86 protein-coding genes and 2 pseudogenes are annotated in these 115,343 nt (G+C 47.0%); 40 read left to right on the forward strand and 48 right to left on the reverse strand.

Annotation, left to right across the window (positions count from 1 at the left end; all coding sequences use genetic code 11):
- Window positions 1-93, forward strand: a pseudogene (locus NC997_RS16870) (IS630 family transposase); the annotation flags it as partial.
- Between the two features lie 175 nt (window positions 94-268).
- Here NC997_RS16870 and NC997_RS16875 read toward each other — a convergent pair.
- Complete coding sequence (locus NC997_RS16875) at window positions 269-1,858, reverse strand: ADP-ribosylation family protein (protein ID WP_190526393.1); 1,590 nt, start codon at window positions 1,856-1,858, stop codon at window positions 269-271.
- A 486-nt stretch (window positions 1,859-2,344) separates the two neighbouring features.
- Window positions 2,345-4,243, reverse strand: a complete 1,899-nt coding sequence (locus tag NC997_RS16880) for a response regulator (RefSeq protein WP_190526395.1) — start codon at window positions 4,241-4,243, stop codon at window positions 2,345-2,347.
- Between the two features lie 270 nt (window positions 4,244-4,513).
- On the opposite strand from NC997_RS16880, the gene NC997_RS16885 reads away from it, so the two are divergent.
- Window positions 4,514-9,253 (forward strand): PAS domain S-box protein, encoded by a 4,740-nt coding sequence (locus NC997_RS16885; protein ID WP_190526397.1) that lies wholly within the window; start codon window positions 4,514-4,516, stop codon window positions 9,251-9,253.
- 7 nt (window positions 9,254-9,260) lie between these two features.
- On the opposite strand, the gene NC997_RS16890 is transcribed toward NC997_RS16885, so the two are convergent.
- The 7 genes from NC997_RS16890 to NC997_RS16920 all read right to left on the reverse strand — a co-directional run bounded on the left by NC997_RS16890 (window position 9,261) and on the right by NC997_RS16920 (window position 16,348).
- Window positions 9,261-10,376, reverse strand: coding sequence for an AI-2E family transporter (locus NC997_RS16890; RefSeq protein WP_190411785.1), 1,116 nt, complete (start codon window positions 10,374-10,376; stop codon window positions 9,261-9,263).
- 379 nt (window positions 10,377-10,755) lie between these two features.
- Window positions 10,756-12,663 carry an ATP-binding protein gene (locus NC997_RS16895; RefSeq protein WP_190526399.1) on the reverse strand — a complete coding sequence of 636 codons (1,908 nt, stop codon included), beginning with the start codon at window positions 12,661-12,663 and terminating at the stop codon, window positions 10,756-10,758.
- Window positions 12,664-12,731: 68 nt separating this feature from the next.
- Window positions 12,732-13,637, reverse strand: coding sequence for a PhnD/SsuA/transferrin family substrate-binding protein (locus tag NC997_RS16900; protein ID WP_242030380.1), 906 nt, complete (start codon window positions 13,635-13,637; stop codon window positions 12,732-12,734).
- Between the two features lie 355 nt (window positions 13,638-13,992).
- Window positions 13,993-14,316 (reverse strand): hypothetical protein, encoded by a 324-nt coding sequence (locus tag NC997_RS16905; RefSeq protein WP_190526401.1) that lies wholly within the window; start codon window positions 14,314-14,316, stop codon window positions 13,993-13,995.
- Between the two features lie 259 nt (window positions 14,317-14,575).
- The gene (locus tag NC997_RS16910) at window positions 14,576-15,013 is read right to left on the reverse strand and encodes a DUF4079 family protein (RefSeq protein WP_190411781.1); all 438 of its coding nucleotides are present in this window, start codon (window positions 15,011-15,013) and stop codon (window positions 14,576-14,578) included.
- Window positions 15,014-15,331: 318 nt separating this feature from the next.
- Complete coding sequence (locus NC997_RS16915; protein WP_190526403.1) at window positions 15,332-15,727, reverse strand: DUF1830 domain-containing protein; 396 nt, start codon at window positions 15,725-15,727, stop codon at window positions 15,332-15,334.
- Window positions 15,728-16,192: 465 nt separating this feature from the next.
- Window positions 16,193-16,348, reverse strand: coding sequence for a hypothetical protein (locus tag NC997_RS16920; RefSeq protein ID WP_190429912.1), 156 nt, complete (start codon window positions 16,346-16,348; stop codon window positions 16,193-16,195).
- A 35-nt stretch (window positions 16,349-16,383) separates the two neighbouring features.
- Here NC997_RS16920 and NC997_RS16925 point away from each other — a divergent pair, with 35 nt between their 5' ends.
- The 5 genes from NC997_RS16925 (at window position 16,384) to NC997_RS16945 (ending at window position 22,455) form a co-directional block, all read left to right on the forward strand.
- Window positions 16,384-17,955: a photosystem II high light acclimation radical SAM protein gene (locus tag NC997_RS16925; RefSeq protein WP_190526405.1), complete on the forward strand. Its 1,572-nt coding sequence runs from the start codon at window positions 16,384-16,386 to the stop codon at window positions 17,953-17,955.
- Window positions 17,956-18,054: 99 nt separating this feature from the next.
- Window positions 18,055-19,467 carry a DICT sensory domain-containing protein gene (locus NC997_RS16930; RefSeq protein ID WP_190526408.1) on the forward strand — a complete coding sequence of 471 codons (1,413 nt, stop codon included), beginning with the start codon at window positions 18,055-18,057 and terminating at the stop codon, window positions 19,465-19,467.
- 139 nt (window positions 19,468-19,606) lie between these two features.
- A complete protein-coding gene (locus tag NC997_RS16935) occupies window positions 19,607-20,254 on the forward strand; it encodes a pentapeptide repeat-containing protein (RefSeq protein WP_190411776.1) in 648 nt (215 codons plus the stop codon).
- 152 nt (window positions 20,255-20,406) lie between these two features.
- Window positions 20,407-21,660: a pentapeptide repeat-containing protein gene (locus NC997_RS16940; RefSeq protein WP_242031326.1), complete on the forward strand. Its 1,254-nt coding sequence runs from the start codon at window positions 20,407-20,409 to the stop codon at window positions 21,658-21,660.
- Between the two features lie 300 nt (window positions 21,661-21,960).
- A complete protein-coding gene (locus NC997_RS16945; RefSeq protein ID WP_190411775.1) occupies window positions 21,961-22,455 on the forward strand; it encodes a hypothetical protein in 495 nt (164 codons plus the stop codon).
- A 4-nt stretch (window positions 22,456-22,459) separates the two neighbouring features.
- Here the strand turns inward: NC997_RS16945 and NC997_RS16950 are convergent, their stop codons facing one another.
- Window positions 22,460-22,675 carry an RNA-binding S4 domain-containing protein gene (locus tag NC997_RS16950; RefSeq protein WP_190429907.1) on the reverse strand — a complete coding sequence of 72 codons (216 nt, stop codon included), beginning with the start codon at window positions 22,673-22,675 and terminating at the stop codon, window positions 22,460-22,462.
- A gap of 323 nt (window positions 22,676-22,998) precedes the next feature.
- Here NC997_RS16950 and NC997_RS16955 point away from each other — a divergent pair, with 323 nt between their 5' ends.
- Window positions 22,999-23,421 carry a pentapeptide repeat-containing protein gene (locus NC997_RS16955; protein ID WP_190411938.1) on the forward strand — a complete coding sequence of 141 codons (423 nt, stop codon included), beginning with the start codon at window positions 22,999-23,001 and terminating at the stop codon, window positions 23,419-23,421.
- A gap of 2 nt (window positions 23,422-23,423) precedes the next feature.
- Here the strand turns inward: NC997_RS16955 and NC997_RS16960 are convergent, their stop codons facing one another.
- Entirely contained in the window at window positions 23,424-25,010 is a 1,587-nt protein-coding gene (locus NC997_RS16960) for an ATP-binding protein (protein WP_190526409.1), read from the reverse strand.
- 235 nt (window positions 25,011-25,245) lie between these two features.
- Between NC997_RS16960 and NC997_RS16965 the strand changes: the two genes are divergently transcribed.
- On the forward strand, window positions 25,246-26,652 hold the full coding sequence (locus tag NC997_RS16965) for an AMIN domain-containing protein (protein ID WP_199306123.1): 1,407 nt from the start codon (window positions 25,246-25,248) through the stop codon (window positions 26,650-26,652).
- Window positions 26,653-26,755: 103 nt separating this feature from the next.
- On the opposite strand, the gene NC997_RS16970 is transcribed toward NC997_RS16965, so the two are convergent.
- Window positions 26,756-27,295, reverse strand: coding sequence for a DUF3172 domain-containing protein (locus tag NC997_RS16970; protein WP_190434040.1), 540 nt, complete (start codon window positions 27,293-27,295; stop codon window positions 26,756-26,758).
- Between the two features lie 236 nt (window positions 27,296-27,531).
- Window positions 27,532-28,254 carry a hypothetical protein gene (locus tag NC997_RS16975; protein ID WP_190411770.1) on the reverse strand — a complete coding sequence of 241 codons (723 nt, stop codon included), beginning with the start codon at window positions 28,252-28,254 and terminating at the stop codon, window positions 27,532-27,534.
- A 260-nt stretch (window positions 28,255-28,514) separates the two neighbouring features.
- Between NC997_RS16975 and NC997_RS16980 the strand changes: the two genes are divergently transcribed.
- Window positions 28,515-29,345: an ABC transporter permease gene (locus NC997_RS16980; protein WP_190526413.1), complete on the forward strand. Its 831-nt coding sequence runs from the start codon at window positions 28,515-28,517 to the stop codon at window positions 29,343-29,345.
- 42 nt (window positions 29,346-29,387) lie between these two features.
- Here NC997_RS16980 and NC997_RS16985 read toward each other — a convergent pair whose 3' ends face one another.
- From NC997_RS16985 to ychF, 4 genes are all read right to left on the reverse strand, one after another.
- Window positions 29,388-30,419 carry a clostripain-related cysteine peptidase gene (locus NC997_RS16985; protein WP_190526415.1) on the reverse strand — a complete coding sequence of 344 codons (1,032 nt, stop codon included), beginning with the start codon at window positions 30,417-30,419 and terminating at the stop codon, window positions 29,388-29,390.
- A gap of 344 nt (window positions 30,420-30,763) precedes the next feature.
- On the reverse strand, window positions 30,764-31,459 hold the full coding sequence (locus NC997_RS16990; RefSeq protein ID WP_190526417.1) for a hypothetical protein: 696 nt from the start codon (window positions 31,457-31,459) through the stop codon (window positions 30,764-30,766).
- A gap of 19 nt (window positions 31,460-31,478) precedes the next feature.
- Window positions 31,479-32,414 (reverse strand): hypothetical protein, encoded by a 936-nt coding sequence (locus NC997_RS16995; RefSeq protein ID WP_190526419.1) that lies wholly within the window; start codon window positions 32,412-32,414, stop codon window positions 31,479-31,481.
- Between the two features lie 215 nt (window positions 32,415-32,629).
- Window positions 32,630-33,721, reverse strand: coding sequence for a redox-regulated ATPase YchF (gene ychF, locus NC997_RS17000; protein ID WP_190526422.1), 1,092 nt, complete (start codon window positions 33,719-33,721; stop codon window positions 32,630-32,632).
- Window positions 33,722-33,806: 85 nt separating this feature from the next.
- Here ychF and NC997_RS17005 point away from each other — a divergent pair, with 85 nt between their 5' ends.
- From NC997_RS17005 to NC997_RS17020, 4 genes are all read left to right on the forward strand, one after another.
- Complete coding sequence (locus NC997_RS17005; protein WP_190432282.1) at window positions 33,807-34,061, forward strand: hypothetical protein; 255 nt, start codon at window positions 33,807-33,809, stop codon at window positions 34,059-34,061.
- Between the two features lie 271 nt (window positions 34,062-34,332).
- Entirely contained in the window at window positions 34,333-35,832 is a 1,500-nt protein-coding gene (locus NC997_RS17010) for an aminotransferase class I/II-fold pyridoxal phosphate-dependent enzyme (RefSeq protein WP_190526514.1), read from the forward strand.
- A 110-nt stretch (window positions 35,833-35,942) separates the two neighbouring features.
- Window positions 35,943-36,533 carry a precorrin-6Y C5,15-methyltransferase subunit CbiT gene (gene cbiT, locus NC997_RS17015; protein WP_190411764.1) on the forward strand — a complete coding sequence of 197 codons (591 nt, stop codon included), beginning with the start codon at window positions 35,943-35,945 and terminating at the stop codon, window positions 36,531-36,533.
- Between the two features lie 277 nt (window positions 36,534-36,810).
- Window positions 36,811-37,683, forward strand: coding sequence for a phosphatidate cytidylyltransferase (locus NC997_RS17020; RefSeq protein WP_190411763.1), 873 nt, complete (start codon window positions 36,811-36,813; stop codon window positions 37,681-37,683).
- 165 nt (window positions 37,684-37,848) lie between these two features.
- Here the strand turns inward: NC997_RS17020 and NC997_RS17025 are convergent, their stop codons facing one another.
- Window positions 37,849-38,568, reverse strand: coding sequence for a DUF2993 domain-containing protein (locus NC997_RS17025; protein WP_190526424.1), 720 nt, complete (start codon window positions 38,566-38,568; stop codon window positions 37,849-37,851).
- A gap of 176 nt (window positions 38,569-38,744) precedes the next feature.
- Between NC997_RS17025 and NC997_RS17030 the strand changes: the two genes are divergently transcribed.
- The 3 genes from NC997_RS17030 to NC997_RS17040 are packed head-to-tail and all read left to right on the forward strand — an operon-like array spanning window position 38,745 to window position 40,548.
- Window positions 38,745-39,533 (forward strand): pseudouridine synthase, encoded by a 789-nt coding sequence (locus NC997_RS17030; RefSeq protein WP_190526426.1) that lies wholly within the window; start codon window positions 38,745-38,747, stop codon window positions 39,531-39,533.
- On the forward strand, window positions 39,530-40,333 hold the full coding sequence (locus NC997_RS17035; RefSeq protein WP_190526429.1) for a RodZ domain-containing protein: 804 nt from the start codon (window positions 39,530-39,532) through the stop codon (window positions 40,331-40,333). Before NC997_RS17030 ends, NC997_RS17035 begins: the two co-directional genes overlap by 4 nt.
- Complete coding sequence (locus NC997_RS17040) at window positions 40,333-40,548, forward strand: hypothetical protein (protein ID WP_190526431.1); 216 nt, start codon at window positions 40,333-40,335, stop codon at window positions 40,546-40,548. The genes NC997_RS17035 and NC997_RS17040 overlap by 1 nt, the downstream gene beginning before the upstream one ends.
- On the opposite strand, the gene malQ is transcribed toward NC997_RS17040, so the two are convergent.
- The gene (malQ, locus tag NC997_RS17045; RefSeq protein WP_190411758.1) at window positions 40,504-42,015 is read right to left on the reverse strand and encodes a 4-alpha-glucanotransferase; all 1,512 of its coding nucleotides are present in this window, start codon (window positions 42,013-42,015) and stop codon (window positions 40,504-40,506) included. The genes NC997_RS17040 and malQ overlap by 45 nt on opposite strands.
- 181 nt (window positions 42,016-42,196) lie before the next feature.
- Between malQ and NC997_RS17050 the strand changes: the two genes are divergently transcribed.
- Both NC997_RS17050 and NC997_RS17055 read left to right on the forward strand, forming a co-directional pair.
- On the forward strand, window positions 42,197-42,628 hold the full coding sequence (locus NC997_RS17050; RefSeq protein ID WP_190526433.1) for an NUDIX hydrolase: 432 nt from the start codon (window positions 42,197-42,199) through the stop codon (window positions 42,626-42,628).
- 88 nt (window positions 42,629-42,716) lie between these two features.
- Window positions 42,717-44,090, forward strand: a pseudogene (locus NC997_RS17055) (aminopeptidase P family protein); the annotation flags it as partial.
- A gap of 677 nt (window positions 44,091-44,767) precedes the next feature.
- Here NC997_RS17055 and NC997_RS17060 read toward each other — a convergent pair.
- Complete coding sequence (locus NC997_RS17060; RefSeq protein ID WP_190526435.1) at window positions 44,768-46,216, reverse strand: MFS transporter; 1,449 nt, start codon at window positions 46,214-46,216, stop codon at window positions 44,768-44,770.
- 132 nt (window positions 46,217-46,348) lie between these two features.
- Between NC997_RS17060 and NC997_RS17065 the strand changes: the two genes are divergently transcribed.
- Entirely contained in the window at window positions 46,349-46,876 is a 528-nt protein-coding gene (locus tag NC997_RS17065; protein ID WP_190427180.1) for a phosphoribosyltransferase, read from the forward strand.
- Here the strand turns inward: NC997_RS17065 and NC997_RS17070 are convergent.
- A complete protein-coding gene (locus tag NC997_RS17070; protein WP_190526437.1) occupies window positions 46,862-47,803 on the reverse strand; it encodes an AEC family transporter in 942 nt (313 codons plus the stop codon). The genes NC997_RS17065 and NC997_RS17070 overlap by 15 nt on opposite strands.
- Window positions 47,804-48,043: 240 nt before the next feature.
- On the opposite strand from NC997_RS17070, the gene NC997_RS17075 reads away from it, so the two are divergent.
- Window positions 48,044-48,874 carry a M15 family metallopeptidase gene (locus NC997_RS17075; RefSeq protein ID WP_199306124.1) on the forward strand — a complete coding sequence of 277 codons (831 nt, stop codon included), beginning with the start codon at window positions 48,044-48,046 and terminating at the stop codon, window positions 48,872-48,874.
- 79 nt (window positions 48,875-48,953) lie between these two features.
- A complete protein-coding gene (locus NC997_RS17080) occupies window positions 48,954-49,640 on the forward strand; it encodes an ATP-dependent Zn protease (protein ID WP_190526441.1) in 687 nt (228 codons plus the stop codon).
- Between the two features lie 267 nt (window positions 49,641-49,907).
- Here the strand turns inward: NC997_RS17080 and NC997_RS17085 are convergent, their stop codons facing one another.
- The 3 genes from NC997_RS17085 to NC997_RS17095 form a co-directional block, all read right to left on the reverse strand.
- Window positions 49,908-50,897, reverse strand: coding sequence for a diguanylate cyclase (locus NC997_RS17085; RefSeq protein WP_190526443.1), 990 nt, complete (start codon window positions 50,895-50,897; stop codon window positions 49,908-49,910).
- Window positions 50,898-51,151: 254 nt separating this feature from the next.
- Window positions 51,152-51,436, reverse strand: a complete 285-nt coding sequence (locus NC997_RS17090; RefSeq protein WP_348257810.1) for a hypothetical protein — start codon at window positions 51,434-51,436, stop codon at window positions 51,152-51,154.
- Window positions 51,437-51,517: 81 nt separating this feature from the next.
- On the reverse strand, window positions 51,518-51,721 hold the full coding sequence (locus NC997_RS17095) for a heavy-metal-associated domain-containing protein (protein ID WP_190411340.1): 204 nt from the start codon (window positions 51,719-51,721) through the stop codon (window positions 51,518-51,520).
- Between the two features lie 702 nt (window positions 51,722-52,423).
- Between NC997_RS17095 and alaS the strand changes: the two genes are divergently transcribed.
- From alaS to ftsE, 7 genes are all read left to right on the forward strand, one after another.
- Entirely contained in the window at window positions 52,424-55,069 is a 2,646-nt protein-coding gene (gene alaS, locus NC997_RS17100; RefSeq protein ID WP_190526445.1) for an alanine--tRNA ligase, read from the forward strand.
- 598 nt (window positions 55,070-55,667) lie between these two features.
- On the forward strand, window positions 55,668-57,410 hold the full coding sequence (locus NC997_RS17105) for an adenylate/guanylate cyclase domain-containing protein (RefSeq protein ID WP_190526447.1): 1,743 nt from the start codon (window positions 55,668-55,670) through the stop codon (window positions 57,408-57,410).
- 43 nt (window positions 57,411-57,453) lie between these two features.
- The gene (locus NC997_RS17110) at window positions 57,454-57,714 is read left to right on the forward strand and encodes a hypothetical protein (RefSeq protein ID WP_190526449.1); all 261 of its coding nucleotides are present in this window, start codon (window positions 57,454-57,456) and stop codon (window positions 57,712-57,714) included.
- 287 nt (window positions 57,715-58,001) lie between these two features.
- Window positions 58,002-58,370, forward strand: a complete 369-nt coding sequence (locus NC997_RS17115) for a VanZ family protein (protein WP_190432312.1) — start codon at window positions 58,002-58,004, stop codon at window positions 58,368-58,370.
- Between the two features lie 48 nt (window positions 58,371-58,418).
- A complete protein-coding gene (locus NC997_RS17120) occupies window positions 58,419-58,580 on the forward strand; it encodes a hypothetical protein (protein ID WP_190411335.1) in 162 nt (53 codons plus the stop codon).
- A 551-nt stretch (window positions 58,581-59,131) separates the two neighbouring features.
- Window positions 59,132-59,872, forward strand: coding sequence for a WecB/TagA/CpsF family glycosyltransferase (locus NC997_RS17125; protein WP_190428759.1), 741 nt, complete (start codon window positions 59,132-59,134; stop codon window positions 59,870-59,872).
- 82 nt (window positions 59,873-59,954) lie between these two features.
- Window positions 59,955-60,701, forward strand: a complete 747-nt coding sequence (gene ftsE / locus NC997_RS17130; RefSeq protein WP_190526451.1) for a cell division ATP-binding protein FtsE — start codon at window positions 59,955-59,957, stop codon at window positions 60,699-60,701.
- Between the two features lie 31 nt (window positions 60,702-60,732).
- On the opposite strand, the gene NC997_RS17135 is transcribed toward ftsE, so the two are convergent.
- The 3 genes from NC997_RS17135 to NC997_RS17145 form a co-directional block, all read right to left on the reverse strand.
- Window positions 60,733-63,486, reverse strand: a complete 2,754-nt coding sequence (locus NC997_RS17135) for a chloride channel protein (protein ID WP_190526453.1) — start codon at window positions 63,484-63,486, stop codon at window positions 60,733-60,735.
- 83 nt (window positions 63,487-63,569) lie between these two features.
- A complete protein-coding gene (locus NC997_RS17140; RefSeq protein ID WP_190526455.1) occupies window positions 63,570-64,886 on the reverse strand; it encodes a TldD/PmbA family protein in 1,317 nt (438 codons plus the stop codon).
- A gap of 201 nt (window positions 64,887-65,087) precedes the next feature.
- Window positions 65,088-65,966, reverse strand: a complete 879-nt coding sequence (locus NC997_RS17145) for a Tab2/Atab2 family RNA-binding protein (RefSeq protein ID WP_190526457.1) — start codon at window positions 65,964-65,966, stop codon at window positions 65,088-65,090.
- A gap of 59 nt (window positions 65,967-66,025) precedes the next feature.
- Between NC997_RS17145 and rtcA the strand changes: the two genes are divergently transcribed.
- Both rtcA and NC997_RS17155 read left to right on the forward strand, forming a co-directional pair.
- Window positions 66,026-67,102 (forward strand): RNA 3'-terminal phosphate cyclase, encoded by a 1,077-nt coding sequence (gene rtcA, locus NC997_RS17150; RefSeq protein WP_190526459.1) that lies wholly within the window; start codon window positions 66,026-66,028, stop codon window positions 67,100-67,102.
- A 125-nt stretch (window positions 67,103-67,227) separates the two neighbouring features.
- Complete coding sequence (locus NC997_RS17155) at window positions 67,228-67,899, forward strand: GNAT family N-acetyltransferase (protein ID WP_190526461.1); 672 nt, start codon at window positions 67,228-67,230, stop codon at window positions 67,897-67,899.
- A 47-nt stretch (window positions 67,900-67,946) separates the two neighbouring features.
- On the opposite strand, the gene NC997_RS17160 is transcribed toward NC997_RS17155, so the two are convergent.
- From NC997_RS17160 to NC997_RS17185, 6 genes are all read right to left on the reverse strand, one after another.
- Window positions 67,947-70,178, reverse strand: coding sequence for a glycoside hydrolase (locus NC997_RS17160; RefSeq protein WP_190526463.1), 2,232 nt, complete (start codon window positions 70,176-70,178; stop codon window positions 67,947-67,949).
- A gap of 150 nt (window positions 70,179-70,328) precedes the next feature.
- Complete coding sequence (locus NC997_RS17165) at window positions 70,329-70,571, reverse strand: NifU family protein (RefSeq protein WP_190411328.1); 243 nt, start codon at window positions 70,569-70,571, stop codon at window positions 70,329-70,331.
- Window positions 70,572-70,701: 130 nt separating this feature from the next.
- Window positions 70,702-71,352, reverse strand: coding sequence for a DUF3386 domain-containing protein (locus NC997_RS17170; protein ID WP_190411327.1), 651 nt, complete (start codon window positions 71,350-71,352; stop codon window positions 70,702-70,704).
- 170 nt (window positions 71,353-71,522) lie between these two features.
- The gene (locus NC997_RS17175; protein WP_348257811.1) at window positions 71,523-71,684 is read right to left on the reverse strand and encodes a hypothetical protein; all 162 of its coding nucleotides are present in this window, start codon (window positions 71,682-71,684) and stop codon (window positions 71,523-71,525) included.
- Between the two features lie 313 nt (window positions 71,685-71,997).
- Entirely contained in the window at window positions 71,998-73,332 is a 1,335-nt protein-coding gene (locus tag NC997_RS17180) for a GAF domain-containing protein (RefSeq protein WP_190411325.1), read from the reverse strand.
- A 128-nt stretch (window positions 73,333-73,460) separates the two neighbouring features.
- Window positions 73,461-73,691, reverse strand: coding sequence for a type II toxin-antitoxin system CcdA family antitoxin (locus NC997_RS17185; protein ID WP_190411356.1), 231 nt, complete (start codon window positions 73,689-73,691; stop codon window positions 73,461-73,463).
- A gap of 774 nt (window positions 73,692-74,465) precedes the next feature.
- Here NC997_RS17185 and lepA point away from each other — a divergent pair.
- From lepA to NC997_RS17200, 3 genes are all read left to right on the forward strand, one after another.
- Window positions 74,466-76,277: a translation elongation factor 4 gene (gene lepA / locus NC997_RS17190; protein ID WP_190411324.1), complete on the forward strand. Its 1,812-nt coding sequence runs from the start codon at window positions 74,466-74,468 to the stop codon at window positions 76,275-76,277.
- A gap of 297 nt (window positions 76,278-76,574) precedes the next feature.
- The gene (locus NC997_RS17195) at window positions 76,575-77,534 is read left to right on the forward strand and encodes a UDP-glucuronic acid decarboxylase family protein (RefSeq protein WP_190526465.1); all 960 of its coding nucleotides are present in this window, start codon (window positions 76,575-76,577) and stop codon (window positions 77,532-77,534) included.
- A gap of 108 nt (window positions 77,535-77,642) precedes the next feature.
- On the forward strand, window positions 77,643-79,034 hold the full coding sequence (locus tag NC997_RS17200; RefSeq protein WP_190526467.1) for a UDP-glucose/GDP-mannose dehydrogenase family protein: 1,392 nt from the start codon (window positions 77,643-77,645) through the stop codon (window positions 79,032-79,034).
- 36 nt (window positions 79,035-79,070) lie between these two features.
- Here the strand turns inward: NC997_RS17200 and NC997_RS17205 are convergent, their stop codons facing one another.
- A complete protein-coding gene (locus NC997_RS17205; protein WP_190526469.1) occupies window positions 79,071-80,363 on the reverse strand; it encodes an amino acid permease in 1,293 nt (430 codons plus the stop codon).
- Between the two features lie 185 nt (window positions 80,364-80,548).
- Window positions 80,549-81,343, reverse strand: coding sequence for a DUF2993 domain-containing protein (locus NC997_RS17210; protein ID WP_190428742.1), 795 nt, complete (start codon window positions 81,341-81,343; stop codon window positions 80,549-80,551).
- 481 nt (window positions 81,344-81,824) lie between these two features.
- Here NC997_RS17210 and NC997_RS17215 point away from each other — a divergent pair, with 481 nt between their 5' ends.
- Together NC997_RS17215 and NC997_RS17220 are read left to right on the forward strand one after the other, a co-directional pair.
- Window positions 81,825-83,696 carry a tetratricopeptide repeat protein gene (locus NC997_RS17215; protein WP_190526471.1) on the forward strand — a complete coding sequence of 624 codons (1,872 nt, stop codon included), beginning with the start codon at window positions 81,825-81,827 and terminating at the stop codon, window positions 83,694-83,696.
- 199 nt (window positions 83,697-83,895) lie between these two features.
- The gene (locus NC997_RS17220; RefSeq protein ID WP_199306125.1) at window positions 83,896-88,521 is read left to right on the forward strand and encodes a CHAT domain-containing protein; all 4,626 of its coding nucleotides are present in this window, start codon (window positions 83,896-83,898) and stop codon (window positions 88,519-88,521) included.
- On the opposite strand, the gene NC997_RS17225 is transcribed toward NC997_RS17220, so the two are convergent.
- Window positions 88,482-88,775 (reverse strand): hypothetical protein, encoded by a 294-nt coding sequence (locus NC997_RS17225; protein WP_348257812.1) that lies wholly within the window; start codon window positions 88,773-88,775, stop codon window positions 88,482-88,484. The two genes, NC997_RS17220 and NC997_RS17225, sit on opposite strands and share 40 nt — an antisense overlap.
- A 1,215-nt stretch (window positions 88,776-89,990) precedes the next feature.
- Between NC997_RS17225 and NC997_RS17230 the strand changes: the two genes are divergently transcribed.
- Window positions 89,991-93,131, forward strand: a complete 3,141-nt coding sequence (locus NC997_RS17230) for an MFS transporter (protein WP_190526473.1) — start codon at window positions 89,991-89,993, stop codon at window positions 93,129-93,131.
- 68 nt (window positions 93,132-93,199) lie between these two features.
- On the opposite strand, the gene NC997_RS17235 is transcribed toward NC997_RS17230, so the two are convergent.
- Window positions 93,200-93,511 (reverse strand): chromosome segregation ATPase, encoded by a 312-nt coding sequence (locus tag NC997_RS17235; protein ID WP_190411315.1) that lies wholly within the window; start codon window positions 93,509-93,511, stop codon window positions 93,200-93,202.
- A gap of 468 nt (window positions 93,512-93,979) precedes the next feature.
- Window positions 93,980-96,139 carry a tetratricopeptide repeat protein gene (locus NC997_RS17240; RefSeq protein ID WP_190526522.1) on the reverse strand — a complete coding sequence of 720 codons (2,160 nt, stop codon included), beginning with the start codon at window positions 96,137-96,139 and terminating at the stop codon, window positions 93,980-93,982.
- Between the two features lie 1,051 nt (window positions 96,140-97,190).
- Between NC997_RS17240 and NC997_RS17245 the strand changes: the two genes are divergently transcribed.
- Entirely contained in the window at window positions 97,191-99,899 is a 2,709-nt protein-coding gene (locus NC997_RS17245; protein ID WP_190435553.1) for an RNA helicase, read from the forward strand.
- Window positions 99,900-100,123: 224 nt separating this feature from the next.
- The gene (locus NC997_RS17250; protein ID WP_348257813.1) at window positions 100,124-102,868 is read left to right on the forward strand and encodes a family 10 glycosylhydrolase; all 2,745 of its coding nucleotides are present in this window, start codon (window positions 100,124-100,126) and stop codon (window positions 102,866-102,868) included.
- 81 nt (window positions 102,869-102,949) lie between these two features.
- Here the strand turns inward: NC997_RS17250 and NC997_RS17255 are convergent, their stop codons facing one another.
- From NC997_RS17255 to NC997_RS17295, 9 genes are all read right to left on the reverse strand, one after another.
- Window positions 102,950-103,339, reverse strand: a complete 390-nt coding sequence (locus NC997_RS17255) for a hypothetical protein (RefSeq protein WP_190411312.1) — start codon at window positions 103,337-103,339, stop codon at window positions 102,950-102,952.
- 220 nt (window positions 103,340-103,559) lie between these two features.
- On the reverse strand, window positions 103,560-104,681 hold the full coding sequence (locus NC997_RS17260; protein WP_199306126.1) for a HAMP domain-containing sensor histidine kinase: 1,122 nt from the start codon (window positions 104,679-104,681) through the stop codon (window positions 103,560-103,562).
- Window positions 104,678-105,694, reverse strand: coding sequence for an adenylate/guanylate cyclase domain-containing protein (locus NC997_RS17265; protein ID WP_190526475.1), 1,017 nt, complete (start codon window positions 105,692-105,694; stop codon window positions 104,678-104,680). The genes NC997_RS17260 and NC997_RS17265 overlap by 4 nt, the downstream gene beginning before the upstream one ends.
- A complete protein-coding gene (locus tag NC997_RS17270) occupies window positions 105,695-106,192 on the reverse strand; it encodes a Rab family GTPase (protein ID WP_190526529.1) in 498 nt (165 codons plus the stop codon).
- Window positions 106,192-107,973 carry an OmpA family protein gene (locus NC997_RS17275; RefSeq protein ID WP_190526477.1) on the reverse strand — a complete coding sequence of 594 codons (1,782 nt, stop codon included), beginning with the start codon at window positions 107,971-107,973 and terminating at the stop codon, window positions 106,192-106,194. The genes NC997_RS17270 and NC997_RS17275 overlap by 1 nt, the downstream gene beginning before the upstream one ends.
- Window positions 107,974-108,099: 126 nt before the next feature.
- Window positions 108,100-108,723, reverse strand: coding sequence for an OmpH family outer membrane protein (locus tag NC997_RS17280; protein WP_190433709.1), 624 nt, complete (start codon window positions 108,721-108,723; stop codon window positions 108,100-108,102).
- Window positions 108,724-109,151: 428 nt separating this feature from the next.
- Window positions 109,152-110,249, reverse strand: a complete 1,098-nt coding sequence (locus NC997_RS17285; protein ID WP_190411306.1) for a YihY/virulence factor BrkB family protein — start codon at window positions 110,247-110,249, stop codon at window positions 109,152-109,154.
- Window positions 110,250-110,347: 98 nt separating this feature from the next.
- Window positions 110,348-111,034 carry a ribonuclease III gene (gene rnc, locus NC997_RS17290; protein ID WP_190526479.1) on the reverse strand — a complete coding sequence of 229 codons (687 nt, stop codon included), beginning with the start codon at window positions 111,032-111,034 and terminating at the stop codon, window positions 110,348-110,350.
- A gap of 189 nt (window positions 111,035-111,223) precedes the next feature.
- Window positions 111,224-111,997 (reverse strand): NYN domain-containing protein, encoded by a 774-nt coding sequence (locus NC997_RS17295; RefSeq protein ID WP_190526481.1) that lies wholly within the window; start codon window positions 111,995-111,997, stop codon window positions 111,224-111,226.
- A 462-nt stretch (window positions 111,998-112,459) separates the two neighbouring features.
- Between NC997_RS17295 and bchD the strand changes: the two genes are divergently transcribed.
- Window positions 112,460-114,523: a magnesium chelatase ATPase subunit D gene (bchD, locus tag NC997_RS17300; RefSeq protein WP_190526484.1), complete on the forward strand. Its 2,064-nt coding sequence runs from the start codon at window positions 112,460-112,462 to the stop codon at window positions 114,521-114,523.
- A gap of 153 nt (window positions 114,524-114,676) precedes the next feature.
- Here the strand turns inward: bchD and NC997_RS17305 are convergent, their stop codons facing one another.
- Window positions 114,677-115,255 (reverse strand): TIGR04376 family protein, encoded by a 579-nt coding sequence (locus NC997_RS17305; RefSeq protein ID WP_190425136.1) that lies wholly within the window; start codon window positions 115,253-115,255, stop codon window positions 114,677-114,679.
- Window positions 115,256-115,343: the final 88 nt, after the last annotated feature.

A 115,343-nucleotide genomic window follows, 5' to 3' on the forward strand; every position in this document is an offset into this window, starting at 1 on the left:
TGGTCTTGGCTCAAGAGCCGCATCCGCAAACAACTCGACCAGTTTAATTGTTTGCGAGATGCAATCGAGCATGTCTTATGCTTGTCGTCCTAATTACCTTGGCGATTGCTATATCTTTGATTACAGGTGTCATTGAGGGCTAAAATTAAGGGCTTTAAATGACATCAACGCAAGAGTATTGTTTAAAAGTTCTTTACCCAATACGGCAAGAAATTCGTGCTTTGTAATGCGCGATCGCTGACTATTTCTGGTAGCTATAACTTTATCGCTAATAAATATTCACTGACTGGAGCGATCGCTTTTGAAAATGGACGAATGCGATCGCAGCCAAAGCATCTCGACCGAGTGCGCGGTAGGCAGCATCCAGCAGTTTGGCAGCAGCCGCTTCTCGTTCTGGATTCCCGCCGGAAAGCCAGTGCAAGTCACGACCGAATGCCAGCGCCTCAGCCGGTTGACCCTCGGCACAAGCTTCTAGTGCTGCCGCAATCCAGTCTTGGACAATGGGGGCATCCCCTAAGATAGCCGTTCTGATTACTTCAAGATCGCGCTGAGGGAAAGTTTCGGCGCTGAAGCCGGGAATTGCCACCCCCGCACCATCCTCAGTCGCAATCCTGGCACCCAGCCGCTGTTGTTTGTAGGCTTTCTCATACAGACTTCCCATTTCAGGGCGTTCCGCCGTTTCAAACATCATCACCGCATCGCGGAGTGCTGAGAGTCTAACTCGTCGATGCCGAGAATCGTTGTCATAGCGGTCATATTCCAGCTGAGAGACCGCTTTTTCGATTTGGAAGCGAACCTGTTGGAGCAATGTTTGACAACCGTCATCACAGACGGGAATGCCATCGTTGTTCCAGTAATACATCACACCCGTGGGCAGTTCTCTGGGGTCATCGTACCAAAGACCAAAATGCAGACCATCGCCGCCCCCGTACAGCAAAGTGAGAAACTCCGGCGGATCGCGGTAATAGCGGTAATGTAAGCGATGGTCAAGTTCTGGTATGGGTTTTCGCTGCAAACCTTCTTCACTGAATAAATCAAACAAACCGCAAGGTGTTGCAATCCAGTGCATTTCTTGCCGCTCAATCGGAGTTAAGCTGAGCCAGAAAGCCCAGAATGCAAAAACATGGTCGGGTAAGGTCAAGCCGTGGGTTTGTTGTACCAGCGATCGCACGGTTTCGACCAACGCTTGGGCTTTTTGTCGGGCATTTAAGCGCATCTGCTCGATCGTGGCAGCATCCGGCAGATTTTCCTGACGCCATGCCATATATTCCGCTTTCCAGGAACGTTCATTTGCCGCTTGCCACAGATGTCGCCAGATATCCGTCCAATGACCTGAATCATCAGGGCATTCTTTAATTTGCTGACGCGCAGCTTTGTAGAATTCTTCGTGCCGATAGGCGTTTGGCGTCCAGCGTTCTGTTTCTGTTTCCCAGCGTTGTTTTGCCCATGAAACGCCATGTTCTGCGATCGCTGTAAAAGATGCTTCAAAAGCATTGAGCAAAGTCTGTCGTTCTACGGCAGCTTTCGCCTCAAATTCTTGACGAAATGCACAGAAAGCAGACCACTCGGCAACTAAATCATCCTCTGGTCGATCCAACTGCTTCAGCCACCAATTATCAAATTCCTCCTGAAGCATCTGGTCGATATCTTTTTCAATCTCGTCCCGGAAGCGGGGACGGGGGTCTTCACCCAGTAACTCGAATTGCTCTTGATTTAGGGTGATTTCTGCTTTGCGACCCAATATTTCGACTTCAACGACAATCTTTTCTCCAGGCTGCAACTTGACTACCACACCCTGAAAATCACTAAATGGGCCTGCGGTTATCGCTCCTACGCTTCCTGGTTTGAAATTTTTCATTTCCTCCCTCCTCACAGCATCGCCAAGCGGATGCGGGGTAAGCGCAGCGGTCTTGCAACTAGCACTCCTCGCTTGTCTGAAGTTCTCTTGTCAGGCTCTTAAACCATCTTAATTTTACTCTGATGACTGGCGGCAAATCTAAACTTTTGGGCATCCTTCTGCTAGGCTCGGAATCACTGCTATTGACTTTTTGTTTCCTGTACAGCCACTGAAAAGCAATCGAGAATCAGAAATTAAATTTCATTGTTTTATGATTTTTATAATTTTAATTTTAAGTAAAATTTTCTAAAAATGCTGATAATTAAATCAAATAAAATATAATTATTTGTTTATATAGTTTTAATTTAAAAATAGTTGCATTTGTTATTTTCACTATCCTGAAATTAAAAATTTCTATTAATAAAGCTCAACGGTAAATACTGAAGTGCAAGCATTACTGTAACGCTCCGATCGCATCGTTGAGAGGATTAGCAACTCCAAACTAATTTAAGCGTGACCCATCTCAACAATATTTTCCCACGATGAAAACATTCGCAGGCAATTTCTACCTTCATGCTTAGCTCTGTAAAGCGCTCGATCGGCTTGATGTAATAAATCTTGAGAATCAACTAAATTAACAGCGCTAGCGATCGCGCCACCGATACTAATCGTAATGGGTAGCAGCAGATCGTTAGAAATCTTGAAAGGGCATTCGGCGATGCAAGAGCGTAAACTTTCACCATACTCTAAACCATTGTGCAGATTCAGTCCCAGGGTGATGCAGACAAATTCTTCACCGCCATAGCGATACAACAGGCTGCTAGGGCGTGCATTGGATTGTAGTCGTCCGGCGATCGCTTGCAGCACACAATCCCCCACTGTGTGACCATACGTATCGTTCACCCGCTTAAAATGATCCACATCAATCAGAAATACACACAAATAACGGTAGCGAGTATTCGCATCGCGGTTGCCGACTTGCCGCAGCATATGAGGCAATGCCTGATCCATTGCCCGCCGATTTAATAAACCTGTTAACTGATCGGTCAGCGACAAAGATTCTAGCAATTCATTACGGGCAGTCAATTGCTGATTCGCTTGTCGCAGTGCCTGATTCGCTTCGCTCAATTCTTGCGTTAACCGCTGCAATCGCAATCCCGCGCCCACCCGCGCCCGTAATTCACTCATATCAATTGGTTTTGGGAGATACTCATCAGCTCCAGTATCTAAACCCTCCACCCGGTCTTTTACATCCCCACGAATCGTCAGCAAAATAAAAAATGCCAAAGATAATTCTGGATCGGATTTAACCTGACGGCACACTTCCAGCCCATTGATGACTGGCATCATCCAATCACAAATAATTAGATGAGGGTGTAGCTGCTTTGCTTTCCTTAATCCCTCTTCACCATTCGCCGCTACTATGACTTCATGACCTAGAAGTTGGAGTGAGTTTTTGACGACTAACCGAACGCTAGGATCGTCATCAATAATTAAAATTTTTGACGTGGAACCAACCTGCGTCCCTCCAGTCCGATTAGCGTGAAGAAGGACTGGAGTCTCACCCTCCACCCTCTCCCAGTCAATTATCTCAAACAAAAAAGATTGAATCTTTTGGAAATGATTTTCTATTTGAATTACCAATTGAGTCACTTCCTTAAAGTTTTTTTGTTGGCTCTGAAGTTCTAATCGATCGGCTAAATTTTTTAATTTGTTGACGCCAACATTCGCACTAGCACCCCGAATTTGATGGGCTTTATGTTCAATCACTTCAAAATTTTTAGAAAAAGTTGCTGATTTTATCGATGATAAGTTTACTTTTGTATCTTCTAAAAAGGCTTGTAGAATTTCGTTTCGCAATTTCAGATCCCCCAAGGTTATATCGTCTAAGCGATTTAAATCCACCCAGTCATTGACGCTTGACTCGTCCGGGTTGGCACTGGAGTCAACGGGAATAATTTTACTTGTTAAATCTATAGATGAGGAGGCAGATGAGGATGCGATTGCCTGCTTATTTTTAATAATAACTTCAATCCAATTTTCTAATTTAGCTGCCAACTCTTCCTCACGAACCGGCTTAAGTAGATAATCATCCATGCCGACCTTTAGACAGCGATCCCGATTTGCTTTCATGCCGTTGGCAGTCATTGCAATCAAGATTGTCTGTCGCGCATCACCTTCTAATTGACGAATTCTTTGTGCAGTTTCATAACCGTCTAGTATCGGCATCTGGCAATCGAGGAGGATTAGGTCATATTTTCCTTGGGATCTCATCCATAATGCTTCTTGACCATTAGCAGCAACATTTGCTTCATACCCTAACTTCTTTAACTGTTTAAATACAACCGTCTGACTCACAAGGCTATCTTCAACTAATAGAATTTTTAGGTATTCTTGCTTGGTCATAGAAATGATGAATGATTTCACTCTTGCCTAAATGAGCGGAAATTTATTGTCTGTATAATTACTTACATTAGCAGGCAATCTGGAACGTTCCAGCAGTTTCTTGCAATCGGCATTTTTGTGGATGTTAACAGAAAATTTGGGCGATCGCTCTTAGGGAAGCCATAACGAGGCAGGAGATATAGCGATCGCCCTCGATTTGAATAACTTTACAAATATGCATTGCTTTGAATACACCTGTAAAAATTAGAATGCTACCCTTCAAAAACGTAGATGAAAGCACCTTTACCCGAAAACGAACCAGAACGGATTCAAGCGCTACAGCAGTATGAAATCCTCGATACCGCCGCAGAACAGGCATTTGACGATCTGACGCTTTTGGCTGCACACATCTGCGGTACACCAATTGCCCTCGTCAGCTTAGTTGATACGGATCGGCAGTGGTTTAAATCAAAAGTTGGCATCACGGCTCAGGAAACTCCTCGTGATATTGCTTTTTGTGCCCATGCTCTCCTGCAAACCGACCTATTTGTTATCCGCGATGCATCCACTGACGAGCGGTTTGCCAATAATCCCCTCGTGACTTCCGATCCGAATATCCGGTTTTACGCGGGTGCTACTTTGTTAACCCCAGAAGGCTTGGCACTGGGAACTTTGTGTGTAATTGACTCCGTACCGCGAGATTTGAGTCCCCAACAGCGGGTGGCGCTGCAAGCACTCAGCCGGGAGGTGATGACGCAACTGGAGTTGCGACGGAATAATCGTGAATTGGCACAGGCGATAAAACAGCGCGACAAGGCACAAGAAGAACAGCTTCAATTCTTCACCCTGTCTCTAGATATGCTGTGTATTGCCGGGATGGATGGCTATTTTAAACGTCTAAATCCATCATGGTCAAAGACTCTCGGCTTCACCAATGAGGAACTTCAAAGCCAACCGTTTATCGAATTTGTGCATCCAGACGACCGGGAAGCAACGATTGCCCAAGTGCAACAACTTTCTACAGGTATAGATACAATTTCTTTTGAAAATCGCTACCGCTGCAAAGACGGCTCTTATCGATGGCTGTTGTGGAAAGCAACGCCCTTGTCTGAACAGCAAGCAATCTACGCAGTCGCTCATGACATTACCGAGCGCAAGCGTCATGAAGAAGAAATGCGGAATACCCAGACATTTCTGAACTCAATTGTCGAAAATATTCCCCACATTATTTTCGTCAAGGATGCTCAAGAACTTAATTTTGTGCGTTTCAATAAAGCGGGTCAAAAATTAATTGGTCGTAACCCTGAAGAGTTGCTGGGAAAGAATGACTATGACTTGTTTACCAAAGAAGAAGCAGATTTTTTCACCGCCACCGATCGAGAAGTGCTGGCAACCGGAAAAATTTTAGATATCCCAGAAGAGCGGATACAGACAAAAGATAAAGGTTTAAGAATATTACATACTAAAAAATTACCGATTTTAGATGCCCAAGGAAACTCACAGTATTTATTAAGGATTTCTGAAGATATTACCAGTCGCAAGCAGGCGCAGGAGGATCTGCGAAAAAGCGAAGAATGCTTCCGCTTAGTCGTAGAAGGGGTCAAAGATTATGCAATTTATATGCTCGACCCCAAGGGATATATTGTGAGCTGGAATGCGGGAGCAGAAAGGATTAAGGGATATCGAGCGGAGGAAATCATTGGTCAACATTTTTCTTGTTTTTATGAGCCAGGAGAAAATCAACAAGCGATCGCGCAAAGCGAACTAGAAATCGCGATCGCTCAAGGGAATAGCGTTGCCGAAGGCTGGCGCGTGCGGAAGGATGGTTCGCGGTTTTGGGCGCACGCTGTCGTAACCGCCTTATATGATGACGCTGGAAACCTGCGCGGATTCTCCAAAGTGACGCGGGACATTACCAACCACAAAAGGACACAAGAAGCATTAGCGCTGCAAGCCCGTCTCGCTCACTTCCGCGCCGAGGTGGATTCTGCCCTCACTCAAAGCGACACCCTGCAAAGCATTTTGCAGCGCTGCACCGAGGCAATGGTGAAGTATTTGGACGCAGCATTTGGGCGGATCTGGACGCTCAACCGGGAAGAGAGGATGCTGGAACTGCAAGCCAGTGCTGGGATGTACGCGCAGGTTGAGGGTTTATATCGCCGCGTTCCGATCGGCACCCTGAAAATCGCCAAAATTGCCCAAACTCGCCAACCCTACCTAACCAATTCTGTTGTAGACGATCCTCAGATTCTGGATAGAGAATGGGCGGTGCGGGAAGGAATGGTCGCCTTCGCTGGATATCCCCTGATTATTGAAGGCTCTGTGATGGGAGTGATGGCAATATTTGCTCGTCAACCCCTCAATGAATCTGTTCTCCAGTCGCTGGAATTTGCAGCGGACAGGATTGCCCTGTGGATCGAGCGTAAACAGGCACAAGAGGAATTAAAGCGGCAGAACTTGCGATCGCAATTATTTTCCGAAATTACCCTAAAAATTCGCCAGTCCTTACAACTCGAAGAAATTCTTCAAACCACCGTTACCGAAGTCAGAAAATCTCTCGCGTGCGATCGGGTAGTGATTTATCGTCTGGCAGCCGATAAAACGGGTACCATCGTCACCGAAAATGTCGTTTCTGGTCTGCCCGCCTTATTAGGGCAAACTTTCAGTGCGGAAATCTTCCCCGAAGCTTACCATGAGGACTACTGCCACGGAAAAATCAGGATTGTGGCTGACGTAGAAAATGCTGAGATTTCACCGTGTCATCGGGAATTTTTGCAGCATTTGGCAGTCAAGGCAAAATTAGTCATCCCGATCTTGCAGAAAAACGAACTTTGGGGACTGCTGATTGCCCACCAATGCACCTCACCCCGACAGTGGTCTAGCTTTGAAGTCGAACTGCTGCAACAACTCGCAGACCAAGTCGGCATTGCCCTGGCTCAATCCCAACTCCTAGAAGAAGAAACCCTCCAGCGCCAGGAACTAGAGATCGCCCGTCACCAAGCTGAGTCAGCTTCTCAAGCCAAAAGCGCCTTTTTGGCAAACATGAGCCACGAAATCCGTACCCCCATGAATGCCGTTCTGGGGATGACTGGGCTGCTTTTAGACACGCCCTTGACTACAGAGCAAAAGGATTTTGTTGAAACGATTCGCATTAGTGGAGATGCCCTGCTGTGCCTGATTAATGAGATTTTGGACTTATCCAAACTAGAGGCTGGAGAGATGGATCTGGAAGTTTTAGACTTTGACTTATCTACTTGTGTAGAAGAAGTCTTAGATTTATTAGCTCCCCAAGCTCATGCCAAGGATCTGGAAATTGCTGCCTTGGTCTATCGCAACGTTCCCACCCACCTCCAAGGCGATGTCGGTCGTCTGCGGCAAATTCTCACCAATCTGATTGGCAATGGCATTAAGTTCACCAACGCTGGTGAAATTGTGGTCAGGGCAGAACTACAATCAGACACCGCCGCAAATTCTCTTGGGAAGGGCGAATCAGAGGACGTGGTAACGATTCGCTTCTCTGTCACCGATACGGGCATTGGCATCACCCCAGAAAATATGAGCCAATTGTTTCAACCCTTTTCCCAGGTAGACTCCTCTGCCACGCGCCAGTATAGCGGCACCGGCTTGGGACTGGTCATCTGCAAACAGCTCGTCACCTTAATGGGAGGAGAAATTGGCTTTGAGAGCCAACCAGGGAAGGGAAGCAAGTTTTGGTTTACAGTGCCTTTCAAAAAGCAAGCGGAACGGATAACACCACCCATCCAAACTTCTACCAATCTAGCGGGACGGCGTCTGCTAGTAGTTGATGACAATGCCACGAACCGCAAAGTGGTTCGCTCTCAGGCGGCGCACTGGGGAATGCAAGTAGATGAGGCGGATGGTGCTGCCGCCGCCATGAGAGTTTTGCAAGAAGCTCTGGAGTGGGGAATTCCCTATGATGTGGCGGTGATTGATATGCAAATGCCCAACGTTGATGGCATTACTTTGGGCGAGCAAATCAAAGGAAATCCTATGCTGGCTAATTTACCCTTGATTATGCTCACTTCTGCCGATCAGCGAGGGGAGGCACAACGGGCGACGAAGGCAGGATTTGCTGCCCATTTGATTAAGCCAGTCAAGCCATCTCGCTTATTGGATACCATTGTCTCCATCTTGGGGAAGCAAGAGGAACAGCGGGACAGAGGCAAAGAGGTAGGCAAAGAAGTAGAGGAGAAGAATTTTTCACCCCAACCTTCCCGAATTCCAATTCCCCAAAGCAAGTTGCGAATTTTGCTAGCTGAGGACAATCTGATTAATCAAAAAGTTGCCCTCAAGCAGCTAAACACTTTGGGTTATGAAGCCGATGTCGCTGCGAATGGGAAGGAAGTCGTAGAGTTATTGGAAAAAATTCCCTATGACTTAGTCCTGATGGACTGTCAGATGCCGATTCTCGATGGTTATGAAGCAACGCGAGAGATTCGGCGGCGACAAGGAGAAGGTTCGCGCCGTACCACTGTCATTGCTCTAACCGCTAACGCGATGAAAGAAGACCGCAAACGCTGTCTTGATGCTGGGATGGATGACTATTTGAGTAAGCCAGTATCAAGGGAACAGTTAGCAGTGGTAATTGAGCATTGGACGAAAGTCATTTTTCAGGATGCAAATCCCACCAGTGGCGGTATTGCCACACGGGAAGATGTAGAAACGAGATTCTCGTCTTTACAAGATTTAGTGGATTGGGAACATCTGCATCAACTTTCTGAGGGCAGCAGGGAGTTTGAGTTGGAACTGTTGCAAATGTTCTTCACGGAAGTTCAGGCTCATCTAGAATCGGTGAAAAGAGCGATCGCTATCAATGACTTTGATAGTCTTGCAAAAGAAGCTCATCACATCAAAGGTGCGAGTGCCAACGTCGGAGTAGAGGGGATGCGAAGCAATGCCCAAAAGCTGGAGGAACTCGCCTCTCAGTACCAACTTGGAGGAGCGACTGAGATAGTATCTGCGTTAGAAACAGCGCTCAGCCGCATTCAATCTTGGGTTAAGGAAATTTAAGGAATTGCTAATTGCTAGGAATTCCCCTTTGCTCCTCTGTGGTGATAACGACTTCCTTCGCAAAGGGGTTGTGAAAAAACGATCCGGTTTGAGGTGGCAGCATGGGATCGAGGACAATTTCTGCAAGACTTTTCCCGACACCTGTTAGGGGAATTGCTAGAATCACTCCTAACAATCCCCCCAATTTCGCTCCGAGTAGGAGAGAGACAAAGATAATCACTGGCGATAGACCTGTCAAATTGCCCATAATTCGGGGTGCGACCAAATTATCTTTTATCTGCTGAAGTGCGATCGCTATGGCTAAGACTTGCAGCGCCTGAAACCAATTGATAAACGCTACCACAATCACAACCGTGGCAATTCCTAAAGTTGCTCCGATAAAGGGAATGATTTCCATCAACCCAATAAAAACCGCAAATACTAGGAAGAATGGCACGTGCAATGCCCAAAATGCGAGGGAAAGAGTCGTTGCCATAAACACACCCAATAACACCTGACCTGACACAAATCGCTGCAAATTTCGTTGCAATGATTCTGTCAAACCATCTTTAATTTTGGATGAGAAAATACTCGTCAGTCCCCGCCAAACTCGCTCACCATCAATGAGCATATAAAAAGAAATAACGAGAATTAGAATTAAGTCAAAAAACCAGTTAAAAGTGCCTAATACTAAGCCAAAACCTCTGGTAGCGATCGCTTGGGCTTGCGCTTGTACTCGTGCCAACAACTCAGAAGCCAAAATTCGCACGTCAAACGGTAAATTGTGTTCGGCACTCCAAGCTTGGAAGGCGGCTAATTGCTGTTGTCCAGACTCTAGGAGCGAAGGTAAATTTGTCACCAATTGCCGCCCCTGATTAAACACTGGCGGTACTACAGTCAGGCCAATGAGTACCAGAGTTAAGCCTGCTATTAAATAAACTAAGATTGCTGCCACACTCCGGGGCAAGAAAGTTTGCAAAACGGCAACAGCATAGTTAAGAAAAAATGCAATCAGTCCGGCGGTCAGCAAAATGCTAATCAACTCACCCACATATCTCAGAGCCAAAATCGTCACCCAACCGCTTGTTAGAACGAGCAGCCAAGTGATTAGAAACTGTTGGAGGGGTGAAAAGGCACGATTCATCTTTGCTCTATCTCAATGGGGGAGAGTGGGTCGTAGGACTCCTGCTAAAGTTATTTAGAAAAAACTTTGCTTTCAAGACAGCAGCCGCTCTTTGGGGGCAAGCTGTGAAAGTCTTTGCAGAGGATCTTAAACAATTTAACATCCATCTGCGAGGCAACGATAGAGAGGACGGGGTTTGCGCGTGAAGCGATATACTATTTTGTTGTTTGTCTGCAACAGATAAACTTCTGCCTCCTTTTTTGTAGCCTTAGCAAAGGGATGCGCTCTTCACAGCGAAACCGAGATCCCGGACTTCGGAAGAGTTGCCCTAGGATCTCGCTTTCGCTGGCATCTCACAACTCAAATCGGATTGCTATAGCAGTTCTTTTAAGACCTAACGCTAGTTGTGAGTTTTTATCGGCAATGCGATCGCAAACTCTGTTCCTTGTCCAAACTCCGAAATTACCTCGATTTTCCCCTTGTGCTTTTCAACGATTTGGTAGCAGATGGAGAGTCCTAAGCCAGTGCCTTTACCTACCGGCTTCGTTGTGAAGAAGGGATTAAACAGCTTGTCTTTAATTTCCAAAGGAATTCCAAAACCATTATCTCGAATTCTTACCCGAATATAGTTAGACTTGAACCGTTCCGTGTGAATCAGAATCTGCGATTTTTCGGTTATTATTTTTTTATTTTGGATGGGAAAGCCCTTGTTTATTGCTTCCGCTTCTTCCTGTCTCTCATTTTTGCTCTTGGTGTCTTCCAAAGCATCAATTGCATTACTGATAATATTCATAAATACCTGGTTGAGTTGAGCTGGGTAACACTCAACGAGAGGCAAATCTTCATACTCTTTGATTACCTCAATTCCCCGCTTAAGGCGGTGATTGAGAATCAACAACGTGTTTTCTATCCCTTCATGGATATCGACTGGTTTCATCTCAGATTCATCTAGCCGGGAGAAGTTTCGCAAAGACAAAACAATTTGCCGAATACGTTCAGTGCCCATCTTCATAGAAGACAGGATTTTGGTAAAATCTTCCGTAAGGAAGTCCACGTCAATTGCTTCAATCTCGTGTTGAAGAAGAGGGGTAGGGTGAGGGTACTGCTGCCGATACAGATGTACTAAATTAAGCAGTTCTTGCGTATAAACGTTAGCGTGTTCCAGATTACCGTAGATGAAATTGATGGGGTTATTAATTTCATGAGCGATACCTGCAACTAGCTCTCCCAAACTGGACATTTTTTCAGTTTGAATGAGTTGAGATTGGGTTTGTTGGAGTTCTTGAAGCGCTTGTGTCAATTCCTCGGTTCGTTGTTCTACTCGCTCCTCTAGTGTCTGACGAGCTAACTCTAGTTCGTGGGTATATTCTCCTACCCACTGCACTAGGCAATTTAGAGAGGTTGCTAATGACCCCACTTCATCCTCAGTGGTAACTGGACTGCGGAGGTCAAAATTAGATTCTTGAGTGATGGCTCTGGCAACTTGAGTGACTGCTTCGAGGGGACGAGCGATCGCACGAGCCGTAATAATCGCCAACGCCACCGCGATCGCCACTGACAGCAGCATACTCCCAACAATAATTTGCAGCCTTAGTGTCTCAGCTTGCCCAAGCTTGTTTTTTGCTTCTATCTGTTGAGATTCTGCTGTCTCTTTCAGCCTAGTTAAACTCTCTGCTAATCGGTCGAAACTAACAATGATATTAGTCGCTGTTTTGCTTGTGATAGAATTCAAGAACTTTTGCTGCGCTACCGAAATTTCTTCTGTTTTCAAGTTAGCGGGATCAATCTGCCGCCAGAGAAACTTAATTAACTGAGTGTAGGATTCGGTATTGGTTTCATAACCATTCAATAAATTCTTTAAATCTGTAGGCTTTGTTGCTAAATTATCGGGGTAGCTGTCTATAAAAGAGTGGAATTCTGATAATATTGTCTGGCTCCGACTAACACTTGTAAAAAACTTAGCAGTTTCGTAGTCAAACCAAATTGGTTCTCCTAGTACAATAACCAGCCGCTGTGGGTGCGCTCGCAGTTCACCAACAGCATTTTCTAAGTTACTGAGGAGATTTTGCTGCTTCTCGGCAATTATTAGCTGCTTTTGAGCCTTCTTTTCGTAATAGTCTCCGCTAATTAGACCAATCGTTGTTCCTAAAACCGCTATGCCGATAGCCAAGGAATAACCGTAACCAATTTTTTTGGCTATACTCAAGCGCGGAATGAAGCGTCTTACCCAGTTTGTAGAAAATTTCAAGGTGTTCCCTTGGTTATCTAAGTTAGGCTTATCTGCAACCCCATGTCTTTTGAGATCCATTGAGGAAAGTCTAGAGGTTTAAAAAAACAAGAAAAATATCCAAAAATAGTCAAATCAAGCGATTAAAGCTATTGAACAAAACTACCTTGTCCAATAGCTTTATAGACCTCGCGAATCATATTGTAATCAGCATCATTCGCCGGAACTATCTGAGAGCCTTTGTACTTACCTTCCTCGACGGATAAAAGACTTTGAATTAGTTTGTCCTGATTTTTAATTGCGCGATCTCTCATCTCTTTAACGAATTCAGGAGCGAGCTTACTACTAGCAACAAATAAGTCCTTGGGGAGAAGCGGCCCTTTCACGATTAGCGGTAACTCACTCTCAGATAAGCCTTCATCTTGGAGGAATTTCTCATACTTAACAGTAGACCCTCCCCAAGCATCAACCTCACCTTTTTTCAAGGCGGGTAGTCCCTGACTTCCTAACATGAGGATTTTTAGGTCAGATTTAGGATCTAATCCAGCATCAATCAAAAACTTGGTGGGACCCAGATAACCGCTGGTTGAGCCTAACTGCCACATGGCAATTTTTTTACCTTTCAACTGTGCTACTGACTCGATCTTGCTGTTAGCAGAGACACAGATAGCTGCATGGTAGTTTGGTCGAGTGATGCCGATGACAGGAACCGCATTTGTCCTAGCACGCATGATTACATATTCCGAGGGGCCTGTGAGAACAAGATCCAGCTGATCTGACTGTAAGGCGGCGGCGGCGGCGATGTATGTTTCAACGGGAACAAACTCAAGTTTCGTTTCCAGTACCTCCTCTAGTGCCGTCCGCAATCCCCCATAATTACGCTGCAACTCTTCAAGGCTCGGAATCTCGGTTACTGTAAATCGGAGCTTTTCAGGGAAATTTCTGGCATTTGAAGGCGAATCTCTATCATTAGGGTTACTTGCTGCGGTACAGCTTGTGATTAATATTAGGGAATACCAAAAAAAATGGCGTCGCCGCATAATTTTTGCCAACAAACAAATAGAAATAATTCTAACTAATTAAAATTAGATTTTGGTTAAGAATAGGTCGTAAGCTATTTAATTCTAATCGTAGAATAAAAAATTAACTTTAAAAGTCTTATAAAAAGGTTTGTCGTTATTAAAGTTGCAGGCATAAGCGGCTGATTTTCTTGCAGAACGCGAGATTAAAGCCGCCCATATTTCTATAAGTATTAACCTTGGCGATAGCGAAGCGCCGACCTGTCGGTTCGCGCTTGTCTTACTGTAGGCGACGATACGACTTTATGGCGAGAGGAATGCGATCGCTTACACGAACCTCGTGTAGCGACTCCATCGCACGTTGTATTCCTTTGCAATTTCTAAAAGCCGATTACCACAACGCTGGCACCGGATCTTCTTCGGGTGGTAGGTCTACCTGCGATGGGGTATAAGGATTGCTGCGGGTTGCAGGTTGTTGTTGTTGTTGTTGCTGTTGCGTTACTGGAGGGGTTGTTGCCGTAGGGGTTACGGTTGGAACTGGGCTAACCGTAGTGGTCGGTGTAGGAGAGGGCGATGGTGTTGTCGTTTGACTACCCGCAGGAACTACTTGCCCCGCACTCTCACTACCGAGGGGGAAGCGCACGCCCACGATACCGCCTAAAAAAATAGCAAGAGCTACTACGAAAATCACGCCTGGGATTATTTGATCGCGCATCGCTCAGCGGTAAAGGCTTACTTTAATTCATCTTAGTCGAGTCAAAAACCCTAAGCTGTTCGCTTAAGGAAATAACTTTGTGTATTTTCACGAATTTTCGGTTAGTGCCACTCACCCCACCGACGGATTTCCAGCCTGCTCCGTGAAAAAGCTCTGTAGCGGCGGGGGTTTCCCCATCCATGCTCACAGGCTTTGCGAAGAAAGATGGTTATCTAAACAGCATAGACTTTAGTCTGTGACCATCCTAGTAAGGTTAAATCTAGGGTAAATACTTTTGTACCACGCTCCAGCCGGTTAACGAAACCCAAGCTAATCCTACGAATAACACTAGATTGGTTGCAATATGAACCGAACGCGCCCAAGCTCGGTTGGGATTAATCAGAATTGCGCTTCCCGCTGAGAGCAACACTAATACAACCACTGCCCACCCGGCAATCCAGTGCGCCGAATGAGCGAGGCTGCCATAATGACCTAACGTGCCGACAATCCCAATGGCGAGCAGCAGCAAGACGAGAGCCACCAGAATTGCGCCAGTGGCGTAGTGAAAAAGACGCAACCATCGCGGTTGCGAACTTCTTTGCTGACGAGCCGCAAACATCCAACTGCCAGTAACTCCCAGCAATAGGTAGGCTAATATCGACAAGCCCATCGACCATGCAGCAATTTTCCAGAGCCAGAGAAAAGAAGGTAGATTCACTCGTTACTTACTTACATTCAGCTACAGCAGCATCTACTTTTCATCTTAAGCTGTTCGCTTGGTGCAATAGCAATCCTACTTTTAGCGGAGAGATACCAGCCCTTTAGCTCCCCGACTTCGGAAGAGTTGCCCTAGGATCTCGCTTTTACGAATCATAATAGGACTGCTAGATCGCTGAGAAAAAAGAATTTGTCTATCTACGTATACGAGAATTAACCAGTGAATTTCCCTAAAAGCTAATCGCTAATCTCTAAAAATCCTATAAAAAAGAGCTGTCGCTTATGACAACCCTGAAATTACTGAATTTTTTCAGCAAAACTAGCCAATATAAGCGGTTGTTAAAGATTCTACGGTTTCTAAATTTCTCTTTTTCTGGATTTCAAGCTTCCGGGTATTATCGTTTATTATCTTTTTTTCCTCATCGTGTAGGTCGATTGTATTTGACTCAGAATCATTGCCTTCACTGATACACAAGCGATCGCAGGGAATGGTATCTGAGAGGATGGCACTTGCCATCATCCCTGTATGAATTTCCAGATTCGCTTCGGGCATTGTTTCAAACACTAAGCGTTGTCCTGGAAAGACAACGCGCTCAAAGTACCAGTTCGGAATGTTAGAGATCCGAGCAATTTGAATGTGGCTTGTAGCATTAACGTAGCAGCACAGAATGCGATCGCTGTTACCAGAAGGAAGGGGATCGAGTATTTGAGCCATAACTGCTGAGGAGCTTTGCGCCACTGCCTAGGATTACCATAACTAAGCTAACATTCGGCGATCCCGGCTTGTTGTAAACACGAATACCAACTGAATATTCTGGTGAGATATCCCCCCAAAGTTAGAGGAAAAAATTCCCGTTTTAGTAATCTTTGCTACTGGCGATTGTAACGGCAATTTTCCGTGCTTAAGCTTCCGACTCGCACTATGACTCCCGGTAAAAATACCTCCCTCACGTCTCATGCCAGCATTGCCAGATGAAAATGCAAGCGAAGCCAAGGTTTTTCCAGGATAAGCAATGAATTGGTGCTGAATTTTGACTTTTTGTTGAGAACCGGCTGCCACTAGAGATCGATTTTGCAGTGTTCGGCTTTCTTTTTTGGCTCCAGAACCAAAATCAGGGCAAGACTGAGGATAGTCAATGTTATCGTAAAGTTATATAAAGACCTTTCAGAATCATTTCATTTATAGATACAGAGGTGCTGCTGTCGCCAGTAAGTCCTGCGGGTCAATGGCGGATTCACATCTAGTCGCTAAAGATACCAAACATGGCTCGAATCCTGAGAGCAAGTCATAGCCAGAATAATTTTTGAGAAAGCGATCGCATTTGTCGCTTTCCATCTCAGTAGTAGTAAATTTAGATACAAAAAAACACGATGAATAATCGAATTCTCTACGTCCGCCTCCCCTGCAACCCGATTTTTCCCATCGGAGTGGTTTACTTATCCGATCACGTACACAAGCAATTCCCAGAAGTCGAACAGCGGATCTTTGACTTAGGAACCGTGCCGCCTCTAGATTTCACTGGGGCGTTGGATACGTGTGTTGATGAATTCAAACCCACATTGCTGGTATTTTCCTGGCGCGATATTCAGATTTATGCGCCCGTGGGCGGCAGAGGTGGCAACCCACTCCAGCACGCCTTTGAGTTTTACTACGCCAAAAATCCGCTGCTGAAATTGCGCGGGGCACTGGGAGGGTTGCGCGTCACCACGGCATACTACACCGAACTGTGGCGCAACCTGGGATTAATCAAACGGGGACTCAAACGCGCTCAAAAATATCATCCAGAAGCCAAAGCCGTTGTCGGTGGTGGTGCTGTGAGCGTATTTTACGAACAACTCGGTAAGAGTCTGCCATCCGGGACAGTTGTTTCGGTGGGTGAAGGCGAAGCGCTGCTGGAGAAAATGCTGCGAGGGCAAGATTTTCGGGATGAACGATGCTATGTGGTGGGAGAGACAACGCCACGCGATCGCATGATCCACGAACGTCCCACGAATATCGAAAAAACTGCCTGCAATTACGACTACATCGAAACGATTTGGCCTGAGTTTCAATATTATCTGCAAGACGAAGATTTCTACGTCGGCGTGCAGACAAAGCGGGGTTGTCCCCACAACTGTTGTTACTGCATTTATACAGTGATTGAGGGCAAGCAGGTACGGATTAACCCAGCCGATGAAGTTGTCGCAGAGATGCAACAACTTTATAACCGAGGGATTCGCAACTTCTGGTTTACCGATGCTCAGTTTATCCCAGCTCGGAAATTTATCGATGACGCCGTTGAGCTATTGCAGAAAATCCTCGATGCTGGGATGAAAGATATCCATTGGGCAGCTTATATTCGGGCAGACAATTTAACGCCTGAGTTATGCGACTTGATGGCAAAAACCGGCATGAACTACTTTGAAATCGGCATTACCAGCGGTTCCCAAGAACTTGTGCGGAAGATGCGGATGGGCTATAACCTGCGAACCGTCTTAGAAAATTGCCGCGACTTAAAAGCAGCAGGTTTCAACGATTTAGTTTCCGTCAATTACTCATTTAATGTAATCGACGAAACGCATGAAACGATTCGGCAAACCATTGCCTACCACCGGGAACTAGAGCGGATCTTTGGTGCAGATAAAGTCGAACCGGCAATCTTCTTTATTGGCTTACAACCTCATACTCATTTAGAAGAATATGCCTTCGAGCAGAATGTCCTTAAACCCGGATACAATCCCATGAGCATTATGCCGTGGACAGCCAAAAAATTACTTTGGAATCCAGAACCCCTCGGCTCATTCTTTGGGGAAGTTTGCCTGCAAGCATGGCAGCAAAACCCCAACGATTTCGGGCGAGAAGTGATGAAAATTCTAGAGGAAAAACTTGGTTGTGCCGACTTAGAAGAAGCCCTTGCGGCACCGATTCAGCCAAAAGAAAAACACCTAGTTACGGTATCTTAGCTTCATAAATAGCTAAGTAGCGATTGCCCACCCTAGTCTGCATTGCTCTTCTTCCCTTGCTCTTTGCGTCTTTGCGGTTCATTTAATAAAACCAAAATTATGTTAGAAGGCTCCATTCTGCAACAGCTAGAAGTTGCCCACAGATCGAGTAAAAGACCAATTCGATTTGGGGTGTACTACAAAAACACCCTCGTTGCCCTGTGCCATGCGCTAGAAGACCACATCTTAACGGAGGACAGTTCTCCCTTGACCATTGCCGCTTTTCAAAGAGGAAAATGGTATCTGCAAGAAGCCGATCGTTATGGAGACATCGCACAGAAAGCAGCTCAGATCGCGATTATGGCGGCGTCAGATTCGGGGTTTACCGAACACCCAACTAGCCAACGCCCAAACGTGGATTTAGTGGGCTTAGATCCCTCCGATCCGGTTGCCCAAGAGTGGCACTTAATCATCTTTTCGCCGACATACACGGCGATGGTGCTGTGTCAAGAGCTTTCGGAAGAAGATTATGGTGCAGCAGGGCTACCCGCGTCTGACTTGGAGCGCAAATTCTATGGGCTGTGGACGTTTGAGCCAGAGTTAGTGAAAGAAACGGTGGATATAGCGATCGCCCATATTGGTCGCTACAACCCGGAACTAGAGAAAAAACTCATCGCCTGCAAGGAGTCCATGCAGCCCTCCTTAGGAACCCCTCACCATCTCGGTGCAGTGGTGTCTTCCGTAGTGGAGTATCTCCAGCATGGGCAAGAAGATATATCAACCGGCACCAATCTAGACATCCCCGCCGGATCTCGCCAACAAGCGCTGGATCGGAACTTAGTTTCCAACGAAATCCAGGCATTCTTGCGGATGGCGCAACTCATGGATATGGCAGATGTCACTAACCCAATGGCAGCAGCAGAAGTGGTAGCGTTCTCCGAAATGATCGGGCAAATGCTCGATTTACCCGCTTGGCAGATGAAACGCCTGCGCCTTGCCGGGTTGCTGCACCGCATCGATCCGTTGCAGGGGGCGGAAAGTGTATTGGCTGCGGCTAAGTCGAGTCGCTACGACGAGGAGGCACCGAGTTGTGCGCTGACTTGTCCGTTGGTGCCAGGAGCGCAAGTATTGAGAAGAATGTCACAACTGCGGGCAGTTGCCCAAATCGTCACTCACCAAACCGAGTGGTGGAACGGGACGGGTGAGCCAGCCGGGTTAGCGGGTGATGAAATTCCCTTGGAATCGAGAATTTTGGAATTAGTCTCAGACTTTCAGTGGCGACTGGCGCAAGCGAGAAATGCCAATCCCGACAGCGAAGAGAATTTATCCAAAGCTTTAGAAGAGTGTCGGCAACAACAGGGCGATCGCTTCGATCCCAAATTGGTTGAAACTCTATCACTCCTCGTCATGGGGATGCAACAGGGTTTGACTCTACCTGTCACGCCAAGCAAAGTGACGGCGGGAATGTGGCTCTTGGATGCAAATCTTTATGCCGGGACAGCAGTGCAACCATCCTTAATGGGCAATGGGTAATGAAAGTGATGAGTTATGAGTTTTGAGTGAAAAGAGAGCTTTTTAATGCCATACTCAGACGCGATAACCGCAAGCCTTTTACAACTTAAAACTTTTTTCCTCATTAGCAATCCTTCAATTAGCAATTAGCAATTAGCAAATGGACATTGAAGCAATTCGCTCCGGCAAACTCAAGCAACTGCCAGGTACAGATTTAGAAGATGAAGATTTTTCAGGAGTAGATTTGCGAGGTATCAATCTCGCCGGTGCCAACCTCGTCGGCACAAATTTTAGTGGCTCCAACTTGGAACGCGCCCGTCTTGATGGTGCAAATTTAATCGAAGCGCAACTTGTAGGCGCTGACTTGCGGGCAAACCTGCTGGGCGCTAACTTGATGCAAGCTGACTTATGCGGTGCTGACTTGCGCGGGGCAAATTTGCGAGGCGCTAACTTGATGGGAACCAAGCTCACTCAAGCGTCTTTTGCTGGTGCTTTCTTGAGTGGTGCCAACTTAATGAGTGTCAACTTGCAAGGCGTGGATTTGCGGAGCGCTGACTTGCGGGGTGTAAACTTGAGCGGTGCCAATCTGCAAGGTGCAGACTTAAGCCAAGCGGATTTACGTGGCGCTTTGCTTAGCGAAGCAAATCTAGAAGAAGCAGACTTGCGGGGTGCAAATCTTGCCGGAGCAAATTTGACAGGAGCAAATTTGCTCTGCGCTGAGTTAGATAGTGTTAACTTGACTGGTGTAACTTTGGATCGAGCTTGTTTGACTGGAACCTGTGCGGAGCGCATGGCTTCAAAAGCCTGAGAAAATCTCTGCTGCTAGCGGTTCTCAGTGGACTCAAAAAAACCTAACCCTCAGCCCCTTCCCTAACTAGGAAGGGGAGCCAGCCCCTCTCCAGCCTAAAAAAATTTAATCTTTGTTCCTGCCTTGTAGGGGAGGATTCGGGAGTGAAGAGGATGCCGGGGAGCGAAAAGTTTGAGCCTCGAAAAGCTTTACTTCATCTGTACATTGCGGTGATGATCGACGAAGCGAACCGACTACTGAAACAAGGAATTGAGCAATATCAGACGTATGTAGAAACAAAGATTCTTACATCTCTACAAGAGGCAATGCAGTCTTGGCAACAGGCACTTAGCCTCTGTCGAGGCAGCGAAGCGAGTATCGTTGAGGGAGCGGCTTTAGGCAATTTGGGGGCTGCGTATAAGGCTTTAGGAGATTTACCTCAGGCGATCGCATTCTATCAACAGCACTTAGCGATCGCTCAACGTATCCAAGACAGGCGCGGCGAGGCAAATGCGCTGGGAAATCTGGGAAATGCTTACTACATTCTCGGTGAGGATACAAAAGCGATTGAGTATCAGCAACAACGGTTAGCGATTGTGCGGGAACTCCAAGATCGTCCAGGTGAGGTGCAAACGCTCTCGAATTTAGGGGCGGCTTATCATTCTTTGGAAGAACATATAAAAGCGATTCTCTGCTTTCACCAGTCAAAAGCGATCGCCAAAGAATTACAAGACGTTCGAGGGGAAGGACAGGCGCTTAAAAATCTCCGACTTGCTTACACCGCCCTCGGAGACTTGCCGACGGCTCGTGATTACCAGCAGCAGTATCTAACAATCATACGGGAACTGTTGGCAGCAGCCAAGGCAGATGACTTCATCAGCGGCGCGAAGATGATGGGCATCAATCCATCTGAGGATTTTGCTGAAGCCGACTTGAGTGGTGTTAACCTTCGCAGCGCCAACCTCCGCAACGCTGACCTCAATCATACCAATCTCAGCAATGCCGATCTCACCTTTGCCGACTTGAGCCGTGCCAACTTAAGCGGTGCCAACCTTTCCCATGCCTGCCTTTGTAATGCGAATCTGCGAGATGCTCATCTGTTGCACGCGAACCTTACTCAAGCAGATTTGCGGACTAAAATGCCCCGTGCCAATTTAACTAGTGCCGACCTTAGCGGTGCAAATTTAACCAGTGCATACCTTCCCAATGCCAATTTGACGAATGCCTCCCTGACGGCTGCCAATCTCAGCGATGCTGATTTAAGCGGTGCTAACTTGAGCGGCGCAAATTTCAAAGAGGCTGAGCTTAAGCGTGCCGATTTCAAGGGTGCAAATGTGGAGGATGCTTTGTTTGAAGGAGTTTTGGGGCTTTCTGAGGCAATGAAGCTCGATCTCAAGCAGCGAGGGGCAATTTTTGAGGAGGACTAGCGATCGCTTCGCTACCTCAGCGTCACCACTCCAGCTATAAAATCAGCTACTAACCGCAGCATTTTCAGCCACTGTAAACCCATCAAACTTTCTTGAATCACTGCTTCAGCAACAACGATAAGATTAAACTTTTATCTATCCACCAATCTTTTTCTGCATAAATATTAAAAATTTCCAGTCTTTTTTTTATATAAATTGTCTAGATTTAATCATAAATCACTCCAACGATTAAACCGCAAATATTTGGTTGTTATTATAATTCAAAGAAAGCCTTGATTAATTTTCATACTTGTTAAGCGGATGTTTCATTCAATAAATCCAGACAACAATTTTAGGTTGGACGGTGTTTACACTTGTCCAGTTTGTCGGCACGGTGAGATTGCAGCAATGCCGTTAATGGAGGCATGGGCTTGTAACTTTTGTAATCATATTTTCACTGCCGATCCGATTCAACAATCTGTGAAAATGGCAGATAGCGCATCACCAATAACTTGGCGCTGGAATGGTCGAACTTGGCAAGGTGCCCATCGTAAGGGGAATGAGTTGGGTTGGGGTGTTGGGTTGGCAGCAGTTGCCTTAGTCTTATTACCGACTACTCTTGTTGCCTTGTCTACCTACTTTTTCCCCCCAATACCCGGTACTCCCTTATCTTGGGTGCCTACTCTTTGGATTGGGTTAACCTTTTTAGCTCATCTTGCTTTTGTCGTAGATGTTGTTGTTGAGTATTATCAATTTCCAGTCTTTGCTTACGTCAACGCAATCCGACGACATCTGTTAAAAGGAACAAATTTCTAAGTTGCTAGGACTCAACATTGTTCAACTCAACCTCAACAGTTCGTTTTCCCACCGTTACGCGATCGCCGGAAACTAACTGTCGTCCTCGCCGGGTTTCCAGGGTGCCGTTGACTAGAACAAAACCCTGTTGAATCAAAAGCTTAGCTTGCCCACCCGTCTGCGCCATCCCTACCCACTTTAAAAACTGATCGAGCTTAATTGTGCTGTCATTTACCGCCATAAGAAGTGTTGCACTCCAACGTAACCGTATTATGCTGAGGGCTAATATAGCAATCCTAATTGATATGGGAATAACAGTTTTTGGGTAAGTGGTAAAAAGTTTTAAGTTGGAAAAGACTTGCAGCGATAGCGTACAGCCCTTTGGGCATGAAAACAGCGAAGCGAGGCGTTAGCCTAGCGCTGACTTGTCAGTTCGCGTCTGAGTTTTGAATGAAAAAACTCTTTTGCTGCCTCAGAACCCAACCGAGCGCTACAGATTTACCACTACCAAAAATTTCAGCAGTTGCGCCAAGCTACATTAACCAACCAGAAAAGGAGGAGTGGATGATCGTTGAGAAGGATGAACTGCTGGAGCGATATGCGGCGGGAGAACGAGATTTTAAAGGTGCAGACTTAATTGGAACCGATCTTAAAGGCGTAAATCTGAGTCTAGCGAACTTCCAGGAGGGATCGCTCAGCGAAACTGACTTGAGTGGAGCTAACCTGAGCCAAACCTCTTTAATGGAGGCAAGTTTAGGCACAGCCAATCTCAGTGGAGCAAATTTGAGCGGGGCGAATCTTAGTGGAGCGAATTTGTTTCGGGCAAATCTCAGGGGTGCCAATTTGAGCGGGGCAAACTTGAAAATGGCAGATTTGACAGAAGCTGACTTGAGCGGGGCAAACTTGGACGGAGCAAACTTTTGGGGGGCTTACCTGACAGGCGCGAAACTAGACGGTACCAACCTGCTAAAAGATACTTATTCCTAAATTTACTGCCGAATCGGAATTTCGATGACGAACTCGGTTCCCTGCTCTGGTGCTGAATTACACTTCAAAACGCCGCCGTGTCTCTCGACAATGATTTGATAGCTGATTGACAAACCCAGCCCCGTGCCTTTACCAGTGGGCTTTGTCGTAAAGAAAGGTTCAAAAATTCTAGTGCGGATTTCTTCGCTCATTCCGGGGCCATTGTCGATAATCCGGATACTTGCTTTTCCGTTGTCGAGGACATCGGTACGAATCCGAATACAAGGCAGGGGAGCCGGGGAAGAGCCGAGCAAGGAAGAATGTAGCATCTCCTGTGCGCTGCCTCTTCGCGCCTCTGTCTCCTCCAGGGCGTCAATCGCATTAGAAATGAGATTCATAAATACTTGGTTGAGGAGTCCGGCGTAACACTCTATGGATGGCAAATCGCCGTATTCTTTGAGAATGGCAATCCCCGTATTGACTCCTCTGGATTTCAAGCGGCTGTGGAGAATTAGTAGCGTGCTGTCAATGCCTTCGTGGATATCAACTGCCTTCATCTGGGCTTCGTCAATCCGCGAGAAGTTTCGCAGGGACTGGACAATTTGCTGAATGCGGTCAGCCCCGATTTGCATGGAGGATAAGGTTTTGGGGAAATCCGAAATTAAAAAATCCAGATCGATTGCCTCAGCTTCCTCTTCAATCTCAGGCACTGGCTGGGGATAATGTTTGCCATAAAGCTGTAGGAGGTTTAGCAAATCTTGGGCATATTGATTCGCATGAACCAGATTGCCGCAAACAAAGTTAACTGGGTTGTTGATTTCGTGGGCAACCCCAGCAACTAACTGCCCTAGACTAGACATCTTTTCACTTTGGATCAGAAGCGTCTGGGTTTGTTGAAGTTCGCACAGAGCTAATTGCAGATGGTTCGCTTGTTGTTTGAATTCTACTGCCGATGCTTTTAAGGCTGCTTCAGCAGATTTTCGTTCGGTGATGTCGGTGACGAAGCCTTCGCAGTAGAGTAAGGCACCCGCGCGATCGCATAATGTATGACCTAATGTATGCCCGAAGCACTGTTCGTCCCTGGTGTATGCCACACTATAGCCGCTCGCAGCTTCATATTGCTTCGCGGATCGCAGCTCTTGGCGTACTGCCCGTACATTTTCCGAAATCCAGATGATGCTGCCGTCTTTTCGATAAACCTGAGACTCAAACCCACTCACCGAACCGTGTTCTTGCAGCAAATACAGAAATTCGTCACGCCGATTGGGATCTACGTACAGCTGGTGCTTGATGTCCGTTAGATGGGCAATTAGTTCCTCCGGTGAAGCGTAGCCGTAAATCCTTGCCAGTGCTGGATTCACACTCATGTAACGCCCGTCCGGAGTTGTCTGAAATATTCCCTCGACAGCGTTTTCAAAAATACTCCGATACTTTTCCTCTGCTTGCTGCAAAGCCTCTTCCACCTGCCGACGCTCGGTGATTTGCTGCGCTAGTTCTCGATTGGCTTGCTGCAACTGCATCGTTCGCTTGACAAGCTTTCTCTGGACTTTTTTCCACCGCTCCACCCAGCTAGAAGCATCAATTGGCACATTGTCACGGCTTAGGAACATGGGACGTCTCAGAGTTTAGTTAGCCAATACTCGTAGTATGAAACCATCCGAGAAATTACTGGGTGATAGCACTCGTATTTGAAGTGTGATCTTTTATGTGATGATTTGGTGATATAAATCCATTTTATTTGTGATGTAGATCGCTGAAATTACGGAGACAATTGTTGTATCTAGAACGTTATTTCAGTCAATTGCGATGTGGGGAGAAAAATTGATACTGGGATTTCGACTTTCTATGAGTAGATTGAAAACGCTTAGTTTGGTTGGCGCGATCGCGATTATAGGGAGCGGCATGGAGTTAAAAGCGATCGCTGCCCGGTTAACAAATTGGCGATTTGACCCAGCGCTGAATCAGTTAGAAATCACTCTGGATGAGGGAACAACGCCGCGTTATTTTCTTCTGGCTCAACCGTCTCGGATTGTTCTGGATTTACCCAATACTCAAGTGGGAATGGTGGAAACTCAACAAAGTTACTCTGGCCCAATCCGCCAAATTCGAGTCTCTCAGTTCGAGGCTGGCATTACCCGAATAGTGCTGGATCTCGCACCAGAGGTAGTTTTATCCCCCCAACAAGTGCAATTGCAAGTAGAACCTGGGAATCGCTGGGTATTGCGTCCCCTGATTGCTAACGTTCTCGCTCCAGAAGCAGTGCCTCCCAGCAGGAGCGGGGTTTCTCCGTCCCTGCCTCCCCCTATCTTCCCAGAGAACCCAACGCCGGGTGTCGTGAGCGTGCCGTCTCTGACTAACTCAAGTACGCTACCCAATTTAGCGCCGCCAACGGTTCCTCCAGGGAGAATTGCGACGAATAATCCTGTGTTGGTGAGCGTACCTGCTCTTTCTGGCGCGATCGCTACAGCACCACCAGTAACCGTGAGACAGCCTCAGTCTTCCTCTGCCACCAGAGTGGTTGAATTTGGTCAACCGTTGCCGATGGAGGAAAATTCCTCCCAAGTGTCTGCAAGGAGAACCAGAGTAGCCCCAGTCCCTTCTCTAGAAGCGGGTGCGTCCGTACCCATGTCTATACCTGCCACACCGACAATCGCCGCACCGAGAACCACCGCTTCTCCAATGGTTGTCGTGCCGCCCCTACCTAAGACGGCGACGGTTGTGCCCGATCCTTCCAGCTCCACATCGGCACCGATACAAGCGCCAACGGCATCTCTAAATCCAGACATTCTGCTGCCTTCTGGCACTCCGCTGAGCCTGCGTTATCCGGGCGACAAGGTTTTAACACTGCGAGATGGTGTCTCGCGCCAGGAAGTGTTGCTGCTAGAGGAAGAAATACGCGATCGCACTGGTAAACTTATCGCCCCAGTTGGTACGCAGGTGATTGGACGCTTTGAGATCGACCGACGCGGCAGTCGCTTTATTACCCAAGCGATTAGCCTGGGTGGACGCAATTTTCCCCTTCTCGCCCAATCAGACTCCCTAGACGGCAACCGTCAAGTTTCACAGAACCGAGTTGTCCGGAATTCTGCCATTGGCGCTTTAGCCTTAATTCTATTAGGAGGCTTTTCAGGCGTCGGTTTGTTGGGAGGCGCTGCCGCCGGTGCTGCCACCACCTATCTGACAGCTCCTCAAACCGCTATTATTCAACCGAATCAAATACTGCAAGTTCAGCTCAGCGAAGATTGGCGGTAAAGTGAGTTGCTAAGGGCAAACAAAGGCGATCGGTAATGGGTTATTGGAACGAACAAATCCCGATTACCAATCCCGATTACCGATTAGCCATTAGCCATTCCCCTTAGAAATTATTTGTTTCCGGCGGCGGTGCGCCTGCTCCTGGCTGATTCAGGAAGAAATTCTGGGCACCATCATTCTGATAGATGCAGCGGATATCTGGTTGCCCGTCCAAACTGCCGGTATAGCCAAAGGTGTTCATCCGGTTCTTGCAATCCCGCACCTGATCTGCTGTTACCAGCTTTCTTTGTTCCAAAATAGACCAGTTGTTACTACGCAAAACACAACCCGGTCGCATATTGGGCTGCGAAACGTAAACGTTAAAGGGATTTAGGGTTACATAGACGCGAGTATCCATCACCATCGCGCTGGCTCCAAACTGCACGCAAAGCTCAGGATTCGGCGCAGCACGGTCAATGAAATCACGCGATGCGACGTTTTCTGGGCTAAACGTCGCTGTAGAGCTAAAGCCAATCCCTACCCCGATTCCCAGAACGAAGACGCCGCCGATCAAAGCGATGGAAGTGTAATTGAAAGGGGATGATTTAGCGGATTTAGGGGCACTATAGGGAGTATCGGCAGGGTATCTAGATTTACGTTTCATCGTCGCTTAGGTAATTTCACGCCTACTGGACAGGGAGTAATCAAACTGCTCTCCTTTCTCCCAGTATGGCTATAGATTGTGCCGCTAGGCGGAAGGGAAGAGAAGGGGAAAGAGGAAGGGAAAGGGGCAAAGAGGCATCGAAGAGTTTAAAACTACAGTTTCCCCAGCTACCAGAAGTGATGCATCGCGTCTCTACAAGATTTCTTGCAACTGTAGCTGCTTTGCCTCCCCAGTGCTTACTCCTCGCTCGCTAAGTTTCTACTTTCATTCAATAATTGGGAGTAGGCATGGGCGACATCTTTGAGATGTTGATATTCTTCTTTCATTCGTTGATACTGCAACTCAAAAGCCAGATGTGAGACGATAAGCCGATCGGGATTGTACTCAGCTACCTTAACTCCAATTAAAGCCTCTCTAATTAAACGAACATATATTTTTTGTAACTGTTCGGCTTTCCTTAACAGCTTTTCAACCTCAAGTAAAGCTTTCTCATAGGTAGCTACTTGGACAGAATACACATCAGAGGTAGAGACTAAATCAGCTAAGTCATTAATTTTACGATATTGCTCCTCAAGTACGGACATTTCTGGCTCTAATTGCCAGTGTTCGTGAATGATGGGAGCTAGTTCTTTGATGGTAGTCAGCTTTGGATCGTTCGTTTTAGAGTTCTGCTCGATCACCTCCACATCATTGAGGGGATGCCAGGAATAAATATATTCAACATCCCCTTCAGGCGTCAGTCTGGGAAAGACAACTTGGACTCTATTCTGACGCCTAACCATCAGCGGAATTCCATAGTTTTTCAGAGGTAAGCTGGGATACTTCTGTTCTGCACCTTTCACCAAAACAACACTATTATTTTTAATTTGTTTAATTTTGGCTTTCCGTTTTTCATTAACCAGATAGGCAATGACCAAAGGTACAAGTATTACAAGAATGATTAGAAATCTTTGCAGCACAGCGATCGCCTCCAGCCTCCATCTGTTGCACGGGAAGGTAGTCGTTGATTTATTGTGACTGATTTTGCCTTCGACTGACGAGTGTAGGAGGAGCAGGGGTGTGGAGGTACAGAGGTGCAGGGAGAGGCACAGGGGAGAGGTGCAGGGGAGCGAAATCTCATTGCCTCCTCGCCTCTGCTTGGCTTCTGTCCCAAGCTAGGTGGGGACTGGATTAAATGTAAAGTAAAAATTAAGCAGTTCTCTGTTGTTGGCTTGCATCTGTGAAATCACAAACGTCGCTACATCTGGGCAAAACCTTAAAAAGCTCCCAGTTTCAAACTCTGATTGCCGATAGTCTCACCGTTTTTTGGGGGGATTGGTTAGATTTACGTGTCCGAATTGTGCAGGTGGCGGCGTCTGGGCTAATATCGCCTCTGATTTACATTCTGGCGTTTGGATTGGGGTTGGGTAGCTCTATCAAGCCTGGTGTGGGGATTAGCGGTAATTACAATAACTATCTGGAATTCATTTTGCCGGGGATGGTAGCGCTATCGTCGATGGTGATTAGTTTCACCGGCACGACATTTTCCATCTGTGGCGATCGCTTGTTCTCGAAAACTTTTGAAGAAATGCTGCTGGTACCAGTGCATCCTCTCGCTTTGCACTTAGGAAAAATGCTAGCTGGTGTGGTGCGGGGATTAATGACGGCGGGTTCGGTGATTTTAGTGGCGGTACTCTTTACTGGCAAGGTTTGGAGTTTTTTGAACCCTTTGTTTCTACTGCTGGTCGTGCTGAATTGCGCGGTGTTTGCTGGGTTGGGTGTGATTGTCGGTTTAAGCGTGCGATCGCTCGAAGCGGTTGGTCTTTACAATAATTTTGTAATCATCCCCATGTCATTTTTAGGGGCAACATTCTTCGAGCCTGCAACTCTCCCGGCTGCCCTCAAAGTAGTCGTCTATCTGTTGCCTCTGACTTATACCAGTATTGGTTTACGCGCCGCAGCTTACTTGCCAATGTCGCAGTTTCCCTGGTACTCGGTGCCGATTTTAGCGGTGATGGCGATCGCGCTTTCCTTCGTTGGTGCTTATCAATTCGCTCATCAACAAGATTAATTGATTCAGGAAGGGTGGGCACTATCCACCTTCCTGAACTAATCAGCTAACGATAATTGCGTCGAAAAGTTTGAGAAGTTTCAAGTTCTCAAAAGCCTGGAAATCGCAGTATTTTTCCAGCTCCTGCTTGCTTTCCGGGAAAAAGATACCAAGCCCCGAAAAATTTTCATATTCTGGAATAGGACGAAATAATGTACCATTTTGTTTTACTTTATAAATGATTGAATTATTTAAAAAATCAACGAATTCATTGTATCTATTTTGATTTGCGCCTGACTGATTGGTGATAGTTTTAAAAAATGAGACAACATCGACAAACCGTTCGCCCATATACTTATAAGTTGTCAGGTTGCTCAAATTTATATTTTTTATATTAGCTGCCAGAACTGCATCAATAAGCGGATTAATTTTTGCAGATAGTTGCGTGATAGCACGATTATTGATAGCGGTATAGCTATGGTACATATCGCTAGATTCAAACTCCATAATCTTTTCCGCTAGCTGTCCTCCACTAATTTCTGGTTGACGCCCCAAAAAATTAAATAATTGCTCGTAATAATAATTGGGAACACCTAGCAGTAATTGGGAAGAAAGAGTATATTTCGCTGTATCTCGAAAAGTATAGTTGGCTTCAATAGTTCCTTTATTGCAATTTTGAAAGAAAACTAACTCCACCCGCTTGCCTACTTGCTGATTAAAATTTGCGAGCAGACCGCTTAATTTTTGGATATTCATCCACTGAGTTTTTAAATTCAAGCCTGGTTCAGGGTGTTCATCTGGGCTAATTTCATCTAAACGACCCCCATGTCCTAAGAATACAATTGCCCATTTTTTAGCTTGAAATTGCGACTTAGCCCAATTAAGGTATTCAGAAAAAGCTTCTTCACTCGCGCTGTTTGCTGTATTTAAGCTTTGAGTAGAAATATTTCCTTTAGTAAGGATGTTTCTTGAAATTTTTTTAGCTCCGCTAAAATCACATTGTATCGCTACAAGAATATTGTCGCTTTTCACACTTTTGGCAAGCATATTCATAATAGGAGTGCCAAACTTTGAAAGGTCGTTATCATAAGGCATTCAATATAAAAAAATCCATTCATAGAGTCGCTTATTGCTCATACTTGTAGCAATAATATCTGGCTGATTTTGACTGAGTAAAATCAAGTTTCCTAAAAAGGATGCACTACCTAACGCCGAATACTGAAGCAACTTTCTGCGCTTCATAGAGCTAGTAACTCAGTGATTATGGATGAATGCTTCGATGTTAACCCTTGGCAAAGCAAACTCGCAAGAGCAAGCGACACCCTTTCCTTCGTCGGTGCTTATCAATTTGCTCATCAGCAAGATTAAATTTTGAACTGCCGAAATGCTAAGGACGCTCATAAGAGGATTTAATTGCGATCGCTCTGTTGACTCAGCCTCTACCTCAACCGAGTCGCTACCTGCACTCGGCTAGTGGAGTGCCATCTTTGGTCTCTCCAGATATCAAAAACATCATTGTTTCGACTATCCACTCGATGACATCCCATCCAATGATTGTCATCTCTGGCTCGTAAAAATGATGATGCCCTGATCCGAATAACATCGTGCCATGTATTATCACTGCTCCATATTTGGAACCAATGATGATTGACACTATCGACTTGGCAGAATCTCATCCAATAGTTGTCATCTTTACCTTGTAAGATTAAGGCTTTCTGAGCAACAATTGAACCATTTTCAATTCCAGCTTTAACAGATTTAATTTCCGCAAAAACCGCATTAACGGTGTCTTGAGCAGTCTTAGATTCTTTGTGAGCATATTCAGCTATTTTTTCGGCTTGTTTTACTGCATTCTCAAAGCGTTCATTGGTAGCCTGAAGTTCTGCTTTTGTCACTATAGGCTCTGCTTTAATAGCTTGAAGCTCATCTTTCAGAGTTTTAATTTCTGCCTTACAATTTTGGATTTCTGTTTTAGCAGCCTGAAGTTCTTTTTTCAGATTTTCCTGAGACGCCTGAAGCTCCTTTAAAATCTGTAGTTCTGCCTGAAACTGTTCGCGTGTTCGTTCTAGTTCTGCGATCGCTCTTTCATAACACCCAAGCGGCGTTTTCCAGTCTCCAGCACCAGCTTTACTCATAAAAAACCTCTTTGTTATTTTATGTATCCTCTTTATCTGTCAAAAATCGCTGCGACTTCTCAGGCTTTAGCAAAAGAGGTTCGGTAGAATTATAAGTCTTGATTGTTCCGCGCCAAAACTCACAAAGTACGCCATATTTAAGCCAATCTTGAATAGCTATCCTTTTCAACTCCGGAGATTTTTTCACTAAAGCAGCCATCATCGCTGCATTGTGTTGAAGTTGCCCATAAATCTTCAGTACATCGTCAATAGAACTTTTCTCCTTCAACTTGCTCAATTCATAGCATTCGCTTAGTTCATAAAGTTCAATATCCGAAAGCCTAGCACCCGGCTTCAATCCAATTTTGAGCCTCTGTCTACATTTATCAAAAGGATTCGGCAAAGCGTGAGCTAAATGCTTCTTTAACTCATTCCGAATCTGTTCAAGTTTCCCGTCTATCGCTTCGTCTATCTTATCTACAAGCTGATTAGCATCTTTAAATAATTTTTCTTCTAGCAAATTAATTTCCGCCAACATTGGTGCGATTAACTTGTTATTAATTTCTCCGGGAGTAAATTGACTACCTAACTTTAAGGCTTCCATTACTACTAAAGAAATTTGGTTGATTCGATTTTCTAAATAGTTGTCAGCTATTCTGATAGTTTCTCTTACATCTCTAAGCGCTGCTACTCGCACTTGATTAATGTTTTCTAAAGCATCCTTTGCTTTTTCATCACTCTGGTTGAGTAGAGATTCGATATCACCTATCGTCTTAGTTTCTAATTCCTCCATTTCATTTTTTGCTTGTTTGATTCGGTTTTGAGCTATGTAATCAAGCTTGTCAGCTAAAGGATATAGTTTTTCATCAAACAATTGACCTATTTCTTTCCCTGCCGATTTTACGAAATCCTGCGAAACGTTTTTAGAAGCACGTTCTAATTTTTTAATAAAATCTCCAAAGAGCCATCCCAGCATTTCTTACCATCCTTGCATCGCTAAGCTGGCAGCAAACTTCATCAAAGTCTATCTCACTAGCTGCTTTTGCGGTTTCAGTACAAATACTGAAAAACCCGATTTCTATAAGAAACCGGGTTTTTAGAAACGCGATAAAACGACATTTCTACACAAAATCAGAGAGGGGGCTAAAATGCGTCAAGCCACTTATCGATAATAGAGTTGATAATGCTAATCTACACATTAAACCGGAACAGCATTACATCGCCTTCTTTGACAATATATTCCTTCCCTTCACTACGGACTAAGCCTTTTTCCTTCGCAGCATTCATGGAACCAGTTGTTACTAAATCTTGGTAGGCGACTGTCTCCGCCCGAATAAAACCGCGCTCAAAATCAGAGTGGATGACGCCTGCTGCTTGGGGTGCTGTCATTCCGGCTTGAATCGTCCAAGCGCGAGTTTCTTTAGGACCAGTTGTAAAGTAGGTACGCAAGCCTAAAAGTTCGTAAGTTGCGCGAATCAGAGATTTTAATCCACCTTCTTCCACACCAAGAGAACCCAGAAACTCAGCTTTATCTTCTTCTGGTAATTCGACTAATTCCGCTTCCACTTGGGCAGAAACAATTACGACTTGGGCATTTTCTTGGGTCGCAATTTCTCGCACTTGTTCTACATATTTATTGCCCGTTGCCAAATCATCCTCAGAGACATTGGCAGCATAAATAATTGGTTTACCTGTGAGCAATCCTAATCCTTTGAGCGCTTCAGCTTCTTCTTCATTTAAGTTAGCCCGACGCGCTGGTTTGCCTTCATTTAATAAAGCGCTCAATTTTTCTAAAGCAGCGAGTTCAATCTGTCCTTCTTTGCTGGTACGGGCAGCTTTGCGGGTGCGCTCAATACGTCGCTCTACTTGAGATAAATCTGCTAAAGCAAGCTCCAAATTAATAATGTCAATATCTCGCGCTGGGTCAACAGATCCAGCAACGTGGATAATGTCATCATTCTCGAAACAGCGCACTACATGAACAATGGCATCAACTTCCCGAATGTGGGACAAAAATTGATTACCCAGTCCTTCCCCCTGACTAGCACCTTTCACTAAACCAGCAATATCCACAAACTCAACCCGCGTCGGGATAATTTGCGCCGAACTGGAAATATTAGCCAGGGCGTTTAACCGTTCATCTGGCACCGACACGACACCGACATTGGGTTCGATGGTGCAAAAAGGGAAATTGGCAGCTTCAGCCTTGGCATTGGCAACCAAGGCGTTAAATAAGGTAGATTTTCCGACGTTGGGAAGTCCGACAATTCCGGCTCTAAGCATCTTAGTTCAAGAGGTAAAACTGGGTAGAATCAATTAGATAGGTTCAGGAATCGGTTGAGGAATCGGACCTGGAACCGGCTGGGGAATGGGCGCTGGCACTGGCTCTGGCACAGGTGAGGGAATCGGCTGGGGAACGGGGGCTGGCACTGGCTCTGGCACAGGTGAGGGAATGGGTTCTGGTACAGGTCCCGGTACGGGTTCTGGTACTTCTGGCGGCGATCCAGGAATCGGATTAGGCTCCGATCCGGGGATCGGGCTGGGGATGGTTGGTTGGGGGATAGGATTAGGACTGGGATTAATCATGGCGATCGCATTGAACAATTTAACCCTATCAAAATAGGTAAGAACGCATAACAATGACATCCCCCGGAATAACGACATTCCGTGACACTTACACTTGAAGATTCATCCAACCGCATCCAAACTCATTACTGTAGCAGGTATTGAGAACGCATTAACTCGTCTGCGATCGCTTTTCGATGCAAGTTGAACTGCCCCTACGAAATTGTTGGGCAGAAACGATCTATCCTAAACCGGCAAAGGCAAAAAGCGCTCGGATTTTCTCCCCCGCTTACCTTCCGGATATCACCGATTTTAGAAAAATTTCCAGCATGGATTTTATCCCAGGGTCTCAAACAACTACCCCATTAGTGGACGCCCTTCAAGCGTGCGCCAAGAAGCATCATGCACCCTTTTACACGCCCGGACACAAGCGGGGGCAAGGAATTTCCCAACGGTTAGCGGATTTGCTCGGAAGCGCTGTGTTTCCAGCAGATTTACCAGAATTACCGGAGTTAGATAACTTGTTTGCCCCAGAGGGCGTGATCCAAGAAGCCCAGGAACTGGCAGCGGCAGCGTTTGGGGCAGAACGCACTTGGTTTTTGGTCAATGGTTCGACTTGTGGATTAATGGCGGCAATTTTAGCTACCTGTGGTGAGGGAGACAAAATTATTCTGCCTCGGAATATCCATTCCTCGGCAATCCACGGCTTAATCATTTCGGGTGCGATTCCGATTTTTGTGAATCCAGAATACGACCTAGAGCTAAATATTGCCCACAGTATCACCCCATCGGCGGTAGCAGACGCCCTGCAACAGCATCCGGACACCAAGGCGGTGATGATGGTTTACCCGACTTACTATGGCGTTTGCGGGGATATCAGAGCGATCGCGCAAATTGCTCATCAGCACGGTATCCCTTTGCTCGTAGACGAAGCCCACGGTGCCCATTTTGCCTTTCATCCAGATTTGCCCACTTCTGCCCTCGCCGCTGGAGCCGACTTAACGGTACAATCCACCCACAAGGTACTGGGGGCACTCACCCAGGCATCAATGCTGCACGTCCAAGGCAATCGAGTCAATCGCGATCGCTTGAGCAAAGCTTTACAACTGTTACAGTCTACCAGTCCCAGCTATTTGTTGTTGGCTTCCCTGGATGCAGCACGTCAGCAAATGGCATTGCATGGGAAAGCGCTAATGGAGAAAACCTTACACTTGGCTGAGGAAGCGATTACCCAAATTAGCCAAATTTCTGGGTTATCCGTGTTAAGAACTGCCAATACACCGGGTTTTGTTGCTCTTGACAAAACGCGGCTGAGTGTGAAAGTTTCTGACTTAGGTTGGACGGGATTTGAAGCGGATGAAATTCTCCATCAACAGCTAGGCGTGACTGCTGAGTTACCATCGCTGCACAGTTTGACTTTTATCATCAGTTTGGGAAACACTCCATCTGATATTGTGCAGATGGTATCGGCACTCCGAATTTTAGTGCAGGAGCGATCGCCCACCACATCAATAGCCCCATACCTGGATGTCTTCACCCGGTGGAAAGCTGAATTTCTCCAGATTCATCCTTCATCCTTCGTGCTTCATCCTTCCATCTCTCCCCGTCAAGCATTTTTTTCCCAAACCCAAACGTTGCCGGTGGAAAAGACTGTAGAACGCATCAGTGCCGAACTTATTTGTCCCTATCCACCCGGAATTCCCGTGTTGATGCCAGGGGAAGCGATCGCTCCCTCCGCCTTGGATTACCTGCAACAGATTCTCGCCTTGGGTGGAAGTATTACGGGTTGTAGCGATCCGACCCTCAAAACGTTAAAGGTTGTTCGCTAATTGGAGACAGGCTTAAACTCAAAACTTAGACGCGAGCGATCGCGTCTCTACTACTCAAAACTTCAGACGCGATCGCTCGCGTCTCTACTACTCAAAACTTAAAACTTTCTATGTGGCCCTACGTAACTCCTGGTATCCCAGATGACCTCTTCGAGCGGTTGCCCGGTATTCCCCTCAGCAAGCGCGAGGTGCGGTTGCTGTTGATTTCCTTACTCAGACTCAAACCCGATTCTGTGTTGTGGGATATTGGCGCGGGAACCGGCACGATCCCCGTAGAAACCGGCTTATTGTGTCCAAAAGGTCGAATTATTGCCGTAGAACGCGATGAGGAAGTGGCAAGTTTGATTCGTCGTAACTGCGATCGCTTTGGGGTTCGTAATGTCGAAGTCGTTGAAGGAAGCGCCCCAGAGTGCCTAAAAGACTTACCCGTTCCCCCCCATCGGGTTTGCATCGAAGGCGGACAACCCATCAAGGATATTCTCAAGGTCGTTTGGCAATACTTAGAACCCCAAGGTAGGGTGGTTGCAACGGCGGCTAATCTAGAAAGTCTCTATGCCGTTTCCGAAGGCTTCGCCGAATTACAAGCTCGAAATATCGAGGTGGTTCAATCTGCCGTCAATCGTTTGGAAACGCGAGGCACCCATCAGATATTTGCCGCAGTCAATCCAATTTTTATCTTGAGTGGCGAGAAACTGGATTGAAAATCTTAATCCTAAAGGCTAGAGCAGCATTCTTGACGATTGAGAACACAAAAATTCCCGTTAAGATGCGTACCATCAAGAAATTTATTTTTTGTCGGGATTGACGAACGGTGTCAGGAGAAATGAGCAGGATGCTGAAAAAAAGCGTTGGCTTTATTCTAAATTAACGGCACCAATTGCCTAAATCTGTTTTAGATCGGTTAAAGTGTGCAAAAGTAATTCTTAATCTTATTAAGACTAGATTAACTTCGTTGTTGCGGTCTCAAGAGCGCATCTTATGCCTTGGTCTCGTATTTTTAGTGGAATAGTCGCGATCGCTGTCGCCCTCCTGATGCTCTTTTTTGGAGGATGGTTCTTTACAGTTGGTCTGTGCATCATCGTCTATCTCGGTCAGTTAGAGTATTTTCAGATGGCGCGAGCCAAGGGCATGGCACCCGCTGGCAAAACTACTCTGGTAGTGAGCCAAGTTCTGTTAATCACAGCGTCTCTGGCACCAGCCTTGACAGATGCCATGTTTCCCCTGGCAGGAACGTTGATTTGTTTCTATCTTCTGTTTCAGCCCAAGCTTGCCACAATTGCCGATATTTCCGCCTCTATATTGGGGTTGTTCTACGGCGGCTATCTGCCCAGCTACTGGGTGCGCCTGCGCGTCGGACTCGCTCCCGCGATCGCGATTGCAGAGCCATTGAATGGCTATTTGCCCGCTTCCTGGCACGAACTTAGCACTTTGCCCCAAGGTTTGACGGCAACGCTTTTGGCCTTCCTCTGTATTTGGGCTGCTGATATCGGTGCTTACATCTTTGGTAAATTCTTTGGTCGCACGCGCCTTTCTGAGATTAGCCCCAAAAAGACTGTCGAAGGAGCTGTATTTGGGGTTCTCGGCAGTGTGGTAGTGGCAATCGCTGGAGCTTGGTATCTGAATTGGCCCAGTTGGCAGTTCAGTGGATTGGCTTTAGGGCTGCTGGTTGGGATTGCGAGCTTGCTGGGAGACTTAACGGAGTCGATGATGAAGCGAGATGCTGGGGTAAAGGACTCAGGGCAACTGATTCCGGGTCACGGCGGCATTTTAGATCGGGCTGATAGTTACGTGTTTACCGCTCCCCTGGTGTATTATTTCGTCACACTCTTGTTACCTTTATTACCCCGCTAGAAAAGTCTTTCTACACGATTGGGGCACACGATTGGGGCAATTAGTAAGCAAAGTTTAGTAGTGAAAATCTCTTTTATCTGCCTCTTTTGTGTCCTCAGTCCTAGTCAACCCTCCGTCCTAACTCCTCAGTCCTCAGCCCTCAGTCCTAACTCCTAAGTCCTATTTTTATTCGGCTGGAATGACATTAATCCGTCCGCGACAAACTAACTGACCCGGAATCACAGTTAATTCCTGAATATCTACTTCTGGGCCTAAATCTATCTTGAATTCATCCAAATTGCCTCGCAGCAGTTCCTGTTGCGTCTCGATACAGGGGGACTCTAGAAGCAGTTCGTGAGGGCTAGCTAACTTTAGGCCTGTCCGCAGCACTAGAGGTGTGGCTTTACCTGATGGGTCTGTTAAAGTGCCGCTGAGTTTCAAACTTTCCGGATCGATGGTAATCTGTTGCCAACTGATTTGCTGGTCTTTTAAGATGTCAGCTGGGTGCGTTGGAACTGCTTGGAGTAGTGTCCCCAGTAAATCAGTTAAAGCAGTGGCGAATAAGGGTGCCTGGAGAGATGCCTTAAGGTCTGTCTCCTCTAGTATTAGCTCACCGGAAACGGGGATGGGTTCGAGAAGGCGTAAAGGTTTACCTCTAAGAACTTGACCCAGGTTGATGCGAATGTTTTCTCCGGTTAACTGAATGCGTGACAGATGCAGTCCTTGATACACTGCATGGTTGGCGGCAATAAAAACTTGAGGGATATAACCTGTAAGGATTTGGCGATCGCCTCCGGAAATTTTAAACTGGAGGTTTTCAACTTGCGAAACTTGCGATCGCAACCACAGCCGCAGCGCTGGTGATAATGTTGTGCTGATAATCCGGCTCCCTTGCTTAGATGTCAATGGCTTTCTTCCTGTAATATTTGTACATAGTCTAATTAGAGGTCAATTTTGGGTTTTAGACTGGCGATTTCTCCAAAATCCTAAATCTAAGATCAAAAATCCCCAATAGTCTAGCCGAGGCAGTGCCTCAACAAGCTAAACCCTGATCCCTTATTCATTCGTCGCTCGATTCGCATATGGCCGAAAGGCTACAAAAAATTCTCTCCCAGTGGGGTATTGCCTCCCGCCGCCAAGCTGAAAAAATGATTGAAGCAGGGCGCGTGCGGGTCAATGGTACTGTTGTTGGGCTGGGGCAAACAGCAAATCCAGAACAAGACCAGATTCAAGTTGATGGCAAACTTGTACTCCCAGCTCATCGTCCTCAAATGCTCTATATCTTGCTTTACAAACCTGCTGGGGTAGTTTCTACGTGCCGCGATCCTCAAAAGCGCCGCACGATTCTTGATTTACTGCCTCCTGCACTCCGAGAAGGTCAGGGATTGCATCCAGTTGGACGTCTAGATGCCGAATCCACCGGCGCGTTATTGGTCACAAATGACGGTGAAATGACGCTACGCTTGACCCATCCTCGATATCATCTTCCTAAAACTTACCAAGTTTGGATTCAGGGTCATCCCCCAGAAGAGGTACTAAAATCCTGGCGTCAGGGTATTCTACTGTCAGGGAAAAAGACATTGCCTGCTCAAGTTCGCGTTTTGGATGTGCGGGGTTCTCAAACCTGCTTGGAAGTGATTCTTACAGAAGGGAGAAACCGACAAATTCGACGCATTGCCGAGCAACTGGGCTATCCCGTCATTCATCTACACCGTGCCGCGATTGGTCCCATTTGTTTAAAACGAACAGGGGAGCCTATGTTCCCTGGTAGTTATCGTTTTCTTGAAGATTTTGAAATCAGTTTTCTACAAAACCAAGTCAATCTAACATCAATAGAAGTGCCAGCAGACATCAAGGAGCGCCGTGTATGAAGGAGAATCCACTTCATCTTCAACAGCAACAAATTGAGAAGCTAAAAGAACTGGGGTCTCGCCTCCGCCAGGTGCGTGAGGAACAATCTCTGTCCCTAGAGGAAGTTGGCGACAAAACCAGGATTCAAGTTCGTCTGCTCAAGGCAATTGAGGAAGGTAGGCGCGAAATCTTGCCTGAACCCGTCTATATTCAAGGCTTTATCAAGCGGTATGCTGATGCACTGGGATTAGATGGGGTAGAGTATTCTGACACTTTTCCCAGTGGGCCGATTTTCCAGCTCATTAAGCCGACTTGGCGGTATTATTTGCCATCAGCTCAGCTGCGACCGATTCACCTTTACTTGATCTATGTGTTTCTGGTGATTGGTGCAGTGAACGGTCTGTCTTACGTGGTGAATCGTCCGGCTTTAGAAGTAGGAAAGGGCGGGACTCAAGAGCGATCGCCTAGAGAGTCTCTCGCCAAAGCTAATGCAGCCAATACAGACTTGCAAGAAAAACTAGGGCCGTTTACCCCAGCAGTATTCAGCAGCAATACCAGTCAAACGGGTAAGCCGGTACGGGTTGGCGTAACCGTCAAAACCCCGTCCTGGATTCGGGTAGTGGTGGATGGCAAGACGCAGTTTGAGGGAACGCTCCCCCAAGGCACTCAGCGCACCTGGGTTGCAGAGGAGACACTGATTGTAAAAGCTGGCAATGCGGGTGGTATCTTAGTCGCTTTTAATGATGAAAAGGCAAAGAAACTGGGTGCCCCCGGTAAAGTTCGGGAAGTAACCTTTGCCGCTAATCCTCCTGGGTCTTAATGAGTGCTGAGAACTGTGAGGGTCGAGACGCGATCGCGCTTTTCTTCAAAGACACGCGATATACACCAGTGACGCAAGCGATCGCCCAAGTCCTCACCCCTCAGTCCTTACCTCTCAACCCCGATCCCTCAGCCCTCAGTCCTCAGTCCTCACTGCTCACCCCTCACCCCTCAGTCCTGATTCTTAATTGGGGCGCGACCGAAAGTTTCAGTTAGAGTTTTGAGACGATAGCCGATCTCTTGGTTCACGGCTTCAGGTCGATACCGCCACTCCCAATTTCCCTCTGCTTTGCCGGGAAAATTCATTCGGGCATCGCCCCCCAATCCCAAAAGATCCTGAAAAGGAATAATGGCCTGATTTGCCACCGAAGCCATCGCCAGCCGGATCGCATCCCAGTGGATGCCGTCGGAACTGATGCAACCCACATAACGCAGGAGATTCTCCCTTTCATAGTCTGAAAGTTGATAGAACCAGCCTACCGTGGTGTCATTATCATGGGTGCCGGTGTAAACCACACAGTTGCGCGGATAGTTAAAAGGCAAAAAGCCGTTGCCAGAATCCGAACCAAAGGCAAACTGTAAAATCTTCATCCCCGGAAATTCAAACTTATCTCGCAGCGCCTCTACCTCTGGGGTAATCACGCCCAAATCCTCTGCCAGGATAGGAAGCTTGCCTAATTTGTCGTTCAGTAGCTTAAAGAAAGCTTCTCCAGGAGCCTCAATCCACTCCCCATTCATAGCAGTCGTTTCGCCCTGCTTAACTGCCCAGTAGGCTTGGAAACCTCGGAAGTGGTCAATCCGAATAATGTCAATGTAATCTAACAAAGATTCAAAGCGCTGTATCCACCACTTAAAGTTTTGCTGCTGCAACTTTTCCCAGTTATAGACTGGATTGCCCCACAACTGGCCTGTGGCGCTGAAGTAGTCCGGTGGAACTCCAGCCATCAGCGCCGGTTCCCCCGTCTGTTCGTCCAAGCAAAAGATATCTGGATGCGACCAGACATCGGCACTATCGTGAGCCACATAAATTGGAATATCGCCAATAATCTCAATACTGCCCAAGTTGGCATAGCTTTTCAGTTGAGTCCATTGCCGGAAAAACTCAAACTGCAAGTATTTGTGGTAATAAATCTCATCATTCAGCCGCTGCCGCCACTGTTCTAAGGCTTCCGGTTGGCGTTTAGCAATTTCCGGTTCCCAGTTATACCAACTAGCGTGTCCCTGAGCTTCCCGGATCGCCATAAATAAGGCATAGTCATCAAGCCAATGAGCCGCTTTGCAAAAACTTGCAAATTCCTTTTGCTGTAAGGTTGATGCCTGGTTTTTAAAGTTTTCGCAGGCTTTAGCGAGCAAAGGCATTTTGGTCTGGATCGCCCGCTCAAAATCCACCCTGTCTAGGGAAAACTCTGGCAATCCAGAAAAATCATCCTCGGTAAGTAACCCCTCGTCGCGCAGCTTCTCAGGACTAATCAGTAAGGGATTTCCCGCCAATGCTGAATAGCACATATAGGGAGAATTGCCATAGCCGGTTGGTCCTAATGGCAAAACCTGCCAAAATTGCTGGGAACTCTCCACCAAAAAATCAATAAAGCGATAAGCTTCTAAACCGAGATCGCCGATGCCAAACCGGCTAGGAAAACAAGTGGGGTGTAGCAAAATGCCACTAGATCTAGGAAACGGCATAAATAACCTGATGGAGAGGATGCAAACGATTTGACATTATCACGGTACGCAGAAGTTTGACACTCACTCCTAGGGCGGGTTGCATTCGGTAATTCAACCGTCATAAATGACAGCGATCGCGGCAGAATAAATTCAGCCTTTTTTCCCTCGATCCCGCTCATTGGGGGGCAATATATTCAGAATGACTTACCGAAACCCTGCTCCGACTGTCGATATCATTATTGAACTGATCGATCGACCGCATCGACCGATTGTATTAATTGAACGCCAAAATCCACCTTATGGTTGGGCAATTCCGGGTGGATTTATTGATTACGGGGAGAAAGCAGAAGCGGCGGCGCGGCGTGAAGCGCAGGAAGAAATTAGCTTACAGGTGGAGTTAATTGAACAATTCCAGGTGTATTCCGATCCCAGCCGCGATCCGCGAAGTCACACGATGAGCGTTGTGTTTATCGCAACGGCAACGGGCGAACCTCAAGCTGCTGATGATGCCAAGGCGGTTGGAATTTTTGAATCTTGGCGAATTCCCACGGATTTATGCTTCGATCACGGCAAAATTTTGCACGATTATTGGCGTTATCGGCATTACGGGATACGTCCTCGATTGTCTTGAGGCGGTTTATAGCCAATGGGTAATGGCTTTTTAGCTCAGGTTAAACTTAAATACAAAAGGGAAAAGCCATAAACTGCCGCTACTCGCTATGATGCAACTTCAGAGAAATCGCACGTTTGCCGCTACTCTGCTTCACCGGCGGCAACGACTTGCCGAGTTAATTGATTTTCCAGTTATTCTCTGGTCTGGGCGTAGTAGTTCCCGAAATTATCCAGCCAATACTTTCCCATTTCGCGCCAGCAGTCATTTCCTCTATTTTGCGGGGGTACCTCTGGAAAATACGGCGATCCGACTCGAAGCTGGGAAACTAGAACTGTTTATGGATGATGAGTCTCCTGCCAGTGCCCTCTGGCATGGAGAAATGCCGAAACGTGAGGAAATTGCCCAGGCGATTGGCGCGGATGCGGCATTTTCGATGGCAGAATTGGCGTCACGCTCAGCCGATGCTGCGACTATCTCGGTGCAGGATGCCGCAACTAGGCAGCAACAAGCTCAGATAATGCATCGTGCGATCGCATCCGCAAATGCATCTCAGGGAATTGATGGGGAGTTAGCACGAGCCATTATATTTTTGCGACTCAGCCACGATGCAGGTGCTTTGGCAGAATTACGACAAGCTGCATCTGTCACCGTGGACGCTCACTTAGCGGGAATGGCTGCCACATCCAGCGCCAAGTTGGAGGCAGGTGTGCGTGCGGCAATGGAGAGTGTCATCATCTCACAGAATATGAGCTGCGCTTACCCCAGTATCGTCACGGTTCACGGGGAGGTTCTCCACAATCAGCAGTATTGGCACCCCCTGCAATCGGGAAACTTGCTGCTGGCGGATGTGGGCGCTGAAACATCGATGGGCTGGGCAGCAGATGTCACGCGCACTTGGCCTGTATCGGGGAAGTTTTCTTCTACCCAAAGAGACATCTATAATTTGGTTTTGGTGGCTCACGATGCTTGTATTGCCAAAATCCGCCCGGATGTGGAGTATCGGGAGATTCATCTATTGGCAGCGACTGCGATCGCCCAAGGGTTGGTGGATTTAGGTATTCTGCGGGGCAATGCGGAAGATTTGGTAGAAATGGATGCTCATGCCCTATTTTTCCCTCACGGAATCGGTCATTTAGTGGGTTTGGATGTCCACGATATGGAAGATTTGGGGGATTTGGCGGGGTATGAAGAGGGGAGAACTCGGAGCGATCGCTTTGGTTTAGCTTACCTGCGGCTCGATCGCCCCTTACGCGCTGGGATGTTAGTCACCATTGAGCCAGGATTCTATCAAGTTCCGGCAATTTTAAATGACCCCAATTTCCGAGCAAAATATCAGGATGTGGTGAATTGGGATCGCCTCTCTCACTTTGAAGATGTGCGCGGGATTCGCATAGAAGATGATGTTCTAGTCACCCAATCAGGCAGCGAAGTTCTTACAGCAGCATTGCCAACTGATGCCGATGTAATTGAGTCTTTGGTTAAGAAGGAATCTCGCGTTTTCTTCGGAACCGGGCAACCAATGACTGGAAAAGCACCCGCCGGTATTCCCACTTTTATTAAGCGTTGTCGCGCAATTTTTGAACAAGTTAGTCCCCAATTGATGAAGGATTATCCTGACTGGTTTATCGCGATTGAGGCAGATAGCGGTGAGTATTTTCTGGATGTAGATCACAAGGTTGCCAAACAAAAGGCGCTTGAGAAATACCCGGATGGGTTAATTTCTACTTTACAACTGCTTAAATAAGTTCGTGCCGGTAAGAAATCCTTTAGGGAAAGGGTAAATAAAATTTTACCTTTTCCCCATTTGTTTTTTTCTTAAAAGATTGATTGGCTTGATTTGGACGTGTTGTAGTGATTCTTATGCTTAAATTAGCGATTAGCTAAATGAATGATGCTGGTATTCTATGCAATAACTTAAAACTTTAAAGAAAAACAATTTTTTTAAAAAATGTATCGCAAGCAACTACTAGCTATGCCTTGAAAAGGTATTCTTAGATAATGGGAATCTGTCTCAAAAAAATATTAACAGGTAGTTCTTCCTTATCAATTTAAATTTACCAAAAAAAATCAATAAAGTCCATAATATTCAGAAAAAACCTTTCTGAATGGGTGAATTTCTAACACACCCATTCAAACCGAAAAGTTCATTGATAAGAGCTATTGAGCCTTTAATTTCCGTTCTTTCAGTTTCAGTAAGATATCGGCATGAACCTCACGAGTCAGAGGATAAAAGTATGCCAGAATTAATCCACAAATTAGGGCAATTGTTGGTAGAGGTCCGATGGCGATGCGAATCGCTAAAAGTGCAGAATCCGGTTGAATCGGGGCTAAGTTCTCTGGGGTAGACCGAATGTATTGATTCCACTCCAGGCTTTTCAAGACTAACGCCACGGCAACAGCTAAACTGACTTTTTGCAAGAACACCATGAAGCTGTAAAAAATCCCTTCCCGCCGCTGTCCGGTTTTTAGTTCATCTAATTCAATCACATCTGGCAGCATCGACCACGGGATCAAATAAGCTGTAGAAACGCCAAAACCTGCCATCACTCCTAACACGTACATGAAAGCAATTTGACCGGGCTGTAAGAAAAACAATCCCGCCTGGGCAATAATCCACACGCTCATTCCCATAAAATAGACGGCTTTTTTACCGTATCGCTGGCTAAGCTTACTCCAGATAAACAGCATCAACAATGCTGTTCCCTGCACCGCTAGAATAACTTGGGCAACGACTGCATCGCTTAAGCGCATCCAACTGAGAACAAAATAAGGAATGATAGCCGCTGTGACCTGGACAGCTAACCAGGAACACAGATAAATTCCAACAACATATAAAAAGGGGCGATTGCTCAAAACAATCCGTACTTGTTCCAAAATTGGGAGGGAGACAGGTTGCTCAAAGGTGGGATTTTGTGCCGCCCTTGCCAAAATGCGATCGCGTGTCCCCCAAATACACCAATAAATCGGTAAGACCGACAAGATTGCACAAACGACGCCCATCACCAAATATTGCTGGATGCGGTCACTAGGAATCAAAGCGGCGATGATTCCGAACACAATCACAGATACGATACTTCCCCCAATCGAGAAAGCAAACCGATAGCTGTTGAGATTCGTGCGTTCGTTGTAGTCCTGAGTCAGTTCTGGAGTTAGGGCAGTGTAGGGTAAATTAACAGCGGTGTAAAACGAATTAAACAAAATCGAAATGACAATGTAATACCAGAACAATCCCCATTGATTCGCAGCGTCATTGGCGCTAAATCGAGGCACTAGCCACTGCAAAAAGAACGTGATTCCAAACGGAATCGCCCCATATAACATCCAGGGAAGCCGACGCCCCCAGCGTGGCGAGTTTGTTCTGTCGCTAAGCACCCCGACAACCGGATCGTTCACCGCATCCCAAACCTTGCCAATCAGGAGAATCCAAGTCGCTAGTCCAGCGGCGATTCCGGCGACATCGGTCAGAAAATAGGCGGTATAAAACACCCCAATATTTGCGGTGATCGCAGCACCTACATCACCGGCACCATAAGCCAGTTTCGTACTTAACTTTAGCTTTTCGCTGTCGGGTGTCGCGGGGGAATGCTCAGAAGAGGAATCACTCATGGCAGTTGGCTGATGGCAGGGGGATTGAAAATTTCAAAAAAGTATCGCATCTGTCTCCCAAGAGCGGGAATTTTATAGCATTTGTTCTATAGCATTTGTACTGTTCTCTAAACCTGTTCAATTGTGCCTGTTATGCCAGAGCTTTACGTGTCATGGTCAGAGTACCACCAAAAAATCGAACAGTTGGCGGCAATCATATATCAATCCGGCTGGGAGTTTAACCAGATTGTCTGCCTTGCCAGGGGCGGTCTACGGGTGGGTGATATTTTATCGCGAATTTACCACAAACCGTTGGCAATTTTAGCTGCCACTTCTTACGGCGGCACAGGCGATCGCTTTCGAGGTTCTCTCGCCTTTGCCCGCGACCTCACCATGACTTCTCCTCATCTGGGTAGCCGCATTCTCCTGGTCGATGACTTAGTGGATTCTGGCATCACCCTCCGGGAAGCTATCCCTTGGCTGAAACATCATTATGCGGCTGATGTCGAGCAGATTCGATCCGCTGTCATCTGGTACAAAGCTTGCTCCGTCATCGCGCCTGACTACTATGTGGACTATCTCCCGGAAAACCCCTGGATTCACCAACCCTTTGAAAAATACGAACAGGTCGATCCCTCAGAGTTAGCCCAACGCTATGCTGCTGTTTCAGCGACCAAATAACACCAACCAAACCGGCAGAGTTAACAAGAGTCCTATCGTCCCGACAACCAGCGCCGTCACGGTTAAATTTCGGTCGAGATTGTAGGTTTCCGCCAAGATGAGGGTGGCAAACGCTGGAGGCATTGCCATCTGTAAAACAATGACCAGATGGGGTGCCCCACTCACACCCAGCAGCCCAACCCCAACGCCCAGTACCAGCGGAACGAGCAGCATTTTAATCCCCAAGCTCACAGATGCCGAAGGGAGGCTACCCCAGGAGGAAAGCTGGCTGAGGCGCATACCGATTAGCACCAAAGCCAGCGCCACTCCACTCCAAGCAATCATTTGCAGCAATTGTTCAGCGGGTTCGGGCAGTGGGAAGTTGCGAAAACCCAGTCCAAAGCCAAAACTCCACAGCGCTGGATTGATCAGCACTGCCTGTAGGGACGGGAAGACGCCCTTCTCTGCCCCAACCCCAAAACGAGCCGCCAAGACAACGCCCAAGCCGTAGGCTCCCAGCGTGGTGCCCATCAGGTCATAAAATAGCGCCCACCCAAAGTACTGCTGCCCGACGAGAGCGAGGGTGACGGGATAACCCAAGTAGCCGGTGTTCCCGACCATTGAGGCTAATAGAAAACTTCCTTGAGTGGATTTACTCCAAGCTTTTTTAGGGAATTGCGAGGCTTGCCTTCCTATCCAAAACCAGGCTAATCCGGCTCCCACCAAAATTGCCATCCAAGCGGCGACGGGTGCAATCCAAATTGGCCCGGATAAGTCAGCGTGACGCAGAAACGCCACAATGCCAAGCGGGACTCCAATCCAAAAGAGAAACTTCCCTAAATAGGTGGGAACTACTTTGGGCAGTTGGCGACCCAAAACCCATCCCAGCAAAATGCCACCACCTAGCCGGAAATAGAGTTCCAGCAGTTGAATTCCTATATTAGGCATCGTCTCATGGGTTGTCAGCAGAAGGTTTAGACTGACACCTGTACGATATGTCAGCTTCTATTCATGTTAAGCATCAGGGTTGATGACGAGGCATCTGGGAATACACGGCGGCTGTTGATATTCGCTCAGTCTAAAATACTTGTAAAGTTAGGTGTTGAGTCTCAGTGCCGTTGTTGGATATCTAAGAATTGATAACTAACCACAAAAACAACAGGAGTGGCTCTTTTGGAAAACGCGGGTATGCCTGAAAAACCACCCAAGTCGGCACTGCCGATAGACGATATTCCGGAGGCGTTGCGGGATACGCCGTACCTCGGACGACGCCAGCGACAGTGGCAGCCGATTCTCCTGTTTGGCGGTTTGTTGGGATTGGGAGCGATCGCGCTGATTATCGGTATCTTAGTCCCCCGTCCTGTACCCGAATCGAATGCGTCGCCTATACAAAGTGACGTTTCAGGCATTCAAACGCCTCCAGCGACACCAGCAGCCAATACCCTGTTTGGACACTTTTCCTATCAAGAGGCACCCCAGTCCGAACTTGAGGCGATTACAGCGGATGGTCGCTTGAAAATGCGTAAAGCTGCCGCCAGACAATATAACGCGATGGTAGCAGCGGCGCGAGCTTCCGGGATTATCATCGTGCCAATTTCAGGATTTCGCTCGATTAGCGAGCAGCAGCATTTATATTTTGACACTAAGGCGCAGCGCGGACAGTCAGCCGCCGAACGGGCAAAAGTGAGTGCGCCTCCCGGTCACAGCGAACATCATACTGGGTACGCGATAGACGTGGGTGATGGAAGAGTCCCCGCAACGAATCTCAGTCCTAACTTTGAGAAGACTGCGGCTTTTAAGTGGCTTCAGAAGAACGCCCCTTACTATAGCTTTGAGATATCGTTTCCCCGCAACAATCCCCAAGGCGTTAGTTATGAACCGTGGCACTGGCGCTATGTGGGCGATCGCGATAGTCTGGAAACATTTTATAAAGCCAAACAATTCGGAGGTGGGGCGCAGCCATCGGGCGATCGCTCTGTCGTGTCGCCGACCAATCCCAACCCCAATACTTCACCCTAGCCAGTAATTAAAAATTAAAAATGCAAAATTTAAAGCACCAGTTTTAATTTTTAATTCATCTACCTTAGACTTCAATATCATGCAACAAACTGCCCTAAATCTAATTGCCATTGGCGTCTTTGCAATGACGCTTTCTAGCTTGTTGGGGCCAATGTTGAACATATCACCGACAATCCCCGCGATCGCAACGATTAGCATTCTGGGACTGGCAACCTTAGACACCCTGAGCTTCCAAGGCAAAGGGATTGCAATCCTTTTGGAGTTGTTTGCAGGTGCTGACTCCAAATACCGCGATCGCGTATTGCGGCATGAAGCCGGTCATTTCCTCGTCGCCTACTTACTCGAAATTCCCATCACTGGCTACACGCTCAGCGCCTGGGAAACCGTTAGACAAGGAAATCCTGGGCAAGGTGGGGTGATATTTGATACCCAAAAATTGCAGCAAGAAATGACAACCCCTTGGGAGATGCAAGTCATCCTGGATCGATTCTGCACCGTCTGGATGGCAGGCATCGCCGCCGAGATTTTGGCATACGGTAGCGCCGAGGGAGGCGCAGAAGACCGGCAAAAAATTAGAGAGGCGCTGACACAGTTAGGACGGCAAGAAAGCGGCGCTCAGCAGAAAGAGCGTGCCAGTGCGCTGCAAGCACGTACCCTGATTGAGGAAAACTATCCCGCCTACGAAGCCCTGGTGGCGAGGATGGAACAACGTGCTTCAGTTGAGGAGTGTTATCAGGTGCTTCAGCAACATACTTTTAGAAGTTAGTCGTTCCTAATTAGTAGTCATTAATCAATTACCAATTTATAGAATTAATGGGAAGTTGTTGCCTCTGTATCCTAGACTTCACCTACTTTTTTTGATATACTAACTTTGACAAGGAAGAACTAAGCTACAATAAAATTTTTAGGCAGATTTCTATTATTTAACTATACTCTTTTTAGCTCAAACAAGTAGTAATTTCCAATACACTTCTCGTTGTTTTTAAGAGGTAAAAATTGAGGGGAGAATTTCTACCTCTTCCGCAATTCGCAATTATTCACTCACAACTCGATTGCGACCATCAGATTTGGCTTGCAGAAGGTTTTGGTCAGCACGTTGTAGCAAGTTTACTCCTTTAATATCGTCCGTCGCATTCAGGGTGCCTGTCCCCAAACTGATCGTAATTGTGAGTGACAGAGTGGGATTAATTCTGAAGGGTTGTTCGCAGATCAGGCGACACAGACGGTGGGCTACCACTGGAGCCTCTTGAACATCTGTGTGGCTGAGAATTACAACAAATTCCTCACCTCCGTAGCGGAAGAGAGTGTCTTGAAATCGCAGGTTGTGTTGCAGACGAGCGGAGAGTAGTTGCAGGACGCGATCGCCGATCAGATGCCCGTAGGTGTCATTAATAGACTTGAAATAGTCTACATCTAGCATTACCAAACTCAGCGGAATTAAGCGACTCCGAGCATTTTGAATCTGTCGGGGCAATTCCCATTCCAAGGCGCGACGATTATTCAGTTCCGTCAGCGGGTCAGATAGCGCCATTGTTGACAATAAATCATTGGTTCGCATCAATTGACGATAGTTTTGCACCTTGCGTAATCCCATCTGAATTTGCGCTGCCAGTAAGCGATCTTGCAACCCGATCTCCTCTTGTGCAAGGGCAGCACTCCTTCTTCTGACTGGGGCAATTTGCAAGTAAGCATCTGCCCCTTTTTCTAAAGCTTCTGCCATGAGTGCCAACTTCCGGTGTCGATCGGAAAGTGTTTGCTCGCGGGCAAGTTCCGGTCGGTCTTCTATCAAGATGCAGTAAATCCCCGCTAATTGGTTATGTTGTTTGAGCTGATAACAGAATTCCAAACTGCCCTCCAGACTTGCCTGCAAAATTAAGATATAGGGCAGTTTCTTTTCCAGCAGCGGGATGACTTCATCTAGCTGGGAGGCAGCTTCAACTGCGCCACCTACTAAAGCAGCGATTCGCGTCAAAAATGTTGCCAGAAATGCATCAGTTCCAACAACTAGAACAAAAGCATCCATTAGCGTAGGTATTCCGGAAGAATCAAGGCTCTTTCCCTGTTGACGAAACGTGAGAATTTCTACCACTAGAGTTTTTATGGAGCAACGAAGGAGACGAATGGATAGATGACCCTAGACTGGATGAGCGTGTAGATTGTGGGGCGAAGAAGCGATCGCTCTAGCGGATGCCGCTATACGAGGCTTCTGGCTGCTATGCCATTGAACCGGGTAGCACTACCAAACTCTAACCCGATCGTTGGCACCGACACACTCTGTTACATTCTCAGTTTGCTACAAGTATTAGAGATGGGTATTCCGTTGGCGGTAGAGAATTTTACAAAATCTTCATAAAACTGCCACACTACCCAAATGCTTGAACAACCTGCGAGCAGATTCTTCTTTATGCTGGCAGATAATTGGTATTTGTTACCACTCTTGATAATGGAAGCGTAAAGCGAGCGATCGCATCCCCATTTGTCAAGAACAGAGCGATTCTCCTTTGGAGACGCTACGCGATCGCGCCTTTTTGCAGCCGATTCATCTGTGATTTCTTGATTCACTACGAAGTCAGTAACCAGACAAAAGCCAGTTAGATTATTACCTAACTGGCTCAAAATTAACCCTAGTAATGCAGAGTATGGTTATTGATAACCTTCAATCGTGTGACCTGCCGCCACGATCGCTTGCTTGATTGTTTCTTCAGAAGCTTGAGCTTCCACTGTCACCGTCTTGGCTTTTACATCCACGTCCACCTTGGCGTCGGGTTCCATCGTATGGATCGTGTCGGTAATCGTTTCTGCACAGCCATTACAGGCGATAGTGGGAACTTTTAGTTGGAGTGCCATAAATTCAATTCAAGTCAATTAAGTTTGCAAGGGTGCGATTCGAGAAGCCTTTATTTTACCGTTGTCACAGTGCTAGATAAATCAGCCTGCTGAGCGATAATGCAGATTCCGCATTCTGGCGCGATCGCGTTAGTCTAGCGCTGACTTGTCAATTCGCATCCTCGATAAAAATTCCCCTAAAAACATTTTTGGGCTTAGTCGAGTGCGACTAAGCCCGTTAGATCGAAAGGATTGGTTTTCTCAAAAAATGAACTTCAACAACTAGGGTGGACAAGTTTGGCAGCTTCACCTTTATCTTTAGTATTCCAGCATAGTCCAGTCTTCCCAGACTTTGGTTTGGCTTTGCACCAGCTTGGCTTTTTGCCCCTCCAGTGCTTTTTACCACTACAGTCTATGCTTGGTTGGTTCTTGCTGCACTTGGGTAACAGACCGGGGACACCGCGTCTATTTTTCCCATTCCGTTTTTCATCTGCCTCCTTGTTTTGCTAACTTCCTGGTGTCCACTATTAAATTAGCACCCCATTTTGGAGGAAAATCCCCGATTTAACTAAACTTGACAAGTCTTTAAACACAGCAAATAAGCGTTAGTAAAGAGAAACAATTCCCCTGCCTTGCAATGCCTGAACGAGAAGGGCTACAACAAGGCATAAACAAATGTAAAAATAGATAAAGTTGACCGATACCAAGCCCTTGTAAATTCCCATGTCTTCTTCCTCCCAGTTCCTTAGCGGTAGCGAAATTCGGCAAAAATTCCTCGACTTCTATGCCCAGCGAGGACATCAAGTTTTGCCGAGTGCTTCCTTAGTGCCAGAAGATCCCACCGTACTGCTAACGATCGCCGGGATGCTGCCTTTTAAGCCGATATTTTTAGGACAGCGATCGCCTGAGTTCAAGCGTGCCACGACTTCTCAAAAATGTATCCGCACCAACGATATTGAGAATGTCGGACGGACTGCCCGACATCACACGTTTTTTGAGATGTTGGGTAATTTCAGCTTTGGGGATTATTTCAAAGAACAAGCGATCGCTTGGGGTTGGGAACTGTCAACACAAGTTTTTGGTTTACCCCCAGAACGCCTTGTCGTCAGTGTCTTCCGGGAAGATGAGGAAGCTTATACGATTTGGCGGGATAAAATTGGCGTTCCCGAAGCCAGAATCCAACGCATGGGAGAAGCGGATAACTTCTGGGTATCTGGTCCCACAGGTCCTTGTGGCCCTTGTTCGGAAATTTACTATGATTTCTACCCAGAACGCGGTGATGACAAGATTGATTTAGAAGATGACACCCGGTTCATCGAGTTCTACAACCTGGTGTTCATGCAATACAACCGGGATGCAGAAGGCAACCTAACGCCGCTGCAAAATAAGAACATCGACACGGGGATGGGACTGGAACGGATGGCGCAAATCCTCCAGCAGGTATCCAACAATTACGAAACTGACCTGATTTTCCCAATCGTCAAAACTGCATCTGAAATCGCCGGAATTGATTACGCTAGCAGCGACGAGAAGACGAAAGTTTCCCTGAAGGTCATTGGGGATCACGTTCGTTCCGTCGTCCACATGATTGCCGATGAAATTCGCGCATCGAATATTGGGCGGGGGTATGTACTGCGGCGCTTGATTCGGCGCGTGGTGCGTCACGGACGACTGATTGGGATTTCCGGGGAATTTACGCCGCAAGTAGCGGAAACTGCGATCGCGCTTTCCGAATCCGCTTATCCGATCGTCCGGGTTCGAGAAGCACAAATCAAAGCGGAACTGCAACGAGAAGAATCTCGCTTCCTCAAGACACTGGAACGAGGTGAGAAACTGTTGGATGAAATTATCCAGCGGGTGAAACAGGAAGGCAAAACTCAAATTGGCGGACGAGACGCCTTTACTCTCTATGACACCTACGGCTTCCCTGTAGAACTCACTCAGGAAGTTGCAGAGGAAGAAGGACTCACCGTAGACGAGTCAGGCTTCAATGCGGCGATGGAGGAACAGCAAACGCGATCGCAGTCCGCCCACGAAACCATCGATCTCACCCTACAAGGTTCCCTAGATAAGCTAGCCGAACACATTCATAGCACCGAGTTTCTGGGTTATACCCAACCTTCCAGCCAATCGCAAGTAGAAGTGATTCTTGTAGAAGGCAAATCTGTCGAAGCGGCGGAAGCGGGAACACAAGTGCAGATTGTCCTGAATAAGACGCCATTCTACGCAGAATCGGGCGGACAAATTGGCGATCGCGGTTATATCTCCGGCGATTCCGTTTTGGTACGAGTTGAAGACGTTAAGAAAGAATCCGATTTCTTCGTCCATTTCGGTCGCATTGAACGCGGTACGCTGCGGGTAGAAGATGCTGTAACTGCCCAAATTGACTTGTCTTGTCGCCGTCGCGTGCAAGCGCATCATACCGCAACGCACCTGCTGCAAGCGGCATTGAGGAAATTTGTCGATGAATCGATTACTCAGGCGGGTTCTTTGGTCGCCTTCGATCGGCTGCGATTTGATTTCAACTGTCCTTGTCCCGTGACATCCGAACAAGTACAACAAATCGAAGAGCAAATCAATACTTGGATCGCGGAAGCGCATCCCGCCGAAACCGAAATCCTGCCAATCGCGGAAGCCAAAGCGAAAGGCGCGATCGCTATGTTTGGCGAAAAATACGGCGATGAAGTACGGGTATTGGATGTCCCCGGCGTTTCGATGGAATTGTGCGGCGGTACTCACGTTCACAACACTGCTGAAATTGGGCTATTTAAGATCGTCTCGGAAGCCGGTGTCGCCTCTGGAGTGCGCCGAATCGAAGCAGTAGCAGGGCCAGCGGTTCTGGAATACTTGAATGTACGGGAGAAAGTGGTTAAGGATTTGAGCGATCGCTTTAAAATCAAACCCGAAGAACTCCCCGACAGAATTACTAACATCCAGAACGAATTAAAGGCATCTCAAAAGCAGCTAGAAACATTAAAGGCAGAACTCGCCTTCGCGAAATCTGACCAGTTACTCAGCACTGCTGAAACAGTGGGCGATTTCAAAATTTTAGTTGCCGAATTGGGCGATGTTGACGCCGAATCCCTCAAAAATGCTGCTGAAAGATTACTGCAAAAACTGGGTAATGGTGCCGTATTCTTGGCATCAATTCCCGAAGCAGATAAAGTTAGCTTAGTGGCACATTTTAGCCCTGAAGTCAATAAAAAAGGATTGCAAGCTGGAAAATTCATCGGCGCGATCGCTAAAATCTGCGGCGGCGGCGGCGGCGGACGCCCCAACCTGGCGCAAGCTGGCGGACGCGATCCCAGCAAGCTGAAAGAAGCCTTAGAAAGCGCTAGAACTCAGTTAAAGTCGGGTTTGGGCGAATAGAAGGAAGCGATCGCGTCTTTAATTGAAAGGGATGCGATCGCTTTCCATTATTTTATTTTTGAAATTATTACGAATAGTTTTTAATTTATGACTGAAGCAACACAGCCATCTGCATTTCAACAAGCAATTGAAGCAGTTGAATCTTTATCTTTAGAAGACCAAGAAATACTTCTAAATATTATTCATAAACGCCTAATTTAAAGTTGCCATCAATTAGTAGAAGAAATTGCAGAAGTACGGGATGCATACAAGCAGGGAATTGTAAGATTTGGTTCAGTATCAGAATTATTGGCAAAGTTAGATGATTGAGAAATATCGGTTGGACTCCAAAATCTATTCGTGCTTGCAGGAGATTTTTAAATCTTAACTTTGTATATATGTAGCCTTCGACAGCGGACGACCCAATCTATTACTAGATGGCGATCGCGATCGCAGCAAGCTAAACAAAGCCCTCTAAACAGCACGCACCCAGTTGCAATCAGCCTTGGGCGAGTCTTAAACGCACTCTTAATCTTTAATACTTAAATACTTGCTCAGATTTTGGGTACTTTAGGTGTAGCGTGTCAGTACCTGCATCGCTGACCGCTCATTCAGGGGCATGAAACTACGCGAAAAAACACTGCTGACGATTGGCGTTACCGTCGTAAGTTTGATAGGGGTTTTGTATGTCACCTCGTCAACCATCCTGCTGAGAGGCTTCGCCAAATTGTACGAACGGGAGGCTTACCGGAACGTTCAACGAGTTCAGGATGCCTTCTCTAACTACCTGAGTGAGTTCAGCGTTCTAAACGACCAATGGGCGATGTGGGATGATACCTATAACTTCATCAAGGATGGCAACCGCCGCTATATCGATCGCAATCTGAATGATATTTCCTTGCGATCGCTCAGATCCGACTTAATCCTATTTATCAATTCCTCTGGTCAGCTGGTTTTTAGTCAAAGCTTCAACCTGAAGCAGCGCAAAGCAATCCCCACTCCGAAGGAAATCCAGGCATACTTAGCGGCTAACACAAGCCTGCTAAAGAACTCTGAACGACTTGACCACTATGTTGGCATCGTTCTGTTGCCCCAAGGGCCAATGGCGATCACCGCAGGGCCAATTCTCAATAGCCAGGGTGAAGGGCCTAGCCGGGGAACGCTGATCTTAGGGCGTTACCTGAATACTGAAAAAGTCAAGGCTTTGAGCGAGTTGACCCATTTACCTATCACTGCGTACTTGGCAAACGATCCGCAACTACCTGACGACTTCAAATCGGTGCTTCCGGCTTTGTCAAAAATGTCCGATAGTTCTTCTTCGATTTTGGTGCGATCGCTCAGCAATAGCGGGATGGTGGGATATACCCTACTGCGGGACATTGACGGCAAACCCGTAATGCTGGTGCGAGTTGATATGCCCAAAGAATTTTATCAACAAAGCCAACTTCTTCTGACTTATCTGGTAGTGTCGCTGGGTATATCTACTTTGGTCGTGGGGATCGCGTTTACCGGGGCAACTTTATTTCTGTTAGAAAAACTGCTTCTGTCTCGGCTAGCTTATCTCAGTACGGAGGTTCGGAGCATTGGTACTAAAGGCGATCTGTCAATGCGCGTCTTAATTGCTGGCAGAGATGAATTGTCGATCTTGGCTCGTACCATTAACTGGATGTTAGAAGCTTTAGAGTCATCTTTACAAGAACTAAAAGCAGAGCAAAAGAAGGCGGAGAGACTGCTACACAACATTTTGCCCCAGGCGATCGCCGACCGCTTAAAAAAAGAACAGGATACTATCATTGCCGATAACTTTGCCGAAGTAACGGTTCTATTTGCAGATATCGTTGGTTTTACTCAACTGGCTGCTCATACATCACCAGTAGAACTAGTCAACTTGCTCAACCAAATATTTTCTGCGTTTGACCAACTCGCTGAACAACATGGTTTGGAAAAGATCAAGACCATTGGCGACGCCTATATGGTGGTTGGCGGTTTACCTATCCTTCGCACGGATCATGCAGAAGCTATTGCCGAAATGGCGTTAGATATGCAAAAGGCAATTGACCGATTCAATGCAGTGAATGGCGAAGAGTTCAACATCCGAATTGGCATTAACACTGGCCCGGTTGTTGCTGGAGTCATTGGTTTGAAAAAGTTTATCTATGATTTATGGGGAGATACAGTTAATACCGCCAGTCGCATGGAATCCCACGGAGTCACAGGTTCTATTCAAGTTACCGCCGCCACTTACCAGCTTTTACAGGACAAATATCAATGGAAAGAGCGGGGTGCAATCCAGGTGAAAGGAAAGGGAGAAATGATGACTTATCTACTCATCGGCAGAAAAACAGAAAAACTGCTAGTGTGAGCTAGAAGTTTATAAATATCGCTGTTTAGAAAGGCAAAACTTTATGGGTCGCTTAAATCCTTACACGCTACAGATGCAGATTACCCGGATGTTTCAAGACGGGCAATCTATCTTCGCCTCAGTGAAGGTGCAGGATTGGCTGCGAGAGCGCAATCACGATCCAGCCGAATATGATATTCTCTTCCATCAGCAACCCGCGCCGCCAGGAGCCAAAGAAGCGATCGCTATTCAGATTGAGTTGCGCCGCAAAGATGGACAGCCGGTCGATCCGTGGCTCCAACAAGAAGTCAACCGCCACGCTTAACGCTGTTTAATGCACTAACTTGTCAGCCAAATTTGTCAGCCAAAATGGATGGGTTGTAGAGACGCGGTTAAGCGCGTCTCTACTTGACCGCCTACCACCCTAAAAAATCTGTTTTAATGGACGTATTTGAAGAAGAATCTCCTTTAATTCCATAAACAAAGCAGTATAGTTGTGTAATTTGTTATTAAATATAACCAGTTAAATTTATTGAAATTATTTTAATTGAAAGCAAACAGATTTTCTAAACTTACGCTGAGGGGTGACACGCGCCTCAGGGAGCAATGGGTATGAAATCAAATCAGCGTTGGGTTCTAGGTTTTATTCTTTATTTCGTAATTTTACTGACAATTTTTGTTTCTGCTTATTTAGGAATTGTGCCAGTCAAAATTTCTGCCATTCCTTTTTATGACACAATTGGACATTTCATTTTATTAGGGTTTGCCAGTTACTTAGGTCAGAAAGCTTTAGGGAACCGGGTGATTAATATTTGGTCTCGTTCCATAAGCCTACCACTATCACCAATTCTGATTAGTATCTTTGCCTTATTTGATGAGAGTCTGCAAGCCCTCTCACCGCTTCGTTCCTCCACCTTGTCCGATCTCGCTGCCAATCTGATCGGAATCTGGTTCTTTTACTGGCTAGCATCGTTAAAGTAAAGCCTGGGAATCGTTTTTTGGAGTTGGTTATATCCTGAGCATTTGGATGTGCTAGAGATTGATGGCGTCGCCGATGCTACGATGATTCGGCGGCTTTCTCAACGCTTGGTACGCGACGACTGGGCAGAAGTTATTGACATGAGCATGGGAGAACAGAGATTACTTCCCTTTTCACCGATCTCTATCTCAAGAAGTATTCACTTAAAGTAATTCAGTTTATGTGTATCTACAGACTTAAGCCCAAGGGTTAATGACAGAAAATTTCTGTAGATTTACCCTTAATTTAGATGGCTTTAGACGATACAAATATAGTTCTACACAGTCCAAGTTTTTACAAAATAATCATTAGAAAGCTTACTATTCTCTTCTGGAGCTTTCAAGCGACTTAGTGTAGCAAAAAAGTAAGTCTAAAGAGAAGACATTGGAATAAAATCAACTAAAAAATTCTAAAAATCAAGGTTCACGCGGAGGTTTAATATGTCTTATCGCTACAACCAAAATAAAGCTCCCTTTGTGAGAATCGTCTACTCAAAGGTTAATGTAAACGGAAAAACTGAACTGGTGCCGCTGGAATTATACGCAGATGGCTCTCTTAAGAGAGCTATCTGAAGAGAAAATACGATCTGCAAATATAAAAAAATTGTGTTTCCCGATTCTGTACCAAAGTTCTGGAATACTCTACAATACAGCGAATAAGTTAGCGTTCATAGTCTTGAAACGACAGAGCTGCTATGGCTGGTGTAAAGCCTTACCAAAATTCGATGCTATTGGAGAAACCCGAACATTTTCCCGTCCTGGGAGTGCCCGTTCATCTGTTAGAAGACTATTCTAAGTGGCTAATCTCGCGCCTACATGAGAAGGTAGGCGGTCATGTCGTTACGCTAAATGCGGAAATGGCGATTCAGGCAGAAGACAACCCCACCCTTGCGGGGATCATCCAGCAGGCTGAACTGGTGATTCCGGATGGAGCTGGGGTTGTCCTTTATTTGCGGCTAAAGGGTAGACGCCTGAGACGCTGTCCGGGAATTGAGTTGGCAGAGTCACTTTTACAGGAAGCTGGGCAAATGGGGAAGCTTTGCCCGATTTTTTTCTATGGTGGGGCACCGGGAGTCGCGCAAGCAGCAGCTGCGGTTTGGGAGGAACGAGTGCCGGGAATTGCGATCGCTGGGAGTCAACACGGCTACCTCTTACCCGAAGCAGAACCAGAATTTAAGACAACCCTGCAAACTCTCCAACCCCGTCTGATATTCGTGGGTTTAGGCGTTCCCCGTCAGGAATTATGGATTGCCCAAAACCGACACCTGTGTCCCGAATCGATTTGGATTGGTGTCGGCGGTAGCTTTGATATTTGGGCTGGAATTAAATCCAGGGCACCCGCTTGGTTGCGGGATAATCATCTGGAATGGCTTTATCGCTTGTATCAAGAACCCTGGCGCTGGCGAAGAATGATGGCTTTACCGCAATTTGCCTTGCGAGCTGTGGTAAAAAGTTATGAGTTTTGAATTGTTAATTGTTCATTGAAGTTGCCATGAACGATGAGCGATTAGCTATTAGCCCTTAGCATTACGCACTGATAACTTTTATATGACCACAGCTTCTGCTCATCCCAGCATTGGCAAAGATCGCCGGAGTGACGCACGGGACGCCAATTACTCAACCTCCTCAGCAGTCATGGTGAAATTGCGGGAAGTGACAAAAATTTATTCCAATGGCAGCCGTGGGTTATTGGATGTGAATTTGGAAGTTAAGCGAGGGGATTTCTTGTTTGTTACCGGGCCTTCTGGTTCTGGTAAATCAACACTCTTAAAGCTGTTGTATGGGGAAGAACGCCCCACGGATGGCGAGGTCATGGTCGATAACTGCAACGTGGCGCAGTTGCGGGGTCATCGCCTGTCTTTGCTGCGGCGGCGCATCGGCGTTGTTTTTCAAGACTACAAACTCATCCCCCGCCGGACAGTCACGGAAAATATTGCTTTTGTACTGTGGGCGCAAGGCTTCACGCGCAAGGAAATTGAGCGCCGCCTTCCTCCAACGCTGAAATTAGTCGGGTTGCAGCATAAAGCGGATTGTTTTCCTGAAGAACTCTCTGGTGGAGAGCAACAGCGCGTCAGTCTTGCTCGCGCAATTGTCGGAACGCCGCCGCTGTTACTGGCAGATGAACCGACCGGAAACCTCGATGCTGATAACTCGGCATCGGTGCTGAGAATTCTCCAGAAACTCAATGCCTTCGGTGCCACCGTGATGGTAACAACGCACGACGAACGCTTATTGCGGATGGCGAATCGACCTGTGGTGCAAATCCGTGAGGGGCAAGTCAAAATCAGAAATTAACCAGAAATGAATAATTCTTCTGTTTAATTTTTTACTGGGCGCTTCTTACCAAAATCACGGTGCTTTTCACGCCACGCGCGATCGCTTCGGGGATATTTCCCTTCATCACCTGCTGCAATAGCCCTTCCCGACTAGCACCCAATATCACCACATCGCAGGCGTCAGCTTGCGCTAGATCGATCACGGCATCCGAGACAGAACTGGAACGAAGGGGAATCGCCGTCACGCTTGCACTCAGTTGGCGGCTGAGGAACAAGGCTGATTTTTCTAACATGGCGGTGTCCGGCAAGAGGGTGGAAGGATGGAAAACTTGGGCTAGCTCAATTGCGGGTGTCTTACTCAGACACATCAAAGCGGGTAGGAGTTGCAAAGCTTGCTGGGCGTTGGGACCACCCGCAATCGGAACCAGCCAGCGATTGAAGCAGAGGGACACGGTGGGTGAGTGTGCCCCGATGCGATGCCGAGGTGCCAGGATGCGGGCGGGCCGGGGAGAATTAGCAGCGATATGCGCCCTGATGCCTCTGCTTCTCGGCTCTTCTACACCTGGAGTCTCTTCGCCCATTTTCACCAGCACCACCTCGCAGGGAGCCTGCCGGATGATCGTGTCTACCACATCGCCAAAAACTCGACCGGGCGTGATGCTGGTGCCTTTCCAGCCCATCAGCAGCAAATTAATGTGACGCTCGTTAATGGTTTCCAGAATCGCTGGAGCAACATCATGAGACACGCGGATCTGAGTGTGGACGGGAATTTGCCAATCTTGCCCCAGTTTTTCGGCATGACGGAGCAACCGACGACTTTTCGTAGTGCTAACGGGCGTTTGAGCAGGGGCACTGTTGCGGGGAACCGAGATAACCTGAAGACATTCGATTTCGTAGTTGCGATCGCGGGCAATTGCCGCTGCCATTTGCAACAATGCGGGTGCGGTTTGCGGGTTGGCGATGGTAACGAGCATTCGTCCGCTTCCCACTGCTGGAGAACGAGTTTGATAAACACAGTAAGAAGGCTCCGGACGCGGGCCAATATTCACCGATTGACCGTTCAGCTTATCTGCTTGCGCCCGAATAATATCAGCACGGGTAATAATCCCAATCAGCTTGCGCCCTTCCGTCACTGGCAACCGACTGAGTTGATAGCGATTGAGTAAATAGAGAACATCACCCAAGGAGTCGGTAGGGTTTACCGCCATCGGCTTCGGCGTCATGATTTTGCTCAAAGGGGCGTTCCCTGGTAATCCCCGTTGGGCAATTCCAGCAAGGTCAGTTTGGGTAATAATCCCAACCAGTTTCTCCTTATACACAACCGGAAAGCCGCGATGATGGGAGCGAGAGAAAGCTTGCACGGCTTCATCAAGGGTCATATTGCTGGTTAAGGTTTCGACTCGGCGCTGCATCACGTCTGCCGCCTTCAGCATCGATAAGAGTCCATCGGTAGTTGGCTTTTTCTCTAGTTCAATCCCATTCCACTTCAGCAGGCGATCGTAGAGCGACCCCCTGACTATCTTTTCCGACACCAGGTAAGCAACAACAGACCCAATCATCAGCGGCAGAACAAGATTGAAGTCCATTGTCATTTCAAAAACGATGACAATAGCGGTGATGGGCGCTTTGGAGACGGCACTGAAAAATGCCCCCATACCAGCCAGGGCGTAGGTAGTCGGTGAACCCACTGCCAAGGTTACCTCCTGCACGAACCCGACCAGATAGCCAAGCCCAGACCCCAGAATCAGGGAAGGCGCGAATAACCCGCCAGGGGCACCAGAACCACAGGCGACGAGCGTGAGTATATACTGAGCCACAAAAGCGATCGCTGCCATTTCCCAGCTCACTCCACCTGCCAGCAGGGACTCTCGCAGCCCGGTGTTGTCTCGAAATGTTGAGGGGAGAAGGGCGGTCACGATACCAGAAATTAATCCAGCCAGCCCAATTCGCAGCGGTAGAGAAAGTTTGAGGCGGCGATAGAAGGCGAGGGAAGTAAAAATTCCTTTCCCAAACATTGCCCCCAGCACCCCAGCCAAGGCTCCTAACAACAGGTAAAAAGGAATCTCTTGGGCAAAAAAGCTAGTCTGAGATTGGCTAATATCGAGGTTGAGGTCAAGGCTACGACCGCCCAGCAGCCGCGACACAACCGCACCGATAAAGGATGCGAGAATGGCTGTGCCCAAGGTGAGGTCGGATAAATCTTGGAGGAGTTCTTCGACAATAAACAGCACACCGGCAATCGGTGCATTGAAACCAGCCGCTAACCCAGCACCCGCACCAGCGGCAATCATCTGGCGGCGATGGTCGGGCGAGGTAGGAACCCAGTGGCTGAATTGAGCAGCAACGGCTGCACCGATATGCACGGTTGGCCCTTGACGCCCCAAGGTGAGTCCGGAACCCAGAGCAATAATGCTGCTGGCTAACTTCACGAGGGCAACTCGTAAATTCAGGGCGATGGGGAATTGAGAAAGGGCAGCTTTAACAAAAGGAATGCCGCTCCCCGCTGCTTCTGGTGCCAGACGTTCGACTAGGAAGCCGGAGAGGAGTCCAAAGGATAAACCAATGGCGGGTAATGCGAACCATGCAGGGAGAAAGTGGGAAGCATGAACTCGCCATGCACCCAAGGTCCCGACGCCGACTTTGAACAGAACTGCGGCGAGTCCCGATACTAAACCAATTAGACAAGCTTCAGCGATCGCTAAACGCCGTCTGGGTTGTAAGAAAGCTTTGACCTTGGATTTGGGAAATTTGAGTCTTGAGTGTAAAGACAAAACTTGAGAACTTAACACTCTCAAATAATTCATAAGTCATTCAACATTTTGCCCTCAACTCATTTCATGGCTAATGGCTAACGGCTAACGGGCAATTAGCCAGTCTTCGATTCGGATTAACTCAGCATTTTGCCGGTGACAGACAGCCCTTCCACAATCAGAGATGGGGTATAGACCGAACCATTCCACTCGGCGTCGCCTCCCAATGCCACTAGCTGCTTGAGGGCTGCGTATACGTTACCTGCCACCATCGTATCTTTTACCCTGCCGACCACCTGACCGTTCTTGATCCGGTAGCCCAGGTCAACGTTAATCGAGAAGTCCCCCGAAATCCCAGAACCGCCTCCCAGCATCTGATCTACTACCAGCCCATCACCCATCTGCTGCATTAAGCTCAGCAGATCCCCAGTTCCCGGATGAATCAGCAAATTAAATAGCCCCGGTGTCGGGTAACTACCTAAACCGGGACGAAACCCGTTTCCAGTAGTCCCGCTACCCAGCTGGCGTCCGGTCGTGCGGTCGGTATAAAACAGCTGCAAAATGCCGTCTTTGATAAATTCCAGATTCCGCGTGACCGTGCCTTCATCATCAAAAGGACAGCTAAACGGCCCAGATTCTGGGTTTTGGGTAATGGTAAGGGCTTTTGAAGTCACGGGTTCGCCCAAGCGATCGCTCCACGGCGAAGCCCCCTCAAGGGTTCGTTTCCCATTCAGTGCAGCTGAGAGGGTTCCCCAAAGCATATCCGCTGCTTTGGCGGTAAATAACACGGGCACGCGACCGATGGGGGGTGAAATGTTTTCTTTCGCCCACGCTAACCGCTGCAAAATTTGGTTTGCCAAGGCGACCGGATCGAGGCTATTCCGCTGGGTTTGTCCATCGCCAACGCTCAAGAAATCATCCCCCCGCACCCATTCGGCTGCCAGATAACAGCTGAGGGTCGTATCGGTATAGCGACAATCCAATCCTTTGGTGTTGACAAGGCGCGTCGTTTCTGCTTCGCATTCCCATTGAGCGGTGCAGAGGACTTCTGGGTAGGCATCTCGGACGAGGGCGATCGCTTCTTTGCCCATTAATATCAGCTCCTCGACGGGCATAAACTCGCCCAAGTCGGGATACTTAGATGCCCGCCCCTCAGTCAATTCCACGGTTTCCACTCCGTTGAGTGCCGACAAAGCGATCGCTCGATCTACCAGTGCTTGCGGTTCCACAGGGCCATAAGCAACGGCTAAACCCGGACGCCCTTCTCGCCACAGCCGCAACGCCGTCCCTTCTGATTGGGCACTTTCCAGTTGTTTGAGCCGGTTGGCTTCAAAAAAAACTGGACGAGAAAGCGATCGCGCTTGATAAACCTCCGCTGCCTCGGCTCCAGAACGAGTGGCTAACTCCAATAACTGCTCTGCTAGCGTCTCTTGTGGTAAATCGTTAAAACCCATATTCTGACCGTGGAATTTATTGATGGAACCGCCAAGACGCCCTCATAAAGTCAAAGTAGAAAGTGCGAAATTCTGTCGCTCAGTCTCAACATCCGCGCTTTTACTCCGACTTTTATGCTTGTCTGAGAGCCTTTTTTTATGTCTTTGTCTTCTATTCTCCCAGTCTGGTTGCGAAACCGAAAGATTTACTTTGGAATCAATTTAACTCAGAGGCAATTCTTGCATTAGCCAAAAACCCGCAAAGGATTCTGATTGCGGATCGGACTGAATCGCTAAAAAATGCAACATCCCAGCTTTTCGCTTGGCGTCCTCAAAGTTTTCGGCTTCCGTCAAAGTTTTTGAATCTTTGATACTTGCCAAAATCCAGCTATTACTCTCACCCGTCTCTAAAAGCAATCTAGGCGGTGTGTTCCGATTAAATTTCAGGAACGCCGGTTCAATTCCCGACATCCAGCCAGCCATCGGTACTGCTCTGGGAGAGAAAATCACCACCCCTGGAATCTGCGTCTCCGGTGGCAAAGGCGCGAAATCTCCTAATCCAATAAGTGGAAAAGCTTCTCGAAAGCCGATGTCCCACTCGTGCATTTCCTCAAAGGCTTCCGCTGACAAGGTTACAAATGCCCACTTTTGCCCAACCAGCGCATCCGGTAAAGGTTGGGGCGGCTGGGGTTGGTATTGGACAGAGGGATTCGGGGCAACTCCTTGGTAGCCTGGTTGCTGGGGATAAACGTCCTGCATCCGCTCTTGCAGCCACCGATACAGTGTAAAAGTTCGACGGCTCAGCTGAGCGGAAATGCCCAACTCATCGCAGGCTTTCACAATCATTTTGGTCATCGGGCGGCGGAAGAAGCGGATTTTTTGAGGAGGTTCAGCTGCCCTAGCGATCGCTTCTTCCAACGTCGTTCGCAGCCAGATCGAATTTACCGTGCTATTGGGGCAAAACTCGGCGTAACGAAACAGGGACTCAGGTTTGGTGCGGATATCCAACGGACTTTCGCACACCAATAATTCCCAAATCTTTTTCTGTTGTTCGTCCAAAATTGGACGCGAATAAAAATCTAATTCCCAAACTGTTCCCATGCCGCGCCGTTAAAATCTGGTCACTTCCTTCATAATACGTTTGAAGCATCCTTTTACTCATGATTTACATCGACGGTTCCTACGGAGAAGGCGGCGGACAAGTTTTACGGACTTCCCTCAGCCTGGCGGCGATCGCAGGCCATCCGATCCGGATTGGGCAGGTTCGGGCGGGACGCAAAAAGCCCGGACTCGCTGCCCAACACTTAACGGCTGTGCGTGCCGCTGCTGCCATCTGTGGAGCGAAAGTGCAAGGGGATACGTTGGGTTCAACGGCTTTAGAGTTTATTCCGGGTGATTCAATCCAACCGGGAAAATACACGTTTGATGTTACCGAAGCACAAGAAGGCGGTTCGGCGGGTGCGGTTACTTTGGTTTTGCAGACAATTTTGCTGCCCTTAGCGATCGCGCAGGGAGAATCGCAGGTGACGCTGCGCGGCGGCACCCATGTCGCCTATAGTCCCGCTTATACCTACATCGAGCAAGTCTACTTGCCTCTGTTACGTCAGATGGGAGTGGAAGCTGAGGTGAGGATACGCAGTTGGGGGTGGTATCCCCAAGGCCAAGGAGAAGTGGAACTTCGCGTTAGCGGTAGGGGCGTTAGGGGTAAGAACAGGGAAATCCAACCATTGCGAGGGATTAGCCTTCTGGAACCTGGAGAATTTCAGCAGGTGCGGGGGATTGCTGTGGTGACACAACTTCCTTCCCACATTCCCCAACGGATGGCTAGCCGCGCCGAGAATGTGTTGCATCAGGCAGATCTCAAAGCCACTGTCCAACCCTTACGGGAAAGGGGTATCGCACCGGGGGCGGGGATTTTCCTCACCGCTGAGTACGAGAATAGCAAGGCTTTCTTTGGTGCTTTGGGACGTCTGGGACTGCCAGCCGATAAAGTTGCCGATATGGCTTGTCAGGAGTTGCTGGATTTTCATAACACTGGCGCACCCGTCGATGTACACCTGGGGGATCAGTTGCTATTGCCAGCGGCTTTAGCTGACTCGACGAGTCAATACCGAGTGGCGGAGATTAGCACCCACCTAACGACCAATGCGTGGGTGATTGAGCAGTTTGGCTTGGCATCGATAACGATTGATGAAGTCGATCGTCGGGTGACGGTAACACCCAACCCTGATAGATGAGTAGGGATAGTTAGCGATCGCTCCTAAATTTCCAGTTTATTTAAACACGACAACGGCTCCCATACTGCTAATATTGCCCTCATCGCCGCAGACTTTGATGTTCACTGCTGCAACAAAATGGACTAATGGCTGACCTACCTCCTTCATTGCCACCAGGGTGTGTTCTCCGACCAGCCCGTGCGGAAGAAAAATGGTTAATTCAGCAATTATTATTAGAATTTACAAAATCTGAGGCTTTAAAATTTGATCTGAGAGTTTTATCTTTCAATTTCCTAATTTTGATTGCCTTGACTTTTTTCATGCTAGCAATCATACAAATTATCAAAATTCTTGCTTCTAATTTCTTGCTCGGAATTATTTTATTTCTTATCCTTGCACTTCTTTTTATTGTTACTCTTTGTTTAGCCGCTTCCTTTATTCTATTTTTCTTCTCAATTTTCACCTATGCTTTTGTCAATTGGTCGCGGTTCTGGGTCATTGAATGTAATGGAAGCTTAGTAGCTTGCGGTGAAATAAACGGCTATAGTACGCACTCTATGCTGTATTACTTATTTGTGAAACCTGTTTGGCGCAGCCAGCACCTGGGTTCCTATCTAGTGAAGCGTCTTGTTCAAGAAGCGACCCACCCCCTCTATTTAGTCTGTAAGCCTAAATTAGTACGATTTTATTCGCAACTTGGCTTTACGATTGTTCCTTGGCAAGAAATCTCGCAGCCTCTCAAATCAAGTTTTCAAATTTTCCAACTGGATACTTTAATTAGTGGAAATGTTTGGACAGTGATGCGGTATCAAAGTTAGAAAAATCAGGGATTTTTGTAAAATCCCTGATTTTTGCGATTGAATTCTTAAGGAACATCAATCGGAATCAAGGCATTTTCAGGCACATAGCTACTAAACCGTTCGCCATCCGCTAAGATAGCTACCATCCGCAGCGGAAAATCTGGCCCAATTTGCAAATCTGCCCAAGGAACTGCCACTTCCAAACACTTATTTAAACCCACTTGAGCGCGGCTAAACCGAGGATGCCACTTGAGATGTTCCCCAGCCTCCTCAAACTCAATCGTGTGAGTCAGTAAGTTAATCCCTAAATGGTGGTGGAACAGATAGTTCAGTGGCGCTTCGTCAGGTAAATTTTCCAGCGGAATGGGGCTATTGTGCATCGTTTGGTTGGGATAGAACCACAGCAAATGCAACTCTGGCGGACAGCCTTTACCCGGTTGAATGCCGGTCTGGAAGTCCAGCCGTAGATAGAAGTTAAGGTGATCCACGCCGTACCAAAGACGCTGAATGGCACTGCTCTTGTGCATCGTACCCCGCGATCCGCCCACATCAATCCGACCAGCGCGATCCCAATCCTGTTCGTCACCCAGTCCATCGATGGTGGGATGAATAAAGCCTTGGGGTCGATGGTCTCCCCGCGCTTCGTGAGCTTCTACGGGTTGGCGCAAGTTCGACGGGATCGGCTCATTTAAAGCTTGGTAAATCGCACACAGGTGTTCCCGGAACAGCTGGTCGAACATGGCATCTTGGTTTGAGGAATGACCTTCGCCAAACCACCAGAACCAATCGGAACCTTCTGCGGCGTACAAAGCTTCCCAAACTTCTGGATTGTTTTCCTCGGTTGCTTCTGGATGGCTAGCCAAGACTTTCCGCGCATCTTCTAAGAGATCCCAGGCGCGATTTTTGGCGGGATCGCCAATCCAAGTTGTAAAGCTGCCATCGACCCAAGAGCCGCTGTGCAGCTGCTCGGCGGGGATGGTTGCCTTGGGAGGGAACTGGTCTAGAAATTCCGAAACCGTGACCAATTTCAGCTCTGAGTGGTCGCTCAGCGTTTGATAAAGAGCTTCTAAGAAGGGCTTACCATCCAGATGGTAGTGTTCCCAACAGTTTTCGCCATCAAGGGCAATGTTGACCAGCCACGGTTGTTCTAGGGCTGTACCGCCTCCTTTCTGGCGGTGTTTCAGGGTGCGAGCGATCGCTTCCAAATGCCCGACTAAGTCGGCGGCGGCGCGGCGCGGTTCCATCGCTCCATAAGTAAAGCCAATTAAATCTGATAATCGGTGATCCCGAAACACGATCGCTAAGTCGCCGAACTCGGTTTGCAGCCGATAAGGTTGATACAGTAATTCGGGTTCGTAGACATTCCCCGCGCCGTCTCGATGGAAAAATTGCTTCTTAGACCAACCTAAGACGGCTTCATCGGAGCAGATCCACTTATATCCTTGCTTGGCGATATAAGGCAAAATTTCGGGGCTGACCGATTGTTCTGAAGGCCACAAACCACGCGGTTCTTGCCCAAACCGATCTTTATACATATCCCAAGCTTTTTGGAGATGTCTGGGGATATCTTCAGCCCACTGGAAGCGCTGCTTCGGCAAGGTCATGTTGGGCACCGCCACCCGACCGGAGTTGGTATCGTTCAGTAAGGGCAAAATTGGGTGTGTGTAGGGCGTTGTCGATACTTCCAGTTGCCCCGCTTCTTGCATCTGCCGGTGCTGCGGAATGATGCGACTCAAGATTTCTCGTTGTTTAGAGAAAATTCGCTGGCGATCGCTTAAAGTAAAGTTTCTTCCCTGCTTCAACCAGCCCTCAATCTCTGGATCGTCCCAAAACAAAGGATCGATCCACGCCAGATTATGCCAAGCGAGCAAATCGCTGTAATCTTGCGGATTCCAATTTGTCCAACACCATTCTTCCCCCTTTTCTTGACGTTGCCCGTACAGTTCTCCGTAGCGAGGATGAGGGTCAATTAAAGTATGGTGATTGGCATCAAAAAAATGCTCAATAATAAATCTTTTTTGTTCATCACTCAGTTGCTGTTCTGGCGTCAAAGCTGCTGCTAAGTACGGGTCCATCGCCGTGCCAGCAACATAATCCTCTAACTGCAAAATCAAAGATGGCACGAGATTAACCGTTTGATGCAGCTTCGGATAACGAGCCAGCAGCAGCACTAAATCTAGGTAATCTTTCGTCCCATGCAGCCGCACCCACGGCAAACGATACTGGTTGACTGCGCGGCTTTTGTACAGAGGTTGATGTTGATGCCAGATGAAAGAGATATAGAGAGGATGGGGCATAGGAAAAGTAAATAGGAGAAACTAAAAAGGCAAAAGAAATATCTGTTTTATTTCTTTTGCCTTTGGCTTTGAAAAGACTGGTTCAATTAAACTAAAAAGGCAAAAGAAATCAGAAAAAATCTTTTGCCTTTTGCCTTTTACCTTTTGCCTTTAAAGGACTTGCTCAACTTCGGCAATTTCGGGGATAAATTCACGCAAGCGGCGCTCAATTCCCATTCTCAGCGTCATTGCTGAACTAGGGCAAGATCCGCAGGCTCCTTGGAGGCGTAGCTTCACGACTGGACCGTCGATGTCTACCAGCTCAACGTTACCACCATCGGACATTAAGTAAGGGCGCAGTTCATCCAAAACTTGTTCGACGTTTTCTGAAGTCAGTGCCAGTGTTTGTGACATGGTTAGTTTACCTTATCGAATCTTTCTTTCTATTGCAGCTATGTTGATCCTAGTTCACGCAGAGATAAAAACTCATCGCGAAAATGGAGAACACTGGGGACAGCCGAGAGGGTATCGTAACGCGGACCGCCTATACCGCTGCTGGTTCCAGTAACTTGACGTTCGCGTAGTTGAACTCGGTGGTCGTTTTTTGACCTTGCTCATTCGCGTGAATTACCTGCTTGGTCATCACGTAGTAATCGCCGACTTTCTCGAAGGTATCCTCAAATTGCATTTCTCTGAGCAATTCACCTGTCTGAGGATTCCGGAAGACAACATCGTAGCGACTGGCGGCGTAGCCTTCTCCGGTGTCTAAACTTTCAGCGGTATCGATGACAAATGCCATTCGACCCATTACCCGACTCACCTGGCAAATTTCAGTGCCTCGGATTTTGTAGTTAGATCCCATCGCATCGCCTTTAACCAGAATTTCCGTAGCGCCGCTGGCGTCCGTTTCCCCCAGGTTAAATTCGTTCTTGCCGTGAGCTTTGTCAAAAGACCCCCGCTTGCGGTGGGTGACAATATCCCTGAGCTGAGTATAGATGCTCTCTTGCACCGTTTCGTCTTCGATGCCGGTAACTTCAACAGTCATGTCGCTGTTGATGCGAATTTTGCCTTTGTAGACTTCATCACCTTGCTTGAGTTCTACATCAGCACTATATCCTGGGAAATTAGTATCCCAGGTGTAGCGGTTTTCGTAGGCAGCCCGAAACAAGTCACGAGCATTTGCTTGCTCAGTCATAGACTCTTACTTTAATCAACTTCTTTCCTAGTGTAAAAATGTTTGCAGAGTAGTGACACGCTTTGGCGACACAATTCGCTGAAAACTGGGGTTAGCAGAAAAATCCGATAGCGTCGCTGTACGCACCTAGATTAATAGCCCTATTGAACCCGTCTGTGGCGTAGTCATCATTACTGGAGCTTGATACAGGGGTACAGTGACCATGACTGTTGAGCTGAGTCCTTCCCCGTACGATGAACATGAATATTGCCAGCCATTGCTTCGAGCAGCTTTTGAGAGATTGTGAGTCCGAGTCCCGTACCCGCACCGGGAGTTGTGTGAGAGCCATTCATTTTACCGAACAATTGAAACTAAGGCACCGGCTTATGTCCAATGCTTTTCCCAAACTTTCAACCGTTTGCTGGAAAATCGCTTTTAGATCGAGTGTGCGATCGCTCCTGTTAGCAATTTGGTTCAAAGTTTTGGTACGGTTCGGAAATTGGCTCAGTCATAGAATCCTGTTGACCTCGCAGGCGATGTTGGCGTGCTTGCTTTCTCGAAATTTCATCGTAGAGCCTGAAACTACCAGCAAGCAGCTTGTTTGTGCTTTCAACTGGTAGAGCCAACTCAACCCAATTTTATCAATCCCCGAAAGTGGCACCTACATTAACAATCCATCGAACCTGTCTGTTGTGTTGAAATCATTACCGGCTCTTGATACAGAGGCACGGTGAACGTAACTGTTGAACCCAGACCTTCGCCCATACTGTAGAAGTTTACGACCCCACCCATTGCTTCTACCAGCCTTTGAGATATTGCCAATCCCAATCCGGTACCACCGTACTGTCTAGTGCGAGAGCCATCCACCTGGCTAAATGATTGAAATAGTTTGTCTTGCTTGTCAAGGGAGACACCAATCCCCGTATCGGCGACTTGGACTTTCACGACGCCTGGACATTCCTGTCCTCCAAACTTAAGTTTCTTTTTACTGACCTCGGCACTGACCGTGACGCCGCCTTCATGGGTAAATTTGATTGCATTCCCTATCAGGTTTAACATCACCTGGAGCAGCCGCTGGTAGTTGCCATACAGGATAATTTCATCGTAGGTAGATGGCATTTGAATGCATAAGCTCAGGTTTTTCTGCTGCGCCTGATTCTGGGTAAATTCCTCAACATCCCCGAATAGTTCTTCCAGCTTCACCTGTCCCAGTTCCAGCTCCATTTTGCCTGCTTCAATTTTGGCGACATCGAGAATGTCATTGATCAGGTTGAGGAGATGTAAAGCTGAACGGTAAGCATCTTGGATAAAATCCAGTTGCTCTTCTGGCTCGTCTACCGTCCCATCTAGGATCAGCTTCAGGGAGCCAATCATGCCGTTTAGCGGTGTCCGAAGTTCGTGGGAAGTATTTGCCAGAAACTCTGATTTGAGGCGAGAAGCTTCTTCTGCTTGTTCGCGGGCTTCTTCTAATTCTTTATACAGGGTGGCGTGAGCGATCGCGGTTCCCACCTGATCTGCCAGTTCTCTAACTAACTCAACTTCGGCATCGTTCCATCGCCGAGTGCGATCGCACTGTTGCAAAGCGATGACGCCATTTGGCTGGTTTTGATAGCAGGTAGAAACGACTAATACCGATTGTTGCCCAAACGCATTCACCCCAGCCTGTTCTACCACAACTGGCTCGCCTTGTGTCTCCAGTGCTTGCCTTAGGTAGGGTTGCTCGGCAAGCTGTAACTGTTGTCCCAGCATCGACCGAAACGTCTCCTGGCAATACTCCGCCACCACCTGCACTTTGGGCTTAGAACTTTCGTAGTTGCAGATGATGCAGCGACTAACGTTAAGCGCTTCTCCTAGCCCTCTAACCGTTTGCTGCCAAATGGTATCTAGATCGAGCGTGCGACGGATATTCCTAGCAATCTGACTCAGCAGTTTTTGGTACTGATCTGGACTTGACACAGTTGACTCGAAAGTTGGCAGTGAGACATTAACAGGAGCCGCCATCAGAGTATACCTGTAAACTGCAAAAGGAGAAGAAGCTAATGATTACCAGCCGTTTTCTGTGATAGATACAACCTCAAAAGACTTGCCCTGCGGCTAAAGTCTACATCTAGAGTGTTCTTTATTTTGCATTAATCGTTCCATTCCCCTCTTGGAGGCACGGGCGGATTCCTCTCTAGGTTCCGAGTCAGTTCATCATCTCGATCTCGTTCACCTCTAAGCCACTGCCGAATTGCCGTCTCAATGACCTTACTCGGATCGTTGGTCAGGTGCTTAATTTGTGCTAACAGTTCAGAATCAAGGTGGATAGAAATTTCCACCTTTTCGGCTGAACCCTGAGAATATCTGGCCCGATCGTTCATATCAGTACAGTGATGACATTTCCAAGCAAATCCAACGCGGAAGAGGATGCGCCGTCTTTCCATGCTAACTGCTGATGCAAGCAACGCAGTGAGTAGAGGGCAGCTCCTAATCCTAATGGGCAACAAAATTTTGCAATTCCGATCCCTAATATGCATTCTGACATTCTCTGGGCGCTAACTGCTAGTAGGCAATAGCGCTCTATTTTGTGGTGAGGGCGGCTGCTCCTGAAGCGTTGCCACTTTTCGGTAGAAAAGTCGTTCTCTCCTCAGAAAATTACCCTTTTTTTAAAGGTTTTTCATCAGAGCAGTTTTTGCATGGATTTAATTCCAATGTGCCCTAATCTACTTGAATACACAAGATTTCTTTTTAAGTCTTTAGATTCACAATACCTTTTGCTGTGTTCTCATCACCCTCCCGTGCCAAATTAAATGGTTATCGCTTCGCTTTACTGACTGTTTGACAGTTACTCAGTCCTCCTTCCTCAACCCTCAGTCCTCCTTCCTCAACTCTCAGTCCTCAGTCCTCCCTACTCAACCCTCAGTCCTCAGTCCTGCATCTATTTTTATCGCTGTCTCTGATTTAGGTAAACCGCGCAGATTTTCTACTGTATAGTCATCGAAGGCGGTAACTGTCCTACTCAAAGTTAAAGAATTGTTTCACGTTGACAGAAGGGACATATCTGCGGCTGTCCTAACTGCCTGGGCATCGGAAACATTACAATATTTGAAGTCCGCTGAACTTTTCAATTGCCGTTCGTGCCTTTTTGTTTGGCTATGACTGACGTACCTGTTTCTCGCATTCGTAATTTCTCGATCATTGCCCACATTGACCACGGAAAATCCACTCTGGCGGATCGCCTCTTGCAGTTTACGGGCACGGTGCAAGATCGGCAGATGAAGGAACAGTTCCTGGACAATATGGATTTAGAACGGGAGCGCGGCATTACGATTAAGCTGCAAGCTGCCCGAATGAACTATACCGCCAAGGATGGTCAACAGTACGTTCTAAATCTAATTGATACACCTGGTCACGTAGATTTTTCCTACGAGGTGTCGCGTTCCCTCGCCGCTTGCGAAGGCGCACTCTTGGTAGTGGATGCCTCTCAAGGGGTGGAAGCGCAAACGCTTGCCAATGTTTATCTCGCCCTTGAGAATAATCTGGAAATTATTCCAGTATTAAATAAAATCGATCTCCCTGGAGCTGAGCCAGATCGGGTAAAAGGAGAAATTGAAGAAATTATCGGACTGGATTGTAGCGGTGCAATTCTCGCTTCTGCGAAAGAAGGGCTTGGGATTGACGAGATTCTGGAGTCGATCGTTCACTTAGTCCCGCCGCCGATAGATACGGTGTCCCAACCGCTGAGAGCTTTAATTTTTGATAGTTACTATGACAGCTATCGGGGTGTAATTGTATACTTCCGGGTGATGGATGGTACGGTCAAAAAAGGCGATCGCGTTCGTCTGATGGCGACCGGCAAAGAATATGAAATTGACGAATTGGGTATCCTTTCCCCGACTCAGAAGCCGGTAAACGAACTGCACGCCGGAGAAGTGGGCTACCTAGGAGCGGCCATTAAAGCGGTGGAAGATGCTCGCGTAGGAGACACCATTACCCTAGCGAATGCCCCTGCTAGCGAGGCATTGCCCGGTTACACCGAAGCGAAGCCAATGGTCTTTTGCGGCTTGTTCCCCACCGATGCTGACCAATACCCAGACTTACGGGAAGCCCTGGAAAAACTGAAATTAAATGATGCAGCGTTGAACTACGAACCGGAAACGTCCAGCGCGATGGGGTTTGGCTTCCGCTGCGGCTTCTTGGGCTTGCTGCACATGGAGATCGTCCAAGAGCGTCTAGAGCGGGAATACGATTTAGATTTGATTATCACTGCTCCTTCGGTGGTCTATCGAGTGATCACCAATAAGGGAGAGGAAGTTTACATTGATAATCCCAGCCACCTACCGCCGCCGAACGAGCGGGAAAAAATTGAGGAGCCTTATGTCAAGGTAGACATGATTACCCCAGAAGTCTATGTGGGGACTTTGATGGAGTTATGTCAAAACCGGCGTGGTGTCTTCAAAGATATGAAGTATTTAACGCAGGGGCGAACCACGCTGACTTATGAGTTACCCCTGGCGGAAGTGGTGACGGACTTTTTTGACCAAATGAAGTCCAGAACTCGCGGCTATGCCAGTATGGAATATCATTTGATTGGCTATCAGGAAAATCCCCTGGTTAAGCTAGATATTTTAATCAACAACGACCCCGTTGATGCCTTAGCGATGATTGTGCATCGGGATAAGGCTTACAACGTAGGACGTGGTTTGACAGAAAAGTTGAAGGAACTGATTCCTAGGCATCAGTTCAAGATTCCGATTCAAGCCGCGATTGGCAGTAAGATTGTCGCTAGCGAACATATCCCCGCTTTGAGAAAAGATGTGCTTGCCAAGTGCTACGGCGGTGATATTTCTCGAAAGAAAAAGTTGTTGCAGAAGCAGGCTAAAGGGAAGAAGCGCATGAAGTCGATTGGGACGGTTGATGTACCGCAATCAGCTTTCATGGCGGTGTTGCGCCTGGATCAAGAGTAGCGCTTGGATTAAGACTACTGAATTGAGACTTACGCTGGATTTTTAAGCTTAGCTAAGCTTAAAAATCCAGCGCATTTTCATAGCTTGGCGTCTTACATAGGGTACTATTCCAGGCTGAGAGTGGGAAAGGAACGAACTTGAGGCGAAGAAATGAATGCCGAGGAGCGATCGCTAATCTTTACATTATCTTCATCGATATCTTCAAAGATTTATTGAAAATGCAGGTACATCTGGACACCATCGCATGGCAAGGTTAGTCTAAGATGGATTCCAACTCTTAAAAGACTCAATTGCCAGATGAGAATTTTAGTCACAGGTGGTGCTGGTTTTATCGGTTCCCATCTGATCGACCGGCTAATGACGCAAGGGCATGAAGTCATTTGCCTCGATAACTTCTATACCGGACACAAACGCAACATCCTGAAGTGGCTGGATAATCCATATTTTGAACTCATCCGTCACGACATCACCGAACCGATACGCTTGGAAGTAGAGCAAATTTATCACCTAGCTTGCCCCGCCTCTCCAGTACACTACCAGTTCAACCCAGTAAAGACCGTGAAAACGAATGTCCTGGGTACACTGAATATGTTAGGACTGGCAAAGCGGGTGAAGGCGAGATTACTCTTGGCTTCCACCTCAGAAGTGTACGGCGATCCTGAAATCCACCCCCAGACTGAAGAATATCGCGGTAATGTCAATACGATAGGAATTCGCTCCTGCTATGACGAAGGCAAGCGAATTGCAGAAACACTGGCGTTTGACTATTATCGCCAGAATCATGTAGAAATTCGAGTCGCGCGAATCTTCAACACCTACGGCCCTCGAATGTTAGAAAATGACGGTCGAGTGGTTAGCAACTTTGTAGTGCAAGCTCTGCGGGGTACCGCCCTAACCGTTTATGGTGATGGTTCGCAAACCCGAAGTTTCTGCTACGTTTCAGACCTAGTGGAAGGGCTGATGCGGCTGATGAATGGCGAGCATACGGGACCGATTAATTTAGGGAATCCCGATGAATATACGATTTTAGAGCTGGCTGAGGCTGTCCAAAAGATGGTGAACCCAGACTCGAAGATTAAGCTTGAGCCACTGCCAGAAGACGATCCTCGCCGACGGCGTCCGGATATCACGCGGGCAAAGACTTGGCTGGATTGGGAGCCAACAATACCCTTGCAAGAAGGGTTACAACTGACTATAGAAGATTTTCGCGATCGCTTAGCTTCTCTGCCGGAGAATCGCATCCCCAGCGATTCGTGAATTAGAGTCCTTTGTCAAAAGTCAATTATCAATAACTTTTAACAAAAGACTACCCAACAGAATCGTACCCCCAGAACTGTCATTCCAATTTTTTTGAGGTTTACTCCTATGCGTGTTTGCGTAATTGGCACTGGATATGTTGGCTTGGTCACGGGTGCCAGTCTTGCTCATATTGGACATCATGTCATCTGCGTTGACAATAACGAAGAAAAAGTCAAGTTGATGAAGGCGGGACAGTCCCCGATTTATGAGCCAGGACTGTCAGAAATTATGCAATCGGCTTCCCAGTCAGGGCATCTTGAGTTCACTACCGATTTGGGTGCTGGAGTGGCTCATGGAGAAATTTTGTTCATCGCAGTAGGGACGCCCGCTTTGGCAAATGGTGAAAGCGATACCAGGTATGTTGAAGCCGTTGCCCGTGGAATTGGCGCTCATCTTGACGGTGGTTACAAAGTTATTGTGAATAAATCCACAGTGCCAATTGGTTCTGGGGACTGGGTGCGGATGATTGTACTTGATGGCGTTCTGGAACGCCAAAAGTCCCTAGTGGGAGCTGGTGGCGTTGTTACCGAGGAGTTGACACTAGAAACAACTCCTCAGTTTGATGTTGTTAGCAATCCAGAATTTTTGCGCGAAGGTTCGGCGGTTTACGACACCTTTAACCCGGATCGGATTGTGCTGGGTAGCACCAATCCGAAAGCGATCGCCATGATGCAGGAACTCTATGCTCCCATTGTCGAGCGCCAGGTGGCAGAAGACAAATCCTTACCGCAAGTGCCCGTCGTGGTGACAGACATTAACTCTGCTGAGATGATTAAGTACGCCGCGAATGCCTTCCTCGCAACCAAAATCAGCTTTATCAACGAAGTTGCCAATATTTGCGATCGCGTTGGTGCTGATGTTACCCAAGTCGCTAAGGGCATCGGTTTGGATTCCCGGATTGGTAACAAGTTCTTGCAAGCTGGGATTGGCTGGGGTGGTTCCTGCTTCCCGAAAGATGTCTCGGCTTTGATTCATACCGCGGACGACTACGGCTATGAAGCTCAACTGCTCAAATCTGCTGTGAGTGTCAACCAGCGCCAGCGCGTGATTGCGATCGAAAAACTGCAACAGGCGCTAAAAATCCTCAAAGGCAAAACGGTGGGATTGCTAGGTCTGACTTTCAAACCCGATACCGATGATATGCGCGATGCTCCAGCGCTCAATCTCATCGAGCAACTAAACCGGCTGGGGGCGAAAGTGAAAGCCTACGATCCAATTGTTTCTTCAACTGGGATGCGTCATGGGTTAACCGGCGTGATGGTGGAAACCGATCCCGAACGGCTGGCTGATGGCTGTGACGCCCTTGTGTTGGTGACAGAGTGGCAGCAGTTCCAGACCCTAGACTACAGCAAAATGTCTAAGCTGATGAACAACGCGGTGATGATTGATGGTCGTAACTTCCTCAACCGGAAGGAAATAGAAAGCGCCGGTTTCCAATACATCGGTGTTGGTCGCTAGGAAAAGTTTTGAGTTAGGGAGTTATGAGTTAATAACTCATAACTCCCTAACTCTTTGCCTGACTTGGTACCAGATTAGACCAGCGACAATTAATCCCAGACCCATTTGCCAGATTTGCGGCTCTACCCAGAAAGCCAGGAACAGGCAAGATCCTAGACCTGCCCAGGCTATCCATTTGGGATAGAGCCGTTCTGAATCTGGCATTTTTAATGCTGCCAGATTGGTAATTGCATAGTAAATCAAGACGTTAAAGGCACTGAACGACCAAGTCGTTTTGACATTGCCAAGCAGAACTAAAAGGGCGATCGCAATTCCTACCACGACCACCGCTAAATCGGGTGTCGTTCCTTGCCGATTTAGCCGTGCCAAAATTCTGGGCATATCCCCGCGTCTTCCCATCGCCAGCAGCACGCGGGACAAACCCAAAATCAAGTTTAATAGTACCCCCAGCATCGCCGCGATCGCACCAATTGATAAAATCGCCGCACCTCTTGAACCGGCAACGCTGCGAACTGCCACCTCGAGGGGTGCTGCCTGTGCCTGGGTTGGTTTGCCCAAAATTTCTGTCCCGACCGCCCCAATGCCAACCGTTGCCACTGCCATGTAAAGCAACATTGTCACCCCCAGGCTAACAATCATCGCGATTGGGATTGTCTTCCGGGGTTCCCGTGCTTCCTCGCCCAACGTGGCAATCCTTCCATAACCCGTGTAAGCCACAAACATCAGCGCACTGGCTTGGAGTACCGTCGCCGGAGAACCTTTGAAAAATGGCGTGAGATTTTCTGTACCAACCTCTGTGGCGCGGGGTAGACAGATAAGGACAAAGAAAATTAAAGAGAGCAGCGACACCGAGACGATGGCAATATTGGCGCGATTAGAGCGGCGAATCCCGCTCAAAACAATTAAAGTCATCAAAATTGCCGCAGCTAGCGCCGTGGGAATCAGAAATCCCCGCCCATACAAACCTGTCGCATTCAGCAAGTAGCCAGCAAAACCTAAAGCTGCCGTTGCTGCTGAAGCAGTCTTTGCCAAGAGAAACATCCAGCCTGCGGTAAAACCTAGACTCGGATTGAGATACTTGTAGCCATATTCGTAGCTGCCACCGCTGACGGCGTGATTCGCTGCTAACTGGGCACTATTGAGACCGTTGCAGGTTGCCACAACGGCTCCAATCGCGATCGCCAAAATTACCGCCGGTCCTGCGATTCCGGCGGCAATGCCGATGCTGACAAACACGCCCGTGCCTACGATCGAACCCAAACCCATCATCGTGGCACCCAAAACCCCTAACTCTCTCTGAAGCTGCGGGGGTGAGGTTCCAGCAGTCACAAGATATCTCCCAGATAACACTACTGTTATCCTAAGGCTGAGAGGTTAAGACACAGTTGTGCGATCGCTTACCTTAAGGAATTAAGGATAGAAAAGGGGTGTTCAACCACCACGCCTTATCCCTGTTCCTTTTAACGCAGTTCTGACCCTGCGACTGCCTACTAACCGATGACGATTGACTACAATCAAGGATTATTGGGAACGCGCTCGATTTGGGCATAGCCACTGAAAATTAGCTTATCTCCTTGGGTCTCCAAGCGGTTAATTCGCATGGTTACGCCGTCAAGATTAAAGCGATCCAAATCGACCATGTTATCTAAAATTTCAGAAAATGCCGAGGTCAACGTCTGAGAAATCTCCCGTGTTTCTTCTGGCACCGCCTCTGCCTGAAATTGAGGATCTTTAAACCGAATTCGACGTCGCCGTTCCACGCTTAAGGTTGATTTCATGCTGAGTGGCACCAATCCTTTTTCGCCCAAATCTGCCTTTGCAAAAATTTGCACTTGGTTTTCGGGCAGCAGCTGTACTTGGACTTCGGTAAAGGAAACGGGCTGACCGCCAGATAAATCTGTCAAAGCTGGTGTGGAAATATCTTGCAGGCGCTTCTGCACCAGTTCTGCCTGAAAGGATTGGTTAATATCTGCCTGGGTTAGCGTCACCTGTACAACTGCCTGGGTGGGTTGCTTAAGGCGAATCTGACCTTGCATTACACAACTGAAGTCAATCGAGACGGCGTCTGTCTCAAACGACATCTCCTCGGTGCGAAACTCGCGGCGAATCACAAGACCACTACCGCTCATTTTGAAGCTGTCAATACTGCCCTGCAAAAGCTTGCTGGAGGGATAGCAGCGAACAGCAACTTCCACAGACTCACTCTGGGTAAACATGTGGCGAATAGTCTTGCTAGCGACTGTATTGAGGAGGCGTTCTCCCCAATCAGTGCCAGTATTGTTTGTGAAACCAGTAAGGCCGCCTAACATAATGTTTCGCGTCCATAAGAGTGCTTACTCTCTTGTTTGTAACAAAATATTAACAAATAAGCAAGAAGACCTAAGACAGAGAGAACCCCAGAGAGCCTACTGCTTAAGGTTATCAGCCGGAAAATGGCGCGATTGATAGAATTTTCTGAATTTTCCAATTAGTTACAACAATTAGAGTCGCAGATGTGAGCAGATCGCCCTCTTGATGCGCGATCGCCTACAACATCACTAGGTGCTGCAAAGACTCTGGGCTAAAGATCCCAGATTACTGCCAAAAGTTGCAAAGTATCATTGGAGACAATTAAATTTCACAATCTCTAGAGTCTTCCGATGCCAGTAAGGGCAGGGCTTCCCTACTCCTTATGACAGATACACGAAAATTATTTGGAGTGTGGCAACGAAAGCATCATGACTCAGACTAGGGGAATTTTGAGCGACTGGTGTGGGATGAACACTGTTCTGTATTCTTAAGTTGACGGCGATGACACGGATCATTATTCGATATTACGATCCTAGCTATCCCTATCTAGAACGGGCTATCCGTTCGATTCAGGGAGATTTTGATATTGTTGTATACGATGATGGAAGCAATATTTTTCCTAATTTGGCTGCTGTTAAAAATAGATGCCAAATTAGACGCCTAGAGCATAAAGGGCCAGCTTCTACGCTGATACAGGCTCTGGCTGATGCAAAAAGAGAAAATGTAAAACAAGTATTTATTCTAGATGGGGATGATGAGGCGCTAGAGAGTTTACCAAGCTTTCTCAATGCATCCTTAGCATTACCTTATACAGCAGTTATCGGGCAGTTCAAGGATGTGCCTTCCCCAATTTATCAAGAGCAGGGAAATGAATTATTTCGAGAAGCGATCGCTAATTTAAAATTCTGCCCTCCCTGCTTCAGCCTCAAGATTGGAGACTGGGTACAAGACTTGCCCCGCATCTTCAACCTAGTGCAAACCGAATATCTCTCAACTGGCACTTTATTTTTAAGCTTATTCCTCTCTGGTCAAACCGGGATTTCTGTTGCTGAACAAGTGATTATCTGGAGACAGCACGAAGCCCAAACTTACAGACATCACCACCAGGAAAGGCATTTAACAGTACAGAGAATTTGGCAAATCTACTATCAAAAAGCTTTCGAGGAATATAGCAAAATCTTGCATCTCAATCCCCATGATGCTGTTGCTTATTACAATCGGGGTAATACTTGCTCCAGACTTGGCGATGGGCAAAAAGCAATTGAGGATTACACTCAGGCGCTGAATATCAATCCTAATTTTCCTGAAGCTTACACTAATCGAGGTGTCGCACGCTTCGATTTAGGAGATACTCAAGGAGCAATTGACGATTATACTCTGGCATTGCAGCTTAATCCTAACTTTGCCGCCGCCTACAATAACCGGGGGAATGCCCATTCTAAATTGGGTAACTATCCAGAAGCAATCGCCGATTTGCAGACATCTGCTCAAATTTTCTCTGTTCAAGGGTATATAAGTAACTACCAGGGATCGCAAAACCTCTTAGCTGAAGCCTATTTTAAAATGGGAGCAAGATTGTGGATGCAAGAACAGATTGAACAAGCGATCGCTTGTTATCAGAAAGCGCTGGAAGTTAAACCTGACTTTCCTGAAGCCTACTACGATTTAGGCATGATTTTCCAGCAAAAGGGTAGAGTTGCCGAGGCAATGAGCTATTACCGTAAACTCTTAACAATCAAGCCTGAATTTTCAAAAGCTCGTTATCAAATTGAGACAATATTGAAAGGTTATCAATTTTCTACAGACTGGTTTAGCCGCAACCTTGATATTTTGAATGAGCATCTTAAACCTTTATCTAAAATACCTGGATTAAATATTTTAGAAATAGGCAGTTGGGAGGGGCGATCTACTTGCTGGTTTTTAGAAAATATTTTAATAGATAGTTCTAGCCAAATTACCTGTATAGATACCTTTGCAGGTAGCTTAGAACATCAAAGATATGATTGTGACTATCTAAGCTCTGTAGAAGAGCGATTTGACTTTAATATAAATCGTACGGGTGCAGCGGAAAAGGTACGAAAAATAGTAGGTAGATCTCAACAAATATTGCGTTTGTTACCCTTGGGTTTTTATGATTTAGTTTACATTGATGGCTCCCACCTAGCCAGCGATGTTCTGGAAGATGCAGTTTTAACTTGGGCGCTTGTTAAAGTTGGCGGCACGATCATTTTTGACGATTATGATTTTATTTTTGCAGAAAATTCCTTTCAAAATACTAAGGTGGGGATAGACGCTTTTGTGTCAGTATTTTCCGATAAAATTAAATTCATCCATAAGTCTCATCAAATTCTTCTAAAAAAACTTTTTTCTTAGACTTGGTTGTTTTTAGTTCCTGAAGACAATCCTGGTTGAGATAAGTTATAACAGCAGTATAATAACTGTCCAGAAAGTACATCACAGTTAGCGATTGGTTAAAGGAACAACCCGTGTAAACAAAAACGTAGTGACTTCGGCAAAGCAGAACTGCGATTGGTTGTTCAATATTTCTTAATATCTGCAAGAGAGAGCAATTATGAAACCCTTAGTGAGAAAAGTTAGCCTAGTGATGGCAGCCTTGCCTCTAGCAGGAGTCATCAGCTTAGAAAAAGCATTGGCACAACCCATCATTCCGGCTGCTGATGGCACTGGTACCCTTGTCAACGTCAATGGCGATCGCTTCGACATCACTGGCGGTAAGCTATCAAGCCAAGGTGAGAATCTCTTCCACAGCTTTAACCAATTTGATCTCCATCAAGGTGAGATTGCCAACTTCCTATCCACCCCCAGCATTCAGAATATTCTCGGTCGAGTTGTGGGTGGAGATGTCTCCGTCATTAATGGCTTAATTCAAGTCACTGGCGGCAATTCAAACTTATTTTTGATGAATCCAGCCGGAATTGTATTTGGCAACAACGCTAGTCTAAATGTGCCTGCATCTTTCACTGCCACCACCGCCAACAGTATCGGCTTTGGCAATAATTGGTTTAATGCCATCGGTAACAATAATTATGCCGCTTTAGAAGGAAATCCCAGCACTTTTGCTTTCACGGCTCCCCAACCCGGTGCCATCGTTAACTCTGGAAACTTAGCAGTAGGACAGGGGAAAAATCTCACCTTACTCGGTGGCACTATCGTTAATACTGGGCAACTTTTGGCACCAGAAGGAAATATTACTGTGGCAGCGGTTTCCGGCGGAAAATCCGTGCGGATTAGTCAACCTGGAAACCTACTCAGTTTGGAGGTCGCGACTCAGAATTTTAATCCCCAATCCCCTATCCCTAATCCTCAATCCGTACCGCAGCTGCTGACTGGCGGAAAAATTGGGAATGCGACTAAACTCACTGTTAATAGTAAAGGTCAAGTGGTACTCACGGGATCTGGCGTTGCAATCCCCACCGATACAGGTACTGCGATTGTAGCTGGCAACCTTAACGCATCCGGTCAGACTGGCGGTAAAGTGCAGGTTCTGGGTGACAAAGTAGGGCTGGTGGGTGCCAACATCAACGCTTCCGGCAGTCTTGGCGGCGGAACGGTGCTAATTGGCGGCGATTATCAAGGAAAGGGAACGGTACCGAATGCCTCGAGAACTTATGTCAGTCCAGACTCTTCGATCGATGTCGATAGCAAGAACAACGGTAATGGGGGTCGTGCGATCGTTTGGTCTGACAAGGCAACTGAATTTTACGGCAATATCAGCGCTCGTGGCGGCAAAAATTCCGGCGACGGCGGATTTGTGGAAGTTTCAGGCAAGGAAAGCTTAACTTTCAAAGGTAAGGTGGATACGCTAGCGCCACAAGGTAAGGCGGGAACCTTACTACTTGATCCACTCAATATCACGGTAACAGATCAAAGTGCGGGTCCGGGAGCGCAAGACGTTGAATTAGCCGATGGCACAATTCTTGAGGGTGATGCTCCTGCAAATTTCATCATTTCGGAAACCGAACTGGAAAATGCCTCCGCCTCTGGCAATGTGATTTTGCAAGCGACTAACAACATCACTATCAACGATCTTACAAGTGACGGAACTCTGAACTTCGGCGGCGGGCCTGCTACGTCAATCACTTTTACGGCAGACGCTGATGGTGATAAGGTTGGTTCTTTTGTGATGCAAAATACGGCGAACACCATCCGAACCAATGGAAGAGATATAACAATTTCCGGAGCAAGTATCACTGTTGGAAATATTAAGATCGATCCTCCTCCTGGTTTTGGTCCGTTCGGGAAGATTCAACTCACCAGTAGCAACGGCGCGATCGCTACCGGCAATCTAGACACCTCTAACTTATACGCGAACAGTGGAAGTATCATCCTGGATGCCACTAATGGGAACATTCTTACAGGTGATATTACTTCCTCTAATAATAATAATGATGGTGGTCTGGTGAGTTTAACTACTAACACCGGCACAATTACAGTTAATGGCGATATCAATTCCTCCTCCACCTCTTATTTTCAATCTACAGGCGGCGCAGTCACTTTAGAAGCTGGCAGTAACATCACTACAGGCACAATTAATTCTTTTGCAAAAGCTGACATATTTTTCCTTGGAGATAATCCAGGAGCTACAGGGGGTGACGTCAAGATAACATCTGGAGGCAATCTTAAAACAGATGCCATTAATTCCTCTGCTGTTGTTAGCCAAACAAGTGGTGGTGCCGCTTTATTCGATGCGATAGGCGGCTCAGTTACCTTAGATGCCCAAGGTAGTATTCAAACCGGCGATATTGATTCCTCTGCTACTGACCCCATCGTTGCTACAGGGGGTGCGGTCAAATTCACAGCTAAGGACGATATAATCGCCGGCAACATTAATTCCTCTGCTACTGTTAATCCCCCCCCTCCCGATCCAGATTTTTCCGATCTGGTTACTAATGCATTAGGTGGGTTAGTTACCTTAACAACAGATGGCAATATTACCTTTAATACAATTAATACCCAAGCTAAAGAACAAGTAGATGGAATCGATGGCTCACTCAGCGGTGGTAATGTCACAATATCTTCCCTAGGAGTTGTTAAGGGACTGAATATAATTGGCGGAACTTCGGCAACTATCCTCACCAGTGGAGTGACTCTAGGAGGCTCGGTTTTCATCCAGCATGATGGGGGGCAAGATAACTTTCAATTTATCGTCGGCGATAAGACTAACAACGGTACGGAAGGAGCGATTGACACGGGTGGAAGTAGTGGGAATGGGGAGCTAATTTCTTCTTCTCCTACACAAATAATTCCATCTATCGATACGCTGATTCCCAATAACAATACCTTCGAGGTGGGCAATCCTAGTGTTGATGGGATTCAGATAACCTTTATTAACCAAGCACCGACTTTGACCGCTAATACCCTGCTAACGGATACTCAACAAAATCAGTCGATTACATTCACTGTTGCGAGTTTAAATCCATCTATAACCGATGCAAATAGCGATTTTACCTCAATACGCATTGATGCCATTAATGGGGGAACGCTGACCAAACAAGATGGTACCGTCATCGTACCGGGAACCATTTTGTCGTTGAGCGATGTTTTAGTTTACACACCGCCTACGGGTGCGACTGGTTTGCTCAATGCCTTTACAATTAGTGCGAGCGATCGCGTTTCCTTCTCCGCCCCGCAACAGCTCACCATCAATGTAGCTGAGCCAATTCCAACTCCAATCCCCACACCAATTCCCACGCCAATCCCCACACCAATTCCCACGCCAACACCTTCCCCAACGCCACTTTCCAGCGAATTATCACCACCGCAGGAGACGCCACTGACACGAATACCGGCAACGAGAACCCTTGCCTCAGTCGAAATCGATCCGGTTGTTGCTCAAATCGACCAAGAGCTTACAAGGCAATTCCAGCAATATTTGGGACTTGCTCCCGATCTTCCCCTAAAAACCTTGGATGAGGCGCGTGAAATTCTTAACGAAATTGAGAAAGCAACTGGAGTGAAACCGGCACTCATTTATGTTGCTTTTGTGCCTGCAACAGTTACACCAGGAACAGCAGCAGATAAAAGTCAACTCCCTTATCCCGCGCCACGATTAGATATTCTTTGGCAATTCAACTCTCAGGGATTAGCCCTAAATCAGCTAGCTCAACTTCCAGCTCAATCGTCAAACAATCCCCTACCGCAGGATAACGACCAACTCGAACTCGTCATTGTGACAGCTAAAAAGCCACCAATTCGCAGGAGAGTCACAGGGGTAACACGCCGTCAAGTTCTCAAAGTCGCCCAGGAATTTCGCTCAGAAATCACTAAGCCGCTTAAAACAAACCGTTACCTCAATTCTTCCCAACAACTCTATAAGTGGTTGATAGCACCCGTAAAAGCTGATTTAGAAGCTAGCAAGATCGATAATTTGGTTTTCCTTATGGATACAGGGTTGCGGAGTCTTCCGGTTGCTGCCCTCCATGACGGTCAACAATTCCTAGTGGAAAAATACAGCGTCGGACTCATGCCGAGTCTCAGCCTAACCGATACTCGTTACCGGGATATTAAAAAAACCCAAGTCCTGGCAATGGGAGCAGCCAAATTTACCAACCAAAACCCCTTACCCGCCGTGCCCGTGGAATTGTCCATTATCGCCTCTTCCCTATGGTCGGGTAAATCTTTCCTCAACGATGCCTTCACTCTGAAAAATCTTAAGGCGCAGCGTCAGCAAGAACCTTTCGGAATTGTTCACCTAGGCACGCATGGGGAATTTAAGTCAGGGAACCCGAGCAATTCCTATATTCAGCTGTGGGACACCAAGCTGAGATTGGATCAGCTGCGGGAGTTAGGTTGGAATGACCCTCCTGTAGAATTGCTGGTGCTAAGTGCCTGTCGCACAGCCTTGGGAGATGAACAGGCAGAATTAGGCTTTGCCGGGTTATCAGTGCAGGCAGGCGTCAAGTCAGCCCTAGCGAGTCTCTGGTACGTCAGCGATGAAGGGACTTTGGGGTTGATGACAGAGTTCTACGAACAATTGAAAAAAGCGCCCATCAAGGCGGAGGCGGTGCGTCAGGCACAGGTGGCAATGCTCAAGGGCAAAGTGCGCTTAGAGGGAGGTCAACTCCGCACCCTCAATGGCAGCTTTCCCTTGCCACCCTCAATGGCTGGACTGGGAAATAGAAGCCTTGAGCATCCTTTCTACTGGGCAGCTTTCACGTTGATTGGCAACCCTTGGTAAGAGAAGGGAGGAGAGATGACTGAGGGCTGAGAGGTGAGGACTGAGGACTGAGAGGTGAGGAAAAAAGGGCTGAGGAAAAAAGAGGTGATACCAATTCTTTTTAAAGATGCGCTTAATAAATAGATAGTGTTTTGCGTGTCAAGAGCGATCGCAAACGAGCAAAGGCAAACGCTGAAAACAGGCTTGCAAGCACTAACTAGTCCGATGTGCTCGTCAACAGCTTGCCATTGAGATGCCTCCCACAAAGTCCTCACTCCACTTCACCCGCTCGCTCGCCTGCCACGGAAGCTCTATTATTAAGCGCATCTTTACAGAGAATTGGTATGAGATACATCGGCACGGGAATGGCAATCAAAAATCTGCTACCGAACGTGAGAACCACAATATGTTCCAGCCATCTGAGAAACGCTATAGATATAGAGATATAGCACTTTTTCACGTTCTTTTTCTAACCAAACCGTATTACCCCTCACCAGCTTTCACTTCAAGGAATATAAAATTATTCCTTTGATATTAAAATGTTCGTTAAGTTCCAAGGTAATCAGTTTATTTTGACGTTTACAACCATCAAAACTAACAAGAGTTAAATCTTCATTTACAAATACAATTAAAACTTTCAATACATCTACTAAAATTACCAAATTGAAATAACTGATAATATAATTGCTGGCGATATTGGATAATTAGCTTAAAAATTAAGTTATACCTTTTAAGGAAATTCTACTTAATGGCCATATCGCATTTAAATTTGATATTTATGATAAGGATGAATCAAGCATTAAAGATATGGAGAATACCTGTTACTTTTGCAAGCTCCGTTTGCACCTTCTCTCAAAAAATTCTCAGAAAATGGGCGGTTACTTCACGAATCAGAAACAATCCTGGAACAATGAATTCCTGGTGTTTTCTCAGATATTTAACGATTTTATACCGATAGGGGCTTGCATAAAAGCATCTGATATATTATTTTAATCGCCAGTCTAAGCCCGAAGCTAAGTATCTCTAGCTTCTGATTCAGTTCCTAAAATTTGGATAGAAGATAACCTTTCATTAAAGGTTATTGTTCAACTCCTTAAGTTAAACTGTACGTCATGGTTTCGGAGCAGATCGCCTAGATAAAGGTGCTTATGGAAAGAAGCAGCAGCGTGTTTTAGGAAAAGGTCTGCAAATGTATTTTTATTGCTCGCGTCTTACTCCCTTACTCTCTCCATCCTGCCATAGGTATACATTTCAGACCTCAGGAGGATGCTTTGTAGTGACCGATTCGACGATTCTGGCGTACAGAGAGGAGTTAGGCGATACATACAGAGTTACTACTTAAGTAGATGAGTACAAAGAAACCAGAAAGATAATCACCCGTTTTTTTGACAAACGGGTGTTTCAGAGTGTGGTCTTTTTTGCAGATTTTGACCACTCAACATACCTTAATTTATAATTTGCGCGGGATTTGCTTTGAGGAAGAAAATATCATGTTTGAGAGTACGGGAATACTCATGGGAATGTACAAAACCCTATTTTGGCTCGCTCAAGTTACACCAGTCGATCCAACGGTGAATACTCCAGAAGAAGCGGCACTTGTCTTTTCAGGGCCTCAATTTTTTGTAGCGCTGATTTCTGGGATAGTGTTAGCTTTTGCGTTGCAATTATTGTTAACCAACCTCTCAGTCGCAGCCGGGATCTCTTACTTGGGTCATCAATCAGATTCAGATTCCGATCGGGATGAATCTGGAAGTTTGGGAGGTACAATTCGCAAAATAGGGACAGCAGTCGGAATTTGGACGCTGGTGACAGTCACCATTGCGTTAGCGATCGCGTGTTTCCTGGCAGTGAAACTGAGCTTGATTAGCAGTGGCGGCTTGGGTGCCATTATCGGTCTGGTAATTTGGGCAACCTACTTCTGCCTGCTATTTTGGGTAAGTTCAACGACAGTGGGATCGTTAGTGGGTTCAGTTGTTAATACTGCAACCAGCGGCTTCCAAGCAATTGTCGGCACAGCAACCGCAGCAATCGGCGCACAAGCTGTGAATAATCAAGTTGTGTCAACCGCAGAGGCAGCAGCAGCAGCCGTGCGGCGAGAACTGGGATCGGGAATCGATCCTGCCAGCATCCGCGAGACGCTGGAGGATTATTTAGGGTCCTTGCGTCCCCCTGAACTCGATATACAAAAGATTCGGGGTGAATTTGAAAGATTGCTCAACGACCCGCAACTAAAAGCGATCGCTAACACCGATAATCTTCGCAACATCGACCGCCAAACATTTGTAAATTTGGTAAGCGATCGCACAGACCTCTCGAAACGCGACATTAACCGCATCGTAGACCAACTCGAAGGCGTGTGGCGGCAAGCCGTGGGATCGCGAGAGCAACAAACCGATCGGATGGGCGAACTGCTCAACTATCTCAAGTCTGCACAACCGGGTCAAGTGAAGTCAGATGATATCAACGCCAAACTCGACCAGCTGATTGCAGAGACGCGCGACTCTAAAAAAGCCGATCAAAAAGCAGTCGACGACGCAGCTCCTGGTCCAATTCAGCTAAGCGTTCAGCAGGGTTTAACGACCCTGATGGGATTAGCAATGGGACGCACAGATCTCTCAGATTTAGATGTGCAAACCATCTTAAGTTCCCTCTCGAAAGCTAAAGACAAAGTAACCGAGCAAACCGACAAACTAGCGACTCAAGCAGGAGTTAAACCAGAACTCCCCTACAGCACCATTCGAGCAGATGTAGACAACTACCTGCTCAACACGTACTCCTGGCAGATTACCCGACCAGGACTTAACCGGGAATTCAAAGAAGTCATCTACGACCCCCAAGGAGATCCGGGGACAATTCGCCGGGAATTGGAGCAACTAGACAAGTCATATTTTGCCAACCTGTTGCAACAACGGGGCGTCTTTACCCAAGACAAAATCAACGACATTTCCGATCAATTGGAAGGCATCCGGCAAGAAGTTTTGGTGACAGTGCGGGCGGCTGAAGAAGAAGAAAGGACGCAAGACCTGCGCCGCCGAGTTGAAGATTATATCCGAACAGCACCCAAGACAGAACTGAGCGCAGAAGGCGTTAACGACAATTTCAAAAAGGTGCTAGAAGACGCAGATGCCGACCATGACACCCTTGAGCGTCGTCTTGCTTTGTACGATCGCTATGCCTTGATGCAATTGCTGCGGGGACGCGAAGACATCGGCGAGACAGAAGCTGACGCGATCGCTACGAATTTAGAACAATCACGCGATCGGGTGCTGATCGAATCCCAAGCCCTCCGAGACCGAATTCAATCGGAAACCGAGGCAGTGTGGGTCAATTTAGAGTCCTATCTGCGGAACACTGGCAAAGACGAACTGAATCCTGAAGGCATCCAGCGAGATATCAAAACTCTCCTGAACGACCCGCAGGCAGGAATGTGGGCTCTTCGGTCGAGAGCTTCTCGCTTTGACCGCGATACCTTAGTTCAGCTACTGAGTCAGCGACAAGACTTGAGCGAGGACCAGGTAAATCAAATCATCGATCAGGTGCAACATTCTTGGAGCAGCGTTGTCCAAGCACCGCAAATGGTCGTAGATAAAGCCAAAGAGCAGGTAGACAAAACCAGCACGGCTCTAGCAGATTACCTGCGGAACACTGGTAAAGACGAACTGAATCCCGAAGGCATCCAGCGGGATTTGACCAGGCTGCTCTCCGATCCCAGAGAAGGTGCGACGGCACTGCGGCAACGGCTATCTCAAGTAGACCGCGATACCCTGGTGAAGCTACTGAGTCAACGGCAAGACCTAAGCGAAGAGCAAGTAAATCAGGTCATCGATCAGGTGCAGGGTACGATCAAAAACATCGTCAGAGCGCCTCGTCGCCTTGCCACCCGGACGCAGGCACAAATCCAAGATTTCCAAAGCACGCTACAAGACTACCTGCGGAATACTGGCAAAGACGAACTCAACCCAGAAGCAATTAAGCGCGATTTGCAGTTGTTGCTGCACGATCCGCGCACCGGAGTTGAGAGTCTGACCGATCGCCTATCTCACATCGACCGCGACACGATGATCTCTCTGCTGTCGCAACGGCAGGATATCTCTGAGGAAGAAGCTGCCCGAATTGTGGATCAAGTCCTCTCGGTACGCGATCAATTTGTGGAGCAAATTCGCAGCATTCAACGGCGAATTCAACAGACGATTGACGGGATTTTTGCCCAAATTCGCAACTACCTCAACTCGCTGGATCGCCCGGAACTCAACTATGACAGCATCAAGAAAGATGTTCGCAAGTTGTTTGACGATCCGCAAGCTGGGTTTGATGCCTTGCGCGATCGCCTCTCCCATTTCGATCGCAATACTCTGGTTGCCATCATGTCTTCCCGCGAGGACATCTCCGAGGAAGATGCTAACCGGCTCGTCGATCAAATTGAAGGCGCACGCAACAGCGTCCTGCAACGGGTGGATCGCCTCCAACAGGAAGCGCAACGCCGCTTAGACGAAGTGAAGTATCAAGCGCAGCGGCAGGCAGAAGAAACTCGCAAAGCTGCTGCCTCTGCCGCTTGGTGGCTGTTTGGTACGGCAACTGTGTCTGGAATCGTTTCCGCGATCGCTGGCGCTTTAGCCGTTTCCGGTCGTTAAAGTTACCGATTTTCTCCGCTAATCCATAAACGTAGGGGCAGGATTGTTTTCCTGCCCCTACTGCTTTTTTATAAGCCCAACATCCGGTTAACTTGCTCGGAAGTTAAGGGTTTAGGCGAAATTTTGGGATCGTAGTCTAGCTGTCGCAAGCGATCGCGTAGAGCTTTGAAACTCGTTGTTTCCAGCAATACCAAATTCTGATATACAGATTCTTTTGGCATTTCCACTCTTAAAATCACATCTTGTAGTTTCTCTTGTTCTATCGCGTGTAAAATTTGCTTGCAAAATAATTCACGCTTCGACACCTGAGTTAATGTCACTAAATACCAATTTCTTTGGACAGGAACATTCGGTGAATCATCTTGAGGTATGTTCTGCACGGTATAGATTTAGGGATATTGGGTGACGGCAAATTGATGGAGGGAGCGCTAGGGACACGGCATGGCAGTGCCCCCACTAAGAAGAATAAACTGGCTTCCACCATTCATAAAAATGGTTTCAATTAGCTTTAGGCAATTAATAACTCATTAAAACTTTTGAAAGTCATTATTAACAAGTCAGTAACTAATTCAGCCTCCAGAAAATTTTTCATAGCTTCATTCCCCACAATAGTGTAGCAGGAGTCTGGGAAAGCTTCATTTTCTTCAATATCTTGGAATAAATGAAAATAATTTTTCGTTAGCAAGATCGCGATTTTGCTTTAGATTCCAAGCTCTAGCACTGCTAAATGATTTCCAAAGAAGAAATCCCCGACTTCTCTTGAAGTCGAGGATCTGAAGGGCTAACGTCTCACAGCTCAAATGGATTGCGATTTCTACACAAGCAGATTGATTCAGTGCATTGGAAAATTACAACCGCCGCAGTAATTCTGGCAACAGCTTACCTGGAACCTTAGAAAGGGCGAGATTTTGACCTTGTAAGCCACGTTCGCGGAAAAACGCCCGGATTGTCTGCACAACATAAGACAAAGTGGATTCGTAGGCATCGGGTTGAGCGCTAAAGCCCCGCAACGCTTGTAAATGGTTGTGTAACGCTGCCTCTAGATGCTCTAACAGGGAACCCTGAGCCAAAGCGAACTGCTTATCCGTCGCCATCTGGTAGTGAGCCAGCCCCAAATTATTGTAGGTGGCAGAGGCATCAAACGTAACCGGCACTGGGGGAGTGTTTTGGCTCAGCCGGTGGACAAGCGCGATCGCAGTTTCATAGGCTGTAATACACGAGTGCAAATATTCCTGTCGCGCCTCCACCTTAGTTTCTATCTGGCTTGCCAAATGCCAGTAAGCCGTACCCAAATTATTCTGCGTCGCCGCGCAAGCTGCCGGGACTACATCTGGCGTCCGATATTTTAGTCCATTCAAGTAAGCGTCGATAGCAAGTTTTAAATAGGTTGCGGGTTGTTCGTACTGGGCGAGATTCCAGTAGGCGGTGCCGATGTTGTTTTGCAGCATTGCCCAGCTAAGCGACTCTTGCTCCGGATTGTAATACAACAGCGCTTCTGTATAAGATGCGATCGCTTGTTGCAAGTTTGTCACCGGCTGCTGCTGCTGTGCTAAATGCCAGTAAGCCGTACCCAAATTATTGTGCGTCGCCGCATATTTGAGCGGCTCCATCTGGGAAGGACGATAGCGCAAAGCTTCCTGATAAGCGCCAATCGAGTATTGCAAGTTCTCGGCAGCATCTCGATAACGAGCCACTTCCCCGTATGCTGCCCCCAAATTATTTTGAATCATGGCATAGGTGTGGGGCGCTTCATCGGGATTGAAGGTGGTTAAAGCGGTTTGATACGCTTGAATCCCTTGCTCCAGATAGACAAGCATCTCCTCGACTTTGCTTGGATAGCGAGCTAGCATCCAGTAGAGATTGCCCAAGTCATTAAGGGTATCCGGTACCAGCGGCGAATCTGCCTCTAGCCAACTCAATGCCTGTTCGTAAGCTTGGATGGCAACGATCAGGTTTTCTTGCGAGGTATTTGATTGTTCGAGTTCAATCAGATCGCGGTAATGATTCCCCAGCCTCAGATAAGCTTCAGCAAGTGCCTCTGGCGGACAGGATTGCTGCTGTAATTGAGCAATTTCCTGCAACGATTGCACCTGAGGCAAATTCTCAATCGCCTGATGAGGGGCTTCAGATTGGGAAGGATGAATGGATGCTGATTCATCGCTCTTTTCTTCTGATTCCTGTAGGGGAGAAGCATCAGTTAGCGAATTTGTTGCCGGATGCTGAGATTCGTCTCTCGGAGGCGTCGCTTCTACCTCTTCCTTACCAGAATCATTGCCTGAAACTGGATTTTCCGAACGGGTTTCGCTATATTTCGCGAAGTCGCGGTTCAGAATGTGCCACAGATTTTCTTGAGGTACAGCCGTCTCTTGCTCAGCAGCTTGTTCGCGGGGCGCTGAGAATTGTAGAGACGGATACCACGTCTCTTCTGATACAGGCGTGGGTTCCCCTTCAAACTCAAACAAGCCGGTGTGACACCGCCAAAACTCAGGTGCCGACTGCTGAATCGCCCGGAACCAAGGGCGAGGCATCCACAGCAACAAGCTAGATTCTAAGCGCGGCAAACTGCGCTCAATACCCCTGAGAGAGCGCAGAAATAATCCCTGTACCGTTGCTGGCTGCTTGGTTAATAGTTCCACCCCCAAAATTTGAAATCCGGGTGGGTTGTTGTCAGGGGGCGGGTGTTTGGCTAACCAGCGATTGATCTGAGCGATGGGATGCGGCTGGCTCAAGTTTAAGTTCAGGCTAACCAGTCGGGGGTAGCCTTGGAAGGAGCCAGGATTCGGCAGGAAGGATGAATGAGTGCGATTGGACTTGTTTCTTCTTCCGTCTTCCGAAATCGCCAATTCTGCGTGTAATCGGGCAGCCAGACGATTTCTCAAGGTGAGGTCGTCGCATACCGCCACAAAAATTTGGCGACGCAAACCAAGACTCAGCGCCTGTTTCAATCGCTGATAGATGATCCGGTTTCCATCGGAAATTTTTCGGTGAGCGGTATCCGTCACCGTCATGCTGGCAGGGTAGTGTCCGTTGGCTTGTGGCACCGACGTTTAAAAAGGATAAATAAGGGACTGAGGGCTGTTTGGGGGGTTTGGAACCCGCCCATTCGGACTGGGTACTAGAAAACCAATTCAGTTAGTTAGCAGGAGAACCGAATTCAACTATGTCATTTTGTCGGTGTCATTTTGTCGGTTGGGGGGCGTGGAGGGGTGAGGTACGAAACCCAACACGGCAAATTGACTGCTGAATCAGTACCGATAAAAATTCTTGCCTATCATCTTGAATCCGACTTCTGCCTTTTTTGAGAAGTGCATACCCATTTCTTCCCATTCCAGTTGCCTGGGTCAGGATTAAACGCAGCTTTTATCTATCCGCCAAAAGGACGATTTTAGATTTCATCTTTTTGAGCGATCGCAATTTCGCATAGCCGTAGCTCTGCTGGCAATCGCTGTATCGCTCGTTACATCCTCTACCCTACAGTTCCTTTTCATCAGAAGATGTGGGAATTGCCGACGATGGAAAAAGGCTAACTTAGATCGCGATCGAGAGGCTTTTCAGAAAATATTTAAAAAGCGTCAAATTTGCCAGAGAAAGCAGAAGAAAGATTTAAATAGAAACAGACAGGTATTGGCGATAATTCAGGCTTTTCGATCGAGATTTTCCATGAATTTTAGCTATATTATTTATTATAGTGACAATTGCTCTATTATTCTGCCGCTACAAATAAACTTGAAGTTTCGTAAAGCGGTTTCAAGTGACTTGAGAGGCTAGCTTCGGGAAATGGCACCTAGAAAAGCAAATAGCGTCACGATTCTCAGGGCAAGCGTCATGATCGAAATCGATAAGTCGATAATCTGGTGCATCCCGCCGATTGGGTGCTAATTTGCACTGAAAGGAATTCCCTAAAAAAATAGCGATGTGCCATCATTGGGAGCCATTGAATACCGCGTCCCTAGAGCCATTGTTAAGATAATTTATTCCTGGGAAGTCCTTTAGAATTAAAGGAAGCACAAGAAGACAGTTGATGGCGAGATTTGGCTGAATTCTGTTTGCAATTTTTTAATGGAACTATTTGACCGTACCGTGCCCACTACCATACCAGAGCTAGACCTCAAGACCTTATTTCCCTTTGAACTGGATCGGTTTCAGCAGGAAGCGATCGCGGCGTTAAATGCCGATTGCTCGGTCGTTGTGTGTGCCCCTACCGGGTCGGGAAAAACGCTGATTGGGGAATACGCCATTTACCGCGCCCTGAGTCGCGGCAAGCGGGTATTTTACACTACACCCCTGAAAGCGCTATCAAACCAGAAATTACGGGACTTCCGCGATCGCTTTGGGGCTGACCGGGTAGGGTTATTGACCGGCGATACGTCCATCAACCGGGATGCTCCAGTCTTAGTGATGACCACGGAAATTTTCCGGAATATGCTCTATGGCACCCGCATCGGCGAAGTCGGCACCTCCCTCACGGGTGTAGAAGCCGTGGTGTTAGATGAATGCCACTACATGAACGACCGACAGCGGGGCACGGTTTGGGAAGAATCCATTATTTATTGTCCCCACGAAATACAGTTGGTGGCGCTTTCGGCAACGGTCGCCAACAGCGATCAACTCACCGACTGGTTAAATCGGGTTCATGGTCCCACCAAGCTCATCTACTCCGATTTTCGTCCCGTTCCCTTGCAGTTTCATTTCTGCAATCCCAAAGGACTGTTTCCCCTCCTTGATGACTCGCAAAAAAAAATAAATCCGCGACTCAAGCCCAAGCGCCCACAAACTAAAGAAAAAGGCAAAAAGCAAGACAGCCCAAGTTTAGTTTATGTCCTGAGCCATTTGTGGAAACGGGATATGCTGCCAGCAATTTACTTTATCTTCAGCCGCCGGGGTTGTGACAAGGCGGTGGATGAATTGCGGGAAGTGACGCTGGTAAACGAACAAGAAGCAAAACTTTTAAAACAGAAAGTTGAAGCATTTTTAGCCCACAATCCAGAAGCAGCCCGTAGCGGCGGGGTTGAACCGTTGCTGCGCGGGATTTCCTCTCACCACGCCGGAATTTTACCAGCATGGAAAGGTTTGGTCGAAGAACTGTTTCAAGAGGGCTTGGTAAAAGTGGTATTTGCCACCGAAACCCTGGCTGCGGGGATTAATATGCCTGCGCGAACAACCGTGGTTTCTAGCCTTTCCAAACGCACCGACCGGGGACACCGACTGCTGACGCCCAGCGAATTTATGCAAATGTCGGGTCGTGCCGGACGTCGGGGGATGGACACCACGGGTCATGTAGTGACCTTGCAGACGCCTTTTGAAGGCTCAAAGGAAGCGGCTTATTTGGCAACCAACGGGCCTGACCCATTGGTGAGCCAGTTTACCCCCAGCTACGGCATGGTTTTGAACTTGCTGCAAACTCATAGTCTGGAAGAAGCGAGAGAATTAGTAGAACGCAGCTTCGGGCAGTATTTGGCGACCGTGCATCTGGAACCCACTCGGAAAGCGATCGCTGACTTATCCGAGGAACTGGCAAAAATCGAAGCGGATCTGGCATCAGTAGACGATAAGAGCCTGCAACAGTATGAAAAGCTTCAGGAACGTCTTAGAGAAGAACGCCGATTACTGAAAATTTTACAAACTCAAGCCGAAGCCGAGCGATCGCGGGAAATTGCGATGGCGATCGCTTCTGTAGAACCCGGTACGTTGTTGAGTTTAAAAGGGAAACACATTCCGGTGTCTTCTCCTGTACCCGCTGTCTTAGTCACCAAGACACGCGGTTCCGGTCAATCGCCCTATCTAATTTGCTTAGGTGCAGATAACCGCTGGTATGTAGTCACTGCTGCCGATGTCGTCGCTTGCAGCCAATTACCCCGCGTGTCCAATGTTAAATCCGTACAGCCCCCGCCGGAAATGCCGATAAAACCCGGTCATTGCAAAAAGGGCACCGAATCCACAGAGGTCATTGCCCGTCAAATTGGCTGGGCTTGTCGGAACGACGCTTGCGGTCGTCCGGACGCGGATCTCGAAGAAGATACCGCCCCAGAAGTGGTCGCGCAACAGCAGCAAGTAGCCGCAGTGGAAGCGCAACTGCAAAATCACCCTGCCCATCAATGGGGCAATCCCGCCGCCCTCCTCAAGCGCCAGCAGCGCCGAGAGGGATTACTAGACCAAATTTCCCAGCTTCAGAGCTTGTTCCAAGACAGCCTGGCACGCCACTGGGAAGAATTTATGGACTTGATTGAAATTTTGCAACGCATGGGCGGGCTAGAGGGCGTGATGCCGACACCCCTAGGAGAAGCCGCTGCTGCGATTCGGGGTGACAACGAGCTGTGGATGGCTTTAGCCCTGATGTCGGGTAAACTCGACGAGTTAGATCCCCACCACTTAGCCGCTGCTTGTGCCTCCTTTGTGACCGAAACGATGCGACCGGATAGCTGGACGCACTACGATGCACCGGCTGAGATGGACGAAGCTTTGGGAGGTTTGCGGGGCTTGCGGCGCAACCTCTTCCAGCTACAGCGGCGGTATCGCGTAGCGCTACCAGTCTGGATGGAGTATGACTTAACAGGTTTGGTGGAACAGTGGGCGTTAGGGGTTCAATGGGATCAACTCTGCTCCAACACCAGCTTAGATGAAGGGGATGTTGTCCGAGTATTGCGACGGACGGTGGATTTCTTATCTCAAATTCCTCATGTGCCTCACATTTCAGATTCGTTACAGCGCAATGCCTATCGGGCAATTCATCTAATTGACCGCTTTCCAGTGAACGAAGTCGTTGCTTAGAACCAGCGGTTCGCTGTCAAAAGGTCATTGTGATTTGTCCTTAGCCATTCGTCATTAGTTTGTTGCGACTAACTGAGGTCGTTGCTTAGAATGAGCGATTAGCCCTTGGCTGTTAAAAGAAGTCATTGGTGATTCGTCATGAGTCGTTAGTTTGTGGGTAATGACTGATAACTGATGGCTAAGGATGAAAAGCTAATCGCTAACAGCTATTTCAGGAGCAGCTTGTGTTGAGGAGTGGTTTTGGTTTGAAGCGGGAACGCCAGGGAAAGGAAAAATCTCAGGCTTGGAATTGGGTATTTTTAGTTGTAAATTTTTCCTGTTTATTTTTTAATTCTTTTCCTGCCGGTGCCGCACCGGGTGTACTGGGAGTCGTGAAAACCCAGGACAATGCTAACCAATGGGAGGGGATTACAACCCGCCTAGGACTAAGTGGTGTTGCCTACTGTGTGGTGGATTTACAACAAGTCCGGCAGGCGGCAGATTTAGCAGGGACACAGGTTTTATTTTTACCGAATGTTGAAACCCTAAGTGCTGTACAGGTACAAGCAATCCAAGAATGGATGGGTAAAGGCGGGCGAGCGATCGCTACTGGGCCTTTAGGCACGCTTTCCCAAGCGAATGTGCGATCGCAATTGCGATCGCTCTTTGGCGCTTACTGGGGATTCGGTTTACAAAGCCCCTCCACCTTGGCACCCGCACCCGCTAAAAATCAGGGTTGGGTGCAACAGAACGGACTTGCCGGAACCGCCCAGGGGGGTGTAATCATTCCCGCTGGATTGACCAGTCAAACCGCTGCTGTCTGGAAGTCGGTTGAGAATCCACCGGCGGTCGTAACCACCGATCGCTCGGTCTTTCTGGGCTGGCGTTGGGGCGTCGATACTGCCTCTAGCCCAAACCTGGATAGCGCATGGTTGCGGGCATCCCTGAACCGCTACGGGGGAGTGAGAACAGCCAAAAATGCACCAACCAATGCGCCCCAGCAGTGTTCCTCCCCAGCCGGAACCACTGCGGCTGCCACACCACGCCCGCCAAACGGGCAGCCAAATTCAACGAATTCCGTTTCTCCAGGGACTGCGGCAGGTGGGACGCCTGCCGCTTCCCGCACCCAGTCGGGAACCCCTATCCTTTTCCCTCCTGCCCCAGCAACCCAAGCCGCAGACGTCAACGCCGATGGTTTAGTGGCTCCACCTGGACTCGAAGTAAAACCAAGCTCCCAGCTCATCACAGGCGGACAAGCAACCGCCATGCGCCAGGAGTTGGAAGCGCTCATCGGACGCTTTGAGAGTGCAATGTTAACTGCCAACGCCACGAACAAGGTGGGAACGGCAAACGGAAATAATTCCTCAACCCAAACCAAGCTCATCGCTCAAACTTCTTCACGCTCTAATCAGGAATCAGCCCTCAAAACTGCCCGGACAGGGTTGCAACAATTTCTTCAGCTAGTTGCCCAAAAAGACTACAGCGCTGCCCGACAGCAATGGCTCCAGGCGCGACGAACTCTCTGGGACAACTATCCCACCGACCGACCCCAAGGACAGTCAGAAATTCGGGCGATGTGGTTAGATCGGGGTACCATTGTCAGCGCTGGTTCGGAGCAAAAATTAGCAAAAATTTTCGACCGACTAGCAGCGGCAGGGTTTAACACGGTCTTTTTTGAAACAGTCAATGCGGGATATCCCATTTATCCCAGTCGCGTCGCTCAGATTCAGAATCCTTTGGTACGCGGCTGGGACCCCCTAGCTAGCGCAGTCAAACTCGCTCATGAGCGCGGCATGGAGTTGCACGCCTGGGTATGGATTTTCGCCGTCGGCAACCAGCGTCATAACACCTTAGTCAAGCTTCCGAAAGAGTATCCCGGCCCGGTACTCGATCTGCATCCCACCTGGGCAGGCTACGATAACCGGGGGCGTTTGTTCCACTTGGGTTCGGGAAAAACGTTTCTCGATCCGGCGAATCCGGAGGTACGGCGCTACTTAATACAGATGTTGGGGGAAATTGCCACAAACTATCAAGTGGATGGCATTCAGTTCGATTACATTCGCTATCCTTTTCAAGATCCCCGTGCGGGTTATGCTTTTGGCTACGGTACAGCCGCTCGTCAGCAATTTCAGCAGTTACACGGGGTCGATCCGGCAAAGATTTCGCCGAAAGATCGCAATCTATGGCAAAAGTGGACGCAATTTCGCACCAATGCCATTAACAGTTTTGTAGCAGATGCATCGAAAAGCCTACGCGCCTTAAAACCGAACCTGATTGTGTCAGCGGCAGTGTTTCCTTTTCCTGAAACTGAGCGCTTGCAAAAACTACAACAACATTGGGAAGTCTGGGCGCAGCGCGGAGATGTAGATTTGCTGGTGCCGATGACTTACGCTTTAGATACTAACAAACTCCAGAGTTTGGCACAGCCTTTACTTACTCAGGCTTTACTGGGTTCAACTCTAGTTTTGCCCTCGATTCGTTTACTGAATCTGCCAGATGTTGTGGCAATCGATCAAATACAAGCGCTGCGGAATTTTCCTGCCAGCGGTTACGCTCTATTTGCCGCCGAAAATCTCAACGAAAATCTGCAAGGAATCTTCCGCCGCACTCAGGGGAGGGAAATAAAATCATCCACAGAACCATTACCTTATCGCCAACCTTTCCTAGCCGCTGCGACTCGTTACGCGGCACTCCAAAAAGAATGGGATTTTCTTTTAGAAACTAACCAGTTTGGGATTAAGGAACCAGCACTCTCGGAATGGCGCAAACAATCAGAGACTCTCTCAAATACACTGAATCAGCTGGCTGCGAATCCTTCTGCGAATAATCTGGCAAAGGCGAAAATTTCACTCCAAGCTTTTAAATTTCAGTTCAATCAATGGATGAAACAGGAAGGTATAGAGCAGCCCTACCAAGTTCAAGTTTGGGATAACCGTTTGGCAACTTTGGAAAGGCTACTGCGCTATGGCGAGCGAGGAATTAAGAATTAAAGATTCAAAAATAGGTGAAAAAAGCGATATATTGCCTATTTCTGAACTTATTTCCCATCCCAAGAAACGCTCAACCGTCTGTCATCGAGTGACTTGGAATGTTCCAAAAATCACTGTCATAATTAGTGCAACAGCAACAAAGAAGACCGCTATCAATATCAGCCAGTATTGGAGTGTATAAAGTTTTCTAAGTTCCCCAAGGGCACCAATCAAATTTTCCATATCGCTTCCCTGAGTATCGACAATAAGCTGGAAAGAAGAGGCTGCTTTACTTGTCCATAAACCAATGAAGATTTGAACAACGCCAGTGATAATGCCGCCAATTTCACCTTTTGCGATACTGACAATCCCATCTATAACCAGAAGCACCCCTAAAGCGATCAGAAAGTAGCTAACAAAGCGCATTTTCTGAGCAAGATCCCGAATCAGCTGGTTCTGCGTCTGGTCAAATTCGTACACTCGACTGTCCATTTTACGCTTTCTCCCGCACGAGCTCACTCAGATTTTACGATATTGCTGCCAGATTGAAATCACTTTGAGTGCAAAAAACTAAGAGCGATCGCTTTTTACCGTAATCAATACTACGTAAGTAGGTGTCAATAAACGTAGGCTCTTGATAGTTCTTAGTTCATAGCAATGAACCATCCAACTTCTCCGACCGAAAAATTTTGTAGATAGTTAAAATCCAAATCTATGATTGCACAATGGGTCTAGGGAGCCGAAACCAAAATCGGGAACCTCGTTCACTACGGGGTGAATAACCAATACTGCCACCCCAGCGTTCAACCGTAATCCGACAAAAATAAAGTCCTAAACCGGCTTTGCCAGCTTTCTCTGTACCTTGAGAAAATTTTTGAAACAAATTTTTTGAAAGCTCCGGCGGTACACCAAAACCCTCATCGTCCACACTCACCAAAATAAATTCTCCATCTTCTTTGAGGTTAACTGTCACAGTAGAACCAGATGGACTATGTCTAAGAGCATTTTCTACTAAGTTAAAAAGAACTCTCTCCAAACGCGAGTTTTCCCCAACTACCTTCCAATCTTTCGAGCTATTAATGTCAGCAGCCAATTGCAACTGCATTTTATGGAATGTAAAAGTTGGTAATAAAGCATCTACCACTTCCATTGCACAAATCATTGCATCTGGAGCGTGAGCAGGATCGAGTGAAAAAGCCTCTAGTGATTTTACCTCGGCAGAAAATGCCTTCAATATTTCCTGAATCAACATCTCTTGCTTGGTACATTGCTTCCTCCCAATTTCTAGACGTTCTCTGCCTTTGGGTGTCAGATTGTCTAAAGCAAGAAGTGCAAAGCAGCAGTTAAGTCCCGTTAGTTGTCCTGCTATGTCGTGTACAAAGCAGTGAAGCAGAATTTCTTTTTTCTGTATCTCTTTAATCAGATGTTGATAAGTTAAATTATTTTGTCTGGCTTTTTGGATCAGAGACTGTTTCTCTTCATAAGCAATTCCCAAACACTCAATCAAGAGTATTTTCTTATCTTTCAGGCAAACCGCTGATGCCTCTAGATGGCATTCGTTTCCCAATACATTTATCTCTGTCCAAAGCCCCGATCTTAGAGGTTCTGTACCCTTGGTCGCCCAGAAATCTTCAGCATCAATGAGAAAATTGTCTAGAAAAGGAAATTGCTGACCCAAATTTAATCTATCTGGTTCCTGCGTAATATCTACATAGAAATAATTAAACCAATCTGGTTTTGTACCAACTATTGCAAAATAGCCATTATCCAGACGTTCTAAAACTACAACATTAAGGGCAGCAAAAAGGTCGTCCGTAATAGATTCATTCATCATTTCACCAGGCAAGAATAAGTTCGTATAGGTTCAACAATTCCTTTTAATAGAAGGATATTTTCTAAAAAATCTTTTTTTATCTCATCAAGCTCTTGAAATGTATTTTCGTCGATGAGAATCTCGCTGGGACGTGCCTGACTTTCCAAGCAAGCTGCTAAATTAACATAGTAGCCAATAGCAGTGAACATTCTGCTACCTTTGCTACCCAAAATACCGAAAGTAACGGGTCCCGAAGCGATACCAATAGCGATTTCGAGAGTTAAACCAAGCTCGCCTTTCCTCGCTTCACCTATCTCTGCAATGGCCTCAATTATGTCTCGTGCAGCTTTTATTGCCTGATTTTTAGGACATCCCGTTGAGGCAATAACCCCAAAGAAAGCCGTTATTACATCTCCAGTTATTTTATTGACTATCCCAGCTTCATCAATAAGTATCTGTATCATAATAGGGATACATAAATTTAATGTTTTAAAAACTACTTCTGGAGGGTTATTTTCACTGTAGGAAGTGAGTCCACAAATATGGATGGAAAGAATAGTAACATCCCGCCGTTCTCCTCTCTCTTGAAGAGTCAGCAACGTTTGTGGCAATTGGGTAATATCCTTCCCAAAATATTGATTTAATATTTTACAGTGTTCCTCTCGCAAAAGGTTCAATTCGTTTCCTTGTTGTTGCATCAGACGGTGCTGGCTTTCTTCCAAGGTTGCATCTAATAGCAATACCCAGTCTCTCTCTTCGCCAGGTACAAGATGGACATCTGCGGAAAGCCCATATTCCGTTTTCATGCAAGGGATACAGATAGGAGAACCGTTCAGGGGAAAAAGACCTTCTAGAAAAAAGACTTGTTTCCCGATATATTCTCCTTTTTGCAAATCATTCACTCCATAGGCTTCCAGTTTCCCGCCCCAATCTGACAAGCGACCATCTTTTTCTACCAGGAGATAGGCTGGAGAACGATTTTCAACAGCCAAAGTGTGAATATAATTCAGAATTGGCGAAGGGAGGTCAAGCATCTATGCCTCTATCATTTTCTTCGCAAGCGTTAGAAAAGCTTCTTCTACACCTAAACCTGTTTTTGCGCTGCTTTTAACGACCAGCCAACCTCTTTCTACTATTTCGTCCATTGCCGTATCATCAATATCCCATTCCTCCGTCAAATCCGATTTGTTGAGTACCAAAATGAAGGGAAGGGTGCCAATCGTATCTTCTACTCTTTTTTGAAGTGTAAAAGCTTTATCTAAGGTAGTGCGGCGGGTTCCATCAGCTACCAGGAAATAGCCTGACGAACCTCGCAGGTAAGACATCCGAACTTTTTGAAATTCGTCTTCTCCGTAAAGATCCCAAAGAATAAGATTTAATTCTTTCCCTCCAATATTGAGTGATTTTTTGTCTATTTTTACTCCCACAGTCGTTTGATAAGTATCAGAGTAAATACTTTTAACAAACCGTGAGACTAAACTCGTTTTTCCGGTGGCGAAGGCACCCACCATACACATTTTTTTCTGTATCATCACTGAGTTATCTCTTTTTTGGAGGTATCAGTTATTATTACCTTGAAAGAGACGCTGCGATTCAATGCTCGATCCTGTTGGGTCGTTTCTTTATCCAAAATTTCTTTTGTGCCTACACCCACCGCAGAAAGATGGGTTTTCTTTATTCCTTGCGAAACTAGAGTAGAAAGGATCGCATCGGCACGCCCTTGGCTTAGGATCATATTTCTCTGCTCCGAGCCTATTTTATTAGCGTGTCCTAAAATTTCAATCTGGACAGCTTTACCTAAATAAGGCGCGGTATCGATAAGTTTTTGAACTTCTTTTATTAGGTTTTTTATCATTATTTCCTGACCCGGTTCAAGTTGTGTACTTCCCTCTGTAAAAAAGAGTAACTGCTTTTCGATCTTGTTTTCACTAAGCTCAAGTTCTTTAAGTTCCATCTCAATAAGATTTTTTTCGTCAAATTTATTAATTCCGGGAATTGCTCGCACCAGTTTTCTGGTTTCAATAATCCATTGATAAGGAGCAGAACCTTCAGCACGAAGAGTGCCCTTTTCATCAACGATTAAAGATACAGTTGCCGGAGGTTGAAGCAAGTCTTTCGCTCTAATTTCAGTAAATTTTGGATAAAAAGATAAGTAAGGCTCCCAGCGGCTAATAACTATTTTGGGATTAATATTTGATTCTTTCATGATCTTGATTGGATCTGCCGCCAAAGGATCTCGAAGTCCGGAAATAAAATATTTTCCCCGACGTTTCTCGGAAGTAACTACGGTCATTCCTGGCTGAGCATTTAATTTTTCCAAATACGCTGTCCATCGCTGTTTCTCTATGAAGTCAAAAAAGAACCAGCTACCCAAAGCTATTAATATAGAGCTTAATAAAATCCATAGAACAGGAGAAGGTTTTGTCTTTTTGGGTTGATACTGGGCCTGAAAGCAATCTTCAAGATAAAGCGTGCTGCCTTCAAAGGGAGCAGTATCTCCCTCAAACGAATTAAATTTTTGGTCGTATTTGAGGTGAATTTTTTCTATTACTTCTTGGAAAACTAACTTAAATTCTTTGGGTGCATTTCCCCGGATAATCCCTGCTAATATTGCCTGCGGACCAGGTTCAATCCAGATAGTGAGTTCGCCAAACTGCAACGTTTCTAGGGAATCGCCGGTTTGTACGCTAAAAGAGTCTTGGACAAAATCCCGGATCGCTGTTAACATCGCTGAAACTAAGTCTGCATCCTGAGCGGCTACGTTTGGCGCTACTACGTGCTGAAGTAACAATCCAGTTTTTTTATGAATCAAAAAAACTTGTTCAACTCGATAGAGAAGAGTGCGGAGAAGAACAACTTCGGCAAATGATTTTCCTGTCTGTAAAGCTTCCAATCTCCACTTAAAGCCTTGTGGAGACAAGCTGTGTTCAACAGTTTGATTGAGGGACTGGACTGTAGTTTCTAAAGCAGTTGCGATCGCTTTGCGCGTGGCAGGGCCGATTACGGGGAAAATCGCCTCTGACAGGATATTCAGGTCTTTTGTGACCGATAAATGAATCGCTTCTTCAACCGTTGGCACGATTGCTTCGCTTAGCTGCTTATCTCGCATTGTCCGTAGGATAATCGCCTCTGGAAGCAGTTGGCTGATATCCTCTGCATGAATATTGGGATTATTTAGTCGCTCATGCAGTTTATCAAGTTCGCTTTGCTCAAAACCAAGAAGCAAACTCCGAAGTTCTGAGAGATCCTCGTTCGTTGAAAGATTATTTTCTGGAGTATTGCTAGATAAATCATGGGTAGAAGAGTCAGCCATTGCTCAAATCCCCCTATTCACAACTAAATTATTATGCCGACATCAGATGAGGGAGCTAGAGCGATTTAGTAGTCTATGGACGGATAATTTTGGATTCCCCCCTTAAAAATCTCTTTTGTAGAAAAATTATTCATTTCGAGAAATTCCCGGTTGAGTGTTAAGTCTCATTGCTAGTTCTGCAAACAGAGATGCCAGAGTTGAACGGTCTGTTTTATCCTTACGAAGTTCTTGGGCTTCTCGTTCAAGCGCAGCCAAAAGTTCTTCATATTTTTGCCTAATCTCATCGTCCAAATTTTTAGATTGTTCTAAAATCTGCTGACGTAACTCTCGCTCTTTCGTTGTAGTTTGTTCATCCAGTTGCGCGAGCTTCTTTTCCAAAGAACCAATCAAGTTTTTTAATTCCTGAGAAAGCCCTTTTACTGATTCGTCTCGTTCTGATTGCTCAGTTTTTAATCGGTCAGTTATAGATTCAAGTTCTTTTCGGAGGTAGTTTTCAATATTATCTAAACGTTTTCTCGTGTCATCGCGTAAGTTAGTGGATTCTTTCACTAAACGTTCTTCCAAACGAGCAAACCTTTTTTCGTATTCTCGCGTCTGATTCCCAAAAAGAATATCTCTGACTTTATCGAGATTTCCACTTTCTGTCCCATTTACACTAGGAAGCGAGGAATCACTTTTAGACTGAATTGGATTTGTTTGAGCGGATTCCAATTCTATATAATTGATGTAATTTTCTTCCGAAGAACTCATAAATTTAATCCTTTATTAAAGAGACTTATTGTTGTCTTATCTTCTTGTTTTTTAGGCAAGGAAGAAGTGGTTTATGGCGGCAAACCAGTAAATCGAGTTGTCTTCTAGAGCGCAAAAACCTCGCTTTTCGTACATTAAGACTTTACCCTAAAGGTCAGCGTCAGTAAATGCAAGGGCTAAAAGGACTGCCACAAGTATAAAAAAATCTATATTGCAAAGAACGGAAGGCTAGCCTTTTGCATCTTCCGTTACCATTTCCGTAAGGGGTGGACAAGGCACAAGCTAAAGTTGTTTCTGCCTTTACTGCTATCTTGCCTAAGAAAGTCAATACTTATGAGAAAGTTGTAACAAACCAAAACATATATTGATAGCCTCTGCGCCCTAAGAAAACTCACCTAATAAATCTCTGCAAAGTTCCTCAGAATACATCATTTTTGTTTGTTCTTCTTCCCCTTGGCTCCCACTAGAGATGCAAAGCCTTGGTAAACGCCAATCATTAAGGCGAGGACTGTTACCATCGGGTGTCTGGACTTTGGCGGATCTACCCGTTGTATGGTGCTGGTAGAGGTTCCAGACGAGCGATCTCCTTGGTCTTGTGCGGCAGCGGCTTTGATGTCGTCAGTGCGCGGTATTCCCTGCTTTGCCCTCGCTTCTTCACTAAGGGGTACGGCATTCTTAGAGGGAACAATTCGAGAGCCGTACTTGTTGGCGTAGACTTGAGTAAATTCGGCACCGAAAAAGAGAATCTGGGCGGAATAATTTACCCACAACAGCAGCACTACAAATGAGCCAGCTGCGCCGTAGGTTGAGCCGACACTGCCATTGCCTAGATACAACCCCAGTAAGTACTTACCAATGGTAAATAGTAAAGAGGTAATGGCGGCACCGATCCACACGTCGCCCCAGGCAATTTTCGCATCTGGCAAAATTCTAAACATCAGCGCGAACAGCACCGTCACGACGCCGAAGGAGATGAAAAAGTTTAGGGCTTGCAGGAAGGGCAAACCGGGTATCAAGTGGCCCAAATAGTCGCCTACTGATGTCAAGCCGGCACTCAAGATCAACGAAACTAAGAGCAAAAAGCCGATGCCCAGTACCATTGCAAAGGACAAAAATCGGTCTTTGATAAAGCCTTTGATGCCGCGTCCAGGCTTGGGGGCGACTTCCCAGATGGTGTTGAGTGAATCTTGCAGCTGACCAAAAACGCCGGAGGCACCGAACAGGAGGAGACCAACGCTAATCAGAGTGGCAATTGTGCCTTCCTCTGCCTTGCGAGAATTTTGGATCATCTCTTGGACAGCTTCAGCACCCTGCTTGCCTAGCAATTCTCGAAGTTGCGTAACAATTCCCCCCTCAGCGGCTTCTTGTCCAAATACCAAAGCCGCGATCGCGATCGCAATAATCACTAGCGGTGCCAGAGAAAATACGGTGTAATACGCCAGCGCCGCCGCCAACCGCGATGCCTTATCTTCTTGCCACTCCGCAAATGTGTCTTTAAGCAGTCCTACTATATCTTTTGGCTTCATAACTAACTTCTAGCCTGCGCTACCACTCTTCTTTGAGTTTGCAGCGCCTTGTCGAGAAGTTAAAAGACCCGAAAGTTAGAGTTTCTCCGAATTCCGGCTTACACCAGCCCTCGTTTTTTCAGTTTGGACAGTGCATCTTCAGCAGCAGCTTTCTCAGCATCTTTTTTGCTGCGTCCTTTACCTTCCCCGTAGGCTTTATCCCCCACAAGCACTGTGGCGATGAACTCTGGGGCGTGGGGTGTTCCGCCTGCTTGTTTGGTGACATATTTCGGTGGTGTTGAGCCAAGGTCAGGATTTGCTTGCACCCATTGCTGAAACCGATTTTTCGAGTCCACTTTGGAGAGAGACACTACGATATCCTCCGGAACGGAATCAAATAGTGGTTCTACAAAATCGCGGACTTTCTCAACATCCAAATTGTTATCTAGATAATAAGCGCCGACGACGGCTTCAAAGGTGCTGCTAAGTAAATTTGGATTATAGTAGCCTCCCTCGCGAATGGCACCTTGACCTAACCGCATTTTGAAGTTTAAACCAATCTCGGTAGCGAACTTTGCTAGCTGCTTTTCATCTACCAGCGCGGAACGCCTACGAGTCATTTGGTCTTCTCCCATTTTTGGGTGACGACGATAGAGATATTCGCCACTTAAGAAAGTTAGCAAAGCGTCACCCAAAAATTCTAGACGTTCGTTGTTTTCGCACTCTCCGGGATTTTCATTGGCATAAGAACGGTGAGTAAGCGCATGAAGTAAGAGTTTTTCATTCTGAAATCTTGGCAATTCCATTTTTATATCTCCTAGTTTTGGGTAAATTAATTGCATGGAAATATCAGTACCAGTCATTGATGTTTATTAACTTGACGAACACGAAAAAGCCGCCCACTAGCGGCTTTTAGATAAACTCGATTTCTATTTAAACCGAGTTTTTGATAAGTAGCGAACGCTTGATTCTCTAGCTTTCAACAATCGGCTTAACTATACTAACAATATTTCCTCATTTTGCAATTTTATTTTGCCCTGTTTTACGACAGCAGCAACAAATTTTTTGAAGCTTGAAAATTTCGTTCCATCAGGTTTATGAATCGTAGAAACCCCTTTATAGTTAGGAAACCGCTGACTTTGACACATCAGGTTTGCAATGATGGAATATGTTGTACTCTTACCTTCTTGAATCGCAGTTTTGATAGCTTCAATAAAGCAGTTAACAGCATCATCGTAGGTGATATAAGGCAATTTATCATCTTTCTGAAGCCCTGCCTTGTTGCTAACTAAGTTAGGTAGTTCGTCTACAAATTTAAATTCATCAGCAGCAATTTTGAGACTTTGCTTCACATTTCCTCGTTGAGCAATAACTATCGCTTTTTTGCTCAACTTTTTTAAATTCAAAACTAAATCCTCAAAATCACCATCTCCTGATACAATGATAGCCACATCAGGAGCATTTTTGCTGTTCATATCTTTAATACAGTGAGCTATCAATTGATTGTCAGCACTGTTTTTCAAAGGACAAGGAACATCAACAAAGATGAACCCAATGCTTTTCAGAGCTACTTTGGTAGGAACTTGGCTTTTGCAGCCTGAATTATAGTAGATTTTTTGGCTAATTAAACGTCCTTTCAACTTGGCAAAAGCCACCAATGACTTTGCTTCTTCTTCTGTTAAATAGACGTTTTGAGAATCCCAGTAAATTGAAACTAACGGTTTCTGCTTGTTGATTTTTGTTTGTGAAGATCCAAGAATACTTTTCATTTTGATACGTCCAAAATACGGGTTGAATGGACAGCATCAACAAACCGCGCATCTAGCCTTAGAAAAAAGCCGAGGTAAGGGATTTAAAAAAGATAATAATAAACCCCGACTAAGTTAATAGCCTGAATCAACTCTTTTGCCTGAGAAGTATTGAAGTTGCAGTCTCAGGTACAGAATTTTAAACTTCCTGCTGAGCGTGCAGTCAACCACTTGACCGGACATACTGTTCAGCCAAATGGTTGACTAGACGCTCAGTAGGAAACTAAAAAACCGTGTACCTGAGACAGCATTCAAAACTTCATTAATGCGAGATTTTTGTACTGTCTGCAATGTATGGTTTAAATCTAGCATTGGAAAAACTTGGATGTCAAGATTAATTAGGTTGATTTGAAGCGGAGGCTTAGTTGAAGGCGACAAACTTTGCGTTATGCTGAAAAGTTGGACTTGCATCGCTTTAAAAATATGCCTGCATCTGTAGCTAACCCCGCCTTCCCCCTCGCTGCTGTTGTGGGGCAAGAAGCAATAAAAATGGCGCTGCTATTGGCAGCAATTGATCCCGGACTGGGAGGGGTAGCGATCGCGGGTCGTCGCGGGACTGCTAAATCGGTCATGGCACGCGCCTTGCACTCCCTTCTGCCCCCCATTGAAGTCGTCAAAGGATCGATTAGCAATTGCGACCCTGATTCCCCCAACGAGTGGGATGACAAACTATTGGTAGAAGCGAATGCCCAGCCGGATGCTCCGATTGACGCGCAGGTGATTCCGGCTCCATTTGTGCAAATTCCTTTGGGAATCACAGAAGATCGACTGCTGGGTTCTGTGGATGTCGAGCAATCCGTTAAACAGGGAGACACGATATTTCAACCTGGGTTACTGGCGACAGCACACCGGGGTGTCCTCTATGTAGACGAAATTAATCTACTTGATGAGCAAATTGCTAACCAACTGCTGACCGTTTTATCTGAAGGACGCAACCAGATTGAGCGGGAAGGGATTAGCTTTCAGCATCCTTGTAAGCCTTTATTTATTGCTACTTACAACCCGGAAGAAGGGCCACTGCGAGAACATTTGCTCGATAGAATTGCGATCGCGCTTTCCGCTGATGGTGTGCTCGGCTTAGATGAACGAGTGCAAGCAGTAGAACAAGCTCTCGCCTACGCTAAATCCCCAGAAAAATTTCTAGAACAGTATACCGAAGACATCGACAACTTGAAAACTCAGATCGTCTTGGCGCGGGAATGGCTGAAGGATGTTCGCATCACCCGCGAGCAAATTGCTTATCTAGTTGATGAAGCAATTCGAGGAGGAGTGCAGGGACATCGAGCCGAACTCTTTGCGGTGCGAGTTGCCAAGGCTGCGGCTGCTTTAGAGGGACGTACTAACGTGACGGCGGAAGACTTGCGCCGTGCGGTGGAATTGGTGATCGTGCCTCGCGCTACAGTCGTGCAGACGCCACCAGACGAAACGCCTCCACCGCCTCCCCCACCGCCACCGCCCCAAGACGAATCTCAGCAAGAGCAAGATGAGCCGGATGAGAAGGATGAAGAGGAACCGGAAGAACCCCAAGAGGATCAGTCGAGTATTCCGGAAGAATTTGTCTTCGATCCAGAGGGTGTCATCCTCGACCCTACCGTGCTTTACTTTGCTCAAATGGCGCAACGTCACGGCAAGTCGGGCAGTCGCAGTCTCATCATTTCAGAAGATCGAGGGCGCTACGTCAAGCCAATGTTGCCGAAAGGCAAGGTGCGGCGAATTGCCGTTGATGCAACGCTCAGAGCCGCTGCACCCTACCAAAAGGCTCGGCGGGAGCGAAACGACGCTGCGATCGCTCAATCCCCTCTGGGTCAGGGAGGACAAAGAGGAGATCGGCGGGTATTCGTCGAGCAGGGAGATGTTCGCTCCAAGCGCTTAGTCCGTAAAGCCGGAGCGCTCGTCGTTTTCGTCGTCGATGCCTCTGGCTCGATGGCGCTCAACCGAATGCAGTCAGCCAAGGGTGCAGTGATGCGCCTGCTGACGGAAGCCTATCAGAACCGCGACCAAGTGGCGTTAATTCCCTTCCGGGGAGAACAAGCCGATGTGCTGCTACCCCCCACCCGTTCGATTGCTTTAGCGCGGCGGCGTCTGGAGCTATTGCCTTGTGGTGGCGGCTCCCCTCTGGCTCATGGTTTGACTCAGGCAGTGCGCGTGGGGATGAATGCTCAGATGTCTGGGGATATCGGTCAGGTGGTGATTGTGGCGATTACCGATGGACGGGGAAATATTCCTTTAGCTCGTTCTTTAGGCGAACCGATGCAGGAAGGGGAAAAGCCGGATATTAAAGCTGAATTGTTGGACATTGCTTCCAGAATTCGCGCTTTGGGGATTCAGTTGTTAGTGATTGATACGGAAAATAAGTTTATTTCCACTGGCTTTGCGAAGGAATTAGCAAAGCAATCAGGGGGAAAATATTATCACTTACCCAAGGCAACCGAGCAAGCGATCGCTGGAGTGACCAGAGGCGCGATCGCAGATATGAAATCTCGCTAGTACAAAAATCTCTAGGAACCCCACCCCCAACCCCTCCCCGCAAGCCGGGAGGGGAGCCGGAGGCGATGGCGGGGTGGTTTTTTTTTATTACGGGTAATCAACCAGAGCTAAGATCGCTTCTCCCGATTACCAATTACCCATCTCAAAAACTCTTCACCGCCCGATATTCCGCTTCAACTGCTCAAGCTCGTCGTCCGCTTCCCAGTGCTTAAATTTAGCCTCTAATGGATCGGGACCACTGTTGATCGGGCGGTGGTAATTCTGATTCCAGCCAACCGTCTCCGCACGCTGCTGAGCTTGAGAACTTGTACGCGCTGCTTGCGCCTGAACAGCTTTAGTATGGACTTCCTGGCGGCGAACTTGAATTTGACGCTGTAGCTGTTTTGCTTGCTCGCTTCGCTGTTTAATCCCTTGCATCTGTCCCCAAAGTTGATTACCTTGACGTAGCAGGGCTGCTTCTCGCTCTTGGGCAGGCTGGACTAAATCGAACCTGTTGGCAGCTTTTGCCTTTTCAATCCGGACATGCCAACGCTGAATTTCTTGAGCGGTTGAGAGGATTTCATCTTGTAATTTTTTCTCTTGCAGTTGCAGGTCTGCAATCAGCTTAAGGGCATCATCTTCTTGTTCCCGTAGCTGCTCCTCTAGCGCCTGTAATTCCAAATGAGGATTATTCCGCAAGAATTCTTCTAATCGGGTTTCTAAAAACCGGCTGAAATCGTCAAATAGACCCACTGCAAGAACTCCCACTACAGGTTTGTCATTATGTTAGCAATTAGGCGCGATCGCTCATCAGCCATTAGTCATTGGTCATTAGTAATAG

Origin of the sequence: Trichocoleus sp. DQ-A2, assembly GCF_039961915.1 — a bacterium.
Taxonomy (GTDB): Bacteria; Cyanobacteriota; Cyanobacteriia; order Cyanobacteriales; family FACHB-T130; genus FACHB-T130.

Excerpts from the sequence above, each read along its gene's own strand:
- NC997_RS17295 (WP_190526481.1), bottom strand. The coding sequence starts at position 111,997 with ATGAAAAGTATTCTTGGATCTTCACAAACAAAAATCAACAAGCAGAAA.
- NC997_RS17160 (WP_190526463.1), bottom strand. The coding sequence starts at position 70,178 with ATGCCCCATCCTCTCTATATCTCTTTCATCTGGCATCAACATCAACCT.
- NC997_RS17125 (WP_190428759.1), top strand. The coding sequence starts at position 59,132 with ATGCTATTGGAGAAACCCGAACATTTTCCCGTCCTGGGAGTGCCCGTT.
- NC997_RS17110 (WP_190526449.1), top strand. The coding sequence starts at position 57,454 with ATGGGTCGCTTAAATCCTTACACGCTACAGATGCAGATTACCCGGATG.
- NC997_RS17115 (WP_190432312.1), top strand. The coding sequence starts at position 58,002 with ATGAAATCAAATCAGCGTTGGGTTCTAGGTTTTATTCTTTATTTCGTA.
- NC997_RS17075 (WP_199306124.1), top strand. The coding sequence starts at position 48,044 with ATGCCTGAAAAACCACCCAAGTCGGCACTGCCGATAGACGATATTCCG.
- NC997_RS17095 (WP_190411340.1), bottom strand. The coding sequence starts at position 51,721 with ATGGCACTCCAACTAAAAGTTCCCACTATCGCCTGTAATGGCTGTGCA.
- NC997_RS17180 (WP_190411325.1), bottom strand. The coding sequence starts at position 73,332 with ATGGCGGCTCCTGTTAATGTCTCACTGCCAACTTTCGAGTCAACTGTG.
- NC997_RS17215 (WP_190526471.1), top strand. The coding sequence starts at position 81,825 with ATGACACGGATCATTATTCGATATTACGATCCTAGCTATCCCTATCTA.
- NC997_RS17080 (WP_190526441.1), top strand. The coding sequence starts at position 48,954 with ATGCAACAAACTGCCCTAAATCTAATTGCCATTGGCGTCTTTGCAATG.
- NC997_RS17245 (WP_190435553.1), top strand. The coding sequence starts at position 97,191 with ATGGAACTATTTGACCGTACCGTGCCCACTACCATACCAGAGCTAGAC.
- NC997_RS17185 (WP_190411356.1), bottom strand. The coding sequence starts at position 73,691 with ATGAACGATCGGGCCAGATATTCTCAGGGTTCAGCCGAAAAGGTGGAA.
- NC997_RS16920 (WP_190429912.1), bottom strand. The coding sequence starts at position 16,348 with ATGGAAAGCGACAAATGCGATCGCTTTCTCAAAAATTATTCTGGCTAT.
- NC997_RS17065 (WP_190427180.1), top strand. The coding sequence starts at position 46,349 with ATGCCAGAGCTTTACGTGTCATGGTCAGAGTACCACCAAAAAATCGAA.
- NC997_RS16930 (WP_190526408.1), top strand. The coding sequence starts at position 18,055 with ATGTTAGAAGGCTCCATTCTGCAACAGCTAGAAGTTGCCCACAGATCG.
- NC997_RS16895 (WP_190526399.1), bottom strand. The coding sequence starts at position 12,663 with ATGGATCTCAAAAGACATGGGGTTGCAGATAAGCCTAACTTAGATAAC.
- NC997_RS17140 (WP_190526455.1), bottom strand. The coding sequence starts at position 64,886 with ATGGGTTTTAACGATTTACCACAAGAGACGCTAGCAGAGCAGTTATTG.
- cbiT (WP_190411764.1), top strand. The coding sequence starts at position 35,943 with ATGTGGCCCTACGTAACTCCTGGTATCCCAGATGACCTCTTCGAGCGG.
- NC997_RS16990 (WP_190526417.1), bottom strand. The coding sequence starts at position 31,459 with ATGAGTAAAGCTGGTGCTGGAGACTGGAAAACGCCGCTTGGGTGTTAT.
- NC997_RS17070 (WP_190526437.1), bottom strand. The coding sequence starts at position 47,803 with ATGCCTAATATAGGAATTCAACTGCTGGAACTCTATTTCCGGCTAGGT.
- NC997_RS17005 (WP_190432282.1), top strand. The coding sequence starts at position 33,807 with ATGGGCGCTGGCACTGGCTCTGGCACAGGTGAGGGAATCGGCTGGGGA.
- NC997_RS17275 (WP_190526477.1), bottom strand. The coding sequence starts at position 107,973 with ATGGCTGACTCTTCTACCCATGATTTATCTAGCAATACTCCAGAAAAT.
- NC997_RS16890 (WP_190411785.1), bottom strand. The coding sequence starts at position 10,376 with ATGAATCGTGCCTTTTCACCCCTCCAACAGTTTCTAATCACTTGGCTG.
- NC997_RS17240 (WP_190526522.1), bottom strand. The coding sequence starts at position 96,139 with ATGACGGTGACGGATACCGCTCACCGAAAAATTTCCGATGGAAACCGG.
- NC997_RS17175 (WP_348257811.1), bottom strand. The coding sequence starts at position 71,684 with ATGAATGGCTCTCACACAACTCCCGGTGCGGGTACGGGACTCGGACTC.
- NC997_RS16925 (WP_190526405.1), top strand. The coding sequence starts at position 16,384 with ATGAATAATCGAATTCTCTACGTCCGCCTCCCCTGCAACCCGATTTTT.
- NC997_RS17165 (WP_190411328.1), bottom strand. The coding sequence starts at position 70,571 with ATGTCACAAACACTGGCACTGACTTCAGAAAACGTCGAACAAGTTTTG.
- NC997_RS17270 (WP_190526529.1), bottom strand. The coding sequence starts at position 106,192 with ATGATACAGAAAAAAATGTGTATGGTGGGTGCCTTCGCCACCGGAAAA.
- NC997_RS17155 (WP_190526461.1), top strand. The coding sequence starts at position 67,228 with ATGGCTGACCTACCTCCTTCATTGCCACCAGGGTGTGTTCTCCGACCA.
- NC997_RS16945 (WP_190411775.1), top strand. The coding sequence starts at position 21,961 with ATGTTTCATTCAATAAATCCAGACAACAATTTTAGGTTGGACGGTGTT.
- NC997_RS17030 (WP_190526426.1), top strand. The coding sequence starts at position 38,745 with ATGGCCGAAAGGCTACAAAAAATTCTCTCCCAGTGGGGTATTGCCTCC.
- NC997_RS16995 (WP_190526419.1), bottom strand. The coding sequence starts at position 32,414 with ATGCTGGGATGGCTCTTTGGAGATTTTATTAAAAAATTAGAACGTGCT.
- lepA (WP_190411324.1), top strand. The coding sequence starts at position 74,466 with ATGACTGACGTACCTGTTTCTCGCATTCGTAATTTCTCGATCATTGCC.
- NC997_RS17135 (WP_190526453.1), bottom strand. The coding sequence starts at position 63,486 with ATGAATTATTTGAGAGTGTTAAGTTCTCAAGTTTTGTCTTTACACTCA.
- NC997_RS17060 (WP_190526435.1), bottom strand. The coding sequence starts at position 46,216 with ATGAGTGATTCCTCTTCTGAGCATTCCCCCGCGACACCCGACAGCGAA.
- NC997_RS16940 (WP_242031326.1), top strand. The coding sequence starts at position 20,407 with ATGCCGGGGAGCGAAAAGTTTGAGCCTCGAAAAGCTTTACTTCATCTG.
- NC997_RS16985 (WP_190526415.1), bottom strand. The coding sequence starts at position 30,419 with ATGCCTTATGATAACGACCTTTCAAAGTTTGGCACTCCTATTATGAAT.
- NC997_RS16955 (WP_190411938.1), top strand. The coding sequence starts at position 22,999 with ATGATCGTTGAGAAGGATGAACTGCTGGAGCGATATGCGGCGGGAGAA.
- NC997_RS17035 (WP_190526429.1), top strand. The coding sequence starts at position 39,530 with ATGAAGGAGAATCCACTTCATCTTCAACAGCAACAAATTGAGAAGCTA.
- NC997_RS17255 (WP_190411312.1), bottom strand. The coding sequence starts at position 103,339 with ATGGACAGTCGAGTGTACGAATTTGACCAGACGCAGAACCAGCTGATT.
- NC997_RS16880 (WP_190526395.1), bottom strand. The coding sequence starts at position 4,243 with ATGACCAAGCAAGAATACCTAAAAATTCTATTAGTTGAAGATAGCCTT.
- NC997_RS17020 (WP_190411763.1), top strand. The coding sequence starts at position 36,811 with ATGCCTTGGTCTCGTATTTTTAGTGGAATAGTCGCGATCGCTGTCGCC.
- NC997_RS17145 (WP_190526457.1), bottom strand. The coding sequence starts at position 65,966 with ATGGGAACAGTTTGGGAATTAGATTTTTATTCGCGTCCAATTTTGGAC.
- NC997_RS16915 (WP_190526403.1), bottom strand. The coding sequence starts at position 15,727 with ATGGCTCAAATACTCGATCCCCTTCCTTCTGGTAACAGCGATCGCATT.
- NC997_RS16935 (WP_190411776.1), top strand. The coding sequence starts at position 19,607 with ATGGACATTGAAGCAATTCGCTCCGGCAAACTCAAGCAACTGCCAGGT.
- bchD (WP_190526484.1), top strand. The coding sequence starts at position 112,460 with ATGCCTGCATCTGTAGCTAACCCCGCCTTCCCCCTCGCTGCTGTTGTG.
- NC997_RS16960 (WP_190526409.1), bottom strand. The coding sequence starts at position 25,010 with ATGTTCCTAAGCCGTGACAATGTGCCAATTGATGCTTCTAGCTGGGTG.
- rtcA (WP_190526459.1), top strand. The coding sequence starts at position 66,026 with ATGATTTACATCGACGGTTCCTACGGAGAAGGCGGCGGACAAGTTTTA.
- NC997_RS17040 (WP_190526431.1), top strand. The coding sequence starts at position 40,333 with ATGAGTGCTGAGAACTGTGAGGGTCGAGACGCGATCGCGCTTTTCTTC.
- NC997_RS17195 (WP_190526465.1), top strand. The coding sequence starts at position 76,575 with ATGAGAATTTTAGTCACAGGTGGTGCTGGTTTTATCGGTTCCCATCTG.
- NC997_RS17210 (WP_190428742.1), bottom strand. The coding sequence starts at position 81,343 with ATGTTAGGCGGCCTTACTGGTTTCACAAACAATACTGGCACTGATTGG.
- NC997_RS17050 (WP_190526433.1), top strand. The coding sequence starts at position 42,197 with ATGACTTACCGAAACCCTGCTCCGACTGTCGATATCATTATTGAACTG.
- NC997_RS17285 (WP_190411306.1), bottom strand. The coding sequence starts at position 110,249 with ATGAAGCCAAAAGATATAGTAGGACTGCTTAAAGACACATTTGCGGAG.
- NC997_RS16885 (WP_190526397.1), top strand. The coding sequence starts at position 4,514 with ATGAAAGCACCTTTACCCGAAAACGAACCAGAACGGATTCAAGCGCTA.
- NC997_RS17085 (WP_190526443.1), bottom strand. The coding sequence starts at position 50,897 with ATGGATGCTTTTGTTCTAGTTGTTGGAACTGATGCATTTCTGGCAACA.
- NC997_RS17230 (WP_190526473.1), top strand. The coding sequence starts at position 89,991 with ATGTTTGAGAGTACGGGAATACTCATGGGAATGTACAAAACCCTATTT.
- NC997_RS17200 (WP_190526467.1), top strand. The coding sequence starts at position 77,643 with ATGCGTGTTTGCGTAATTGGCACTGGATATGTTGGCTTGGTCACGGGT.
- ftsE (WP_190526451.1), top strand. The coding sequence starts at position 59,955 with ATGACCACAGCTTCTGCTCATCCCAGCATTGGCAAAGATCGCCGGAGT.
- NC997_RS17105 (WP_190526447.1), top strand. The coding sequence starts at position 55,668 with ATGAAACTACGCGAAAAAACACTGCTGACGATTGGCGTTACCGTCGTA.
- NC997_RS16970 (WP_190434040.1), bottom strand. The coding sequence starts at position 27,295 with ATGAAACGTAAATCTAGATACCCTGCCGATACTCCCTATAGTGCCCCT.
- alaS (WP_190526445.1), top strand. The coding sequence starts at position 52,424 with ATGTCTTCTTCCTCCCAGTTCCTTAGCGGTAGCGAAATTCGGCAAAAA.
- NC997_RS17265 (WP_190526475.1), bottom strand. The coding sequence starts at position 105,694 with ATGCTTGACCTCCCTTCGCCAATTCTGAATTATATTCACACTTTGGCT.
- rnc (WP_190526479.1), bottom strand. The coding sequence starts at position 111,034 with ATGGAATTGCCAAGATTTCAGAATGAAAAACTCTTACTTCATGCGCTT.
- NC997_RS17260 (WP_199306126.1), bottom strand. The coding sequence starts at position 104,681 with ATGATGAATGAATCTATTACGGACGACCTTTTTGCTGCCCTTAATGTT.
- NC997_RS16875 (WP_190526393.1), bottom strand. The coding sequence starts at position 1,858 with ATGAAAAATTTCAAACCAGGAAGCGTAGGAGCGATAACCGCAGGCCCA.
- NC997_RS16965 (WP_199306123.1), top strand. The coding sequence starts at position 25,246 with ATGAGTAGATTGAAAACGCTTAGTTTGGTTGGCGCGATCGCGATTATA.
- NC997_RS17280 (WP_190433709.1), bottom strand. The coding sequence starts at position 108,723 with ATGAGTTCTTCGGAAGAAAATTACATCAATTATATAGAATTGGAATCC.
- malQ (WP_190411758.1), bottom strand. The coding sequence starts at position 42,015 with ATGCCGTTTCCTAGATCTAGTGGCATTTTGCTACACCCCACTTGTTTT.
- NC997_RS16905 (WP_190526401.1), bottom strand. The coding sequence starts at position 14,316 with ATGCGCGATCAAATAATCCCAGGCGTGATTTTCGTAGTAGCTCTTGCT.
- NC997_RS17220 (WP_199306125.1), top strand. The coding sequence starts at position 83,896 with ATGAAACCCTTAGTGAGAAAAGTTAGCCTAGTGATGGCAGCCTTGCCT.
- NC997_RS17170 (WP_190411327.1), bottom strand. The coding sequence starts at position 71,352 with ATGACTGAGCAAGCAAATGCTCGTGACTTGTTTCGGGCTGCCTACGAA.
- NC997_RS17010 (WP_190526514.1), top strand. The coding sequence starts at position 34,333 with ATGGATTTTATCCCAGGGTCTCAAACAACTACCCCATTAGTGGACGCC.
- NC997_RS16950 (WP_190429907.1), bottom strand. The coding sequence starts at position 22,675 with ATGGCGGTAAATGACAGCACAATTAAGCTCGATCAGTTTTTAAAGTGG.
- ychF (WP_190526422.1), bottom strand. The coding sequence starts at position 33,721 with ATGCTTAGAGCCGGAATTGTCGGACTTCCCAACGTCGGAAAATCTACC.